The sequence below is a fragment of the Bacteroides sp. AF20-13LB genome (assembly GCF_003603065.1).
Classification (GTDB): domain Bacteria; phylum Bacteroidota; class Bacteroidia; order Bacteroidales; family Bacteroidaceae; genus Bacteroides; species Bacteroides uniformis.
On record NZ_QTMH01000010.1, the window covers coordinates 173015 to 269276 of the forward strand.

Sequence of the window (96262 nt, forward strand, 5' to 3'; positions counted from 1 at the left end):
AATATTAATTAAGACTCCAGTATCATTTTCCTCACATCTTATGTCAACCTGGCCTTGATATAGATTAACAAATTTGGGAATTAAATGTAACCCCACAAGAGCGATTATTTCATCTATTATTTTAAGATATTCTTTCATATCTTTCTTGCCTTTTGGTATAAGTACAAATTATCCAAATATCAGACAAACATTCTCTCACGGTATTCTGACGGAGTAGTGCCTGTATGCTTACGAAAAAAACGTGTCATCGTAGAATTCGATTGAAAATTAGTTCGTGAAACCACTTCCTTTATTTCAAGATTGGAGTCTTTCAATAAGACTTTTATCTCAAGTATGGTATATTCCACAATCCACTCTTTAGCCGAACGACCAGTATTATCTGTTATTAACATTGTCAGATATTTAGGTGAGATACACATCTTATCTGCATAAAATGCCACATCACGACTTATAGTATGATACTCTATAACCAAATAAAAGAATTCAAAAACCTGCTTCTCTTTACGTACAAACTTCACGGAAGCCATAGCCTTGGGGTTACTCTTATAGCCCACATACAAGTCCCAATAATAAACCCTCAATAAATACATCACCGATTCCCTCCTAAGAAAGGCACAAGATAAATCTACACGGCATGACAATATATGACAGAAATGAACAAAGCGCTTATACTCTTCTTCACTGAGCGGAGAGCTATAATATTTCCTCATATAGAAAAAATAGTCAAGTGTAAGCCTACCCAGCCCATTAATGGTATCCATAAACAATTTCTTTGGTACTTTAAAGAAAATAACGGCAAAGTCTGTACTGATTTCGGTTATACTTGCCAACTGATAAGGAAAAATAGTTATCAAATCATTCTTCACAACCCTGCGTTTATTAGAAAACACATTAAAAAGAGCAGAGCCTCCGGTACAAACTCCATTTATCCCTTCTTCTAGATATGTCGGAATCCCGTCAAGAGGCAAATCAATTACCTTTGTATAAATATTGAACTCCTCTAAATCAAACACACCACTTGAAAAAGGCCTATTATCTTTTGTAGCTTTTACCATATTTGTTTTAAATATTATGCTAAGTTACAAAAAAAAATCATTTTTAGATTATTTGTTCTAAAATTGCACATATATACTGAAGTTCAGTCAAAACTAAAGTATAAATTCTTATTCTATAAAGGGCTAAATAATATCCGATAGGGCAGAGATAATGGAATAAAAAAAGTCCCACAAATCGTTGAATTTATGAGACTTACCTATTCATTATCCAGTTAGTTCAGCGGAGAGACAGGGATTCGAACCCCGGGTGCCTCGCAGCACAACGGTTTTCAAGACCGCCGCAATCGACCACTCTGCCACCTCTCCAAAACTTCTTTTTCAGAAGTGCTTTTCTTTTAAAGCGGTGCAAAGATACAAATCATTTTTTATTCTACAAACTTTTCTGCACAAAAACAGAGCAATTATACTAAAATTCTTGTTTATACCCACTACGGAACGAACATAACGGCATTTAGGCTATTTGTTGAAATTTATCAAGGGCAAGATAATATTTTATAACTTACTGAATATCAGTATGCTTACAAAGAGTCACATTCAGTATACGATTGAACCCTATTCAGTATACGACTGAATGGCATTCACTATACGACTGAATTAGGTTCAGAATACGACTGTTCTTAAACCTACATTATTTGTAAATAATGCAGATTATTATCCGATTCTTGTTTCTGTTCGTAAACCACACATAAAGAAGGTATTAGCATCTCTATTCCCCCGGACATTCACTACCTAATAATAGTTATTTTATGCTGTTCAACATAAAAAGGGGAATCTCTCTTATAAAATTACGGAATTTATTCAGTATTTTTGCGCGCTCTAAAGGATAACATTATCTAACCTACTAACAAAAACAAATTTTATGGAATTGAACAAAACCTTTACCAATGGGCTTTGGAATAAAGAAATCAATGTCAGTGATTTCGTCAGTAAAAACATCGCACCCTATACCGGGGATGCATCTTTCTTGCAGGGACCTACCGAACGTACCAAACGTATCTGGGACATCTGTCTGAAGGCTCTCGAAGAAGAAAGGAACAACAATGGCGTCCGTTCACTGGACAATACCACCGTATCTACCATCACTTCTCATAAAGCCGGGTATATTGATAAGGACAATGAACTTATTGTCGGTTTGCAGACTGATGAACTGTTGAAACGATCCATCAAACCTTTCGGAGGCATCAACGTGGTAGCAAAAGCATGCCGTGAAAACGGAGTGGAAGTGGACGATAAAGTAAAAGACATCTTCACCCATTACCGCAAAACACATAACGACGGCGTATTCGATGTATATACCGAAGAAATCCGTTCCTTCCGCTCACTGGGATTCCTTACCGGATTGCCCGACAACTATGCCCGCGGACGTATCATCGGCGACTACCGCCGATTGGCTCTCTACGGCATCGACCGTCTGATTGAAGCCAAGCAGGAGGACTTGCGCAACCTCACCGGCCCGATGACCGAAGCACGCATCCGTCTACGCGAAGAAGTGGCGGAACAAATCAAAGCTTTGAAGGACATCAAGGTTATGGGCGAATATTACGGACTCGACCTCAGCCATCCGGCTACATCAGCTCAAGAGGCCGTGCAATGGGTATACATGGCATATCTTGCTGCCATCAAAGAGCAGGACGGTGCTGCCATGTCACTGGGTAACGTATCTTCTTTCCTCGATATTTTCATCGAATACGATTTGGCTCATGGAAAGATTGACGAGACGTTTGCGCAGGAACTGATAGACCAATTCGTCATCAAACTACGTATGGTACGCCATCTGCGCATGCAGTCGTACAACGACATCTTTGCCGGCGACCCGACTTGGGTGACCGAAGCCATCGGAGGACGCTTCAACGACGGACGCGTGAAAGTCACCAAGACTTCTTTCCGCTTTTTGCAGACGCTATACAACCTCGGTCCTTCTCCGGAACCGAACTTGACCGTATTGTGGAGTCCCGAACTGCCGGAAGGCTTCAAAGACTTCTGCGCCAAGGTTTCCGTAGATACCAGCTCCATTCAGTACGAAAACGACAACCTGATGCGTGAAGTGCGCAACTGCGACGACTACGGTATCGCCTGCTGCGTGTCCTACCAAGCCATCGGCAAGCAAATCCAGTTCTTCGGCGCACGTGCCAACCTTGCCAAGGCCCTGCTGCTTGCCATCAACGGTGGCCGTTGCGAAAACACCGGAACTGTCATGGTGAAAGGTATTCCCGTATTGACCGGCGAGACACTGAAGTTTGAGGAAGTTATGGCCAACTACAAGAAGGTACTGACTGAAATAGCCCGTGTCTACAACGAGGCCATGAATATCATCCACTACATGCATGATAAGTATTATTATGAGAAAGCCCAGATGGCATTCATCGATACCGACCCACGCATCAATCTAGCATACGGTGTTGCCGGCCTTTCCATCGCCATAGACTCACTGTCCGCCATCAAATATGCCAAAGTCACTGCACGCCGCAACGAAATCGGCCTGACCGAAGGTTTCGACACCGAAGGCTCATTCCCCTGCTTCGGCAATAATGACGACCGTGTGGACCACCTGGGAGTAGACCTCGTTTACTATTTCAGCGAAGAACTGAAAAAGCTGCCTGTCTACAAGAATGCCCGTCCCACCCTTTCCTTGCTGACTATCACCTCCAACGTGATGTACGGCAAGAAGACCGGTGCCACTCCGGACGGACGCGCCAAAGGTGTTGCCTTTGCTCCGGGTGCCAACCCAATGCACGGACGTGACAAGAACGGTGCCATCGCTTCCTTGAGCTCCGTAGCCAAATTGCGCTACCGCGACTCGCAGGACGGCATCAGCAATACGTTCTCCATTGTTCCCAAATCACTGGGCCCGACACCGGAAGAACGTGTAGAGAACCTGGTAACCATGATGGACGGCTACTTCACCAAAGGTGCCCACCATTTGAACGTAAACGTACTGAACCGCGAAATGCTGGAAGATGCCATGGAACATCCTGAAAAGTATCCGCAACTCACCATCCGCGTTTCCGGCTATGCCGTGAACTTCGTGAAGTTGAGCCGCGAGCATCAGTTGGAAGTCATCAGCCGTTCATTCCACGAAAGAATGTAATATGATAAATGTACACTCCTACGAAAGTATGGGAACATTCGACGGGCCGGGTCTCCGGCTCGTCGTTTTCCTGCAAGGATGTCCGTTCCGTTGTCTGTATTGTGCCAATCCGGATACGATTGATGTAAAAGGAGGCACTCCCACCACTCCGGAAGAGATTCTGCAAATGGCTATCAGCCAAAAGGCATTCTTCGGGAAGAAAGGAGGTATTACTTTCTCCGGCGGTGAGCCTACCCTGCAAGCAGAAGCGCTGATTCCTCTTTTCAAGGAGCTGAAGGCGAACGGCATCCATATCTGTCTGGACAGTAACGGAGGCATCTGGAATGAAAAGGTGGAAGAGCTCTTTAGTCTGACTGACCTCGTGCTGCTGGACATCAAGCAATTCAATCCCGAACGCCACCGTACGCTGACGGGACGAAGCAACGAACAGACACTCCGCACCGCTGCCTGGCTCGAAGAACATGAACACCCCTTCTGGCTGCGCTATGTACTGGTCCCCGGTTACAGCGATTCGGAAGAAGACACCCGCCTGCTGGGTGAAAGTCTTGGCAAATACCAGCAGATACAACGGGTGGAAATACTTCCTTATCACCGTCTGGGTGTTCACAAATACGAAGCCATGGGATGGGATTACAAATTGAAAGAAGTGAAGGAAAATACTCCGGAACAACTGGAACGGGCAGAAAAACTGTTCAAAGAGTATTTCACGAATGTGATAACCAACTAAAACAGAAAAGCAAGGCTGTCCGGATATGATTCCAGACAGCCTTGCTTTTCATTTATAGGGTAAGAATCCTATTCTTTCAAGTTATAGGTAATCTGCTGTACATCATCACTACTGCCACCCACCATAAAGACGAAATCACCAGGTTCTACCATATAATTCATCTCATTGTCATAGAATCCCAGTGCATCGTCAGTTATCTGAAAAGCTACAGTTTTGCTTTCACCCACATTCAGATGAATTTTCCTGAAGCCCTTCAATTCCTTTATCGGACGCGTAACAGAGGCTACCTTATCCTGCACATACAATTGAACTACTTCCTCTCCTGCACACTTACCGGTATTAGTCACTTTTACCGACACCTCCGTATGGACGCCTGCAGCCTTGCCCGGCAGCAGTTTCAAATCAGAATATCCAAAATCCGTGTACGAAAGCCCATATCCGAAAGGATAGGCAGGCTCAGTGGAAGCATCGATATAAGATGCCTTATAGGTCTGTTTCAATGCGGTAGGGCGGCCGGTGCTCTTATTCTGATAATAAATGGGAATCTGTCCTACGTGTGCAGGAAATGTCATGGGCAATTTAGCCGAAGGATTATACTCTCCCCACAACACATTGCATATGGCATTGCCGGCCTCACTTCCCAGCCACCAAGTACACAGTACCGCATCAGCATGTTCCCTTATCTCATTGAAGATTACCGGACGCCCACACATGACAAGAGCAATGACAGGTTTTCCAGTCTTTGCCAGTTCCGACACCAGCTTCTGCTGCCCCTCGGGTATGGCTATATTCACTTTGGAAGCCTTCTCGCCACTCTGACCGAATCTCTCGCCTACCGCCACAACAATGACATCCGAAGCCTCAGCAGCCTGTAATGCTTCCTGCAATCCGGTCAACTGATTGCTCTTCATATCATAGCCTTCAGCATAGCTCACCTCCAGTCCTTTCCGGACCAATGCATCATATAAGGTCACCACTTTGTTCCGGTCCGTAGTGGCAGCCCAAGCACCTGCCATATCGTACTGGGATTTTGAGAGTCCTCCTATCAAGGCTATCTTCCTCGTCTGTGCCGTCAACGGAAGCACAGATTCCCTATTCTCCAGCAATACAACGGAACGCTCGGCCATACGGAGCGAAGCATTACGGACTTCGGGCGCATTGAGTATTCTGGCCGCTCTTTCCGGATTACAGTAGCGAAAAGGGTCCTCAAACAATCCCAACTCATATTTCTTCTCCAATATACACCGTACTGCATCATCAAGCACACTCTCCTTTACTTTCCCTTCTTGAACAAGCTCCTTCAGATAAGTCAAGTAGCAGGTACTTACCATCTCCATGTCCAGACCAGCATTCAGCGCTTTGGCTGCGGCATCTTTCTTGTCAACAGCATAACGGTGGTTCACCAATTCCTCTACCGAATTATAATCGGACACAACAAATCCCTTAAATCCCCACTGCTCTCTCAATAGCCGGTTGAGCAAGAAATCATTGGCAGTACAAGGAATATTATTAAAATCATTGAAAGCACTCATCACGGTAGCTGCTCCTACCTTTATGGCCGCCTTATAGGGAGGCATATAAAAATTGGCAAAGTGGCCCATTGACATATCCACACTATTATACTCCTTTCCTGCTATCGGTGCACCATATCCGGCAAAATGTTTCATACATGCCATGACAGTCGTCGTGTCTGCCAAATCGTCTCCTTGCAAGCCTCTGACACGCGCCTCCGCTACCCGAGAACCATAATAAGGGTCCTCACCGGCCCCTTCCATGACGCGTCCCCAACGTGCGTCCCACGAAATATCCACCATCGGGGCAAAAACCCAGTTCAAACCATCGGCGGCACTTTCCAAAGCATTGTAGCGTGCAGCTTCCTCAATCATGGCCAAATCGAAACTTGCAGCCTCGGCAAGCGGAAGCGGAAATCCGGTACGATAGCCGTGGATAACATCCAGTCCGAAAATTAAAGGAATGCGCAAACGCGATTGCAAAGCAAGCTCTTGATAACGGCGTATATCCTTTACTCCTATCACATTCAGCATAGAGCCTATTCTGCCTTGCCGGACATACTCTTCTTTAGGAATATTTCCACCGTCGGGTCCGGTAAAATTCCCTCGGTAGGTGCATTGTGCAAGCTGGCCTATCTTTTCATCCAGCGTCATCTGCTTCATCAAGCTTGAGATGAATTTCTCCTTCTCCGTAGTTTGTGCCGAGGTAAAGGTGTTACCAAGTCCCCACAGACAAACCATCAGTATTATTATCTTTTTCATACTGCCATTCTTGTTTTGATATTTATTTTATCATAAAACAACAGTTGCCTTCAATGGTAAATCAGCTGAAGAAGGACCTGCCAGAATCTCAAAAGTCCCCTTTTCCACTACAAACCGATGTGATTCCACATCATAGTAGGCAAAGGCTTCCTCATCCAGCAATATCCGAACGCGCTTGGTTTCACCCTTCTTCAAGTAAACCTTATCGTAGCCTTTCAACTCCTTCAACGGACGCGGAACAGAACATTCCACATCCCGCACATATACCTGAGCCGCTTCCGCAGCATCCATCTTTCCGGTATTCTTGATGTCAAAGCTTACCGTAACCCGGCTTCCCCCCGTCTTCTCAACACTCAGATTACTATATTCAAAACTACTGTATGACAGTCCATACCCGAAAGGATAGAGCGGCTGCTTTCCGTTCCGGTCATATCCCCTATAACCTACGAAAACACCTTCGGCATACTGCACCCGTTTATGAGGTACATTGCGATTGTCATAATAATTACCATATACCGGATTATCTTCCCATTTTTCCTCGATGCTGACTGGTAGTTTGCCACTTGGCGAAAGCTTGCCCGTAATGATTTCGGCAAGGGCCTTTCCACCCTCCTGCCCCGGATACCATGCCATCAAAATAGCTTGTACACTCTGCCCCCAATTGCGGAAATCTATTCCACCTCCGGCATTCACCACCACAGCCACATTATCATGAAGTGAAGCCACTTTATTAATGAGATATTCCTGCCCGTATGACAATGCAAACGGACGGTCGAACCCTTCACCTTCTGTACTGCTGTTGAACCCGGCACATACAATAACATTCCTGGCATGCTTCAGTGAAGAGGCCAAACGCTCCTCATCCATCATTCCTGCCTGGAAACTGACAGTCGCCTCACCCACATTATCAAAATATTCAATACGCAACCGGTATATCTCCCCTGCACTGACCTGCATAAATGCACTGCGGGTACTGAATGAATGGTTCCCCCAATCTCCGGTAATCAGCTTATCGTTTACAAACAGACGGTATCCGTCATCGCCAGCCAGCTGGAACTTGACAGTTCCATCCTTGTCAGCCTTGTAAACTCCCGTCCAACGGGCAGAAAACTGATCTACCGGCATGCCGTCGAACGGTGCACCGTATTTCCAGGCATGGTCTATGGCAGGCTCTATGGCAGCTTGAAAGAGTTCTCCGGTAAGATTACGAGTATTATAATATTCGCCCTTAAAACCGTTTTGCGTAAAACTGCCATCCGTATAAATCTGTTGGGACATATCCTTATAAAGAATGCTGTCAGACAGCAGCTCTATCTGTCTGCCGCCCTTCAACTGAACCATACCGTCATAGAGTGACACTACCGAATAAGGGGTGACAAATCCGCTTCCTCCTCCTGTGGGAATAATATCGGCATTAGGCCCGATTACCAATGTTCTACCGTTCCGGTAAGGCAACGTACCGTTATCATTTTTCAATAAGACTACTCCTTCTCTCGCCAAGTCAAGTGCAATTTCCTTAGACTGTGCATTGTCTTTATCGATAGATTTATCTTCTCTCGGAGTATCAAGTGCTCCAAAAGCAATCAATGTCTGGAGTATATGCCGGACTTTGGCGTCAATGGTCTCTTCCTTCACGATACCATTCTCTATTGCCGGAATAAGAATTTCCCTGGTCATGAATTTACCGACGGGCATTTCCAAATCCAACCCTCCATTAGCGGCTCCCACACCGGAATATACAGATGTCCAGTCAGACATCAGGATACCTTTAAATCCCCACTGCTTGCGTAATACATCAATGTTCAGCCAGCTGTTTTCGGTGGCATGTACCCCGTTCAGCGGATTATAGCTATCCATAACCGCCCCTACTCCTGCTTCCTGCACAGCTTTTCGGAACGCGGGAAAATAAATTTCCTGCAGCGTGCGTTCATCCACATCTGAGCTGGCATGATGTCTGCTCCACTCCTGGTTATTGGCCGCAAAATGCTTCACCGTAGCCATAACTCCCTCTTCCTGCACTCCCAAGATATATTCTTTAGCAGTTTCGCCCGTCAAATAAGGGTCTTCACCAAAATACTCATAGTTTCGCCCGCATAGAGGAGAGCGGTAGATATTGACTCCAGGCCCCAACAGAATACTTACCCCACGGGCCTTTGCATCCCGGGCCAAACCATGTCCCAGCTCTCTAGCCAACTTACGGTTCCATGTCGAAGCCGACAAGATGCCACAAGGATACAAGGTACTTTGAGTATTGTTACGTATGCCTTGCGGACCATCGGCCATCCTGATTTCGGGTATGCCAAGCCGGGGTACAGCCCGGATATAAAAAGATTTGGGACCGGAAATGTAATCGATTTTTTCTTCCAGCGTCATTTGAGAAACCAACTCCCTGGCACGCTGCTCCACCTGGGGAGTAATACACACTTGTGCTTTTGCCGTGATTGCACAACAAAGCAATAGCCCGCTTAAGGCTACTTTCTTTTTAATCTTCATTTTGTCTATTTTACTACGTGTTTGTTATATTGCCGGGCATGTCCCGACCTACTTTCTTTCTTCTCAATCAATAAAAAACCGTGTCCCTTCATCCACCAACGAAGAAACACGGCCGAAAGTTATTAAGAAAATTCTGAATCTACAAGAAAGTGGACAAAAACATGTCTGTCCTGCTATCAATAAGTAAGACGTATACCGGCCTGCAACGTAAAGTTACACGGGTTCTCCTTGCGTATAGTCTGTATCGACGAACCGTCATCAAAGAAATAAGATACTCCCGGTTCCACATACAGGCCCACCCTATTGCTTATGTTATACTGGGCACCGACAGCACCCATGACAGAAAGCTGTACCGGTTTCACAGTCTCACTCTCAGTACCAATCTTGCCATACACACATTTTTCAATGGCACCCCCCGCCGAAACGTACATCGTAAAGTTCTTTGCATCCACAAAGTTCCAGTTGGCCCGTACCGGAATGCCAATATAATGCAGCTTCTGGCTTATCTTTTCCGAGCTGCCCTCATACCTTACGTCAGAAGCAAGATAGGTATACGTCAGCCCGCTTTCCACAGAGAAACCCTTCGCCAAGTTTTTCCGCACCGAAACACCGAAACTGAGCGGTTGTTTATGGTCTATATCCGCAATTTTCTTTTCGCGTCTTTGCAGATAGGGCATACCATCCTTAAAAACCAGTTCCTGCCCGTCGGGAATAGTAACAATGCCATTGGCCGTAGAGGATAAATCTACGTTACCGCCATAAATAGGACTTCCAGGCATGTAGTCCGACATCACATTCGCTTCCCCTTCATTCGCCAATGAAAAACCTCCCGTATTTCCTACGGACAAGCCAACCGCCCATCCTTTAGCATCCCTACCAGAACTGTTTTTTTCCGGAAGATGCAGTTTGTCCCGGCCTGACGGACGATAGCGGTCTTCCCTTGTCTCCGGTTCCTCGGTCTGCATTGTAGTTTCATGGTCCGTATCTTCCACTACCGGTTCTTCCGCCTGCTGTCCAATACCGACAACCTCATCTGCAGTTTCAACCGGCAGCATTTCCTCCTGCTGTTCTTCGCCAACCGATATTCTGATATGTTGTGCAACCAAAGGGTGACTTGCCTCCTTATTGGGCGCCGATGCATTTCCATGTGCCCGATAAGCAGGCTCTATGGAATTAGTCCGTATGGCAGGTACTGTCTGTTCCGGCAAGACGTCCGGAGCCACAGCCAAAGCGGGCACTGACGTATGCCGCATTTCATTCCCTACCGGACTCTGCAACAGCCACAGACTGACGGACGAAACCGCCACCAGCAACACAGCTGCCGCGGCCACCGCCCAGCGACGGAAAGGTATCATCCTATGCGGTCCGGTTATCGGAGCTCCGGAAACGGACAATTCCTTCTCCAACCGCTCCCATCCGGCAACCGGCAGCGGTTCGGAATAGTCTTCCAGCTTGTCCTTTATCTTTTTCAACCACAATTCATCTTCCATACGTTCCTTCATTTAATCATTTCTTTTCATCCACTCACGTACTTTTGCCGCTAAAGTCGCTTTAGCACGCGTCAACTGCGAGGCAGAGGATTTTTCATTAATTCCCAATAGTCGAGCAATCTCCTTATGGGATTTCTCTTCAAAAATATATAAGTTGAATACGGTACGATAGCCGGCAGGCAATTCACTGATAAACTGCATTAGTACCTTTTGAGGAATGACATCTATTGACGAACCTTCCGGTTCCTCATAAGCTTCAGGTGCATTCTCCAAGGCCGATGACTGATTCATCACATCATTTTTCCGCAAATACTGCAACACCGTATTCACCATTACGCGTTCCATCCATGCCCGCAGAGAACCCTCTCCCCGCCAAGTGAACTTATCGAAAGAATCAAAAAGTTTCAGAAAACCGTCATGCATCAGGTCTTGGGCAGTCTCCCGGTCACCTGCATAACGAAGGCATACGCTGAGCATGCGTCCCGCATAGCGCTCATACAGTTCTTTGCGGGCAAGATTGTCTCCTTGCCTACAGCGTTCTGCCAATTCCTGTTCTTCCATTCTCTCTTTTAACACGTGTTTACCCTATAAATGCAATCGGCGCAAAAATACTGCATCAGGCAGAGAAGAAAATCATACTTTCATTTCTTTAACAGTATACTACGCAGTATTTAGCTTTTCACCGCATTTTCTGAATACAAAAATAAGTTTTAAACAGAAAAGAGCTAAAACCTACCACTTATGAAGAAACTGAGAATGACATTGGCAACATCCATGCTTTTATTCCTGACTGCCATTGTATTGCAATCATGCCTGGACGATTGGGATGACAAATATGACACTTTGTTCGCCGTAGGTACGGTAAAGGTCATCGAAGGAAAAGACTACTATTTCTCACTGGACGAAGGCAGTAAACTATATCCCAGTGACACAACCTATGTTCACGACTATGCCGTAACAGACGGCCAGAGGGCTTTCATCTACTTCCGCGAACTGGAAGAGAAACTTCCAGGCTACGAATACAATGCCCAAATAAAGCACATCGAAAATATTCTGACCAAAGACATCTACTCCATGCCTGCCGAAAAGGCGGACAGTATCGGAGACGACAACATCAACGCCACGGATTTATGGATTACGGGTGAGTATCTGAACATCAAGTATCAATTCTACCACAGTAACAACGAAGATAAGAAGCACATGCTGAACCTGGTCATCAACGAAGCATCCACCGGCGAGAACGACAAACCGGATTACGTCAATCTCGAATTCCGCCACAATGCCTACAATGACAGCCAGCTCACACTGGGCACCGGACTGGCCTCCTTCAAGCTGGACAATATAGCGGAACAGCTGAAAGAGAAAAAAGGACTGAACATCCGCGTCAAAAGTCTATATGACGGTGAACGGTTCATGACCATAGACATTAAAAAAGAAAACAACTAAATCTCCTGAAAACACATTTTTCAACATCTCAATGAGAAGCGGAGTAACATTTCAATATGTTGCTCCGCTTTGTTTTTCCATAACTTATCAGAATTCATTGTTCAAGCAAGTCAGCCTCAACGAAGCGTTGAACGCTTCGGCAGACAATCGCGTCCTGACCTGTACCTGCACGCTGCTCTTCGGCTGGACATCAAAATAATTGTCGCTATATACACTTTCATTGTCAGCAACGGACAAGCATACGGCACGGGCAAACTTGTCTGTTGATACCGTCACTTCATATCCGCCTTCAATGGAACGGACTTCGGTCTGCAAATCCACTTTCGGATAATTCATATTCTTCTGCTTGTCCAGACAGTAGTTGTTATGGTACACCCTGCCCGATTTGTCCGTATAGTCTACGCGGACATATACCGTTCCTCTATCTGCCCCCTCCAGCAGCTTGGCAAGCGGTGCGGAAAAACAGACACGGCTGTCATTACCGGAAATGCCGACAGATTTGTCCCAGTGATAAACCACAGTGCCGTCGAACCGGCAGACCTGGAGCTGCAGCCGGCCGGAAGTATTCTCCAAGCGGTCGGACACTGCATATACTATCAAATCATCCCCCTCCACTACCGAAGAAATCAGGATGTCATCATAGGCCTTGCGAACATAATAGTGCTGCGCCTTCCAGCGTCCGTAATAGTCACGGCTCGCCCAGGAAGCTACGGGCCAACAGTCGTTGTGCTGCCAGAAAAGCGTCCCCATATTATACGGCATCTGGCGGCGGTGCGACTCGATGGCCGTCTTGATGGCATCTCCCTGCAGCACATGGTTCATATAAAGGAATGCCCGGAAATCACGCGGTTTTTTATATTCATTCAACAGGTAAGTCTCAATCAGCCCGTTGGCATGGTCGCCACCACGCTGATGGGACATCATCACCTCGGAACGTATATCCCAGTCTTCGGGGTAAGGAGCATAACGCTTGACGGACTCGAACTCAGGAAAAGACTGAAAACCGTACTCGCTGAAAAAGCGGGATTTCTCGCTGTCATAATCAGAAATGGGTGCTTTACCATGCCAGACACTCCAATAGTGACGGTCCCCGTCAGTAGTACCGGACATCTCTCCCTCGAATGCGAACGGAGAAGAAGGCCAATAGAAGGTTCCGGGTGCATACTCCCTGACCACCCCGGGTAAGGTGACATGATACTGCTGCCGGTACTGTGCCCAAATCTTGTCGGCATATTCCTTGTTCTGCCGTTCTATCTCGCACTTCCAGCCCCAGCCCAGCCAGGCATCCTGGCATTCATTATTTCCACACCACAAAGCAATGCAGGCATGATTGCGCAAACGTTTCACATTGTCCACCGCCTCCTGGTGGATATTATCGAGTAGGGCGCCTTCTGCCGGATACATGCTGCAGGCAAACATGAAGTCCTGCCAAATCATGATTCCATACTCATCACACAAATCATAGAAGACATCGTTCTCATAGATACCTCCACCCCAGACGCGCAACATATTCATGTTTACACCGGCGGCATCGAGAATCGTCCTTTTATAATTCTCGGGAGTGACGCGCGGCAGGAAGTTATCCGAAGGGATGTAATTGGCTCCTTTGGCAAAAACCGGACGCCCGTTCAGCTCTATATAGAAAGTATGCCCGTCCTTATCCGGCTGATGCACCACCTTCAAAGAGCGTATGCCCACCCTTTCGGTTTTAGAGTCCAACAATTCCCCACCTGCAATGATATCCGTACGGAAACGATAAAGAAAAGGCTCCCCCAGTCCATTACTCCACCACAGCTTCGGCTTGTGAAGGACAAAATCAACGGTCACCTGATTGGTGCCTCGCTTCAAATCCGCTTGCCACTCGCCAAGCACTCTTCCAGTAACCTCATCCGTTATCGTGACCAACACTCCATTCATATCCTTATCGGCATCCAGCTCCACATGTCCGGCAATCACGGCCCTGCCTGCACCGACTTCCTTCTGCTCGATAAACACATCGTTGATTCTCAAATCGCTCCAAGCCCTGATATACACCGGACGCCAGATGCCGGAGGTAACCAGACGTGGGCCCCAGTCCCAGCCATAATGATAACCCGCCTTACGGGCAAAAATGCTTATCTTCTTGTTGAACAAGCCCCCGTTTTCAGACTGGTCATTGGATGCCGGATACTGGTAGGGAAGTGCATCCCATTTGGGGACGTCTATCTTTACCGGCGAATGGAAGTACACCTTCAATATATTATTCTCCTCCCTGATGTACTGCCTAACGGGGATAGACCAGCGGCGAAACATATTGTCCGCTTTCAGTATACATTCATCATTCAAATAAACGTCAGCGTAAGTATCCAGCCCCTCGAACACAAGCTCCATATTCTCTTTCCGCATCATGTCGGCAGCAAGAGTAAAGCAAGTTTCATAAACCCAGTCTTCCTTGTCAATCCATTGCAATCCCCGTTCGTTCAACCGGAAAAACGGGTCTTCAATAATCTTGTTCTGCAGTAAGTCCGTGTGGACTACTCCCGGAACTGTAGCCGGATACCAATTGGTCAGTCTCGCCTGCCGGAATTTCCAGCCTTCATGAAGGTTCTTTACCGCTGTTTTTAGTTTCATACGAGTGTGTTTCATAGTTTTCTTTGACTACTCTAAATTACGGATAGACAAAAATACGACATTCAAAGGATACTTTATAATATCTTCTTAACGAAACATGATACAATCCCGTACACACCTACCGGGTCAGCGTCGCTGCACATCTGCTGCAGTGTGACTGCAAACGTGTTGCAGCGCTACTGCATATATGCTGCAGTGACACTGCATATGTGTTGCAGCGCCACTGCAAAGCTGAATGCAGTAGCACTGCAAAAAGCATGCACTTGCTTTGCAGTGGCAATGCATTATCCCATCGCCTTATTATGAAAGGAGATGTCATCCAGCTTTCATTATCTATAATTAATTTACAAAGACATAGTTTCCAAGTCTTTCAAAGCAAACGGAGTACAAGCAAAAAAGGTCTACAAATCATAGATTTGTAGACCTTTACCCGCTAGTTTTCCATCTTATTCAGAACTGTTGCGGAGAGAGGGGGATTCGAACCCCCGATACCCTTTAGGGGTATACACGCTTTCCAGGCGTGCCTCTTCAACCACTCGAGCACCTCTCCTTGTTCGGGGCGCAAAAGTAAGGGAAGTTTTTGGAATTACCAAATGTTCGGGCAAATAATATTAAAAGTCCGTTCAAGCAACCAATGCCGGAACGGACTTTCAACACTCAATAAAACATACTTATCATTACCGTGATCTGACTTCCCGTCTCATGAATATGACATACGAAAGGGCAAAACAGATAACAGTAGCTGCAATCAGTCCGGTGAGCTGCGGCCACACCACCAAAAGACTCTGTCCCAATGGCAGCGGGCTGGGAATGGCCCCCTGAACCTGCTCCATAGTGAGCGGCCCCAAACTTCTGACGGAAGGCATCAGCAGCGTTGTGGTCGCCTCATTGAACAGTTCGCTAGGTGCCAGACGCATCAGACCGAGAATAAATTTCTGGTAACTGACTATCTGATAAGGAGATGCCAGCTGCGAGGGGCTCAACGCCTTGGCAACCAGGTTGACAATCATCGTATAGAACACGCTGAAAAACAACCATACCGCCACCGAAGCCAATGCCGAGGTGGCCGCCTGACGGAAGCAAAGCGAAAACAGAATGGCCAGATTCAGCCAGAATGCCACATAGAATACACTGATTATGAGAAAGAATACAATCCTCCAAAATTCTTCTGCTGTGGGAGGAATGCCTATCGCTATCAACCCGCAGCCCATTACGAGGAATCCCAGTACAAACAGCATTATACCTATCACAATCAATGCAGCCACGAACTTGGCATTGATAATGCAATCACGATGAACGGGCTGTGACAGCATACGGCTCAACGTCCCCTTGTTCTGTTCCGAATTTATAGCATCGAATCCCAGCGCAATCCCCAACAATGGCCCCAGAAAGTTGATAAACTGCACAAAAGAAGGCAATGTGCCGTCCGAGGCTGTGAACAACTTCAAGAAAAGGAACGAACCGTCCGGGTCATTGGGCTTGATGGCGGCACCGATGTTGGTAAGCGAGGTATAGAGTGAGCCCATGCACGTAAGCAAAATGATTCCCATCAAGATAATGAACCGCCAACTTTTCACATGGTCGGATATTTCCTTGTTGACGACTACCCAAAAAGGATAATTGACTTTATTCATGCCTTTCCCCTCCTTCCTCCATATAATGGTTATAAATATCAGACAATTCCTGATGCTTGTCCTTCAAATCAGACATATCAATCAAGGTGACCAGCTTCCCGCTGTTGAACAGTCCCACGCGGTCGCAAACTTTCTGCACCTGGTCCAGGTGGTGGGAAGAGAACAAGACGGTCAGTCCCTCCTTCCGGCTCAACTGCCTAATGAGCTCGATGAACTCCTGAACACCGGCAGGGTCTATTCCCGAAGTAGGTTCATCCAGGATTATAATTTCCGGATTTTTGATAAGCACGTCCGCCAGTCCCAATCGCTGGCGCATACCGCGCGAATATTTCCCGGTCTTCTTTTTCATCTGTCCGGCAAGCCCCACATGCTCCATCAGCTCCAGCGCCCTGACTTTCGCTTCGGCATCCGAAATGCCATTGAGACGCGCAGTATATATAAGGTTTTCCGGACCGGTCATGTCATCATAAAACCCCACATCTTCGGGCAGATAGCCTATCTTCCGCTTTACCTCGATAGGATGCCTGGTAGAGTCGATACCGCAAATCTCCACAGAGCCGGAAGTGGGTTCCGTCAGTCCCAGCATCATCAGGATGGTAGTTGACTTGCCGGCGCCGTTTGGCCCCAATAATCCGAAAATCTCCCCTTTACGGATAGTCAAGCAAATGCGGTCTACGGCAGTGAAGCGCCCATACTGCTTGGTCAAGTCTGTCAATGCAATCACTCGCTCGTCCATGCTCACCTCCTTCCATATTTACGGAACAGATAGCATACGGCACCTATGGCAACGATTATTATCAAAACGCCCACCCATCCCCATATCATCGGGGTTTTCACGGCAATGCGGAATTGGGCGTCTGTATTCACTTCAGGAGTTTTGGCCGTCATGGTAGCCACATAATCTCCGGGCAATGCCTTTTTGGATGCTTTCATGGTAGCTACGACATTGGCCGTTTCCCCCGCCTTCAGCATATCAATCTTCGAAGGCTCAAAAGACACTTCCCAGTCCACGGGCTTATTGGCAGAAAGCTGGATATCTTTCAACAATGAAGAGCCGGTATTCCGGACCACCAACTCGATACGCTTCACATCTCCCGCTGTGATTTCGGTACTCAACAATCCTCTGGGCGTGGACAATTCCATCTCGTAGGAACCCGTGACAACAACTTCCAGCTCCAAGTCGGCAGAAGTCGTACCGGTAGCCGCACGTACCGGAATCTTGTAATTGCCGGCTTCCACATTGGCGGGAGGGACAATCTCTATACTCACATTCTGGCTGCTGTTCGCTTCCACCTGGGCAGAAGTGGCCTGCTTATAGTTGGGCTTGAACACGACACTCCAGCCTCTGGGGGCATTGGCCATCAGCGCATACAGCTGCTGGTCGGCCGTCTGGTTTTTCAAAGTGGCATTGAAGGTAAAGGTGGACTTGGAATTGCCCTGCATATTGGGCTGGTCGGTAGTGAACTCGGTCTGGTAAGTTCCTTTCTGGGCCACGACCACCTCCAGCGGCAGTTTGGTTTCTCCGGCAAATACTGTGAAATGATAACTTCCTTTATTTACTTTTAGAGGAACTTCCACTTTCAAATTGAACGTTTTCTTTTCCTGGGGCAGTACAGAAAGCTGGCTGAGGGTCCAGCCGCCTGACTTGATTTCATGCTTCCAACTGCCCGGCAATCCGCTGACCGAGAGATTTGCATTTGTAACCCCGTCCGTGTTGTTAATCAAATCAATGCTGTAATCAATGGACGCTCCGGGCGTCACGGAAATTTTTGTGTAAGGAGTGTACAGAATTATGCTTCCAAATTCATCGGCATGTACACTTAAGGGAAAGGCTCCCAACAAAATAACTAACAATAAAATACAATTTGTTCTCATAGTCATAAAAAAGTTCTTATGGTTATTTAATTATGAATATTTTCCCAATTTGTGCGTTGCAAAAATAAAAGATAGCTATATTAGTAGCTGTTAAAAGAAACAAAAGAATATAATTGCGGACACAATATACCCTGCGATGACCTGCTTTTCTTATCTTTGCGATTCCTATTGATACAAACGAATACCATACCGACATGAGAATCCCTGAAATACGCTTACAGAACCAGCAACTGTCCACTCCACTCTTCGGCCACCCGAAAGAGCTGGTCTCCTGGATGGGCGCCATGCAGGCACAAGACTATACAATGGTGAAATGGGCCGTAGGTATGCGGCTGAAGTCACCGGGAATTCAAGCCGTGGAAAAAGCCCTGCATCAAGGGGAAATACTGAGAACCCACATAATGCGTCCCACATGGCACCTGGTAGCAGCAGAAGACATTCGTTGGATACTGAAACTCTCTGCACAACGCATCAAATCCGCCAATGATTCTTATGCAAAAGGACATGGTCTGGAAATCACGGAACAGCAATATGACAGAAGCCATACCGTACTCGGGAATATCCTCAGCGGGAAGCGAAGCCTGACGAAACAAGAGATTGCGGAACATTTTGAACGTTCGGGACTGCTTGCAGACAACTACCACATGACCCGCTTTATGTCGCGTGCCGAAGTCGAAGGTATTGTGTGTAGCGGAGAATGCCGTGGACGACAACACACCTATGCCCTTCTGGACGAAAGAGTTCCACCTACCCCCGAACTGACGAAAGAAGAAGCGCTGGCCCGTCTGGCTACAGCCTATTTCCGCAGCCATGCCCCCGCTACCCTGCAAGACTTCTCCTGGTGGTCCGGTTTGCCTTTAACGGAAGCAAGGCAATCTATTTCTCTGATAGAACCGGAACTGATGTCCGAACAATGGAACAGCCAGACATGGTACATCCATGACTCCTGCCGGACATCTGGAAAGGCGACCGGCAACCTGCACCTTCTTCCCTCCTACGACGAATACCTGATAGGATACAAGGACCGGACGGACGTCCTACCCAAAGAGGACTATTCCAAAGCTTTCACCAACAACGGATTGTTCTTTCCGGTACTTCTCTATAAGGGGCATGTAGTAGGAAATTGGAACAAGGCGTCCAAGAAAAAAGAAATCTTCCCGGAGCATTCGCTTTTCCGGAAAGACATCTGCCTGAAAGAGGAGTTGCTGAACCAGGCTAAAGAAAAGTACGTCCGGTTCCTAACACATTAAAGGCGGTCATCGAAGATGTTCATTGAAGAATCTCTCTATTTTGCCGAATGGAATTACCTCTATATTGTCATACAAGTCTACATGGTTTGCACCGGGAATAATCAGCAGTTCCTTATTATCACCCTGCAACTTTTTAAAAGCATCTTCACTGAAATAACGTGAATGGGCCTTCTCACCGTGCAGCATCAACACTGCACTACGGATTTCATCACTATATGAAAGGATAGGCATATTGATGAACGAAAGCGGTGAAGTCTTGTTCCATCCGTGATTCGAGTTGAGTGACCGCTTATGATAGCCGCGCGGTGTTTTATAATAGGCATGGTAGTCCTTCACAAATTGTGGAGCATCGGCAGGCAACGGGTCTACTACACCTCCTCCAAGAGCAAATGTACCGTTTCTATAATCCTCCGTACGCTGAGCATTAAGCTGGCGCCGCAATTCATGCCGTGCATCGGCATTCATAGAATCGAAATAACCGTTAGCATTGACCCGGCTCATGTCGTACATGGTTACCGTAACTGTAGCCTTGATGCGAGTATCGATAGCCGCTGCATTAAGCGCCATGCCTCCCCATCCACAAATACCGAGAATGCCGATGCGCTCTGCATCTACATCGTCACGGGTGGAAAGATAATCGACCGCTGCACTGAAATCTTCCGTATTGATGTCCGGCGAAGCCACATAACGGGGCTGGCCGCTACTTTCTCCCGTATAGGATGGATCGAAAGCAATCGTCAGGAATCCACGTTCTGCCAATGTCTGCGCATACAAGCCCGAAGCTTGTTCCTTCACGGCACCAAATGGGCCACTGATGGCAATGGCAGGCAATTTACCCGTCACATTCTTGGGTACATACAAATCGGCGGCAAGTGTAATGCCGTAACGGTTGTGGAAAGTTATCTTTTTATGGTCTACTTTATCACTCTGTGGGAATGTCTTGTCCCACTCTTGAGTCAGATTCAAATTCTCTTCCATAAATTTATTATCATTATTAGGATTATTTTCTGTTGCAGACAAATGTCCTGCAGCACAAAGGCTAATAACCATCGCCGCACATATGTTTTTTACCATGTTCTTCATCTCTACTTCTTTAAGTTTCGGTTGGAAATTCATTTCTTAATCCATTGCTTGACAGTTTCCCGGCTCGCTCCATTCAGCAGCCTGCCTTTTCCCCAGTTTATGCCGGGGTAATTCGTCTGCAATTCCTTTTCTGCATTAGAAATACTGCTGCTTCCCGAAGTGGCGAATGGAATAACCGTTTTACCTGCAAAATCACCGCTTTCTATAAATGTATTGATGATTCTTGGAGCCAAATTCCACCAAATAGGAAAACCTATATAAATGGTATCATACTCCGCGAGACTTCCCAATTTAGAATACAATGCAGGACGTGATTTGGAATCCGACATCTCCACACTGCTGCGCGAAGCTTTGTCGTGCCAGTCCAAATCAGCAGCCGTGTACTTTTTCGCAGGCTGTATTTCGTAGAAGGTCCCATCAACAGCTTCTGCCACCAACTTGGCAGCCCTTGCCGTTGTTCCCGTTGCCGAGAAATAAGCTACCAGTGTCTTACCACCTTTTTTCTGTGCGTTAACAGTAATAGACAACAGCATAACTGCCATCATAAACAACACCAATCTTTTCATACGATATATTATTTAGTTGAAACATATAAATCCAATTGTTATAGCGATACAAAAGTAGCGGGTATTATTATTACATAGGTATCCAGATTACTGATTATATAACCCAAATTACTGATAGATGTCCGAGAAGAGAAATAAAAAATCCCGTAAAATCAAGGTTTTACGGGATTTGTCATACTTTGAATCCTTTTTGTCTTTGGAGCTCTGCGGAGAGACAGGGTTATGAACCGACTCCCCAATATCCTTGAAATTCAATTTCTTATCATCATGTCAAAGCCTTAGGGGGTACAACTTAGGTTACAAGAATAACGCTTTTCTGTCACCTTTTGGCTGTTCGTTGTCTGCCTAAAACTACGGTTCAAAGATACGGCTTTCTTTTGATAAATGCAAATCATTGAAAATAAATATTCTGCGGTTAGTGCAAGGTGCAAGCTATATATAGATATATACTTGCACCTTGCACTAAAAATACTCAAAATATTCTAGTCTTGATATTATTATCTTAAATTTGTATCCAAATATATCATAATTAAAGAGAAAAGCCTTATGAATAAATTACATATTATTACTAATAGAATATCTACAGCAATAACTCAACAACCAAGTTTGAAAAAAAATATCATTAAGGATTTTAAGTTTCTATTTTATCGTCACAATAGAGTTATATTGTTTTTAGTAAAGCATTTTCCTAACAATTCATTCTTTCGCTGGATAATAAAACTTAACACCGAAATTTGTTTATATTACTATTTTAAAAAGATATTACCTTTACCTCATTATCAAACAATATTAGATGAAGAATATAACATTATTTGCAAAACATTGGATAGCTTGAAAATTATCATTCCAATAGATGGAATTAATGATGTTTCAGGATGGAGTATTGTAAATGCAGACTATGCATCATGGTTTGGTATGGATAAACGAATTTCTATTACATCGGGAACTTGTTATTTTGCGCATGTCTTTTGCAGATGTTTGCAGCCTTTTATAATAGAGCAACAAACTAATTCCAATTTATGGAATATAATTAGATGGAGAATGCATCGACAATTTAGAAGAACGACAATTGGACTACTTACTAATAATCATGCAAAAGCATTTAGCTTTTTTAATCTAATCCCTGAAGACGAGTCTCTGTTATCAGGAATTGAAATATTTATAATTCTTCATGAAATGGGACATGCTTATATTGATAGTATAGAAGAACTCGTATGGCCTTTCAGCAAAAAACCTTCTCCTAATATTAGAAATAAAATGAAAAATGATGAAGAAATTGTGGCTGATATTTTTGCAGTACACGTATTGTATCATATTTACCTAACAGATAAAAATCAGATGTTATTACTTTTTGCACCTATTTTCTTTTTTCTTATTTATTCTTGGTTAGAAGAGGCAAATTTGATTCCGACTCCTAATAACCATCCTATAAATAGTAATAGATGTTCCTATCTAATGGAAGAAGTTCAATATTTACATCCGGAAAACGAGTATCAAATATATATAGACCTATTAAATAAGGTCTGGATAAAAAACAAGAAAAAGATATGTCGACAAGTCAATAATATACATGGAAATTACAATAAATACACTGATATATTGGAAAATGTGAGCAAGCGCATGAAAAATATATTAGACTCAATTAGTGATAAAGATTTGTAAAATGATTCAAGATGAGTTCAAGTTTTACAAACCTTGTAAGTTACTGCAACCTTACGTCAGGTATTATTGGGTATTCAAGAGCAATCGACCGCTAGATGCCTTTACTTATCCTATCGGTTGCCCTCAAATCATTTTCCATAAGCAAGCACCGTTATATATCCCTGAATTGAATGTTACACAAGACAAACTGACTGTCAGCGGACAAGTTAATTTTTCATCCCATTTGTATGCTGACGGCAATACAGAAATGATAGTGATTGTATTCCACCCTCACGCTATGAGTATATTTCTGAACATACCGACTTCACACTTTTATAATCAAGAAGTGCCCGGTTACAGCCTTGAAAACAAAAGTTTGAATGAACTGGCTACACGAATATTCGACTGTGAGAATAATTCTATTTGCATAAGCTATATAGAAAAATGGCTGTTGTCACAAATCGCCGATAATTTAGCTGATACCACATACAGAATTAAAAGAATAGATGCCGCCATACAGCGAATATATATCACTCCGCAAATCTCTGTAAACGAGTTATCTTCCATTGCCTGCCTGAGCAAAAAGCAGTTTGAGCGGTTGTTTCATTCATTTGTAGGCATCAATCCTAAAGAATATACCCGTATCGTTCGCTTCCAAAAGGCTTTGGCGCAGATGCAGCATCAAGCGGGCAAAGAAATCAATCAGGCACAAATAGCATACGCCAGCGGTTATGCCGACCAGTCGCACTTTATCCGGGAGTTCAAGAAGTTCTGCGGATATACGCCCATGTCTTTGCTGAAAGTATCAAATCCTTATTCCGATTTGTTCACCAATCCCGTATAAATGTCCCGTTTGTTCTATCCGGGGTCAAACACTTCTCCTACTTTTGCGACCTAATTCATTAAATGAAAATAGCATTAAGTATGAAAGAAGTAAATCCCCAAGAAACCAGCCGGGCATACGCCTTTGAAATGTGGATGAACGCACCCATGCCAATGGTGACGTTCTTTAAGACACTCAACGTGTCACGCCTTGTGAAAATCAGCCGGAAATCGGGCATGAAGTTTAATATGTTGATGTGCTGGTGCATCGGCAAAGCCGCAAGGAACGTGAAAGAATTTTATACGCTGCCCGTTGGCGGTAAACTGATGCAGTACGATACCATTGCAGTAAACACCATTGTCGCTAACAGAAAAGGCGAGGTAAGTTCGTGTGATATTCCTTTCTGTGATGATTTATCTTTGTTTAACCAACACTATCTGCAACTTACCAAACAAGTGGCTGAAAGTTGCGTCAATCACGACTTGACGGAAAGCATGGTTATCGGAACTTCCGCATTGGCACAATATGAAATAGACGGTGCTGTCGGGATGTATAGCGGCATTTTTAATAATCCGTTTCTTATTTGGGGCAAATACAAACGCCGCCTGCTGAAAACGACACTTACCGTTTCTTTCCAGTTCCACCACACGCAAATGGACGGGGCACACGCTTCCCGCTTTTTGGACGGGATTCAGAGAGCAATTGACAATTTGCAGTATAAGTAAGTTTGCTATAAATGATATACACAGGTTACGATTTTGCAGCTTATTTCAAAAATGACTATTTAGGGTAACTGATTTCGTAACAGATTGAGTAACTTTGCTCTCAATAATAGAAACAGCAATGGAAACAGACATAGAAACCAAATATTGCCAAAGTTGCGGTATGCCATTAGACATTGAGGGTACTGCGAGAGTCTAGTATCAGCATCAGCCAATATAAGGAGGCTGTAGCTAAATATAAAAATGCCCAAAGTAAAAGCGAAAAGCAGGATTTGGAAACGTTTATAACAGAAATCAAGTCGAAACTGAAAACAGAGATCAACCGCCGGGATGCACGATTGGTTAGATTGAACAAACGCCGCTCTGAGTTGGCAAACTTACAAGCGCCTCAACTGTTTGAACCGACAAAAAAGGAAAAGAAAGCGTCGGACAAGCGCATTGCCGATTTAAAGAAAGAAATTGCGACTTTAGAAAATATATTTGAGGAAATACGCTCCAACAAAATTTATCTTGGTGCATTCGAATGGCGTATAGAGTTTCCAGAAGTACTCGATGCCGAAGGCAACTTCTTGGGATTTGACTGTATCATTGGCAATCCACCTTACATTCAGTTACAATCTATGGGTAAGAGTGCCGATGTATTAGAATGCATGGGTTACATAACTTATGCACGCACTGGTGATATTTACTGCCTCTTCTATGAGTTGGGTATGAACCTGCTTACTCCCAATGGTTTTCTTTGCTATATCACGTCTAATAAATGGATGCGTGCAGGGTATGGTGAAGCCTTGCGAGGTTATTTCGCAAGCAAGACCAATCCTATTATGTTGGTAGATTTTGCAGGTATAAAAATATTCGATGCAATAACGGTAGAAGCAAATATTCTTTTATCTCAAAAAGCAGCAAATATTTTTAACACACAAGCTTGTTTGGTACAAGATTCGAATGGCTTGAATAATTTGAGCGATTTCGTGCAGCAACAAGGCGTGAAGTGTAACTTTGCAGATTCTATCCCATGGGTGATATTGTCTCCCATTGAACAGAGCATCAAGCAGAAGATTGAGTCTGTGGGAATACCCTTGAAGGATTGGAACATCCAAATCAACTATGGGATAAAAACTGGTTTCAATGATGCTTTTATCATTTCTACCGAAAAGCGTGATGAGATACTAGCGAATTGTCAAACAGAAGATGAACGTGTTCGGACGGCTGAACTTATACGACCGATTCTTCGTGGCAGGGATATCAAGAGATATGAATATGAATGGGCGGACTTGTGGATTATAGCCACATTTCCTTCGCGGCATTATGATATAGAAAGTTATCCTGCGGTGAAAAATTATCTTCTGTCAATTGGCATAGAGCGTTTAGAACAAACAGGAGAAACTCATATTGTTAATGGCAAAAAAATAAAAGCCCGAAAGAAAACTAGTAACGAGTGGTTTGAAACACAAGATAGCATCAGTTATTGGGAGGATTTTTCTAAGCCAAAAATTGTATGGAAAATAATCGGAAACCAAATGGCTTTTGCATATGATGCCAACAATTATGTAATGAACAATGCCTGTTATATTATGACAGGCGATCATTTGGATTATCTGTTGGCAGTATTGAATTTTCCAATAACTGAAGTAACCTTCGTGTAATCATACGAGTCTGTGATTTCCTGCGTTTACGCAGTTTGCTATAAGCAAGATAGGCACGGCGTACATCAAGATACTTGTTACGGGGACGTTGTATGTGCAAGGTCTGGCAATGTTTGCACAGATGACGATGAAGCCATACAATACCTTCCCATAAGAGTTTGGTATCAGTAGGAAAACGCAGATGACTTTCATAACAGGTGGCATCGGTCATACAGACATGAAGGTTCTCAAGATAAGGTTTCCAATGCTCGGCAAGAATGAGCTGGAGGGGCTCAACGTCAAGGCGATGCGCTAGTTCCTGACGAATTGCACTAACGATTTTAGGATTGGTTAGTGGATGAAGCGGATCAATCTGAACACCACAAAACAACTGGTAATGAATATTACCGTTTAAATGCTCAATCAGTTGTGCATCGGAAAAGTTGGTATAGGACTTCAAGACCATCAAGGCTATTTTACCTTCGGGAGAAAAATAACTTTTACGACCCAAAGCAGAGGACTTCAAATGCATTTGTCGGGCCAGTTCCGAGAAAGGAAACAGAGCATGGAGGCGACCTAATTCACTCGTTGCAAAACTTTGACGATATTTTTTTAGCATATCGAACTCGGTAAAACCTAAACGAGGTTCGATTTCTGAGATTTTTTGTATCTTTACCATGTGTTTTTATTTTAGATTACCCCCGTTTTGGCCGTCAAACCGTTTTTTGGGGGGAATGCTTAAAGATACAAAAAAGGCAACTAACTCGCAATGAATTAGTTGCCTTAAATTTTATTATTTTAGGAATATCCCTGTTTTAATGATTGGTGTCTGGAACTGGTTGAGGAGTTATACTATAGACATTTACTGAATGTCCCTGTATAGTGTCGATAATATTAAAGAAAAACTTGTTATCTCCCTATATGCCAAAGGAATGAGCGTGTCAGACATAGAAGAGGAGATGCGTGAAATCTATGAGATAGAACTGTCCACATCAGCTATTTCCATCATCACGAACAAAGTCAACCAGGCTGCTCAGGAATGGCAGAACCGCCCTTTGGATCCGGTCTATCTCATCGTTTGGATGATTCTACCTATTTTGACTTTTCAGCCTATTAATTGTTTTGGTAACTTCGTTCATTAGCTTTTGATTGGAAGTTCTAAATGTGTTAAGTTCTTTGATTATATCTGCTTTATTATAGTATAAATTATACCAGCCTAATGTTTCAGCAGCCAATATGCGAAGTTCTTCTTCTTGGCTTTCATTTTTTATAATGTTCAGTAATGGCTCAATAGCTTTAGCAATAGGTTTATTTCGGAACCTACTTATTTCGCTTTGTATCTGTTTGGTAGTACTTTCCGGACTGTCAATAAGTGCAAAATCTCTTTCAAGTCCTTTCTTTTGGCGAGGAAGGTATTCTAACAATTCATTCACATAGGAAGAATCGTAGAAAGACCAATCGGCAGCCTGTTTCTTCAATTCATTCAAAGCCATATCATGGTCGAACGTGTTGATAGCACTAAAAATTCTGAAACGATGGCGGTTTTCATGTCCGCGTAATAAATAGCTTTCTATCCATGCCGGCAACAATTCCGGATTGCAATTCTTTTCAACGTATTCCACCGCATAACGACGGATCAGTTCATAACTGTCGTTCATGGCTGTCTGCAATACATCGGCAACCTCTGTCGGATAGTTCAAAGCTAATAGGCGTAATGCTTCCAACCGCACAACGAAATAGTTCGATTCGTGGTAACTTTTCTTCAGCAACTCAACGAGACCACTATAATTTGCCATTGACAATTGACGGAGCGCCATTGCCTGCATGTCAGCCATAGGGGAATTCAGCTGTTTTTTCCAGAATGTAACATTTCCTTCCTGCGCAACTAAAGCTTGGTTGATGTCCATATCCAGCCCGGCATTATTGGTGAAGTGAAAAGTCGGGTCACCGATCAGATGATTTTCCAAGAAGCAGGTAAAACGAGTGAACTGCCCGATGCGCATACCGGCAGCTAACAAGCCGAGAAATTCATCCGGCCATTTATCTTGAATGGTGTTAACCGTACATCCCATAGTAGCAATGGTCTTACCCTTATTGAATATATAAGAGCCTACAATGTTGTCATCCAAATGGAAAGAACCGTTGAAACAAGCATCGAACAATATAAAACGCGCATTAGGAGTCAAAAGACGAATATCTTCAGTATAGATATCCATATTACGGTTTACAATGGAATCCGATTTTATTTTCTCCTCATCGAAAGCTTCCGCACACCAACTTTCAGGCACCCCATACTGCTTGGCATATTCTTTGATAGCAGCTTCACGCCCATGTTTCTTGGCGTATGAAGGCACTTTGCTTCGCAAGAATATTTTGGCATTCTCAATACTCAAATTAATACCGGAACCATTTTCATAGCCATTGATATACTGCATGGTGGGGCCACCGTGGTGATGGAATAGCATGACATCTAATCCTTCGCGCTGAATCTCGTTCAAGTATAATGGTTTCATCGGATAGCGCATGTTAAAATCATAGAACTTCACTGTATTACCCGATTTGAATATTTGCGGCAATTGCTCACGTAAGGCTATTTGCTCACCGCTCCATGCCAAAGGATCTTCAGAATTGTAACCATGGCCACGGGCCATAGTCAGTTGGTCAAATGCATTTTGCTTTGCTTTTTCGGCAACTGCCTTTTTTAAGTAATCGCGTAGCATCTGATAACGGTTCTCACCTTCTAAATGTAATGGACGGATACGGGCCGAATAAATATCCGGTGAAATATACTGTTTAGAATCAGCACGCAATGTCATATAATGATAGTCAGGTATCAAACTGTCTTGTTTAATATAATCAAATTTTAATCCGAAGTCATCATAATAACGGTCGGAAGGAACGCTTGATTTCTGCCAATTGGCTTTGGGAGACCTTTTGAAAGCCGAAGATAGATGATGTGCATCACGAATCATTGGAATAGGGATGTCACCTATAAATACGCAACCCTCCAAAGGCGTTTTCTCATTCTCATGCAATTTGACAAGTTGCTCACGAATAGGTTCGGGCCTTTTCCAATCATCAATTAGCAAGTAAGTACCTAAACCTTCTTTTTCTATACTGGTACGATAAGCATCAATTTCACTTTTCGCTTCATCATAACTTTTCTGATCGACTACAATTGCAAAAGTAGTCTTTGTTTTTATACTAGGATGTACAACTGTTTGCGCCTGCATATCCTGTAAGCACAAAGCGGTAATTGCCAAAAGGATGTATTTATTCATATTTATAAACTTAATCTTTTGATTGTCTGTTCAAGCTCTGCTTTTAAATCTTCCGGAAGATTGGCTGTTTGTTGCATCTTCTTTATTTCTTCAAGAATGTGTGGCCGTTGTACAGAATTAGTAAACCAACCTAATGCTTCGGCCATTACTACACGTACTTCCTGTGGATTACCGGCATCACGAATTACATTCAAATAATCATCCACGTGGAAATGGAATGTATAGTTACGCACATTGCGGATTGCACTGATACGTTTTGCTTCCGGTGCAGCTACATCCATCAAGGTCTGATGGACTTTTGCCTCTTGTACAAACATTCTTTCCAGGCTTCTTAGTAATCGTTTTTTCTCTTCGTTTTCATTCAAACGGTCAACTTTTGCATAAAAGTCTTCTATTGTCTTTTCTACTTTCTCTTTCGGATAAAGGCTTAAAGCCTTGTTGGCACTCATTTGTACGCGTAAGCGTTCATTATGTTCGACCAATGCTTCCACAATAGCGGGCAATAAGGAATCGTCACCTACAAATCCAGCATAAATGGCACTTTGGCGAGCTACCATTTCATAAGTATCGTTCAAACCTTCGCGTAATGCTTCGATGAAGTTGTCGTCCTGATAACGGCTCAACAACTTGATAGCTTCCATACGAACCGTATTGAAGCCACTTTCCCGGTACTTCTTCAGGAGCAACGGAGATAATTCCTTTTGGGTATCGGCGTCAGCCAGCATACGCATGGCCAAACTTTGTACATCAGCGTATGGGCTGTTTAACAAATTCTTCCAATAGGCTTTGTCATCTTTGTGTATTGTTATATCGGTACTTAAAGTATTGGCTTCGATAGGAGCAAAACGGAAAGTGGGATCACCAAACAAATGACCTTCAAGTGATACGATTAGCTTATTGTATTGCCCGGCTCGTACACCATGGGACAACAAACCAATCATTTCAATAGTCCAGCGGTCTTGCAATACGTTACGGGTATTTCCTTGTGCTACTAATGTCTGACCGTCATTAAAGATATATTGTCCTGCTATATAGTCGTTTTCGTGAAAAGAACCGTTGTAGCACGCATCAAACATTATCATCTTCGGATTAGTGGAAAGATTTCTCTTCATTAAATCTTCCGTTACGATACGTTCATCAGCGTAGTGAAGAGAGTCTGCTTCCCAGAACTTAGGATTGTCCAGGTCTTTAAAAAACACCTCATTCACTTGTCGTTTTTCCTGCATCTGAATACGTAAGGTGTCTTTGTCACGTTTTCCAACATGGGACATGACTGCATTATAAAGTGTACTCTTCAACATTTTATAACGATTATTGAAATCAGTGCATGCCAATTCATCATTAATAAGCTGCCCTGTTGGCATTCCATGTTCATGAAACATAAATAAGTCAAGGTCCTTTCGTTGCAATTCGCTGAATAACTTATATTTCATAGGGTGTTTCATTCGGAAGTTCCAATGTTTGAATCCCATTTGACGACCAAAAGCTAATGGAAAGTTCTCCATATAAGCTTTTTCGTCATCCATCCATACAATCAGGCAATCGGAATTGTAAGAAGCACCATTGAATGAGAATACCCGATCTAATTGATTATGCTTATCTGCCTTGGCAGCAGCAGCTTTCTTCAGATATGAGGCAATGGCCGCATATTTATCCCCTTCCTTTTTTTCCGGATACTTGATACGAGCTGAATAGAAAGTAGGATTTAGCCGCTGGGGACTGTCTTCTGTCAATTTGTAGTAGAAATGCTGATGATTTACTGAGTCTTGCCTGATGAACTCAAACTTTAAGTTCAGATCATCATAAAAGCGGTCGGTAGGTACGGAAGACTGATCCCAAGGAAAGGCTTTCTCATTCATTTTGAATGCAGTAGTCATGTGTTGCGCATTACGTACCAATGCGACAGGCACATCGCCGATTAAAACCAGACCTTCCAATGAAGGGCATTCTTGATATGTTTTGATGATTATCTGTTTGACTTGATCTGGATTTTGCCAGTCACCGCTGATCAGATAAGTTGCCAAACCATCATCTTCAACCGCAGTTTTGTACTGATGCATGGCATCTTTGGTATTTGCATAAGTTTGGTTATCTGTTATGATAGCAAAAGCGGTAGGTTGTTTGACCAATGGCTTTATGACTGTTGTTTGTGCATTTCCTGCCAATGGCAAAAGAAATGCCAGATATATTATTTTTTTAATCATGGCCAATTAATTTTTAAGTCTGTAATATGTACGGTCGGCTTCTTCACGAAGGTTCTCGGATAAGCTCTTATCTTTTCTCAGTTGATCGCATACCCGAAGGATGTCAGGCTTCCGATAAGAATGAGTGAACCAAGCAAAAGCCTCCAATAAACAGGTTTTTAGCTTTTCACTTTCACTGGAGTCGGTAAGTAAAGCCAAGAGGCCGTCTACACAGGCATGTGCCATATGATTTTTCAGAGAATTGCAATAAAGGATGCGCCAACGTTCGGAAGTTTCTTTGCTTAATAACTCTTTTTGCATGCTACGACTATTATTGGCATTCTCCAAAACCTTACGCATCTCCTCCTTGTCTTGCAACACATAGGTCTCAGCCATTACTTTATCAATTGCCGCCTGTACGGCTGCCTGATCAAAGACTTGAAGCCCCAAACTCACATTAAATGCCACACGCTCGGATAGGTTGTCTTCTACATAGGCTTTGATTTGCGGATAAACATACTCGTTCAGTCCCACATGTTGCATCATACGAACAGAGGTGCGACGAATAAATTCATAGGAATCCGTAATGGCCAAGTGTAAGACTTCCCGGAAGTTTTTGTCACTAATCTTCTCAAGCAATGCCAAGCAGGTGAAACGTACCATCATGAACGAGGAAGTTTCAAAAGTTTTTCTTAATAAATCAGAAATACCCGGATAGTCATTGCGATAAAGGTTGTGCAAAGCAAAATTCTGTATGTCGGCATAGGGCGACTGTAATAACTCCAACATGCGGGACTCGCTATATGGTTCTTTGAACAAAGCATTGGCATCTACCTCATTGATAGATTGAAAACGTAGAGTAGGGTCACCGGTAATGTGCGATTCGAGAATATTCGTCAATTTAGCCCATTGCCCCACTCGTGCTCCCATACCTAACAGGCCGAGCATCTCGTTTGCCATTTTATCTTGCAGTACATTGACTGAATTGGCAAAAGTAGTTACGCATTTTCCTTCCGACATGATATAACGTCCGGCAATGTAATCTTTTTCCCGGAAATCACCATTATAGCATGCATCGAAAATTACCATACGGCTATTAGGCTTAAACTCTGTAACTTCCGACAGGATAATACCGGTGCGCAGGTCTAGTAAAGAATCTTCTGCAATTACTTTGGGATCATCATAGCCTGCAATCCAAGTAGTGTCCAAACCGTATGTGTTTTTCATCATATCCAGCATTTCGTCGAAAGACTTTTTGTTGTTTTGCTTTCTACGCGCTAAACCACGATAATAGTACTTCATTGCATCTACATGAGCATTCCACCTATTAGTAGCGGGACTACCGGAAAGATATTGACGTTCGGGCATACCATGCTCATGAAAAATAGACAAGTCCAGATCTGTGCGTTTCAGCATATTAATGACATCGTCCTTGGGATAATCGCTGAAATTATAACGGATGAAACGGGCCCGTCCCTCTTTATCGAATACGCCCGGCATTTGTTCGCGAATAGTAAAGGTTTCCGGTGTCCATGCAGTCAATGAGTTAGAGTAAGAGCCATCACCTGTATAGGAGAAGAATTGGTCTAATTTATTGTTTATCTGGTGCTCAGCCACCACTTTTTTAAAATAGCGGCTGATTTGCGCATGCGGTTCTTCGCCGTTATCAACAGCTTTGACACGTGCAGAATATATGTCACACCGAATTTGCTGTGGAGATTTTATAGCCAAATTATAATAGAAGAAATTATTTTCGACACTGTCCTGTTTCAAAAAATCGAATTGTAGGTCGAAATCATCGTAGAAACGGTCGCTGGGCACTGAAGAATCTCTCCAGTCATTGTTTTTCTCATCCATTTTAAAAGCGGAAGTCATATGCTGGGCTTTGCGGAGCATTGGAATAGGGATATCACCGACAAATACCACTCCTTCCAATTTATCCTTTTTGTAGAGCTTAACAATAACTTTCTTTACATCTTCCGGTTTATTCCATTCATTGTATACGATGAACGTAGGCAACCCTTCCATTCCTAGAATCTCCTGATAGGCTTTAAGCTCGGCTTCACAAGCCTGAAATGTCCCTTTATCTGTAATTACAGCAAAAGAGGTGTCCTTTACTTTCACAGCCGGTTTAACAAATGTCTGTGCCCGCAGAGATAATATGCTGCAGAGCATCAAACTTCCAGTTATTAATTTACGCATGTTTTGTAATATAGATTTCGTTATGTAGCATTAAAAATTACATCCTAAACTTATCGATAAATGAGTACGCCCATCATAATCATAGTCAGAGGTATTTACACGATCGAATACAACTTTTGCAAATAAGTTCATACGTCTGTTTTCTCTGACTTGTTGCGAATACGTTATCGACCCGCCAATACGATAGTAATCACAGGTATAATAATTAGTCAGCCCTTGTTGTAATTCGGTTACAGTTGGATAGTCTGCATGGCTGCCACCATATACATATTCACCTCCCAGATTATTGTTATACGCAACATGAACATCTATTAAAAGCCTGCGATTCAAACTATTGCCTAAAACAAAATTTTTTTTGCCACCTAAGCCTAAAGATAAATTTTCTGCATTCTGTACAGAATTAGGCATTAAATATTCATCGTCTTGCTTGGTATAATTCACATTTAATTCTGCTTTCCAACTATATTCATTCCCGCGGTTTCTGCTTAATGCATAATTAAGAGAAGCGGTTTGTGCCTTGTACGTAGAACGGATGTTATTATATAATTCCACCCAGCCACTTTGTGATTCAGAGTTATCGCGTTGAGAAATATACTGAATACCATCGATGTTACGATTTGTATATGTGGTTCTCATATAATTGGTATAGTCCTTTCCTTCCTGAATCATCGTTAAAGAAACATGAGCAGTTTTATCTTTTACACCGGCTATTTTTTTAGGAGTCGTATAGCTCTGCTGAACAGTTTCCGCTTTTACATCGTAACTGCCCTCAAGCAGTAAATTGAAAGAGGGCATACTGAAGTTGTACTGGAGAGCTCCACCGAAACGGTCTCCAATATAATTGCTGGTTACACCGCTGCCTATTCCTTTTATGGCTGTTCCCAAACCGTATAATATATAATAGTCCTGATCCACATAAGAGTTGACATTACTCATTCTTGAGTCTTCCTTGATAGAACTATACTTGAAACTTGCACCAAACTTGTGTGAATTATTCAACTTGTAAGTAATCCCCGGCGTCAGTCCCAGCGTATAAAAACGGGTATCCACACGCGGGTCGCGCTGTTTGGCAGCTAATGTAGCTACATAATTACCTTCCAACCCCAATGCCCAATGATTACCAAGTAAAGGAGTAGCTGCACGAAACTTCAGATCGTAATATTGATTTCTCCATTTGCTTAAGTGCTGGTCTGCGACATAGTAAGGCATTCCCCTGAATGGATCGGCAATGGAGGCGTTATATCCGGCATCTGTCAGATTTTTTTGTGCAAAATTAAATGCTCCCCACACATATGCATTTTTCAGATTGATAAAGCCTTCACTGGATACACCTACGATAGCCTCTTTCTGCCCCTCTTGCGGACGGCAATAGTTTCCGTCCTGTAAGTCATATCCCAATATAACATTCGAATAATTCTGAATATCATCGAATGGCATACCGGCAGCATTCTGTGAATGAGACCATAGTCGTCTTGTTTTCAATTGTTCCATAGCGGCGGGAGAGAAGCCCTGTGCCGCTCCCACCATACTTACAAGGCAGGCTATCATTACCAGCAGGCAGCTTTTCATATAGTTCATATATTGTTTTTTCATTGTTCTGTCTTTTTAGTTAATTATTACAATGTGTGATTCCATGAAGGCATTTTTGCTCCATTACGACGCATTACAGGAACAACGCCACGTTCAAAGTCATCCGTACTGTTGTTTGTATCCTGATATATATATGTACCTGTTTCTTCGCGAATAATAGGATTACCTTCTTCGTCTGTGGACAATTTGCGAGCAATACCTAAACCGCAATAAGTAGCTCCTACCCAAGTAATACCTGCATCAAGTACACCGGGGACACGTTTTGCATTCATCTTTGACTCATTGTTTACTGCTTCAACAGCATCCAATACATATTTAATAGGTATTTTTGCATAATAAACATTGCTGTTCGGTTTGCTAAGATCTGTTGTCTTCATATTTTCATCGTTGACCGGATCCCAAGCTTCTCCTTCAGGAACACGAAAAATCACATAAGCACCTCCGAATACGGATGTCAAATATTGTGGTATACTTCCCATCTCTGCTTTTCCTTGGTAGAAAACATGTTGCATATCATAAGCTGCCTGGTCAGGGAAGTTTGGATTATTCATATTAAACTCAAACTCAGAACTACTGCCGTCTATAGGACTTTGAGGGTTATAGATGTCCAACTGATGGTTAGCGGCAAATTGAGAAATGATGCAAGATTCACCTGGCGCTAACGGATATTCGGTTCCATTTCCTGGAAATTTCCACACACGTTCTCCATATGCATAATTATTACCGTCCGCTTCCGGCCAAATAGGTAATTTAGTGGTAGCTGTACCCGGAGTTAAATTTGCGAAATAAATACCGTCCAAATACAAAATGTCAGCAGAGTTATTGTATATCTCATAGAACTGGTCTCGGAAATAGACTCCTCCTTTTTCCGGACGGCTACCGCAATAATAAATCTCCTTGAATATTAATGGGCTCACTTTAAGCCCTTGTACTTCAATATTCAATGCGCTACCATGCTTAAATAATGCCGCATTTACAGAATTGCCATTGATGTAGTATTCATTGTTTTCTGTATCGATCGCTGTACCGGATACTGTTACCGAATAAATTCCGGGGATAATTCCGTCAACTTTCACACTATTATCAGTTACTTCTTTTACATAATGTAAATCTTCATCGTAATTGTCGAACTTTACAGTCAGATCTTTCAGTGTGGATATATTTTCAACGGTAATATCCAAATATACATCCACTGTGATAGGATTCACTTCTGCTGTGCCAGACATGTCCCTGAACGAATCGCATCCTATCAAAAGGGTACTTGCCAATGTAAACAAATATATTAAATATTTTTTCATAACTTCCTAAACATTATAAAGTGAGTGATAATTCCAGCCCAAAGAAAAATCGGTTATTCAATTGAATATATGAACCCGGATTACGTTTGGATTCTCTGCGCGGATAACTTCTGAACATATTGTTGGCAAAGAAAGAAACACGTAGCATATTGCTAATTTCTTTAGTTACATTCAAGTTAAAACAAAAATAAGGACTGTATGATTCTTTTATAGCATTATTATGACTTACATTATTCAACATATATCCATATCCTGCATCCTTTACTTGCTGGGTAGTGGTATATTTCCCCTTGGGAAACATATTTACAGACGCATCTTCCAATGCTAAATAGCCCACAGGTATAGAATCGTTTCCAAATGTATTCCAATTAGACTGCTGCCAAATAGCTTGTGCTGTCATCGTAACAACAAAACCGATACGCGGGATATTGTGAGTGGCACGTAAAGTCGTTACAAATTGTTGTTTGTAACTTGCATTGCCTTCTTGAGAATAAATGGCCACCGGTTTACGGGCTGAAGCAGCATCTTCGCTATTGTCATAGAAGCTATAACCCTGACGCCAACTCTTAGTACGCATCCATGAGCCATTTATTTGGAAGGCCGTACGGATAGCATCAATACGTCCGATATTCAAATCAAATTCTAAACCTTTAGTTTCTATATTTAAATTATTAGTTGGTTTTGCATAAGTAGACAATACCGGTAGGCTACTACTAAGCTCTATCCCGTTTTCTGTGCGCTGGTATTCATTGTAGATAAATGTATTGAAGGTGTTGAAGGTTTGGCTCATTACATAACCATCCTTCAGACGCTCCTTATAAGCTATTACATTCAGATTGGTTTTACCCACTCGTAAATTAAAACCGACTTCTGCTTTATGATTTTGGGCAATCTTCAAATCTGAGTTATCTACTTGCCGAACTTCTGTGGTAGTCATAAACAAGCGCTGGCTTTCCGGAATATTTTCATTGGTAAGCTCATTTATATTGATATATTCAAAATATGCATTTTCTGGATATAAATAGAGAAGAGAAGGCATCTTTGCAGCAATACCGTAACCTCCCTGAAGACTTAATAGATTCGGAATCAAATCAATGGATGCATTTACACGTGGCGAGAAAATGCCTCCTACTACTGAGGTATGATCATAACGCACACCAGCCTGAATGTTCAAATCATGCGTACCGCTTATGGACCATTTGAAATTATCTTCCACATATGCACCAAATTGGTTAATGAAAGGAATATCCTTATAGTTACGTGGACGGAAAGATGAATTATGACCGTATTGACTACGATAAGGAGGAGTACTTGGGTCATAAGTTTTTCCTTTACCAACGTTACCGTCACTCCGGAAATCCGCACCAATCAAGATGCGGTTGTTTACATGACCGCTCGCCTTGAATAGAGAACTCGTCACTTTAGCAAACAAATTAACTTCACGACTATCGATCTCATAGTGTCCCAAATAGCTGCTTGGTAGATAAACAGCATAATGATTTATGTCTTCCGGTCCAAAATTAGTAATTTGATTACCATTGGCATCATAGATATGCTGACCTGCAAAGTTACTAAGTACCGCACCGTTTGTAGTGGTCATGGAATAAGGAGATGTAGCAGAACTGTATACGGTTTCATAATAACTGTCTTTATCCATATACGTACCTGACAATACATAGCGTAGTGTTTTTAACCAGCCCTTATTTATATTCCATGTACCATTGGTATTCAAAGTAAAACCTATATCGCGGCCTTCCGAAGCTGTTTTAGTTTGTTCATCATCAGGATTACGTTCACGTTGATCCTTACCATAAATAAAATCAAAGCTGGAATTGGTACGTAACTTATTATTAAAGAAAGTATTTGAATAGAGCAACTTTGTTGTGGCACGCTGATAGTGCTGGTAACTGGATATTGGATTATTCGTATTATAAGCATAATCTGCACTTACATTTAAAGCGCCTTTCTTTTTTCCAAGTTCAAAACCGGTTCCCATAGACACCTGATAGATATTGGGATTGGCTTTTGCTTTGACACGTAGCGGCTCACGACCAGCTTTTGTATTAATAATTACTGCTCCTGAGGTCAGATCACCATATTCAACAGAAGGGATACCACGAACGATTTGTATAGACTCTATATTTTCAGTAGAAATACTACGAACATCGGTTCCACCAGCCGGCGAGGCACCTCCGGCCAATGAAGCGGGTGTTTCCGTACCACTTAATACCGTAGGGCTCATCGCAGATAGATTAGCATTATTTGAGATGGGGGCACCATCACGAATTATTGCGGTGCCCATAGCATTCATCGGAGCTTCCGGACCACTGGAACTGGAAACTTGACGGATGTTAATCTGTTGTGCCGAACTCATATCTTGATTCTGTGAAATTCCACCTGGCATCAATGACATTACATCATATAAACTGGTCGCTTGCATATGGTCCATAGCAGAGCGGGAAATGTGAGAAGATGTGGATTTGCCTGAACGGCTGTTGGTTGCAGTTACTGTAACTTCTTTCAACTTAAAATCCTCATTCCTCATTGTAAAATTAAGAACCAAATCCTTATTTACATTTATTAAGGTGTCAATGGAGACTTTGCCCAAATATTGAATTTGCATACGAATTTTACCAGTAGGTACGTTTTCCAGTATGTATCTACCATTTTCATCAGAGGTTGTCCCTAGTGCAATTTCAGGAATAGACACAGCTGCAAATTCTAAAGGCAAACGCTTGTTGTTGTGGTCGTACTCATAAACAGTGCCTGTAAGTTTTACTTTGTAATTGTTTTGCGATTTGATAGGGAGGGCAATTCCTATGCAAATAAGTATAAACAAGTATATAATATTACACCCCAAAATACCTTTTTTCATAAGTAACATCATATTTATTAATAATGCAAAATTATATGTAAATTTTAAATTAAAACAAACCATTGTGTGTAACAAAACTAAAATTATTAAAAATACATGTTGTTTTTGTTGGTGCCGTTGCATAATCTCACAGACCTCAACCGTCTGTTGTCTAACAATATAGCAACTGCATTATATTTAGGAAAATCCAATATATATTAGTACTTTATTTAAGTTCCATACATAGTAATACGGATCTTGAGTGATTAAAAGCAAACTGCAAATCTAAATAAAAAACGGGATGGTTGTAGTTCTGATATGCTATATCTTAATACAACGCAGATAAATACTTATATTTTCATTGATAGATCTAACTAAGTTAAAAAACGGATTTTCTCCAAAATTCTTCTGATAGCTCCGTTCCAGCCTCATATTTATCGCACTTTACAGAAGCCCCAGTTCAAATATAAGGAAACTGTATCTCTCTTCGATAAAAGATCTATTTTAGGACGCAAAATTAGATATTACAAAAGATTATAAAAATACCATTTTTTGGGTATAAAAACGCATCTAATACCTATATATAGGTATTAAATATCATTGGCAATGTATGTTCCATTTCATTAAGCAAACAATTTTTTGTATAAAATACAAATAGTACTTTTTTACCCACTTAAAAAGTGCAAGAATGTATAAAAGTCCATGTGTCAGCTATAATAGGGGCATGAATAGGCATCCGTTCCATACCTGTCCCTATTTGAATCGGTCACCCCACAGTGACCGGACATTACTCACCCAATTCGGATTCTCATTACAGTAGGCAACGAAAATCTGTATCAAGTTCCAAAGCCCGAGAATCATTCCATTAAACCTGGCAGGAATTGTGACAACATGTCTGCTTGAAACAGCTACTATTATGGTATCATGCTGTATTGTTATGCTATATACCATGTTCTAAGTCAAAACTCTTTTTTTTTAGAATTGAAGGTTTAAGGCTCCATCCGAAAGTCAATATCACTTTCTCAAAATTCTTTTCTACAGCACCCTTTGTATAAGTTAGGATGTCTTTCTCTAGAAAATTTTTGAAATCAGATGAACTCATGTCTCTAAAAATGTTTATATATTCTTTTTTAAGAAATTCATTTATGGCATGTGCCGATATCTTTTTTTGCGTGCACTTTTCTATAACATATAAGTTGCTTGGTACCGGTACCATCGTGTCCAGCCCCATGAAGATATTACAGTCTACCATAAGAGTATAAGCGCCGCTCTCGGCAAGAGGTGCGGAAATGCAGTAATTGGCTTGCTCAAGCAGAGAATCCACCAGTTCTTTTGTGGAAGAACTGATACTATTGGCCAATTGTTCATATCCTCTTAGATTCAGTTGGGATATGGTCTTTTCGATAGCCGGGATGAATTTCATTCCTGGACCCAGGTTCAAATCAAATCTTTTGTAATAGACAAGAAGCTCATTCCAATCTTTGTACCGTGAAGGTTTGATGATATTTACATTGTCTATACCATGTTGTTTAAGATACTCGCCGGAGGAAAATGCATCTTCTTTGAAGGTCTGTGTGTTTCCATCCGGGAAACTTAAATAGATGGTCTTATATGTGTCTCCAGTGTTGGTCCTTGCAAAAGCTTTACATTCCTCACCTTTGAGATAATATGCTGTGGTGATGTCAAAACCATTACCGCTGGCATCATTGTCATAGCAACAATTCCACTTTACCTTATCAGATGGGAATATACGGCTTATATTCTCTATTTGGGATTTGGTGACATATCCCCCCGTGCTTATGAATGCGCATGTGGTTTCTTTAGTATAATGGTTTATTTCGTAGAAACTCATTGCGTCAATAGCGGATTCAAAGAGATATATGTCTGTAACCTTGTCAAAAGGAACAAAATTGGCCATCCAACAGCTTTGTGCCTTGTCACCACCCGTGGCAAAGGCTTTATAATTGGTATTGGTCTCTGCAAAATAGTTCCTCATTTCAAAGTTAAGGATTTCCATCTGGGAGGGTTTGCGGAATGGAAAGCCGATATGATTGTTTTTTCCTACCTGGTAGATGAACAGTCTATTGGCGAAATCCTCCACAGTCTGTGGAGAGAGCTTCCTTTGGACGGTCAAATATGGATTATCCTTTTTGATAGGACGAGGATTCCAATAATTCAAATTGGATTCAATATCATTTGGATTCAGTCCCAGCAGAGGATTGTTTACCGTTTCGGTATCTTCATTGGTGATCTGTTGAGTAGGCATTGGTACACCATCAATGACGAAGAGAGGCTGGGTTCCTCCTGTGACGGAGTTGACACCTCTGATTCTGAAAGTCATTCCGCTTGACAATGAACCGTCTGTGGGGATAATCTGTACTCCGCTGATTTTGCCTTGTAGTGCTTGCAACGTCTGCGTAGAACTACTGTTTACAATATCTTTTATATTCACAGAAGCAACGGCGGTTGCAATATCACTTTTTCGCTGGCTACCATAGCCTACAACAACCACCTCATCCATCTCTGTGACTGAAGGGTCTAGAATGATATCAAATCTTCGGTTCTTTCCGATAGTGATAGTTTTGGGCTTATATCCCAGATAACTGATGACCAGTTTTTCAGAAGGAAGTACTTTTATCGTGAACTTTCCTTCTAAATCGGTGATTACTGCATTGGTGGTACCTTCGATATTTATCGTGGCACCGATAAGAGGTTCACTCTTCTCATCCAACACTTGCCCTGAAATAGTTACTTGCTGTGCTAATGCTACAGTGAAATGTAGTATTAGAAACAATGTGCTTAATAGTACTTTTCTCTTCATAGTGCAGATATTAAAGTTTATAATAAGGATTAATACAATTAGATTTAAAATGGTAGTGCAAATAAAGCGAATTATAATATCCATGTTTTGACCTATTGTACTTTTCTCTTGACCAAATTACAGACTTTTTCTTCAAAGGTAATCGCTTTCTATTAATTTCATTTATCACCGCGTAAAATTATTCGATTGGACTTTTTATAGTGAGTATTATCATGGGGAGTATTAAAAAAGATTGGATATGAAAAATAGTATGTTAAATCATTCTGTTTTCTCAAATATGCAGTGGGGTGTGAGCGCAAGGAAAAATATCTGTAGAAATTGATAATAATGTATTTTATTCAAACTTTCCATTTATCCAAACTCTATCAGTTATCTGCACTTAAATCAGGCTTTGATATTTCAAGAGTTTGGATAAATGATTAAGGATTCAGTCTGCATTAATACCGAACATAGCAGTCAGTGAACGATTGATACCTTACGTTCGCATCGTGCGAAGTCTATTCCTTTCCACACGGTTTTGCGTCCGGCTGAAGATGCACACTCGGCTTGCGCCTTGTTCCTTTGCTGTTTCTTTATACTTGAAGTTCTACAATTCGTTTCACAAAGAATTACCCTGTGGAAGTCTGCCCGCTTTCGCGTAGGGTGACGTTGAAACCTTTATCCAGGGCATTACACCATGGCATTCGCTTTCTCCACAATCCTTTACCCGCACCTCATTCGGCCGCTCTTACAATTGGCCACCCATCGGTTATTGGCTGACGGGAGAGATACGGGCTTACCAAGTTTCGCACAAATAACTGACGACCGACTTAGACTCCGCCTATCCACCAGCAGTGCGACATCCGTGTAGCACGATGTAACAGCGTACTATCCTGACTGCTTGCCTTTTGGAATGGCCCATAAATATCCGTGAGCTAATTCATAGTCACGATGGTACGGCGATTCACTTAGGTTACTCATATCAGTCAGCTTTGACATTCTTCGCCTATGATGCTTAGGTTGGAACGTCGTTGTCAAGAGGGCTTCGCACCCGACCGTTGCCAGTCACGTACGCCTCTTCAGGCTACTATTGATGGAACAATAGGTTCAGACACGATGCTGAACAATTACTTGTGTGACCTCTTGGCGCACATTACACTACTAAGGTAATGCTTTTATAGGAGAAGTCACATCTGTAAAAAACTTATTATCATGCAATTATCTTACTTTATCTTAGGCTAAAAGCCCTTATTCAAGGTGTCTGTATCCTATCATCCGCTACCGCTCGGTATCGGATTCCTCCAGACCGATGGCATGGCATATCTCCTCCACCAGTTCAGGAAGGCCGGAGTCTTTCTCCTGACGGGGATCGGGTGGAAACAGCGTGGAACGAAAGACACCCTTACAGACAGGGTCCGCCTCCTTGTTGTAGCGGAGGGTGTTCGGAATGTGTGAGGACAGCAGCCGCAGCCCCATCCTGTGGATGACCCGGTTCCAGGCATCATACAAATTCTTCCGTCCCCTTCTATCCACCATGTTCCAGAACAGCCGGATTCCTTTCAAGTTGCAGTTCCCCTTGGCGATCAGCTCCTCTTCCAGCACCTTGGTAAACTGCAGGGAACTCTGCATGACGATATTGTCCGCCTTGAGCGGGACAAAGATATAGTCCATCGCGGCAACGGTATGAACCACCCCCTCGCTGCGGAGCGTTCCGGGAAGGTCGAAGAGCACGATATCGAAAGTCTCCCCTTTTTCGTCCATATAACGCCGCAGGTCTTCCACCCCCTTTTCCGGGTCGCTTTTGATGACCGGATAGGCAGGCTTACGGATTCTTTCGTACTGCCGGTACAGGTTCACCTTCAGGTCGTCATTTTTCATGACATTCTCCATGTCCCTCTCACGCATCAGGGCGATGCTGTGCTGCGGGGAGTCACAGTCCACAACCGCCACACGCACGTCTTTGCGGTAATGCAGGACACTGGCCAGCAGTACCGTAAAGACGGATTTTCCCACGCCACCCTTCTGGCTGGCGATGGCAACCAACAACTCTTTTTCTTTTTTCATCATACTTCTTTTTCATTAAAAGTTAAACACTATTGTTTCAGAAACAAAAATAATGCTCCCATCGGGGGAGATCCCCTGTCATGGGGGACGAGCCTTTATGACCGGGCCGGGCAGGGACTCCTCCAGAATCATGTCCGTCGTTTCCCTGTATTCTTCCAGATGCCGCGAGACAAGGTGGTTGATGAACCCCTCCAGAGTGACCTTTCCGTTTCTCGAGGCTCCCGCCAGGATGGACAGTTTCCGGTGCAGGGCGGCGGGAATATGCAGCGACCGACGCTGCACGCCCGCAATGCCATGCAGGTATTCCTCCCCGTAGACGGACGGTTGCATGGGGCCATTTTTCCTTGCGGGACGTATAATGTCGTTACCGGACGTTCCACGTCTCTTCCGGGGACAGGCAGGCGCTTCCCCCATGATCTCACGGATGCGGTCCGCGTCCATCCCGCCAAGACCAATCCGCTCTTTTACGTTCTTTCCTGTCATGATATGCCTTCTTGGACAATGACAACGTTTTATCGGCGAGGTGTTCCTCCCGGCTGTCCGTCCTCATCCCAGGGACGGTAGACCTCACCGAGCAGGGAGGCGATGTCCTCCCTGTGTTCCTCCATATGGAGTTCCAACAACCGGATGATAAAACCGGAGATGCTGCCGCAGCCGGCGGCCCTGACCAGCATGGCGATCCGGCGGTGCAGTCTCCCATCAATGTAGGCGGTCTTCCACTCAGCGGCTCTGGGAGCGGGAACCAGAAATCTCCTCTTGTATTCCTCCGGACCTGTCACTTTCCCTGCCCGGACCTGACTTCCATGACTTGGTATCTCCACCACTGGTTCCAGGGATGGGGAAACGGGAGCTGACAGAAGGTTCCCCGTGAGTCCGACCCTCTCGAGAACGATATCGGAAAGCCGGTTCTTTTCCTTTTCTGAATCCATATTTTAAAATCTTAAATTATTAAATTACACAACTGGTATTGTCTCGGAATACAAAATAAAGGAAGAAGAGAACAGGATGAAACCACCTGTCACTTATAGTCATCCAAAGTCAGTTATTGTCATGATACACATGACGGGGGGGACGGAGATGCCGTTCCGTTCGGACGGTTCTTCCTATGCGGAGGCGACATCAGAGGCCCGTAGTGGTGTGGAAAAGCGAGCGGGATTCCGTTTCCTTGTCCACCGTTCCTTTTTAATCCTTATGGGCAGGCGTGAGAGCGCGCATCCGTCCGGATACGGATTCTTAAATTATCGGTCTATGGGAGTGTAAAAGTATTAATCCGTTAATGGAGAATTATGAAGGAAGACCATAAGGTGTACACGGCTACATTCTCCATTTGCAGAAGTGTAGAAGTAGTAATCCATTAATGAAGATAATGCAGAAAAACCATAAACCATATACGGCTCACTGCCGCTCTCCATTTGTAGATGTGTAGAAGTAACAATCCATTAATGGACAATAGGGCATGTAAAGGGCAGATTTCCCGTATATTCGCCTCCTTATTCCCGAATTATGGACGTAAGTCATATGATTATGGAGAGATATCCACCCTTTTATGGGGAGAGCAGCCGGCAAACACCTGATGGAAATGCCTCGTAAATCACAGGAGAATAGCCATACAATGGGCTAATACACAATAATTATTGGATAAATGTGGTCCGCTCCTGCGGACAGCAAGTTGTGTTTTCGTTTAACGAAAACAGGACGGTTTAACGGAGAATACACCGATAAACCGTTACTTATTTCAAGCTCCAGCGTCGCTTTTTACATATCTAACTATAATTCATTTGAAATCACAAAACAGATTGAACCGAATGTGGTTAGTTTGTCTGTTTATTTCATGTCCGAATCATTAGTATGCTATGTTGCAAAGTTCGTATTCATTATGAAAAAATCCGCTTACGAGAACAAGATATTCAGGTAATTTGCCATCCTTTCCCCAAAGAAGTTCGATGTTAAAAAGTTCAGAAAGCGTTTTGGCTATGTCAAATCCGAAGGCTTCGAGTGACGGACGCACTTTTTCCGGGTGTCGGCATGGTGTGCCGCAGTTACGCGTACACTCGTTATCTGAGCAGTGAAGACATTTACCTATATAGGCAAATGAACGCCCTCCATATTTCCGTTCCATATCCAATAATTCGCTCTCGATTCGTATCCGTTCCGGTAAAATGAGTTTTTGTGTATATTCAATCGGAATATCTTTGTCTTCAGGGATTATCTTCGTTGCCATAAGATGTGCATACTTGTATTGTCGGAGAAACGATTCCGTATCAAAATCAAATGGAGGACACCCCCAACTTTTACCGTAATTGGTACATTGTTTGCAAAGTTCAAGAAAATGTGGTTCGTCACGGAATTCGGCGATGTATCCTTCAACAGTGATGTCTGAAGTAAAATTTTCTACAGTGTATATACTCATTGTTTCAAAATCATTGTACCGCATAAGGAGTCGAAACGGATGTTTTCATTTTGGAAAAGTCTGTCAATGTATCCGCTTTTCTGCATTTCAGACGCGGTCAAGCAACTTAAATTCGGGGTATCTAACAATGCTATCGAATCGCACATGGACAACGCGATGTCAAGTTCATGTGTCGAGAACATGATACATTTTTTCTCGTCGTGGACAAGCCTACGAAGCAACGCCACAAGTTCGTAGCGATTAGGCATGTCAAGAAAGGAAGTCGGTTCATCAAGGAGAATGATAGGAGTATCCTGTGCCAATGCACGAGCAATCATCACACGCTGGCATTCGCCATCCGACATTTTATCCATCGTGCGGTTTGCATAAGCCTCCATTCCCACCGAAATGAGCGATTGCATGACTATCTCCTTATCTGTTTCTTGCATCCTACCTATCCAGTTGGTATAAGGAGCACGGCCTATGGCTACGACATCCTTGCACCGCAGGTTGGCGATGCGCGTGCGCTCGGTCGTGACGACAGCCAGCGTTTTTGCCATATCTTCGGTTTTCATGCAGGCGATGTCGTGCCCGTCGAGAATGATTTTTCCGGAATAACACCGGTTCAGACCGGCTATGGCGCGGAGCAACGTCGATTTTCCTGTCCCGTTTCTTCCGATAAGGGCTGTCAGTTGACCTTTTTTTATCGTGGCATTTACCTCGTGGAGCAACGAGTTTTCTTTGTAACCTATGGAAAAATGCTGTAATTCTATCATGCGGTGATGGATTTGTTGCGTAAAACCACCCATACGACGATTGGGATTCCCAATAGAGCTGTAATGGCGTTGATCGGCAAGGTGAATATTTTAGAAATGATGTCGCAAAGAAGCAATATCGATGCTCCCGAAAGAATTGTTCCGGGCAGAAGGACATGATGATCGCTATTTTGGAAAAGCATTCTTGTGACATGAGGCATAGCGAGACCTATGAAACCTATCGGACCGCAAAAAGCGGTTATCGTTCCGGCGAGCAGCGTTGTCGAGAGAAACAACAGGCTGCGTGAACGCCGAATATTCAGTCCCATTGTTACGGCATATTCCTCTCCGAACAGCAGGAGGTTAAGCGGTTTGATGGTCAGTACAGCCAACAGCAGTCCGGCAAACACCGATGGAACAAGAATCAGAAGTTGTCCGGAGGTGACGTCACCCAAAGCCCCCATCGTCCAAATGACAAAGGCTTTCAGCGATTCCTCTTTGCTGAGGTACTGCAATATCTGCACGACAGCACCTACGCCCGATGAGAACATCATGCCCAGAATCAGGATTACCATGATGTCTTTTATTCGCTGTCCGACGGCAGTTATCACGAGCAACACGACAGCCGCACCCACCCACGCTGCTCCGGCAATGCCTATTGATGAACCGATCCCGGCAAGTACCACAAGTGCCACACCGAGACTTGCACCGGAACTGATGCCAAGGACATAGGGACCGGCAAGAGGATTACGGAAGAGGGTCTGCATCTGAAGACCGCTGACCGATAAGGCAGCCCCGGCCAACAGTGCCACTATAGCTTTTATGAGGCGTATGTTGAGTACGATTTTTTCCGTGGCACGGGAACAATTTCCCCCGGTCAGTGCTGCCCATACATCGCGGATCGGAATGTTGACAGCTCCCACGGCCAAGTCCAGTAAAAAAAGACCGACCGTGAGCGTAATCAATATGGAGAATAATATAGTCGAACGGGAACGCATCTATTTCAGTTGCTTGTAATACACACACTCTTCCTGCACCAGTTCAGGATGGAATATCTTCACGAGGTCGCGGAGCACGATGTCAGGATTCACGACGGCAGACTCGTAATAGTCGTTACCCCCGGCTGTGTTGGTACGGGCGTTGTTGTTATACACCTCTCCATTTTTGAAACATCGGGTATCGGTGAATTTCGGACATGATGCCTTCAAGTCGTCAAGGGAGTTCGCCATTCCCACGTTCAACCACATGTCCGCATCCGACGCGAGCAGATATGCTTCTTCTAAGTCAATGGGGATAGAAGCGTTTCCCGTGTTCTTCTGGTAGATATAGCGGCCTCCCGCATCAGTAATCAAGCGGGCTACATAACTTTGGGTTGAAGGCATGAACCACGAGTCGCCATAGGGAACATTAAGCATAACCGAAGGAGTGCCGAGGGTACTGTCGGCCACTTTCTTTTTCAAGGCGTTGTATCTGACCGGGATTGCGGCAAAGGCTTTTTCACCCTTCTCACGTTTTCCTGTGACTTCTGAAAGCACTACCATCCATTCGGCCTTGCCGAGAGGCGACTCTTCAAGATAATCGCCGACATACATGAACGGTATGTCGAGTTCTTCGAGTTTGCTTTCCATTGCGCTTGCGCCGTTCACCCCATAGAGCAGAACGAGGTCGGGATCGAGCGAGAGCAGCAACTCGTAGTTGATGTTCCCTTCATAGCCGACATCGCCAATACTGTCGCGGCGGGCTTGGATGTCTGGGTTGGAAATGTAGTCGATTCCCGAAACGCCGGTTATACACCGGACTTCACCGATTGCGTCAAGCATGGCGATATGAGTGGAAGACATCGCCACGATACGTTTGGCGTCTCCTTTGAGTACCTGTCCTGCAAACCCTTCGGGAACCTCTTCACCGTTGCGGACGATAAACAGCCATGTGGTTACACTGTCCGCTCCCTGCCAGGGATTCCTGACGGTTATCAGTACGCTTTCCTTCCCGTCCGCCCCTTTGATGTCGAAGCCGGAGGCATATTCGGGAGCATAAAGCAGCAGGTTGAAATCATTGATTTTTGAGCTTTTGTTGTGGCAGCCTGTAAATGCCAGAGAAAGCAACAAAATCAGGCTTAAATTCTTTAATGCGTTCATATTGATGCAGATTATCGTTTACTATTTTTGTTTTTTCCGAACTTGGGTGTTATGCCGATGAATATCTCGAAATTGATGCCCGGCATGGGACGGGACAATACGGAAAGGTATTCTTCATCGAACAGGTTGTTGATGCTGCCCTTTAGCGACAGATCGGCCCATCGGAAAGAGAGCTGTTTTTCCAGTGTCACGTTATTCATGAAGTAAGGGGGCAGATAGCCCGTCAGGGTATAGTCATTACTCGACATGGTATAACGCTGGCTGTAATAACACCATTTGTAAAGCAGGCTCCATGTCCGCCATGACAGACGTCCGGTCACCGTTGCGGAAAACTCCGGCACGTATGGCAACTGTTTGCCGACGGATTGGTCTGCCGGACTCATCGGTTCGCTCTCGTTGATCGAGGGAGTCCACGAGAAAGTTCCGTTCATATCCAGTTTCCAGTCCTTTCCGAGCATTATATCAAGGTGGGCGTTGGTCTCTGCCCCGTAAGCATGTACCTTTTTGAGGTTTCTGGGGGAGAAGAATCCCTTGGTTGTGGGTAGCCAGATGATCCAGTCGTCGATGTGCGAATCGAACCAGTTGATACCACCGCTCAAAGCATATACATTTTCTTTCCCCACCGAGAACGACAACCCCACGTCGTATGTGAAGCCGTGCTCGCTTTTCAGGTCGGGATTACCGCCCGGCAGAAAATAGAGGTCGTTCAGCGTGGGAAAACGGTAGTTCCGGGAGATGGATGCTTTCGCCACGATATTGCCTTTTTTCGACAGTACCCCGTCGATGAAGAAAGCCGGGATAACCGGGGCCCATTCCGTACCGAACATATCCTCGCGAAGGACAAGCGAGGCGGCAAAACGATCGACAGGCCGCCATTTCGCAGAAACGGAACCGGAAAACTCGACACGTCCCTTGTCATACCCGACAACAGCCTTGTTACCTTCCTGCGAGATGATATTTTTGTCCGCGCTTTCCACCAAATGCTGGTGTACGGAAACACCGGCCGTGAACAGCCATTTCTCTGAAGGAGCATAATCCCCGTCCGCACTTCCGTAGAACGTGTTAATCTTACTGCGTGAGCGGGTCATCGAAGCCATTTCGCCGTTTCCCTTGTCCCGCTTGTAATCATAGGCCATCCATGTGTGTATATAGCCGCCTTTTACACCGACCTTCCATTTCTCCCGCACGCGATCCCACGAGAGGACGCCGCGAAACGTCTGCTCCCTTTGGCGGTTCTCGAAGTCCATGTCGTTCCCGTAATCCGTGCTGAGCATCGCCAGTTCCCGGTTGGAATTGATATACCAGGCGTTTAGCCCGAACTTGTCGCCTTCGCCCGTGTTATAATAAATTTCCTGCAAGACGTGCAGATCCTTATAAGCCCCGCTGCGGTTGCGTTCCGTCGGGTAATAGGAACCGATGATGTTCTTGTCCTCGTCATAGATGTTTTCCTTCTTGTCCCGGTTTCGGTATTTGTAGTCGTTGGGGGAAGAGGAATACACCACACGGGTGGAGGACTGCCAGTGTTTGTCACCGTAGGTCAGGCGGAGAAACTCGTCGAACGTGCTGAACGACCCCACTCCCTGCACGTACTGCAACCCGAACCCTTCATGGTTGGCCGGAGAAGTGGAGAGCCTGACCAGACCACCCAAGCCGCCGCCCGTTTCGTTTACCGATGACGTTCCGTGCAGCAGCGAGGCATCATCGATAAAGTAAGAAGGGATGGTGGAAAAATCCGTCATGCCCAGCATCGGGTTGTTAATGCGCATACCATTCCACGTCACTTGGGTATGCGAGGGAGAGGTACCCCGGAAAGCCACGGTGGATAACGTGGCGCGTCCGTAGTTCTTGACAAAAACGGATGAGTTGAATGTCAGCACATCGGCCATAGATAAGGCGATGTTCTCTTTCATGGCGATGGAATCGAAACGGGTTCGTTGCACGCCTATATCCTTCATAGGTCGTTTGCCCACCACCGTAACCTCCGGAATACGTAGTACCCTTTTGGTAATGCTGACGGAATTTTTCTGCTGGGCGGCAAGCAGAAAGGGCAGGCTTACCCCCACGAACAATAGAATAAGATGTCTTTTCATTTTTGTCCTCCTTCCTCGTTATTTCCAGCAGAAAGCTCCCGGAATGATTCCCACGTAAAATTCATCGATCAGCTTGCCTTGCGGCGAATAGCGATACACGATACCTTGTTGCTGGTAATCAATAGCGTCGGCCACATATACCTCCCCGTTGTTGGGATTGACCGTAAGGCCGTAGTATTTGGTGTCCCGAAACTCCAGAAAAGGCCGGACGGGAACACGGTCGGCTTCCACCGGCATTCGCCAAATATCGTTGTTGATCCAGTAAAGTGTATCCCGTGTACCGTTGAGCTGGACTTCCGAAGGCCAGTCGCCCAGCTTAAACTTGAACTGTTTCTCTACGGTGAAAGTCTCGGCGTCTATACGATAGAGAGACGGTGCCTCGTAACCGTATGGGCTGCCCTCGTAACCGCCATCCGTGATGGTCCACATCTTGTTGTATTTGTCCATGACCAGCGAAGTAGGTTGTATGCCGATGGTCAGTTCGTCCACGACCTTGTCCGTCTCCGTGTCGATTTTCAGGATGCGGTTCTGGTACGACCAGCAGTTCACATAGACGTACTTGCCGTATTGTACCATTTGTTCGGTGGAACCCGATTCCATGTCCATGTCTGGACATTCGATATAGCCGGTAATCTCGTATGTCTTGGGGTTGATGATGAAGATACGGTAGTCCCATATCTGCGTCACATAGGCTTTCTCATCCGACAGAAAATGGATATACCGGGGTGAGGTGAAACCTGTGATACGGCCCACTTCCTTGAAAGTATTGATGTCGATGGCGAAAATCACATGCGAGTTGTTCACCACGATCCAGCCTATACCGTCCCGGATAACCATAGACTGGGCCACATCGCCCAACTTGAACCCGTTGGCACGGTAAAACACTTCATTCTCCACTTCGCACGTGGCGGGATCGTAGTAGGAAAGCGTGGCATTGCTGTACTGGAAATTCCCCTCGTTGGTAATGAAAAGACCAGAGGCCGATACAGAGAAATCTTCCATCTCTCCGTAATCCCATTTCATGCAACTGCCGAAAACTGGCAGGCAGAAAAGAAAAAGGCAAATCCGTTGTATTGTTCTGCTCATTGTCATTCGGATAAAAAAGAGTACCCGAATCATTACGGGTACTCTGGTTAAGGTATAAGGTTTAATCCTGCTGCGTATATTGTTTGTCCTTCATATTTTGGAAGGTTGGGTTATACCCACATTTCGTCACGCTCCAACTTTCCCCCGTAATCATTCCGTTTTCTATAAACTTGCCGAAGAAAGTGTAGTCGGTAAATTTCGTCAAACCGTCAAAAACAACCCCATGCAAGGTCTCCAACTTCTCCATGGAAAGTGTTTCCTGAGAAAGAGAAGTCGCACTTTTTATCTGTAGCGTACCATCTATAGTCTGTAATTTATCACAAGTAATGCCTGTTGCTTTATTAACGAACAACCCTTCACCTCCTACGTGAAGCAATTCCGGAATATCCAGCGATTTACTTTGTAAAGATATTGCTAACGAACCCTCTCCCTCTTTATAATATACAGGAGAAGCTGAACAACAAACTTTGGATAGTAAGGGCAAGTTACAACTGGTAAAATTTCCAGATAAATAGAACTGTCCTCCCACTTCTTTCAAGACTGGCATTGTGATTGAAGCAAACATGGGTATTTGGATATATCCATATCCATCTATGATTTCCAAGTCGGGAAATTTGGCATTGCTTCGCATTTGGCCTGTCACATTTAGATTTCCATATACATGTTGAATTGTCGATATGGTATAATCGGTATTGTTGGTGGTTGGCTTACAAGTGAAGTCTTTGATATTCTTGAACGTGATTTCAGGGAACTTATTATTCGTGAGACTGGTGATGACAAAATTTACATTTGACAAATCTTCGGCTGTTTCAATTTTGGAGAGCTGCACCTTGTTTATAATTTCAATCTGGGGCGCTGTTTCTCCGAAGGTTTCAAATCGGGCGTTCGGCAACAGCAGTGTTCCGCTCACATCTTCAAGATAATCCAGCGTGATGCTTCCAAGTGTGGTGATCTTGCTCCAGTCGGGAAGTTGTTTGAGTGCCGTGAAATTCTTTATCTTTATCTGTCCCTTTATCGTTGTCAGTTTGTCCATTCCACCGAAAGCCTGAAGCACGTCATTTCGTTGGGGAACAAAACTACCGGTAGGAGGAGCTTCCATATTGGCTTCCATAATAATACTTCCGTTTACTGTTTCGATTTCCGGAAGGTTGATGGTTTCCAACATCACGGGGACGGTATGGAAATCAAGGCCACCGGTCTCTTTCAGCTTAAGGAAGCTCATGGAAGTCAGCTTGGCAAGATTGTTTACGGACAAGACCCCTCCGACACTTGTCAGTTCCGGTATTTCCAAAGACGCAATCGAACCGGCTGCTGTGTTCTCTTCATTGAGTCCTTGAAGATTCAGATCCTGACCTACAGTAGTCAGAACCGGAAACTCAAAACTCTGTAACGACGACGCATTGAACATCACGCTTCCTTCAATAGTTGCCAGTTTCTCGAATAGGACATACGTCACTTGGTCGTTATATACCGATATGTCTCCGGAGAGCGTTTCCAATGCTTTCATGGAAATCATGTGAAGTTCCGTAGCTTTCGAGGCGACATCGGTCGAACCTACCTGTAAACCTCCGGCAGAAACGATATTATCCAACCCTGTCAAGTCTGCACCGTTGTAACTGTTACGAATGACAATGTTGCCAGTAACCTCTTTCAAAGATGCCAATGCAGATATGTCAGTGATTTTTTCTGCCTCTTCCGCATCAGAGCCGATAATCAGGTTCCCTTTGACAACGGTTGTTTTGGTTGCGGCAAAAGAAGCTACCTCCTCGGTGGTCTTCAACTCCACATCTCCGTCAGATTCTATCTCGCTTTTCACGACCTTATAGGTATATTCGCGGGCATCTCCGTTATAGGATGTCACCCGGAAGGTTCGTTCGTTATCCCAGTCCGTTACCGTTTCAGGATCAGGTATGATTGTTGCAGAAGTTGTGTACTTGAATTCCACTTCGGCGTTGTTCAGCGATACCGTATAGGGAACGGTTATTGTTACTGTATTGTCCGTAATGTCGGCCGTGTACGATTTCCCGTCCACGGTCATCACGACCGATGTGATGAAATTTTCATCTGCATCTTCAGGTATAATTTCATCGTTTTTGTCACACGCTCCCAAAAAGAACAAGGATAGGAGCATGGGAAGAAAATAAATTTTCATACTTGTAATTTTTATTATTTGGTTAGATCCTCAAAAGAAAATACCTCCGTAGAAACTTCGCCCAGCCAGCCGCTTTTGGCCAGAACACCGCATTGTATTTTGATAAAGTCAATATATTGCAGATTGGCTTCCGTTCCATCGGCATGGATGGCATTGGAAATTTTGAAACCGTTCCTTTGTCCGCTTCCATCCACCGTACTGCCGCCTTCTATCTGGTCGTTTCCGAAATTATCCACGTACCCCCAGTCATAACTCTGATTATCCCAATAACCGGTTTGAGAATCTTGGGTGTTGCGGGCGGCCAGACAAGTGCCTGTCAGGGTATAACTGTTTTCCGAAATCCAAGCCGGATAATAATAGTCTTGTGTATGATAAGCGGACAGATAGTCTACCCAGCCGTTTCTACCGTCGGAACTGATCCATTGGACATCCATTTTTTTGCCTTCCGGACGGTAATAGGTCACTTCAAAATTCTGTATTGTTTCTTCCTTGCCTGCTTCAGATCCTTTCAGTTCGTACCACTCGTCATCCGGCAATCCGTTTCCGTTTATATCTTGCATGACCCATACGATACCCGGTTCGGAACTGCCGTCAAAGGCGTTCCCCTGAACACAGAAATCATATTGGTTACCCGAATTGGGAATACTGTGGTCGAAGCCGACGATGATATAACCCCCGAAAGAACCTAAAGAGACGTGCAGTTTGTCTTTCAAACGCTGTGTTGCCCATGCGACAGCCGCTTCAGGGGATGTTTCGTTGCCGGTCATACCGCCTATCGTGCTCGTCTCGTTGATAAATTGGCCGGGAGCTGGGGTATATTCATAGACTTTATTCCAGAGCTTGGAACTTCCCGAAGCCCGGAAGCCGTCTTGTTCCTTTTTGTCCACACAAACGACTTTTACGGTGGCAGTGACAGCCGTTTTCCCTTTGTCGATATTCCTGCTTATTTTTTCCGTCGGTGTGTCTTCCGACACAGTACAGGAGACGGTGTATTCTCCGGGTGCGGACGGCGTGAACTTGAACATGCGTTCCACTTCTCCTTCCATGACCTGACCGTCCACACTCCACTCAAAACGGGGATTGTCGAAATACTCCAACAACGGACGCAGGAAAACAGGACGGTCGGCAAAAGTGTACCTGTCCGTGGATGTTTGCAGGTAAGACGGGGTCGGGAATTTGACAACGTAGGGCATCGTTTCCACGACCTCTACGCTTACGTCTTTCGTTGTTGTCCCATCTATATTGGAAGCGTTGATTGTCACCGTATAAACACCGAGTTCTTTTTCATTGAAAGTATAAGTATTCTCGGTGGAAACGATTTTTCCTTCCCGTACCCATTCGATTTTGAACCCTTCGACATCCGAATGCTGAATATCGGGAGTAAATGTGTAATCGGTATTCCGGACGACTTTTAGCCCCTGCGAAGGTAGTGCCAGTGAGATGACCGGAGGGGTGAGTTCTTTCACTTCTACTTTCAGTTCCTCTTCGGCATAGCCTTCCGCATTGTCTACTCTTAGTTTGACATAAAAATCCCCGCATTCATTCCATGTACGTTGAAGAGACGGACCCGAAGAAACCAGCGTACCGTCTATCGTCCAAGCAAAAAGAGCATCTTCAACATTCTGGTATGTCGGGGCGATAGTCAATTCGTGATCGACCTTGACCGTGTAAATACCGGTCTCGCTGTCAAGTTCTATTATAGGTTGTCCTCCTACTTCTTCGGTAATGACTTCATCCTTGTTGCAGGAGGTGAACAGCATACAAGCAGAAATAATAAAATAGTGAAAACGATGCATGATGTGTGGATTTTAGAAAAATAACAGGGATACCCCCGACAGAAGGGATATCCTTGTATTCTTTTTATTGTATGGTGATATCATCAATACAGATATAAGCCGGAGTATTCAAACCGTATGCTCCCGAATCCGAACCCTCGAAGTTGAATTTCACACTTTGCACCCCTTCGGCATTGATTTCCCAATAATCCCATGTCGTGATAGGATCAACCTGTTGTTGGCCGTTACGATAATCGGCTAAAAGACGTTTGTAAGTGCGGATCAGACCGCCATTCGCATCATAACATTCCAGATTCACTTGGAAATACCCTTTCATCTCTTTCAGAGGAGTCGCTACCCCCGTAGAACCGAACTGATTACCATAAGTAATGACACCATAAGTGTATGAGGTGTTGCAGATCCACAGGCCGACCAATTTCCGGGGAACATTGAAATAAAATTCTGGTTTAGCCATCCATGCCTGATTGTAAGCATCCACATATCCGTAAACGACACCGAAATTGGAACCGCTGTGCCCGGCTTCCTTATTCTGTCCTTCCGCTTCCACCGCAGTGTTATAGACAGAACATTGGTTTAGATAAGAATACCACCAGTCTCCGGTATTTCCCGACTGATTGGAGCGGATGTTCCAGTTGGAAAGTGCGATGCCGCCGCTGGAATACTCTGTGCTTCCACCTACAGTATTAAACATTGAAAGGAAGAGATATTCTTCCGGAGTATTGTCGTAAATGGTGGTTACTTGAGGATACCCTTGGTACGAATAAAGATTTTCTCCGGCCGAGGTAGGTCCTGCTAACATGCCGGGATCGAAATCATCGAAAGTGATAGTTAAAGTACCGTCCGAATTTGTCACAGCACGGGTTTGCGAAGTTCCGGAATCAACCGGGTCCATCAAAAAGTCATCGTCCGAGCTACAGCCAGAGAACAAGGCGGTTGCGGTAAATAGACAGGCACCTGCCAGAAAGCGTAATTTTCTTTTCATAGGTCACTCATTTTAATGTAAAACATATTATTAACAAACACAAAAAATTCCCGTTCGTGCGGACTTACACGAACGGGAATATGTCTGTCTTCAAATATTGAATGGCCGATGAGCTATTCCTTATTTGATTACGACCCGTATATCCCGCAGGTGTAAATCTCATTCCGGTCATGGCAGGTCTTCTGACTCGTCCCGGTCATCGTGCCTTCCCGGTATTACACCAGTGGCAAAAGTTCGATGTCCGTTTTTGTGGACTCACAGCAGCGGGTACTGTCCCGGATTTTCACCGGGTTCCCTTTTCATTCGGAAGGCGTAAACCTCCCGAAACCATTTCCCGACTGCAAAATTATCTATATTACATATCAATTCCAAATAATTCATAATATTTATAATAAAACACACAAAGCATGACAACCGTACTGTTTTAATTAGAGCATTCAAGTTTACGACAAACGAAGACGGTAATTATCATACACAATATCCATAAACCAACAAAACAGCTTGCCATTTTCCATAACAATGCGTTCTGGAATAGATAACTGTTAGCTGCAATTATGCAAGCAAAAAAAGCAGACAGAATAATGACTATTAATATCATGCACCAGAAATTAATCCTATAAATTTATGGAAAACAAGTAAGGGAATGGAAGTTCCGTTGCCGCATGGATGCAGGTGAAGGACCTTCTCTTTTAACGTTGGATACGCCAATGCACGCCAACGGAAGACTCTGATATTATCTGTTTGGAAAGGATATAGGATGTGCGTTACTTTGTCGCATATTCAGAATCTTAAAAAGAATTTTAGTATGGAACTGACAATTATTGAAACAAGCGCGTATTAGGAGTTGAGAAAGCTGGTCAGCACGCTGGTCGTACAGATGGGCGACTTCCAGAAAAAGATTGCCCCGCCTGCGCCGGACAAGTGAATGGATGCGCAGGACGTATGTGATGGACTTATGCCCAAACACTTTCTGAAGAGTTTCCAGCAGCATCCCCTTGAGTATGGCCAGAACGGCAAATGCGTGGCGTCCGATGTGCGGGGTGACCTCGCCCCGGAGTTGCATTTCCTGCCTATGATTCCAAGACTGAGCCGCATGGCATTGTATTCACCTACCGGAAAGACACATTCGGGGAGTCTTTCTTTTCATCCGTACCCCTATATTTTTCAATCAGTTCGATAGCAATGGGCAATAATTTTACGACATACGCCACTCCCGTTTTTATACGGTTGCCCATCAGCCATGTACCGCCGTCGGAGTCGGTATGGATATTATCGTATGTTATGGCTTTCAAGTCCACATAGGAAAGACCGGTGAAGCACATGAACAGGAACATGTCGCGCATGGCACGCTGGCGTTTGTATCTCGGTTCTATATGGATTATCCTTTGCAGTTCCTCTTCGGAAAGGAAAGAACGCCTCTTGTATTCGGGCATACACTCGAATGATGCGAACGGATGAACCCGTATCCAGCCTTTTTCCTGCGCGATATACATCAGCCACTTCAAGGTATTGACACGCCCGAAGACAGTGGAGTTTGCCAAAGCGCATGTACCGAGCATCCAGTTGTAGTAATCCTCGATGAATGATTTCTCAAGTTCTTCGATGACAATATCCTCTGCATTCTTCTTGCTTTTCATGAAAAGCAGGAGACTCTTGTAATCGGCAACCAGACCGCAGTAGGTGCTTTCGGCTTTCTCTATGCCGATTTTCTTTTTATACGGTTCCAGCTGTTCCCTGAAAAGGTTCATAAGGGTGTGGCATTCCTCTGAGAAGCCGACATAGCGGTTATAGACTTTCTTGGCTGTAACAAAACTGTCGTGGTCGCAGATGTACTGGTAGTGCCTGGTGATTTGCGCCTTGATATTGTCAAGCTCCTGATTGAGTGTACGGGCCTCCTCGGACTTGCCTTTGGCCCGGTTGGTTTTGACGTCCCACAAAGCGAGGGACACTTCTTTCTTACAACTGAAACCGGCTTGGGTTCCATTGATGGTGATACGGCCCATAATCGGTGTCTTTCCGTTTTTTACAGACTGTTTATTCTCAAAACACTTAGCTATACATGGTCTGCGATAAGCTAAGAGAGATTCCCCTTACACAAAAGCATGGCATCTCCTTGTCGTATCTCGCCTTTATACTTTTATGTATAGTAGTCTACCGGATCGAATGAACAAGACCTATCCCATACATAAACCAATTTAGACTGCTATGTTATTTTTGAGGAAGAAGATGGAATGAGACCAGATACCCTCTTTAAGGCTGACTGTAAGTCGATTAAATGTAGAAAAAGATTGCTTTTGTCACAAGTAAAGTGTATATTTGCATTGAAAGAATCGTTCTTTGACAGAGGCAAAAGAAAACAGAATATTGTAATTCGCTCGTTTCTAAATCGTTACCTGATATTAATTAAACAGAAATAACTGTTTAATTTTCAATTAGATAGAGATTGTATGATGTTTCGCAAGGTGAAATGTCAAGTTCTTTTTAATACCACATATATCGGCAATCTCTTTCAAGTAGGCGTTTAGCTTCTGATTGCTGATTACGGGAAGTATCTTGCCATTCGGTAACTTGCCCTTGTACTTCTTCAAAATCATCTTGGGAATATCCAGCAGAGGAACATTAACATCCGTATTCGTCTTTTGCCGCTTTGTCATTATCCAAATGTTGCCGTCAAAAGATTTGCGAATGTTGTCTTGCGTAAGCCCGGCTACATCTATATAGGCAAGCCCGGTGAAGCAGGCAAAGATGAACAAGTCCCTGACGTGTTCCAGCCGCTCGGAAACCATTTTCTTTTTGAGGATGATTTTAATCTCGTCCTCTGTCAGATACCCCCTGTCCACTTTCTCCAGCCGGATTTTGTAACTGGCGAAAGGGTCGTTCACCAGTATGCCATTGTTGCGGGCAATGATGATGATACGCTTGAAGAACTGCATGAACTTGGCGGTGGTGTTGTAGCCGCACTTGCAGGCGGTACGCAAATACAATTCAAAATCGGTAATGAACATCGGGCTTATCTCCTTAATGGATATGTCCGATACGTTGTACTTGCTTTGAATGAACTCGGCAAGGTGGCGGCGGGTGACTTCATACTTGCGGTAAGTCGCTATTGTCTTGGATATGCCGACCAACTGCTTCACATCGTCATTGTGCTTTTGGAACAGGGTAAGGATTGTTTCGTGGCTCTCGCTATGACCTAAAAACTCGTTCTTCACTTTCTCGGCGGTCACGTAGTTGTCACGCCGTTGCATTTCGTGGTAAATGGTGTTCAAGGATGCGTTTATATCGTCCAGCATACGGTTTATGCGGCTGGCTTCCGAAGTACGTCCGGTAGCCTTGCCCATTTTGCCGTCCCAAATAGAGGGCAGCACGTCCAGCTTGGTATTAAAACGGCTCGCCACGCCGTCCACTGTGATACGGGCGAAAAGGGGGTACGCACCGTTGGCTTTCTGCTTGTCTTTCTTTGCGTAAAAGCAAATGTTGAATGTCGATTTCATAACTCACTTTTTAAATTGCAAAACTATTGTAATTCTCTAAAAATGAGTTCTATGCAGGCAAGCCAAATAGCGACAGGACTTCGCCAATTTCGGACAATCTGTACCCCCTTTCCGTTTTTGTTTGTCGGGGGTACGAGTTAGGTTACGAACTTTGTCTTTTTGGGGCGAAAAGGTGTACTTTAAGGCAGACACAAGGGAATAAAAAAAGTCCCACAAATCATTGAATTTGTGGGACTTGTCTGCTTACTGTCCGGTATTGTCCGGTTAGTTTTGCGGAGAGACAGGGGTTTGAACCTACAACTCTAACCGCTTATATTTCAGCTACTTCGCTTTCAAAATTTCAAATAGGTAACGAAACAGTAACGATTTTCAGATGTTGGGCTTGTCCAACTTTGACCGCTGTTTGTCTGCCTAACTTTCGGGTTCAAAGATACGGCTTTCTTTTGAAACTCGCAAATATCTGATAATAAATATTTTTGGGTTAGTGCAAGGTGCAAGCTATATATATAAATATATACTTGCACCTTGCACTAAAAAAAAGCACTGGGGTACAAATGGTTAAAACAAAATCCGTATCTTCGTAACCGATTAAAAACAAACGTGTATGATAATAACTAACCGTGAAGAAGTAATAGATAAAGCGTTCGGCGTATTTGTCAGGATGAACTACGAGAAAGCAAGCATCATCACGCTTGCCAAAGCCTGCGGGGTGACAAAAACGGGTATCGTTTATTATTTTCCGCACAAGTTGGATTTATTCATGGCTGTGGCGGACAAATACGTGTTGCAAATGCACGAACCGGAAAACAAGTTTGCCGCTCCTGCCGATACGTTGACGGAGTTCATCGGGCAATACGTGGCGGGAGTAGCCGCTTCCATGAAAAGGATTGTTGAACTGATTGGCGATAATAGCAGCCCGCATGATTGTAGTCCTAACTTCTACTACTTTCATTTCCTGTCACAAGTGCGCATGTACTATCCGGGTATCAGGCAGAAAATTGAGAAAATCTACCGACAAGACTATGACCTATGGGAGAAAGTCATACAGAAGGCAAAAGAAAGCGGGGAAATCAGGAGCAACACGGACGTGAAGAAAACGGCTATCTTGTTCCGGCAAATGTTTTTAGGACTGTCATACGAACAAGCATTTCTGAACGGTCTGAACGTGGACGAACTGGCAGAAAATTTTCGCCATATCTATTCGCTGCTTAAAGCCTGATACTCTTTTGTTTTTTTAACCTCTATTATTTTTGAACAGATGTTCAAAAAGTGATATTTTTATCTTATCTTTGGAGCGAAGCAAAATTCAGCGACATGGATAAGGTTCAGAAACAGAGAGGAAGCATCGTTCTGTACAAGGAAGAAAGAAACGGTGCGGACTACATACGGATAGAGTATGTAAACAGTCAGGCTGTCGCCCTGCTGCTCGCCCAAGATACGGACGTGGAAAAGACAGGCAATAGTTCTGCCTACATACCTGCCACCGCTTTTAAACTGCCGGATTTCTATGACCGCTATTCGCCCCACGCCTATATTGATTACAGCCGGGTTTACGTGCGGCATCCCAAACCTAAAAGGGAATACATACTGCCGAGAGGCTACCTCGAACTGCTGGAACAGAAGCGGTACAGCCTTTCCACCATAAAAGCCTATAAAATCTATTTCAGCGACTTCATGGAATACCACAAGGGGCAAGACCTTGACCTGCTGACGGTCGAGGACATAAACAGCTATATGCTCCACATGGTAAAGGAAAAGCACATATCCGCCACCCAGCAGAACATGCGCATCAACGCTATCAAGTTCTATTACGAGAAAGTCCGGAAAGGCAAGCGGCAATATTATGGCGGGATAGCCCGTGCAAAAGAGTACAAGGCATTGCCCGAAGTATTAAGCCGGGAAGAAATGAAAAGCATCTTTGCACAGTTATCCAATCGGAAACACAGGTGCATGATTTCTCTTATTTACTCTGCCGGACTACGCCGAAGCGAACTTCTGAACCTGACACCCCAAGACATCATCAGCGAACGGATGCTAATCAGGATTGCCGGAAAAGGCAAGAAGTGCAGGTATTCCCTACTGTCGGAAAAGCTGCTCAACGAACTAAGGGCTTACTACCGGGAATACAGACCGCAAAAATGGCTTTTTGAGGGCGAACAGGCAGGCGAACAATACTCGCCCAGCGCATTGGTTAAGATATTGAAAGAAGCGGCAAGGAAAGCCGGAATAAAGCATCGGGTACACCTGCACATGCTCCGGCACACGTTCGCCACCCACCTGCTGGAACAAGGGACAGACCTAAGAACCATACAGGAACTTATGGGACATACCGATATAAAAACAACGGCAATTTATCTGCACGTATCGAACGCCTATAAAGCAAAAATCCCCAATCCGCTGGATTGTTTGGATGATGATTAGACAATGATTTAATAGTGAATAGGAACTACACCATAAGGTGCGTTTATCGAAAAATTATCAACCATAAAGCGCATAAATATGTACGAAGAATTTTTAGAAAAGAGCCTCAATAATAAGAGGCAGGCAGTAGATGATACTTTTATTGCCAAATACGCCGATTTGTCCTACCCCGAACTGAATACTTTATGGCAGGAAGTCGGGCTGGGCAGTTATTGTAATGGGCTGTTTAAGCTTATCAATCCGTCCGATTACCAAGATGTGATAAACTCCTGTTATGAGAAGGAAGATGACAAATCGTTTCTGCCATTCATGTGTACGGCTTTCGGCGATGTCTTTGCCTATGTAAAGAACCCAAGACTGAATAATTACGTTGTTTATCTGAATGTCAGATACGGAACATATTTAATACTTCCTGCCAATCTTCGTGCAATTTTTAATAAGGTAATGGTAAATCAAAGTTTCTTGAAAGGTTGGTTTGACTTAGAAAATTATCCTGTAATACAAGAGAAACTCGGAACTCCCGACAATGACGAATGTTTCGGGTATTCCCTACTGTTGGCTATGGGAGGAAGTGAGGACATTGAAAACATCAAGATAGTCAAGACTATTCCGTACATTGACATCTGCACACAAACAATCGGTGAATTTGAAGTTGCAGATAAATATTGAGTATAGAACTGGTTGATAACAACGCAGGATAACGGACGAGCCGTTCCCTGCTAACCATTACCAACAAATAGCGTACATATATGAATGATGTAACAAAAGTAAGAATAGTATATGAATGTAGCATAATAGGTATTGTTTTGCTGACATTCTTAAAAGGTATGTTCCCATACATGGGAGCATGGTGGCGAGTAGCCCTTATTGCTTCACTTGTAGGATTGTGGTTTTCACTATCTTATCTGAAACAGCATAATTATAAATGGGGGTTCAATTACATAGGAAATCATTTATACATTAACCTCTTATTGAAAGTACAGAAGTGGTTTCAGAACGCTACAATCATAGCCTTATTGATACCTGTATTCTTAAAAGACCTCTTGTATAATCAATATTGCTTAGTAGCATATATATTGCTTGTAGGTATGTTCTTGGGCGTGAAGCTGGCTACTTACACAGTAGAGTACGCTATATATAAAAGTAAATTCATTGGTAACAAGGAAAGATAACCCCTGAATGGTGTTCCTTTCCAAACCATTAACATCAAAACAGTGTACCATAATGGAAACAAGAGATAAACTTTTTACAGAAGAACAGTATTTAAAGCAACTGAAATTGTATAATGAAGAAATTCTTTATTATGAACAAAAGCATCTTTCAGGTAAACATATAGGTTACGATTCTTTGTTCAATTATAGGCTTCGTTCTTTATTGGTACAGTATTCTATGGGACAGGATATTGATAATCTGAAAAATAATTATGTGGAAACCCTCAAAACGATGCCGAGATTTTGGACGGATAACGGATTTTATATTGAAATGTTATGGCTTCTGTCAATAGGCATTATGTTGGATTACGAAGACAACCTTATACAAAGTTTGGTTCAACTGATAAAAGACAGGGAAGCAAAAGACTATATTTATGACACCTTGATTAGATACAGATTTCTTGATTGGGAAAGGACAACAAACAAAGTATTATATCCGTCACCCTATCAAGCAGCTATCACTGTTACAGAGTTGGCTGAACAAGACAAGGCAGAAGCGATGAAACGATTAGAAAAATACCTCAAAAAAGAATGGTATCGAGGACATTCTGATTTATCTTGGCATGACGACCATAAATATGGTATCAACCATGACGGTTATTGGTGTTTTGAAAGCGGTGCATTGGTCAAGGTCTTGGGGCTGAATGATAGCAGCCTGAAAGGGTTGCCCTACTATCCATACGACATGGTACATTGGAATGACAACATTAAATAAAGAAAAGGTATGAGTTACTCTGTTTGTGCATATTTGATAGAAGCCGATAAGGTAAGGTCTGTTTACGGGGCTTGTGATAATCAGCTTATAAACCAATTAAAGGTTGCGTTGAAGCAGGAACTTGACTGTTTGAACGATTCTTTCAGCAATAGCCTAAACACGGATAAAGATGCTTATGCGGTATTAGCAGACATTGTGAACGGAAAAATCCGTTATCCCGAAATTGCTTTCATGTACGGGTATGTATATGAAAAGATTTGCAACCATTATGGAACGCAAATCTACTGTGCGGAAAACCTTTGGCAACTGGATAGTCAAAGTACATTCATCCCTATTCCATTGAGCAGTGATTTTCCCTATATTATCAGCATACCCGTTTCTGAATTGGAGAGTAAGCGTACGGAATACACCTCGCTGAAAGAGGGTAACGGTATCGGAGATTATGACTATGAGCAGGAAATGGACGACCTGAATTTCATTTTCGATGAAGCCTTTGAAGCGCAAAAAGACCTCGTGATTATGGTTTATTGATATGGTACACTGGTGTGAGAATAAATATGATGTTAACGAAGCGTGATAACGCCTTACAGCGTTCCCCGCTGAACCATTATCAGTAATTAAATAGTGTAACATTATGAATATATATGAAATTGGACAAGACTTTGATAATTACAAGTTCTTTGTATTCAAGGAAGATGATGAGTCAAATAAAGGCGTTTGGGATTATAATGGTCAATCACTTATTAATGAGTGGAAAGGGCTTAGTCTGGAACTGTTTAGAGATAAAAGGAAAAAGAAAGACAAACGAAGTGAGGAGTTTGATGCATCTTGTTATTTTTCCGGTTGTCTGATAGTAAATAAAAGAACTTCCTTATTACTCTCTGAAAAGCTGAAAGGGCAAATAGAAGTTTTACCTGTCAATGTGGACGGGAACGCTTCAGGTTATTATTTTATAAATGTATTGAATACAGTCGATGCCTTAAATATAGAGTCCAAGAGCAATGAAGAAATCTTGAAGATGATGAGGGATAATAATGGTATTTTCAATAAAGGAAATATCGGTTCATATATCATATTTCGGGATAGTCTGTTTAATAACAATTATTATTGCACAGATGAATTTGTAGATTTTGTGAAGCAAAATTCAATCACAGGATTAAAATTTACATGTGCAGGTATCGCAAAATAAATCACTGATAACAAGCCAAGTTAGCTGCTAAACGCAGCTCCTTGTCAAACCATTATGAACAATTAGAGTACACGATATGAGAAATGAAATTTTACAGTTGAAAGATTTAGGTCGTATGCCTAATGAAAGTATCAATGATTCTGATAGCATTGATGAGTTGATAAATGCTTATGATACTTTATTAGAACAAATACAATTCCCCATATCATTTGATGAAGCTATGGTGTTGGTACAAATCTTCCCTGAAAATGCTTTTTATGATTTGCAGTGGAGCTTACTAAGACTTGTAGAGTCCGTTTGTGTTGATGATGATAGGTATATTCAATTAATAAACTCTTGCCCAAGTCAAGAATGGCGGGACACTCTAAATGCTCGCTATGCAAATTATAAAAAGGCACAAGAGGTAAAGTAAGTTCATAACAAGCCGGGATAACGGACTAACGCCGTTCCCCGTCCAGCCATTAGTAGCAATCAGAAACAAATAGTAGTATGGAACATTTCAAAGAAGTACCAGATGTAAATCGGTTAATAATATCTCCTCTCTATTTAAGAGAAGGATTAGAGTTTGCAAAAAATCAAGGCTATAATGATATTTTAATATCAACGGACGACATCGGCATCAGTGGTGTTTCCTGTAAACACACATTAAATGTAAGTCTAATATGTGAATATGATTTTATTGAAACCTTGATTATTTCAGGGTACGACTTTACAATAGAACCATGCAATTTAAATCAACTAAGTGTTTTACCGCACTTAAAAAAATTGGGACTTTGGATTGACAAGGTCTTTACTATTGATTTCAGTTTGTTTCCCAAACTTGAAGAATTGAAGTATTATCATACAAAACAAACAGAAAATGTAGATACTTTAATAAACTTGAAACGACTGCATATTTATAATCTCAAATCAGAAGATTTGAAAGAACTGAAAAGCATGAATTTGTTAGAAGAACTGACACTATGGGATGCCAAAAATATAAATTTGAATGGTTTATGTCAATTAACTAACATAAGAACGTTGGAGATTGTTCGTTCTCGAAAAATGATAGATATTAGAGGTTTATGTAATTCAAATAGACTTAAAGAATTATCATTATATTATTGCAATAACATAACGGACATTAGTGTTTTGAACCGTTTATCAAGAGTTAAAATACTTAGATTACGTAACTGTAAACGACTTCAAGATTTAACCCAATTAGTACCCAACAATACGATTAAGCAGATTAGTATTTCAAGTCTAAAAGACTTGAAATTTTTGGCAGGAATGAAGAAACTCAAATTCTTGCATTTTGATGATGTAATTGATGGAGATATATCCCCATTATTGGACTCTTCTTTAGAGTTTGTAGGTATGGTTTCAAAAAAGAAATATTCCCATACAGAAAAGGAAGTGAACCTAATACTGGAAAGAAACCGATTGAATAATAAATAGCTACTAACAAACCGGGCTAACGCTTACAGCGTTCCCCGCTTAGCCATTATAAACAGTAATGCAAAATATGAAACAGAAAATATACCATATCATTATCTTTTTACTCTTTTGGTTTTGTGGAGTAGCCTATTCACAAAATCCCAAAGCAGATATTTTGCAGCAAGACCTTTCGGGCTTGTTTGACAATTTAAGCATGATTGGCATATTAGGAGAAGATTGTAGCCGAATTGATATTCATATTACCGAAGTTCGGAAAATGGATAGTAGAGAATATGAGATAAAGGGTATCAGTCGTACCCGATTATCCGTAATCTGTCCGTTTAAGGGAAAGGTTTGTGTAGATAGCATTTCTTCCTGTTCCCAAATGATAAAAAGTGAATATACGGAATTGGACGGTTTCATATACGGGTATTACTCGTTTGCGGAATACGGAGATAAACGATATAGCGGTACATTCTCCGGTTCTTTCAAGCAGGGGTATCGGATGAGCGGACAGCAAATAGAGAAAGGACGGAATGAAATAGCAGAACTGAAATTGAACTTATCTGAATATCGGGGTAAGTGGAAATCCGCAAAGGGACTGACAAAAGTCTGTTCTTGGGCAGATGAGATTATACCCGATACTCCTGCAAACTTCTGCCTGTTTAATGATGCAGGCGAATGGATTGTATCACCGAAATATCGTAAGAATGGTTGGGAAAATCTATATAATGCCTATCACAATGAAAATCTGACAACGGACGAGATACAAAAGGCTCGTGAGGTGGAAGAACAGGAATGGTGGGTAAATAAAAGCCAATCATGCAAAGTAATTTGAGTTTATAACAAAGCGTGATAACGCCTAACAGCGTTCCCCGCTTAGCCATTACTAACAATACGAATAACTCTTTATGATAAAATTCATTTTAGATGCGATGTATTATCAGATATTCATATTTAATAGGGATAAATTTATATTGGAAAATCCACATGAGCGGACGATACAGATAATATGTGGAATATTATTTCTTCCTGTTATAGTATTGGCATATCTACTGATAGAGGAGAATTTCAATTATAAAACCCCTTTTGTGTTTTTCATCATAATCTATGTTTTATTATACAAGACATTCTGTTCGTATTATATCAAAAGGGAAAAAGGTATGGAAATTATAAGGAGTAAACCTCTGATATTTAATAGCCAAAAGGTTTCTTCCTTCATATCATGGATGATTTATCCCATTTTGGTTGTATTACTTTATTTTATAATAACACATCGTCATTGGCTAAAAATTATACAATAAAGATTTAATAAGTTAGTAACAACGAAAGATAGCATCTGACGATGCTCCTTTCTAATCATTAATAACAACTTAAAGATGAACATAAAAAACAAGATATACCATACAGCCTATTTTCTCCTATTCGGAATAATAGTAGGTATTTTAAGGTGGTCTATATGTATAGTAGATACAAATGGAACAATGGATTTCACTCCATTTTTACAAGCGTTCTTGTTGATAGTCGCATTGTTATTGTTTGTAATTTTGGATATTATTTTGCATAAAATAGCCTTGAGAGCGATTTCGATAACCATTCTATTGTGTTTCAATATATGGTCTTATACCTACTATTTCAAAATAGAAAAAATGCAAGAATATTGGAGTGGACTTAAATATTCACCTTATGACGCATATCTTCCACCCAATATTGATGATTTCATTTTTGTATGGTTGGCGAGCCAAATTCTTGTTTCTTATTTGTTCTTGGCAATAGGTATTTCATATCTATTGAAAAGAAAAGAGTTATTAACGAAGCAGGATAACGGACAAGCCGTTCCCTGCTGAACCATTAGATATAAAGACATGAGAATATTTGTATTGTATTGTTTGTTCCTTTTCCCACTTAGCTATGTTATAGCGAAAAACGGCTATGTGGAACAAAATTCAGTAAAGTATCATTTTTTGACTGAACAAGATACCCTTTATATAGAAACAGAAAAAACAGAATTTGAAACTCTATATAGGCTGTGTTTTAATCAGCACGATGAAAAGAAGGTCATTTTTGAGTTGAAAGCGGTAGATGATAGCAATATTGACTTCGTGCAAAGCTATACAATCAATGGAGTGAGAAAGTTTGATTGCTTTGCTGTGTATGATAATGTGGCAGACGGAAACCGTTTCCTGTTCTTTGATTATGAAAATCAAGCAGCTTACATAACGCCTACTTGTTTTTCCGGTTTCTATCCGATATGCAGTTCTGTGGACTTTTCAAAAACGGAAGTTTTATTACAAAATGAGCACTCCCATTTGAAACAGCTAAACGACACATTAAGTATTGATAGTAAAGTGGCTTATGTACCATTTAACTGTAATAATCGAATTATAAAGGCAACTTTAGTTCCATATCCTCAAGCGAGAAAGGGCAATAGATATCTAATAACGAAAGATAGCATCTAACGATGCTCCTTTCTAAGCATTCAAGGCATTAGCTGTAATTATATGACATGAAAATCTATGAGAATAAAATATTGAGAATACTTGGATTTATTTTTATTTGGATTTATGTATTCGGTGTGGGCATTTGTTTTGCCGGAAGGTGGTATGCCATTGGAATACCGGGAGTGGTTTTATTGCTTGTATGGTTAAATCACAATCTTATAGGTGCTGCTATTCGTAGATATAGAGCAAGGCAGGCAATCAAACAGATAAAAAAGCATGGAACACGATTATCGGTTGATTTAAGCCAATGTAAAGTCAGTGCGCAGAAATGGAGTAGCAAGAAGTCAAGGATGCAAGAGCCAGTCTTTAAGGTATTCAATTCATGGGAAACCCAGTTTTGGAATGGTGTTAGCGGCTCTTTGTTTCCTGACATTTATCATAGTGAACAAGTAGTGTCCACTGCAATATGCACCGTGACGTACACCACCCCATACAAAGGAAAGACAAAAACATTTCGCAGTGATGCAATTTTGAAGGAAAAAGTTTCATTGGAAATGCTATTGCAATATTATGGAGTGGCAACGATTTACATAAATCCGAAGAATGACAATCAATATTATTTTGATTTGGATTTTCTAAAATAGATACAGCTAACAACGCAGGATAACGGACAAGCCGTTCCCTGCTAACCATTAACAATAGTGCGATGAATAAAACTGTTCAATCCATAATAGCATTGACAGCTTTCAGTGCTTTGCTGATAGCCATAACATTATTTTGTGGTGGCTTAGGCTTTGGTCGTCTGTTCGGAATATATGGCATTATGGAATATTGTCTTTTGGGTATGCTTGTAATAATAGATATACTGGTAATCTACAAGGTCTATAAACTATATGCAATGCAGCCTAAAACCATAATGTTATTGTTGGGTTTGGAATGTTGCTCTATCCTTTTGTGGCTTGCCTTTATCTGTATAGACCAAAGTTTATTGGATTGGCAAATTACAAACTTCATATTGCAAGCTGTTTGTTTAGACGGCTTCACGGGAGATGAACGAGGATTGAATATGCTTGCAGTCTTATGTGGCATTGTTTATCCCCTTATTGGGATTGGGTGTTTATTCACCGGATTGGGATTTGTAAATAAGTTAGTAACAACGAAAGATAGCATCTGACGGCGTTCCTTTCCAAGCCATTATGAATAAAGGAATAAAAAATACAGATAACTATTTTGAACGAGTGAAGCAACGTGCAAACCGGACGAATTACAGATACTATTTTTTTGACTACCTATATTTCAAGGGAGAGGTTTGGGGCAAGAAGATAGGGCGGATGTCAGGTTTTATACTGCTGTTTTGGTATTGGTGGTGGGTAGTAGTTCTGCCCGGCAACTTTCTCCTGATTAACAGTGTACCGGAATGGTCGTCCTTACATCTTGGCTATTTAGGTGCAATGTTTTTGCTTATTTGTGTATTTATTCTTGCACGATACAGGAAAGCCCGTGTACAGGCATTGTTGAACCGCTACCGCCGCTCTAAGCATATCAGCGCAGTACAGGCATATTTTCTGTTCCTGCTGCCCTTTGTACTTTTCTTCTTAGAAACATGGCTGTTCGATGAATGGGGTTGGACGGATTGCGTGAGGTGGAACAAATGATATGTCATTCATATATAAAACATCAGATATGGAACAACGGATTACATCATTATTGCTTCCCGCTCCCGAAGCGGAGTTGGAAGCGTCCTGCAAGGAACTGGACGAAAAGGTAACATGGCTGCTGCACAACAGCCGGAAAATGGACAACTACTTGGAACTTGAACCGTTCAGCAAGGACGGGCGGCTGTGCGCCCACGTGTGCGACACGCTCAAAAGCCTGCCGGAAACGCCGACACTGGCGGCATACAAGGACTACAAGGCAATCATTATCCTGCTGGGTATGTCCACCACCCATTACGCCATACTTGACGAACTGGCGGAACAGCACCGCAAGCGGGACGAGATACCCGAACTGACCGCCTACTGCGATGCGCTCCACTGGATGCGACCGGGACGGCAGTACCTCTGCAACGTGTACAACACGGTATGCCACGCTTTCCACCTGCTGCGGAGAAACCCGGTAAGGGGCAACCGACTGCTGGTGACGGAAAAGGAACTGCGCCACGCCGAACGGATGCTGCCGGAACTGGGCAGGCAGACGTTCACCGAAATGGTACGTCTGAAAGGCTACATGGTCTATGATGCCGAGAAACTGGCGGACAAATGCGGCATGGAATACGGCTCGTTCCGGCGAAAGGTAAAGAAAATGACCGGGTACACGGCTAAGGAATGGGTGATAAAGGAACGGGTAAAGGACGTGGAACACTACCTGTTGAACACAAACCTCACGCTTACCGAAGTGGCGTTCACCACCGGGTTCGCATCGACATCGAACCTGAACGACTTCTGCAAGGCGTATCTTTTAGATACCCCCGGAGAAATACGCAGAAAAGCGCAGGAAACAAGAAAATGCACAGTTACAAGAACGTAATGTGAAAAATCAAGAATAAAACTGATTTTTTATGCCCGTAACTTTGTGCTTCATAAAAGATAAGCACAAGGTTATGGAACATAAGATACCGTTGGAAACATACTTCGCCGGACTGCTTCAAAAAGTGGAATGGCAGATACAGGAATACGAGGACACCGCAGCGGACACGCTGACGCTCTGCCGCCTATGCGTGGACTACCTGCAAGAGATACTGGGCGAACTCAAAACCTTTATAATCTCCTACCCGTTCGCCAGCACGGAAGAAGAAATACACTTCTTCAAGGAACTGAAACCGCTTTTAGCGAGCAAAATCATCTATTACAATACCGTTTACAAGATAGAGGTGCGCTTCCCCAGCGGCAGCGAGGACGTGCAGCGGGACTACCTGCTGTCGGAAACCGACCGGATTTCAAGGTCGTTCCAGCGGAACTTGGCGTTCTACCAGTACCACCGAACGAAAGCCACCTACTTGGACAGGCAGTATTTCATACGTGGGAAGCCTGACATACAAATCATCGTGGACAGTTTCTATTACGAAACAGACCCACAGTTCAGCACCAGTCACGATTTCAAGGTAGCCAAGATTTTAGCCAACGAACTGCTGGAAATATACCTCACCAACCGTCTGCACGAGCTGGAACGCCGGGAACAGCGCAAGCGGGTGAAGAACGGCTTCATGGGCAGGCTGTTGCGCTGGACGGGGACGAAAAGGGCGTTGGTGGAACTTATCTACGCACTGGACGCCTGCGGCTGTCTGAACAAGGGAACGGTTGATATTAAGGAGATTGTAGCCTACTTTGAATACGTGTTCGACATAGACCTCGGCGACTTCTACCACACCTACATGGAACTAAAAGCCAAGACCAAAGACCGAACGGGCTTCCTCTCCACCCTGAAAGACAGGTTGCTGATGCGCATGAGGGAGCAGGATTAGGCAACCGTGCTTTAACAAAATTTATTTCGCCACAGGTGGGTACATCTGTGGCGTTTTATTTTTCAGGACACCCGAACTTTGCGGCAAATCAATCAGTTACCGTTATGGAAATAATAACATTCGAGTCCAAAGCCTACAAGGAACTGGACAACAAGATTACCGCCATTGCCGACTACATCTTCAACCACATGGAAACGGCAAGGCAAAGCGAGGAAGACATGTGGGTGGACAGCTACGAGGTCTGCACGTTCCTGAAAATAAGCGAAAAGACCCTGCAACGCCTGCGGGTGTCGGGGACTATCGCCTATTCCAACATCAGGGGACGCTACTTCTACAAGGTCAGCGAGATACGCCGGATGCTGGAAGAACGCCTGATAAGGAGCAACAAGGAGAACATCGACAACCTGATAACCAACCACCAGTTGTATGCTAAGGAAAGAGGAAATCTTAGAAAGGACAAGTAACGGGCTGGCGGTGTTCAAACACTACCTGCCCGGAAACTGGCGCATAGGTCGCAACTTCCTTAACCCGCTGTACGAGGACAGCAAGGCTTCCTGCAACATCTACTTCGACCGCCGGGGCGGTATCTACAAGATGAAAGACTTCGGCAACGACAGTTATAGCGGCGACTGTTTCTTCCTCGTGGGGCAGTTAAAGGGGCTGGACTGCAACCGGGCGGCTGACTTCGTGGAGATACTGGAAATCATCGACCGGGACTTGGGTTTGGGGCTGGCTTCCGGCACTCCGGTTTCCGTTCCCCCGGCAACCGTCCGCCGGGCAGTGCCGGACAAACCCGAAGAAACGTCCGAAAAGCCCGTCAAGCCCTACCAGTTCCGGGAACAGAAGTTCCCGCTTGCCGAACTGGTGTACTGGCAACAGTACGGCATCACGCCCGAACTGCTGGAACGTTACAAGGTCTGCTCGCTCCGGGAGTATCACAGCGAAACGGCAGAGGGCAAACCGTACACCTACACTTCATCGGTGGCAGAACCCATGTACGGCTACAAGGGCAAACAGCACATCAAGCTGTACCGCCCGTTCTCCACGCCCCGCTTCCTCTACGGCGGCAGCTTCGGCGAGAACTACAGTTTCGGGCTGGAACAACTGCCAGCCAAAGGCGACACGCTATTCATCACGGGCGGCGAGAAAGACGTGCTTTCGCTGGCGGCGCACGGTTTTCACGCTATCTGCTTCAACAGCGAAACGGTGACTATCCCTCCCACGCTGGTCTATCGGCTGACGTTCCGCTTCAAGCACATCGTCCTGCTCTTTGACATGGACAAGACGGGCAGGGAAAGTTCATGCAAGCAGGAAAAACTATTGGAAGAATTTGGCGTGAAACGCCTGCTGCTCCCGCTTCCGGGAACGAAAGAGGAAAAGGACATATCCGACTACTTCAAAGCCGGGAACACCCGTGAAGATTTCCTGAAGCTGTTTATCGAATTTTTAGACAACCTGTATAGCGACACATTGATTATGCTAAAATCATGCGAGATAGATTTCAACAACCCGCCCGCCAAAGCACAAGAGATTATTTCGGCGGGTGACGTTCCGCTGGGGACACAAGGCAACCTGTTCGGCATCACCGGGGGCGAGGGAACGGGAAAGAGCAATTATGTAGCCGCAATCGTGGCGGGCTGCATCTGCCCGGCTGGTGCGGAAGTAGATACGCTGGGCATACAGATAACCGCCAACGGCAGGCACAAGGCGGTCTTGCTTTACGATACCGAGCAATCGGAAGTGCAACTGTTCAAGAATGTAAGCAACCTGCTGGCACGTGCCAAACAGCCGGACAAACCCGATGAACTCAAAGCGTTCTGCCTGACGGGTATGTCACGCAAAGAACGCTTGAACGCCATTGTGCAGAGCATGGATAAGTTCTACTACCAGTACGGCGGCATCCAGTTGGTCGTCATTGACGGCATCGCCGACCTTGTTAAGAGTGCCAACGATGAAGCGGAAAGCGTGGCGGTGATAGATGAACTTTATCGGCTGGCTGGCATCTACAACACGTGTATTCTGTGCGTGCTGCATTTCGTCCCCAACGGTTTGAAGCTGCGGGGACATTTGGGCAGCGAGTTGCAGCGCAAGGCGGCTACAATCCTTTCGATAGAGAAAGACGATGAACCCGCCCAGTCGGTGGTGAAAGCCCTGAAAGTAAGGGACGGAAGCCCGCTGGACGTGCCGCTGATGCTCTTTGCATGGGACAAGGAAGCCGGGATGCACGTGTACAAGGGCGAGAAGCCCCGTGAGGAAAAGGAGAAACGCAAGGAAAGGGAACTGGTGAATGTCGCACATGACATCTTCGGGCGGCAGACACGCATCACCTACATAGACCTTTGCGAGCAGTTGCAGCAGGTCTTGGACATCAAGGAACGCACCGCAAAGAGCTATATCCGCTTCATGCGGGAAAGGGACATCATCACCAAAGACACGGCGAACCAAAGCTGTTTTGTCATCGGTTCATATAATCTTCAAAGGAACGCAAGCTGCCCGTAGGCGTATGGGCTGAACTTGTGTATTTTTAGGTGCTTGTGTCCTGCCCTGTTGTGATAACACGGCAGGATTTTTTCTGTTTGCACGTGATTTTTCAGGGTATTTGCTTAACTTTGCAGAAGTTACACGGAAAAGTAACGGCAGTTGGACGGCGGTTGCCGGAATATTGCCTTTATATATAACATATACGTTCGCCGAACGTCCCAAAGTAGAAAACTGGCACTTTTCAAAATGTGGGGATATTCAGCGCAGGATATGCTATGCGTTTGTCATAGCGTGGCTGCACTGTTTCCACATTTGGGTATGCCAGTACCTCTACTTTGAAACAGCGTCATGCCACGCTTTCTTTTTGGGGTGGCGGCTAACGTGCAAAGACAGTAGGGATTTATATCACTTTAATACCTGACAATATGGAACAAATCAGAGCGCACATCGCCGTATCGCTGGACGGGCATACCGCCACGCCGGACTATGAACTGGACTGGATGCCCCGTGAGGTCAAGGAACTGGTGGCAAGGGAACACGCCGCCGCAAGCTGCCTGCTTATGGGGGCGAACACTTACAACTACATCTTTGAACACTGGGGCGGGTGGCCGCACAAAAGCAAGCGGTCTTTTGTGGTGTCACACTACGACACCAACGTGACGCCGGACTGCGGGGTGGAGTTCCTGACCGAAGAACCGCTGCAAAGGGTCTATGAACTGAAACAGGAAACCGACATGCTGGTGGTGGGCGGCGGCAAGCTGCTTACTTCATTGATTAAAGCCGGACTGCTGGACAGCCTGACAATCTACACCGTCCCGGTCATGGCGGGCAAAGGCATCGGCTTTATCGGGGAAACATTCGGTTCACGGTGGAAGCTCTCGGAAAGCAGGGTGCTGGATAACGGGGTGGTCTGTTCGACCTACCTGTTTGGCGGGAGCGTATAAAAAATGCGCCCGGTTTCCCTCCGGGCGCAACCACTAAAATTTCAATTATCATAAGCCCGAAAACCTATCACAATGAAATTCCAGCGGCAAAGATAGGCTATTTCTTCGGTTTCGCTTTCTTTTCGGGGAATGAAAAACCGACATTGAACTGTTCGTCCAGCACCAGCAAGGCATCGAAAGCCTTGCCGTTCTTGCCCTTGAAGCCCTTGATTAGCCCGGTCTTGCGTTTCGTCACCAGCTCGACAATCTGCTTGTCGGAAAGCTGCTTGTCGCACTTGTTGCGGAATATGGTAAGCGTGCAGTCCACGTTGGAACACTTCGCCACTTTCGGGTAGAACAAGATACGCCCGTTATTACATTTGGGGCAGGAACAGGTTTCACCGCCCGCAACAGATAATTGTACCGAAAGCAGTTCCGCCGTGATTTGGGCGGCGTACACCTCGATGCCCTTTCGGAACGTGTCGGCATCCATACTGCCCGCTTCTATCTTGGAAAGGGCGGTTTCCCACATGCCCGTCATTTCGACATCGGCAATCTTCTTGTCCCTGACAATCCTGTAAACGGCAAGCCCCTTGTCGGTAGGCACAAGGTTCTTCTTCTCACGCACGATGTACTGGCGGGCGAACAGCGTTTCGATAATCGCCGCACGGGTGGCGGGCGTGCCTATCCCGGCATCTTTCAGGCTGGCTTTCAGTTCGGCATCTTCCAGTTCCCTGCCTGCGTTCTCCATTGCCGCAAGCAGGCTGCTTTCCGTGTGCAGCGGTTTCGGCTTGGTCTGCTTTTCGAGCAGATCCACGCCGGAGAGTGGCAAATATTCTCCCTCTTGGAGTGGCGGCAGGCTGGCGGCTTCTTCATCCCCGCCCGTTTCCTGCTCGCCGAACACGGCACGCCACCCGGCTTCTTTCATCACAGACCCTTTCACCGTGAAGTCGGTATCTCCAGCCGACAATATGGCGGTGGTAACGTCTTTCACGCACTTGCCCGAAAAGGCTTCCAGCATACGCCCGGCTACCAGCTCGTAAACCGCCCGCTCGTCTTTGGAAAGTTCGCCGGGCAGGTTCTCGGTAATGATTAAGGCGTGGTGGTCGGTCACTTTGCTATCGTTCACACTGCGGCGGTTCAGGGGTGTGCCGTCCAGCCCGGCGGCATACCCGGCAAAGCAGGGGTATTGCCCCAGCAGGGCGACACGTTCCGGCATTTCATCGAAAACGTCCTCCGGAATATAGCGGCTTCCGGTTCTCGGGTAGGACATCACTTTCTTTTCATACAGGCTTTGCGCTATGGAAAGCGTCTTGTCAGCCGAGAAGTTCAGCTTCGTGTTCGCTTCCTTTTGCAGCGTGGTAAGGTCGTACAAAAGCGGCGGTTCTTGGCAGGCTTCTTTCCTCTCAACGGATTTAACCACAAGTTGCCCGGCATCCTTTACCCGTTGCAGGGCGGCTATGGCTTCGGGCTGCTGTTCCCACTTGGCGGTCGATTGGGCGGTAAAATTTATTCCCCCGCTGGCAGTCGCCGCTTTGAGTTGCCAAAACTTGGCGGGTACGAAATTCCTGTTCTCCAAATAGCGGCTGCATATCATCACGAGCGTGGGTGTCTGTACCCTGCCCAGCGAGAACACCCCCTGCCCGGCGGCAACGCTCAACGCTTGGGTGGCGTTTATCCCTATCAGCCAGTCCGCTTCGCTGCGGGACTTGGCTGAGAAATAGAGGTTATCGTAACGCTCTCCCGGCTGCAAGTTATCCAGCCCCTCACGGATTGCCTTGTCGGTAAGGCTACTTATCCACAGGCGCACAAATGGTTTCCGACAATTCAGGTAATGGAAGATATAGCGGAAGATTAACTCACCCTCACGCCCGGCATCGGTGGCGACAATAATCCGGTCGCACTGGTCGAACACTTCCTTTATCACTTTCAACTGTTTCAGCACGCCGGGGTCTGCCTTGTACCCTTTCTCCGCTTTCACCTGACGGGGGATTAGCTGGAAATCGGGCGGCAGTATGGGCAGGCTCTCCCTGCGGAAGTTCGCCACGCTGTAGGCTTCCGGCATGGCAAGCTGGATTAAGTGGCCGAACGCCCATGTCACCATATACCCGTTGCCGGAAAGATAACCGTCATTACGCCCGGTCGCACCGATGATGCGGGCGATGTCCTTTGCCACGCTGGGCTTTTCTGCTATCAATGCAATCATAATTCTTTACTTTTTAATGGTGGATATTACATTTTCATTCCTCTGGACTTCTTGGGCTTGTCAGCTTTCAGGCTCTTGTCCTGCGCTTTCTCCTGCTTCTCTTTCTGCTTGGCGGTGGGCTTGTCCTGACCCTGTTTCAGCGGCTCTTTGCCCTGCTTGGTGGCTTCGTTGGTCTTGCCCCCGGAATTGACCGCTACCTGCGTCCGGTTCTCGGCGGCGGGGGTAACGTCTTTCGGCTGCACCTTGTCGTGGGATTTGCCCTGTGCGCCGGGCTGTACATGACCGTTGAACTCAACGCCCTTGCCGTCCTTTAGCCCGGCTACCTGCTGTTCTGCGGGCTGCTGCCCCTGCTGCAAGAACTGGACGGCGGCACGGGGCAGGAACTCCAAGCCACGCTCCACCGCACTGACCTGCAAATAGGCACTGCGCTTCGTGCCGTCCCTGAATTGCAGGTTTTCCATTTTCACCGCTTGCCCGGCTTCAAAGGCGGCTTTCTGTTCCGGGCTGACTTGCACGTTACAGATTGTATCGGGGCATTTCCATTTGTCAGCCCGCATGTATTCCAGTTCGTGCGTGTACCTGTCCCGGCTGACAAACACGGGGATTTGCTCGCCGCTTTTCGGGTCTTTGATTTCAGCGATGCCGCCCAAGTTGCCAGTGCCTTGCAAGTTGCCCTGTTCCTGCTTGGTGAACCCGTGTTCATGGAACGGGCGTTGCAACAGCTTTTCGTCCTGCTGCACGCCGTGCAGCTTGGGTACTACCGTGCCGTCCTTTGCCTGATAGAAAGAGAGCTTGACATCGGTAGGTTTGAGGTAGAAGCCGCCCACCGTCCCCGAAACGGTGTAGGTATTTCGGGACTTGTAGCCACGCATCACCCGGTCGAAGTCCTTCGTGTTTTTCAGGGTGTCGGCGGTGATGCCGACTTTTTTCAGGTTCTCCCAGTCGATTTTTGCCGGGTCGAAGCGGTAACCCTGCTTGAACTCGTGGAAGTCGGGCTTCGGAACTCGAAGCATTTCAGCCCGCTTGTCGCCCTCCGGTGTAGGGTTGCGGTGGTTTTCCTCGATTGCCTTTGCGTCCTGCTCCGCTTCGGAAGCCTTGACGCTGAACAGTTCCAGCCCGGAAGTGTCCTGATACTTGCGGTAGAAGTTGGAAATGAAGTTGCTGAACACATCGCTGTTCTTGTCCACCTGCATGAACTCGCCACCGTGTGTCGGCGGTACGGTCTGCAAATTGCCCTCCTTGTCAATACCCTTAACGGCACTCACCTTTCCCTGCTGTTTATCCAAGACCAGCAGCACGTCTTTTTCCTGCCCCTCTGCGGGCGGGGTCATTCTGTTTGCCATAAATAATTGAAATTTTAGCGGTTACGGGAATAGTCCCGCCCAAAGGTAGCGACTAAATATGCTATATTTGGACGGGCGGCAAGGGCTGTCCGAATTTGTCCTGCGGTGTCCCGATTTGTCCGGGTGGGATGAAATTCCGCAACCATTGGTTGCAGAATTGAAAAGGGCATAAAAAAAGAGAGTGAATGATTTCACTCTCTTTCGATGAACCCTTTGTGAACCCTTTGGTCGTTTTTTGAAATAGCTAAAACTCAAGTAATTTGCATATTTTGCAAAAGAAAATCATTCGAGTATGAACCATATGTGAACCCTTTAATGGATTAGCGGGGAACACTGTTTAAGCGTCATCGCGCTTCGTTAGTAATCTGTTATTGCACTCGTTTCAAATCCCCGATAGATTGGAGTGACATTTCTATGTAGGGAATAGTTTTTAGAATATGGATGTTATCTATTGCTTCTTTACCACCCAATGCCAATGCCGATACAAGACATGGAGATTATAGAATAAAAATAATTCATCTTTCTTATTATCAGTCATTTGAATATTTTCTGTTTTTCTCTATTTTTGCCATTTTCTGTTATTCAGTACACTTTGAAATATCATTTTCTTTTGTACCTTTGCATCCGCAAAAAACAAAAGAAAATCAACTATTTAGTGTAATTACCCGGTTACGGCACCTAAATCGAGATAAAACCTCTAAACAATGGCAATGTTAGAAAATAAAACGAAAGAAAACCCCAAGCTGGAGCAAAATAAGCTCTCGGACGGTAGAATAAGCCTTTACTTAGAGTATTATTTCCTCCTCAAATTATTAAAAGTAATACTGTCAAAAAGAAATACCTTTTATTCTTACTCTTTTCGCCAGTACTTATATCTTGCAGTCAACAGAAAAAAGTTTAGTACGGTTTGGATATATAGACAAAAAACAGACTAAACTCCAAACATGGAAATTCAGATATTTTTTATACATTTCTCTTATATACAAATGATAGCCGAATTCAATTCATATATGAGTAACATAGACATAGACTTCTTCAAGGAGTTGTGTCTGAAACATGGAGAGTTACGACATTATAAAAAGAATGAGTTTATTCTCCATGAAGGTGATGCCTGTTCTTTCTTCGGGTTTATCTTATCAGGCGTAGTCAAATACAGTTGCACCAACCGGACAGAAAACAAGCCGTATAATGTCGGTTTTTCCTTTCCAAATGAATTTATAGCCGATTATCCCACTTGCTTATATGGCATGAAAACAGAATTGAATATACAGGCGATAATCTCGTGCGAGATTTACATCTGTTCTTCTACATTCTTACAGCAAAAATTCAAGGAAAATAATGAAAACCAACGGATAGCCCGTATCGCAGCCGAACAGATGTTTTTCCAATCATATTCACGTTATTTGGATTTATTCAGATTCACACCGGAAGAGCGTTACCTCCAACTTTTAAAAAAATGCCCTGCAATCCTTCAAATGGTATCACTAAAAGAAATAGCATCCTACCTTAAAATTACACCCATACACATGAGCCGAATCAGACGCAAGCAAAGTTTTGACAACAAAAAATAAACATAGGTTTAGAAATTTACATTATAACAATATTCCAAGAGTATCTTAATCTGCCAAAGAATTCTTCTTTTTATCTTTGTCTTATCTTTGGTTGGTTCAACGAAGAGACAAAATAAAGATTGAATGAGTTAAACAAGAGATTAAAAAAAAGAATATGAAAACAAAAGAAATTCTTGGAATACTTATGCTATTCCTCTGTACATTCAGCTTTATAAGCTGCGACGATGATAATGAACAGACAAATGAATTAACCCCCGAAGCACTTTATCAGACTTCATGGCGTGGAACAGGGCATTGTGAGGCTTGGACAGTACAAAATATGGGGGTCGGTATGCAATTTGTAGATACTCGGAAAGGGAAAGTAAATTGGGAAGGTTACGATGAAATTGATATTACTTATACAATAGAAGGGAAATATATCACATTTAATAGCAATGCTTTATATTTGGGTGGAGCCCCTTGGATTATCAAAAGCTATACCCAAAAACATATAACCATTATACAGAATGAAATTAGTCCAGATAAAGAGAAAGTAGCTACAATTGAATTAGAGAAAATAGATTAAACTGAATCATGGGAACATTAAGTTGCATAAATGTATGCTACAACAGAACAATGAGAACCGTGAGATTTGCAAATTGAGCAAAGAAAGTCATAAATACCTTGTAAATAAAGGAAAAAATGCAGATTCATCTAATATTCCTTTATGTGCTATTATCGGGCTGGTCTATGGGCTGAAACACAAGGAAAAGAGATTCACCTTGTTCTTTTGTATAGGATTGGTTATTGGGTTAGGATGAGCAATTTATATGCTACTGCTAATAAGGTCAATGTAAATCAAAGGAATATGAAACTGAAATATATATTGAATGCTATACTATTTGTTTTGGCATTATCTTTTTTGTCTATGTGTATATTTAAGACTACAGAGTTAAGTTTAAAATGTATGCAATTTGCTGTATCTATCTCTTGTATAGGAGCAATGTTTTCTACAAAAAGATATAGATACATATTTGCATCTATTGCTTTAATCATTATAGGAATATCTTTTTCACTTTAAATGTCCATAATAACGATAATGATTTGATTATTGAATGGTATAATAATAGTCCAGTCTACAGATAGCGACTAAAAACGGGGGCAAGGGATGCCCGAATTTGTCCTGCGGAGCTTGAAATTATCCGGGTGCGATAAATCTCCAACTGTTGGTTGGAGATTTAAAACGGGTACAGACCGAAGTTAATCGCTTGCTTTAGACGAGCCATTTGTGAGCCATTTGTATAGTATTGTTTTCGGCTTATAATCAGCATTTTACAAAAATCGCATTATACTTGTGAGCCATTTGTGAAGCGTTTGGCAAGCCTTTGATTGAGTTTCCGTTATTCTTCTATTATCAGGTGACACGACAAAAAGAAAACATCTTCGGCAAAATCTTTGTTATGTTTTTGCAGGTGATTACATAATATACTATCTTTGCAGATAGAAACAAAGGACATAAATATGGCTTCATTCAGGAAAGAGATACTTGGGCAGATTGAACGGATAGATACCGGGCGTATATTCACGTTCCGGGATTTGTCGTTTGAAACGGAAAAGACCGCCAATGTTGCGGTGCTACTTTCCGAACAGAGCCGCAAAGGGGTACTGGTACGGGTTGAAAAGGGGGCGTACTACCGTCCCAAGAAATCAGTGCTGGGGCTGGGAAAGCTGCCTGTCTATCAGGATGAACAGTTCCGCTACCTGACTGAAAAACTGAACGGCTATATCACGGGGGCTTACATCTATAACAAAATGGGGCTGACCGAACAGGTAGCCACAACCATAACGATAGCCACTCCTAACCCGGTTCGCCGTTTCCGTTTCAAGAACTTGGATATAGAGTGCGTGAAAGCCTACTGCATGGTCTATCCGGATGAAAGCCTTGTCCCGTACTTGCGGCTGCTCGATGCGATAAAGGACATGAAGCGCATACCCGGAACAACCGGGCAGGACATCTACAACCGGGTCAAAAGCCAATATTTCAACGGGTACAGCCTGCCGGAACTGGAAAAAATCGTATCTTTGGCGAAAAGTTACCCGCCACGTGTCAGAAAGGTGGTGGCGGATATACTGGGCGACATCAGACAAACCGTATTGCAAACGGAAATGGCAAAGACCATTCTTCCCACGACACGGTTCAACTTGGATTATAAAACAGCATAGGACAGAAATATGAATTTACATTCGGACAAGGAAGCGTTCAAGGAAATCATCGCACTGGCGGCTGACCATTTCGGCTACGAGCAGTCGCACGTGGAAAAGGATTACTGGGTATCGAAGATACTGCGGGATATTTCCATGTCCGAATATGCGGATAAGACCTACTTCAAAGGCGGAACTTCACTTTCCAAAGCCTACGGGCTGATAGAACGTTTCTCGGAAGATTTGGACTTGTTCGTGTTCACGGGTGATAAAGGTGCGTCCAAGCAGGCAGAAAAGACATTGAACAAGAAACTTTCCAAATACATAGCCGAACTCAATAGTGACATATACAAGGAAGATTTGTCGGAAACGGGCGGTAATTACCGTAAACTGTATTTCTCGTATGACAATGTATTTCAAGGCGTGGGACTGAAAGAACATTTGGAAGTAGAGATAAAATCCTGTGACCTGCCGGACAAAAAACTGATGTTCTACCCGGCGGACAAGCGGGTTATCAAACCGATTGTGACCGCCTTTCTTGAAAGCATCGGGCAAGAGGAACTGATAAGCACCTACGGGCTGGAAAGTTTTGAAACGCAGTGTATCAACCCCCGAAAGACTATCTGCGACAAGGTTTCAAGGCTGGTAAAGCTGTCTTACAATGAGGATGCAGCCGCACTGTTGGCAAAGCATATCCGTGACGTTTACGACTTGTCGGCACTCTACCACAATCAGGAATATAACGATTACCTACATTCGGAAGATTTCTTGGATGCCATGTACCGGGTGACGATAGAGGACGGACTAAATAAAAACTCCCGTTCGCACTTGTCGCTGGCTGATGCACCGATATTCAAGGATGCCGAAGCGGTCATGGCGTTACCCGAAGTGGCTACGGCGTACACTACCGATTTGAAGAAACTGACTTTCGACAAAAGCAAGATGCCGCCGATAGGCAAGGCTGTGGAAGCATTGAAGAACCTGCACGAAATATTAGTGCGTTTTGAAGCCTACCGCACCAAAAAGCAAAATGAAGAACAACCGTAAAGCTACATCGGCTGTTCTTCACTCCATACATTATTATATATAGCTATTCTTCCTCCTTAATCAAGTGGCATAACTCCGGGTCGTTCTTAATCCGGGTTATCTCGTCCTCGACTATCTGCCTGACTTCCTGACGGATGCGGTCATAGTTGGCTTGTATCTCCTCCTGCATCCGGTCGTTGCCGTCCTTGTCGGTGAAGTCGATAATCTGCGGCAACTTCACGTAACGGGCGGTTTCCCGCTTCACCTTTTCATTGTCCACCACGATTTCACAGTGGAAAATCTTCTGCTCTATCCGTTCATCGAAATTGTCCGCTACTGCCCCCACGAACATACCTTGCGTGAGGTTGGATATTTTGCTGGCGGGTATCAGGCTGTCCATTTGGGTGCTTATCGAGGTGGATTTTTCCCGTTGGTTGATTGTCATGCTCTGCCGTTTCTGCAACACCTTTCCGAAACGCTCGGAAAGGATTTTCGCCGTTTCACCGACTACCTGACCGCTGAACACGTTGCCCACAGTATTTTGGATTACCCGGCTTTCCTTGTCCCCGTAGTCACGGGTAAGCTGGCTGTAATCCTGAAAGCCCAGCAGAACCGCTACCTTGTTGCTTCGTGCCGTAGCAATCAAATTGTCAAGTCCACGAAAATAAATCGTTGGCAACTCGTCTATAATCACCGAACTTTTAAGCTGACCTTTCTTGTTTATCAGCTTCACGATACGGGAATTATACAGTCCCAATGCTGCCGAGTAGATATTTTGGCGGTCAGGATTGTTGCCGACAACCAAGATTTTAGGCTCTTTCGGGTTGTTGATGTCCAGTGAAAAATCATCACCTGTCATAACCCAGTAAAGGGCGGGTGAAATCATCCTTGAAAGCGGGATTTTCGCACTGGCAATCTGCCCCTGCAACTGTTCTTGGGCGTCCGATTCCCAAGCATCTACGAACGGGGAAAGGTAATTTTCCAGTTCGGGGTAGCTGCGCAAAATGGTGAATACATCGGCGTATTTCTTGTTCAACAGTTCTATGGCATGGGGGAACGTGCAATACTTACCGCCTTGATAGATACGGAGATACCAAATTATAGCCGCCAAAAGGATAATCGGACTTTCCACGAAGAAATCGCCCTGCTTGCTTATCCAACTTCGATTGAGGTTAAGCATTATCGTGTAGCTTGCTTCGTAGGCATCCGCAATGTCCGACATGAAGCTGGCATTTATCGGGTTGCATCGGTGGCTCTTGCGTGGGTCGTCAAAATTGATAACGTAAAATTTCGGTTTAACCTTGTAGCCGTCCAAGTGGTTAAGTAAATGATTGTAAGCGATTTCCGAAAGGTCAGGAAACTTATAATCATACAGGTAGAGCGCAAAACCTTTCTCGATTTGCTGTTTTATGTAATTATTTACTACTGCGTATGACTTCCCGCTGCCCGGCGTTCCTAACACGATGCTCGCACGAAAAACGTTTACAACGTTAATATAGCCATTGTTCCACTTCTTCTTATAGTAGAACCGGGTAGGCAGATTTACCGAATACTCGTTCTCGATAAGCCTTGTTTCCTGCTGGAAACTTTCGTTCTCGGTATTAAAGACATCATCCATGAGGTTGTTTTTCAACAACCGGGACATCCACGTACCCGCCATGAGCATACAGATATAGCCCACCGAAAGCGTGGCGATATAAAACACGGCATCCGCCGTATGTGGCAGCGGAAGTTCCAGCAGCCACCAGTTCAGGAAAAACAACACGACACCCGCCGCAAGGCTGCAATGTATCTTCGTCCACGTTATCTTTTCCTCTTTCACGCCCTTAGTGCCGATGCACGACAGGGCGAGGAACACCACCGCAAAAAGTTTTGTCCAAAGAACGGACGAGAACAGCCCGGTGGTGCGCTGGAAGTTCCACAGTATCTTGTCTATCACTTCAAAGGTCACTCCCCATTCTTTCAGGGTGGAGTAACAGAACCAGTACACGTTTATTCCCACGAATAGAATACTGACAGCCCGCATAAAGTCCATGACCCTTGCAAGCCCTCTCAAATCATCCTCTTGCTGCATAATTGTATGTTTTTAAGTTAGTCGATGTGCCTTGTGCGCTTCTTTTTCTTCTTTCTCTTTTGGCGGGCGGTGTCCTGCGGCTCGTCACCGCCTGATGCACCGCCGCCCAGCAAACCGCCGAAAGCACCCAGCACGGAAGCCACGCCCGAAACGATGTCGGCTTTCGGCGTGAAGCCCTGCTGTTCCTGATGCGTGGGCTGGTCTTGCTGCGGTGCTGCCACTTCGGGCTGGTGTATCTTTCCGGTTTCGCCCGAAAAACGTTCGTTGAACACGTTCGCCGAATACTCCTTGCCCAAGCGTGAACCGTTCAGCACCACCCGGCTGTCATGGTCGATGAACGTAACGCCATAGATGCGCCCGCTGTCGTTCTGACGGAATACCACGTCAATGCCCCGCTTCCTTAGCTGCTGTTCCAGTTCCTTGCGGCTGTGGGCGGTCTGCATGGCATTGGCTACAATCTTCCGGGTGCGTTCTTTCAATTTCCCGTTCTTGATTGCTTCGCCCGATTTCTCCATTCTGCGCTGCACCGCTTCATAACCTACCGACTTGCCGATGCGGGAAGCCTTTACCGGGTTGCCTGTCTTTTCGCCCTTGTCGTTCATGGCGGAATAGACAATGCCCTGATAGGGCTTGCCGTTTATCTCGCCTTTGACTTCCTCGGCGCACACGTTGTAAGCGGCAAGCAAAGCCTTATATTCCCCGAACGACTGGAAGCGGTAGCCGTAACAAGCCGCTTTCACGGTGTTGCCGATTTGGTGCTTCACGTCCCCGGCGGCATAGTCCACCTTTTTAAGTTCCGGACGTTCGGCACGTTCCTTTCGCTCTGCCGGGTGCAGCCCGTATTTCTTTTCCAGTTCACGGGTGATTTGCTTGCTGCGCCGATGCTCGAACCTGTCATTCAGCGGTCTGCCGTTCTCGTCCACCCGCAACCCCACGATGTGGATATGGTGGCGGTCGATGTCGGTATGCTTGTACACCAAATAAGGCTGGTCGCCATAGCCCAACTTCCGCATATACTCCCGTGCGATGTCGGAAAGCTGCTGGTCGGTCAGCACGTCTTCCGGGTGCGGGTTTATGGAAATATGAAGTATCGGCTTCTTGGTGGAAAGCTGGACGGGCATCTGCATTTCAAAGCTGCGCATACACTCGCCGATAGAGAAATTCCCGTCCTCGCTCAACAGCATTTTGTTGGAAAAAAGCACCTTTGCTTCCTCGCTGTCCACCTTGTTTTGGTTGTACGCCAGTGCGCCGAACATATTGCCGCCAGTGCTTATTTTGGCAACCATAGTTCCTTGCACTCGTTTGTCAGGTCGATAACCTGACGGTTTAACATAGATAATTCAGTGGTCGCCTTTTCCAGTTTATAGAGAAAAGCCAGTGCCTTTTTCTCCGAAAAATTGCTATGCAACGCCTTTACAACTTGGTTATAATTGACCGCCACGGCTCTGAACTGGGCGTAAAATTCGGTCAGCCGGGCGCAATACTCGACCGCCGACTTATCCACTTTCACCACCCGGAACGGCTCGCCGAATAGTCGGGCAGCGATGAACCGGGACTTGCTCGTGACGCCCGACTGCTCCCACTGCGAGAGGAAACGGGCGTTCTCCCGGTCGTTCAGGTAAAGGACATGGCGATGCTTCGCCGGGTCTGCGAGGGCGGGGCGACCGCCCTTGTTGGTTCTTCTTGTTTCCATGCTTCTTTGGATTAAAAAATTACGACTTCGGAGTGATTTTTACCCCCGCAAGGGGCAAGGCGTTTTCAGGCACGGAAAACGGTTTTGTATGCTACAAAACACACCTTGCTATTTTCTGACGAAAATCGAAATCCGTCACGGACGGATTGGGGTTAGCGTGGAACGGTAAGCCCAGCCATTCACCAGCCCTGTTTTACACCTGCGCCCCCTGCGGTTCGTTACTCCGCTGCAAAGTAACGGTGATTTATAATGCTGTAAAATAGGTGGTTGGTGGACAAAACGGGACAGCGCAGGACAAATCGGGACAAGGTTTTCAGGGGACGTTTTTTCTCCCTTTTTTTGCATCGGATTTCAATATTGAAAGCAAGATTGAAAGAAATATTCCAATCAGGAAAGAATGATTGAAAGCAGGATTTCAATAAAACATGATTGCAGGATTTCAATATTTCAAGAAAGAATGAAAGCAGGAAAACAAGATTGAAATAAAACAATCTTTCAATATTTCAAGATTGCAATATGGAATGAATGATTGAAAGCAATAAACAAATCTATCAACCAATAATGAACGGAAGCAATATGGAAAACGAGAAAACACCCCTTTATGTCGCCTTTTCCACCCAAAAGGGCGGGGTCGGCAAAACCACCTTTACCGTGCTGGCGGCGAGTTACCTATACTACCTCAAAGGCTACGATGTGGCGGTGGTCGATTGCGACTACCCGCAACACTCCATTGCCGGGATGCGCAAGCGGGATGCCGAGCAGGTCGGGGCGGATGAAGATTACAAGCGAATGGCGTATGAGCAGTTCACCCGGCTGGGGAAGAAAGCCTACCCGGTATTGTGCAGTTCACCTGAAAAGGCGATTGCAACGGCTGACGAACATATAGCCGCCGGACACGTGCCGGATATAGTGTTTTTCGACCTGCCCGGCACGGTGAACAGCGAGGGCGTGATAAACTCCCTTGCGGGCATGGACTACATTTTCACCCCCATTTCAGCCGACAAGGTGGTGCTGGAAAGCAGCCTGTCGTTCGCAATGGCTATCCAAAAGCTATTGGTGAGGAATGAAGCCTGCCGACTTGCCGGGCTGTACCTCTTTTGGAACATGGTGGACGGTAGGGAGAAAACAGACCTTTACACCGCCTACGACAAGACCATTAAGGAACTGGAACTGCCGCTGATGAAAACCTTTATCCCCGATACCAAACGCTACAAAAAGGAACTGGTGGCGGATAAAAAGGCGGTGTTCCGCTCCACGCTCTTTCCCGCCAGCCGCCCGCTGGTAAGGGGAAGCAACTTGGAAGAACTGATAACCGAAATAGTGTACTACATCAAATTAAAATGATATGGCAAAGCAAAGCGGCGGGATGCCGAAGATAGACGAGGATTTCATGAAAGAGCTTATCTCGCAGGGTGTTCCCAGTAAACAAGATAATAATAAGACGAATGATGTACCGCAAGAAACACAAACAGAAACGGTGCAAGTAGAGAAACCGACACCCCGCAAGCGCAAGGGCGGTTCGGGCGACTACCGGGAAACCTACTTTCAGAAAGTGGAACTGGCAGACCGACAGCCCTTATACGTGAGCCGTACCACGCACGAGAAGCTGATGCGTATCGTGACGGTGATAGGCGGGCGCAAGGTGACGGTAAGCAGCTACGTGGAAAACATTCTGCTGCGGCACTTCGAGCAGTACCAAGACGAGATAAACACCCTGTACGAAAGCCACTTCCAAAAGCCTGTCTGACTATGATAATCTATTGCATACTTACCGGGCTTTTGGTGTACTATATCGCCCTATGGCTGTGGTATCGCTACACGGACAGCCGGACATCAACGGGCAGAACGGATGATGCGCCACTCCCACGAAACGAGGTTTCAGGCTACACGCTGATAGGTGAAAGCCGATACAAGGGCGGACTAATCGGGACAGCGGCGGACAAATCGGGACACCTCCCGCAAGCGGCTGAAAATGATACTATTTTTGCGCCGCAGGCTGACGGACAGCCGGAAGAAAACATTCCGGAAACAGCAGCCGAAGCGGAAGAAACGCCCGGTTACGAGAATGACGAACCCGACTACGAGGACGAGGAAATAGCCGGGTACATGGACGGTGACGATGATACCGGGCGGGCTACGGGCGTGAGCTTCGATGAACTGGGCGAAGCGGTACGCACGGCGAACGCCGACAACCCCACCGAAGCGGAGAAACGGCAAACCGCCGGGACACTGGCAAGCATTGAGGGGACGAACCTCTACGATGCGGTGGTGGAGAACATCAACGGCGGGCTGGCAAAGGTGGCGGAACTGCTGGGACGCAACGAAGCGGAACGGGCTACGGCTGCTGTCCCTGCCGGAACTGGCGATACAAGCGAGGAACACGAAGCGTTCGACATGAACGATTTCCTATAATATAATAATGTATAAGCCTGACAGTATGAAACAACGGGATTACGGTTGATTGGCAACCTGAAAACAAACAGACAAACGGGACTATCCCCGACCACTAAAATTTCAAATTATTCACCAGCCGGGAAAGGCGGACTATCCACCCGCCGCCCCGGCATTAAAAACAAATCACAATGAGAAAGAAAATCTTCTTGTCGGCGGCTATACTTGCCGCCGTGGTAAGTGCCTACGCACAAGGAAACGGGCAGGCGGGCATCACCGAAGCCACGAACCTAATCACCGGGTATTTTGACCCCGGAACAAAACTGGTGTACGCAATCGGGGCGGTCTGCGGCTTGATTGGCGGGGTAAAAGTATATAACAAGTTTTCAAGCGGCGACCCCGACACCTCAAAGACCGCCGCCAGTTGGTTCGGGGCGTGCATCTTCCTGATTGTCGCCGCCACTATCCTGCGTTCGTTCTTCCTCTAAAAAGGCGGCAATGTCTGAATATCCGGTAAACAGGGGTATCGGGAAGCCGGTGGAGTTCAAGGGGCTGAAAAGCCAGTACCTCTTTATCTTTTGCGGCGGCTTGCTCGCCGTCTTCGTGGTGTTCATCGTCCTGTTCATGGCAGGCGTGAACCAGTGGCTATGTATCGGTTTCATCGTGTCAGCTTCGCTGCTGCTCGTGTGGCAGACGTTCCGGCTCAACGCCAAGTACGGCACGCACGGGCTGATGAAAGCTGCCGCACGCAAAAGACACCCACGCTTCATTATCAGCCGAAAGGCGATACCCCGGCTGTTCAACTACAAAAGAAGAAAGGAAGAAAGAACATGAGGAATATGTTAAAGGCTACCACGCTGGAAAGGAAATTTCCCCTTTTGGCGGTGGAGAACGGCTGCATCATTTCAAAGGATGCGGACATAACGGTGGCTTTCAGGGTGGAACTGCCCGAACTGTTCACCGTCACCAGTGCCGAGTACGAAGCCATACATTCGGCGTGGTACAAGGCGGTCAAGGTGCTGCCCGACTACTCCATAGTACACAAGCAGGACTTCTTCATCAAGGAGAACTACCAGCCCGACACCGAAAGGGACGAGCTTAGTTTTTTAAGCCGCTCCTTTGAACGGCATTTCAATGAACGCCCGTTCCTGAACCATTACTGCTACCTGTTCCTGACAAAGACGACAAGGGAGAGAAGCCGCCGACAGAGCGACTTCTCCACCCTCTGCCGGGGCAGGATTGTACCGCAGGAGATAGCCGACAAGGAAGCGGCGGCAAAGTTCATCGAAGCGGTCGGGCAGTTTGAAAGGATTATGAACGACAGCGGTTTTGTCACCCTTACCCGGCTGGCGGCATCGGAAATCACCGGGCAGGACGGAAAGGCGGGCATCATCGAGAAATACTTCTCGCTCTCGCAAACCGACACTACTTGCCTGAAAGACATCGGGCTGTACCCGGAAGAAATGCGGGTCGGGGACGATATACTGTGCCTGCACACGCTTTCGGACGTGGAAGATTTGCCCGGAAAGGTCGGGACGGACTGCCGATTTGAGAAGCTGTCCACAGACAGAAGCGATTGCAGGTTAAGTTTTGCCGCCCCGGTGGGCGTGCTGTTGTCGTGTAACCACGTCTATAACCAGTTCATCTTCATAGACGACCACGCCGAAAACCTGAAGAACTTCGAGCAGACCGCCCGGAACATGCAATCGCTCTCCCGTTACTCCCGTGCCAACCAAGTGAACAAGGAGTGGATAGACGAGTACCTGAACGAAGCGCACAGCAAGGGGCTTATCTCGGTACGCTGCCACTGCAACGTTATGGCATGGAGTGACGACCGGGAAGAACTCAAACGCATACGCAACGATGTGGGAAGCCAGCTTGCGCTAATGGAGTGCAAGCCACGCCACAACACGGTCGATACGCCCACGCTCTTTTGGGCGGGCATACCCGGAAATGAAGCGGACTTCCCCGCAGAGGAAAGTTTCTACACGTTCTTGGGGCAGGCTCTCTGCCTGTTCGTGGAAGAAACGAACTACAAGAGTTCGCTTTCCCCGTTCGGCATCAAAATGGTGGACAGGGTGAGCGGTCGCCCGCTGCATATCGACATATCGGATTTGCCCATGAAGAAAGGCATCACGACCAACAGAAACAAGTTCATACTTGGGCCGAGCGGGTCGGGTAAGTCTTTCTTTACCAACCACATGGTGCGTCAGTATTACGAGCAGGGTGCGCACGTGCTGCTGGTAGATACGGGTAACAGCTACTTGGGGCTGTCCCAGCTTATCCACAACCGCACGCACGGCGAGGACGGGATTTATTTCACCTACACCAACGAGAACCCGATAGCGTTCAACCCGTTCTATGTCGAGGACGGGGTATTTGACATCGAGAAAAAAGAGAGCATCAAGACCCTGATACTCACCCTGTGGAAGCGGGATGATGAAGCCCCCAAACGGTCGGAAGAAGTGGCGTTGTCCAATGCGGTAAGTGCCTATATCGAACTGATAGGCAAAGACAGTTCGGTAACGCCCTGCTTCAACACGTTCTACGAGTTTGTCCGGGATGATTACCGCCGACAGCTTGAACAGAAGAACGTCAGGGAAAAGGATTTTGACATTGACAATTTCCTGAACGTGCTTGAACCGTACTATCGTGGCGGTGAGTACGACTACCTGCTGAACTCCGACAAGGAACTGGATTTGCTGCATAAACGCTTCATTGTCTTTGAGTTGGACAATATCAAAGACCACAAGATTTTATTCCCGGTAACGACTATCATCATCATGGAAGCCTTTATAAACAAGATGCGTAAGTTAAAGGGAATAAGAAAGTTAATACTAATTGAGGAAGCGTGGAAAGCGATTGCATCGGCGAACATGGCGGACTACATAAAATATTTGTACAAGACTGTCCGAAAGTATTTCGGGGAAGCGATTGTGGTAACGCAGGAAGTGGAAGATATTATTTCTTCCCCTATCGTGAAAGAGAGTATCATCAATAACTCGGACTGCAAAATACTGTTAGACCAAAGAAAATATCTCAACAAGTTCGACAGCATACAGAACCTCTTGGGACTGACCGACAAGGAGCGTTCGCAGATATTGTCTATCAACATGGCGAACCACCCCGGACGGAAGTACAAGGAAGTTTTCTTCTCGCTGGGCGGCACACAATCGGCGGTATATGCCACGGAAGTTTCGTTGGAAGAATATTACACCTTCACAACAGAGGAAAGCGAGAAAATGGAACTGTTCGCTCTTGCCGAGAAGCTGGACGGCAACCTTGAACTGGCTATCAAGCGGCTTGCAGAAAGCAAAAGAAATCCCCAATCATCAACAACTTAAAAATTAGGAACATGAAATGGATTGACAATCTGATATACACGCTATTGTCCGCCTGCCTGCTGGCGGGCTGCGAGGACAGCGGAAGTAAGGAGCTGGAAAGGATGCAGGGCTATTGGGTACACGTCAGGGGACACCCGGCTTTCACACTCTCGGAAACGGGCGGCAGATACACCGTCACCCGGAAAGCGAATGTCAGGGGCAGAATACTGGAAACGGCTTACCCGGTAACAGAACGGAACGGCTGCCTGTTCATCGAAACGGGCTTCCGCATACAGTTCACCTATGACAAAAAGACCGACCGGATAACGCTCATGCCCGGCGGCGAATACAAACGAGTTACAAACCCTGAAAACAAAAGATAATGAAAAGAACAATTCTCCTTATGGCGGTATGCCTTTGCTTCATCGGCAAGGCATCCGCACAGTGGGTGGTGTCAGACCCCGGCAACTTGGCGCAGGGCATCATCAACACCACCAAGCAGATAGTGCAGACTTCCACCACTGCCAAGAACACGCTGGACGGCTTCATGGAAGCGCAGAAGATTTTCCAGCAGGGTAAAAAATATTACGATGGTGCGCCCGTATAGGCGATATAATAAATGTAGCATTGGCAAGCTATTAG

77 protein-coding genes, 2 tRNA genes, 5 pseudogenes and 1 riboswitch (1 of these 85 only partly in view) are annotated in these 96262 nt (G+C 44.7%); of the genes and pseudogenes, 42 read left to right on the forward strand and 42 right to left on the reverse strand.

The window, feature by feature from the left end; all coding sequences use genetic code 11:
* The 3 genes from DWX62_RS13790 to DWX62_RS13800 form a co-directional block, all read right to left on the reverse strand.
* A protein-coding gene (locus tag DWX62_RS13790; RefSeq protein WP_005831576.1) for an AraC family transcriptional regulator crosses the window boundary here: on the reverse strand, nt 1-138 show its beginning. It extends 495 nt beyond the left edge of the window; only the first 138 of its 633 coding nucleotides appear in the window; its start codon is at nt 136-138; its stop codon lies off the left edge, out of view.
* 41 nt (nt 139-179) lie between these two features.
* Entirely contained in the window at nt 180-1055 is an 876-nt protein-coding gene (locus DWX62_RS13795) for a helix-turn-helix domain-containing protein (protein WP_005831578.1), read from the reverse strand.
* Between the two features lie 221 nt (nt 1056-1276).
* Nucleotides 1277-1361, reverse strand: a tRNA-Ser gene (locus DWX62_RS13800).
* 553 nt (nt 1362-1914) lie between these two features.
* Between DWX62_RS13800 and pflB the strand changes: the two genes are divergently transcribed.
* Nucleotides 1915-4143 (forward strand): formate C-acetyltransferase, encoded by a 2229-nt coding sequence (pflB, locus tag DWX62_RS13805; RefSeq protein WP_005832491.1) that lies wholly within the window; start codon nt 1915-1917, stop codon nt 4141-4143.
* Between the two features lies 1 nt (nt 4144).
* Nucleotides 4145-4870 (forward strand): pyruvate formate-lyase-activating protein, encoded by a 726-nt coding sequence (gene pflA / locus DWX62_RS13810; protein ID WP_005831659.1) that lies wholly within the window; start codon nt 4145-4147, stop codon nt 4868-4870.
* 68 nt (nt 4871-4938) lie between these two features.
* Here the strand turns inward: pflA and bglX are convergent, their stop codons facing one another.
* The 4 genes from bglX to DWX62_RS13830 all read right to left on the reverse strand — a co-directional run bounded on the left by bglX (nt 4939) and on the right by DWX62_RS13830 (nt 11687).
* Nucleotides 4939-7143 carry a beta-glucosidase BglX gene (bglX, locus tag DWX62_RS13815; RefSeq protein WP_117713787.1) on the reverse strand — a complete coding sequence of 735 codons (2205 nt, stop codon included), beginning with the start codon at nt 7141-7143 and terminating at the stop codon, nt 4939-4941.
* Between the two features lie 30 nt (nt 7144-7173).
* A complete protein-coding gene (locus tag DWX62_RS13820; RefSeq protein ID WP_005832495.1) occupies nt 7174-9636 on the reverse strand; it encodes a glycoside hydrolase family 3 C-terminal domain-containing protein in 2463 nt (820 codons plus the stop codon).
* A 176-nt stretch (nt 9637-9812) separates the two neighbouring features.
* Nucleotides 9813-11138, reverse strand: coding sequence for a porin family protein (locus DWX62_RS13825; RefSeq protein WP_005831667.1), 1326 nt, complete (start codon nt 11136-11138; stop codon nt 9813-9815).
* Nucleotides 11139-11687 (reverse strand): sigma-70 family RNA polymerase sigma factor, encoded by a 549-nt coding sequence (locus tag DWX62_RS13830; RefSeq protein WP_005831669.1) that lies wholly within the window; start codon nt 11685-11687, stop codon nt 11139-11141. It abuts the gene before it with no gap.
* Between the two features lie 180 nt (nt 11688-11867).
* Here DWX62_RS13830 and DWX62_RS13835 point away from each other — a divergent pair, with 180 nt between their 5' ends.
* Nucleotides 11868-12572, forward strand: a complete 705-nt coding sequence (locus DWX62_RS13835) for a NigD-like protein (RefSeq protein WP_005831671.1) — start codon at nt 11868-11870, stop codon at nt 12570-12572.
* Nucleotides 12573-12659: 87 nt separating this feature from the next.
* On the opposite strand, the gene DWX62_RS13840 is transcribed toward DWX62_RS13835, so the two are convergent.
* The 5 genes from DWX62_RS13840 to DWX62_RS13860 form a co-directional block, all read right to left on the reverse strand.
* Nucleotides 12660-15197 (reverse strand): glycoside hydrolase family 2 protein, encoded by a 2538-nt coding sequence (locus DWX62_RS13840; RefSeq protein ID WP_120172954.1) that lies wholly within the window; start codon nt 15195-15197, stop codon nt 12660-12662.
* Between the two features lie 447 nt (nt 15198-15644).
* Nucleotides 15645-15732 (reverse strand) — tRNA-Ser (locus DWX62_RS13845).
* Nucleotides 15733-15859: 127 nt separating this feature from the next.
* On the reverse strand, nt 15860-16816 hold the full coding sequence (locus tag DWX62_RS13850; protein WP_008664980.1) for an ABC transporter permease: 957 nt from the start codon (nt 16814-16816) through the stop codon (nt 15860-15862).
* Entirely contained in the window at nt 16809-17552 is a 744-nt protein-coding gene (locus tag DWX62_RS13855; RefSeq protein WP_034522675.1) for an ABC transporter ATP-binding protein, read from the reverse strand. The genes DWX62_RS13850 and DWX62_RS13855 overlap by 8 nt, the downstream gene beginning before the upstream one ends.
* Before the next feature lie 2 nt (nt 17553-17554).
* Complete coding sequence (locus tag DWX62_RS13860) at nt 17555-18697, reverse strand: NEW3 domain-containing protein (RefSeq protein WP_120172955.1); 1143 nt, start codon at nt 18695-18697, stop codon at nt 17555-17557.
* A 188-nt stretch (nt 18698-18885) separates the two neighbouring features.
* Between DWX62_RS13860 and DWX62_RS13870 the strand changes: the two genes are divergently transcribed.
* Nucleotides 18886-19941: a winged helix DNA-binding domain-containing protein gene (locus DWX62_RS13870; RefSeq protein WP_022400596.1), complete on the forward strand. Its 1056-nt coding sequence runs from the start codon at nt 18886-18888 to the stop codon at nt 19939-19941.
* A gap of 6 nt (nt 19942-19947) precedes the next feature.
* On the opposite strand, the gene DWX62_RS13875 is transcribed toward DWX62_RS13870, so the two are convergent.
* The gene (locus DWX62_RS13875) at nt 19948-21024 is read right to left on the reverse strand and encodes an alpha/beta hydrolase (RefSeq protein ID WP_120172962.1); all 1077 of its coding nucleotides are present in this window, start codon (nt 21022-21024) and stop codon (nt 19948-19950) included.
* A 29-nt stretch (nt 21025-21053) separates the two neighbouring features.
* Nucleotides 21054-21590 carry a flavodoxin gene (locus tag DWX62_RS13880; protein ID WP_005831687.1) on the reverse strand — a complete coding sequence of 179 codons (537 nt, stop codon included), beginning with the start codon at nt 21588-21590 and terminating at the stop codon, nt 21054-21056.
* A gap of 546 nt (nt 21591-22136) precedes the next feature.
* Here DWX62_RS13880 and DWX62_RS13885 point away from each other — a divergent pair.
* The 4 genes and pseudogenes from DWX62_RS13885 to DWX62_RS13900 all read left to right on the forward strand — a co-directional run.
* The gene (locus DWX62_RS13885; RefSeq protein WP_008664991.1) at nt 22137-23252 is read left to right on the forward strand and encodes a hypothetical protein; all 1116 of its coding nucleotides are present in this window, start codon (nt 22137-22139) and stop codon (nt 23250-23252) included.
* 1 nt (nt 23253) lies between these two features.
* On the forward strand, nt 23254-24075 hold the full coding sequence (locus DWX62_RS13890; RefSeq protein WP_120172956.1) for a response regulator transcription factor: 822 nt from the start codon (nt 23254-23256) through the stop codon (nt 24073-24075).
* Between the two features lie 80 nt (nt 24076-24155).
* The gene (locus tag DWX62_RS13895; protein ID WP_120172957.1) at nt 24156-24779 is read left to right on the forward strand and encodes a CatA-like O-acetyltransferase, family 2; all 624 of its coding nucleotides are present in this window, start codon (nt 24156-24158) and stop codon (nt 24777-24779) included.
* Between the two features lie 179 nt (nt 24780-24958).
* Nucleotides 24959-26422 (forward strand): annotated as a pseudogene (locus DWX62_RS13900) (Eco57I restriction-modification methylase domain-containing protein); the annotation flags it as partial.
* Here DWX62_RS13900 and DWX62_RS13905 read toward each other — a convergent pair.
* Nucleotides 26394-27080 (reverse strand): annotated as a pseudogene (locus DWX62_RS13905) (transposase); the annotation flags it as partial. The pseudogenes DWX62_RS13900 and DWX62_RS13905 sit on opposite strands and share 29 nt — an antisense overlap.
* Before the next feature lie 220 nt (nt 27081-27300).
* Between DWX62_RS13905 and DWX62_RS13910 the strand changes: the two are divergent.
* A pseudogene (locus tag DWX62_RS13910) lies at nt 27301-27486 on the forward strand (transposase); the annotation flags it as partial.
* A gap of 3 nt (nt 27487-27489) precedes the next feature.
* Here DWX62_RS13910 and DWX62_RS13915 read toward each other — a convergent pair.
* The 7 genes from DWX62_RS13915 to DWX62_RS13950 form a co-directional block, all read right to left on the reverse strand.
* Complete coding sequence (locus DWX62_RS13915; RefSeq protein WP_004311265.1) at nt 27490-29682, reverse strand: hypothetical protein; 2193 nt, start codon at nt 29680-29682, stop codon at nt 27490-27492.
* 2 nt (nt 29683-29684) lie between these two features.
* Entirely contained in the window at nt 29685-31886 is a 2202-nt protein-coding gene (locus DWX62_RS13920) for a HEAT repeat domain-containing protein (RefSeq protein ID WP_004311266.1), read from the reverse strand.
* Nucleotides 31887-31892: 6 nt separating this feature from the next.
* Nucleotides 31893-34067, reverse strand: coding sequence for a hypothetical protein (locus DWX62_RS13925; protein ID WP_005651733.1), 2175 nt, complete (start codon nt 34065-34067; stop codon nt 31893-31895).
* A 30-nt stretch (nt 34068-34097) separates the two neighbouring features.
* Entirely contained in the window at nt 34098-35660 is a 1563-nt protein-coding gene (locus DWX62_RS13930) for a DUF6850 family outer membrane beta-barrel protein (protein ID WP_004327091.1), read from the reverse strand.
* Nucleotides 35661-35683: 23 nt separating this feature from the next.
* Nucleotides 35684-36955 (reverse strand): DUF4876 domain-containing protein, encoded by a 1272-nt coding sequence (locus DWX62_RS13935; protein WP_004312956.1) that lies wholly within the window; start codon nt 36953-36955, stop codon nt 35684-35686.
* Between the two features lie 13 nt (nt 36956-36968).
* Nucleotides 36969-39839, reverse strand: coding sequence for a TonB-dependent receptor (locus DWX62_RS13940; RefSeq protein WP_004311273.1), 2871 nt, complete (start codon nt 39837-39839; stop codon nt 36969-36971).
* 910 nt (nt 39840-40749) lie between these two features.
* Nucleotides 40750-42630, reverse strand: coding sequence for a carboxypeptidase-like regulatory domain-containing protein (locus DWX62_RS13950; protein WP_004327093.1), 1881 nt, complete (start codon nt 42628-42630; stop codon nt 40750-40752).
* A gap of 987 nt (nt 42631-43617) precedes the next feature.
* On the opposite strand from DWX62_RS13950, the gene DWX62_RS22015 reads away from it, so the two are divergent.
* Nucleotides 43618-43779, forward strand: a complete 162-nt coding sequence (locus DWX62_RS22015) for a hypothetical protein (RefSeq protein ID WP_153862836.1) — start codon at nt 43618-43620, stop codon at nt 43777-43779.
* Nucleotides 43780-43887: 108 nt separating this feature from the next.
* On the opposite strand, the gene DWX62_RS13955 is transcribed toward DWX62_RS22015, so the two are convergent.
* From DWX62_RS13955 to DWX62_RS13965, 3 genes are all read right to left on the reverse strand, one after another.
* Nucleotides 43888-44676 carry a ParA family protein gene (locus DWX62_RS13955; RefSeq protein ID WP_004311277.1) on the reverse strand — a complete coding sequence of 263 codons (789 nt, stop codon included), beginning with the start codon at nt 44674-44676 and terminating at the stop codon, nt 43888-43890.
* Between the two features lie 75 nt (nt 44677-44751).
* Entirely contained in the window at nt 44752-45156 is a 405-nt protein-coding gene (locus DWX62_RS13960) for a DUF3408 domain-containing protein (protein WP_004315818.1), read from the reverse strand.
* A gap of 29 nt (nt 45157-45185) precedes the next feature.
* Nucleotides 45186-45602, reverse strand: coding sequence for a DUF3408 domain-containing protein (locus DWX62_RS13965; RefSeq protein WP_004327094.1), 417 nt, complete (start codon nt 45600-45602; stop codon nt 45186-45188).
* 121 nt (nt 45603-45723) lie between these two features.
* On the opposite strand from DWX62_RS13965, the gene DWX62_RS13970 reads away from it, so the two are divergent.
* A complete protein-coding gene (locus DWX62_RS13970; RefSeq protein ID WP_005829337.1) occupies nt 45724-45933 on the forward strand; it encodes a hypothetical protein in 210 nt (69 codons plus the stop codon).
* Nucleotides 45934-46516: 583 nt separating this feature from the next.
* Here DWX62_RS13970 and DWX62_RS13980 read toward each other — a convergent pair.
* From DWX62_RS13980 to DWX62_RS14040, 12 genes and pseudogenes are all read right to left on the reverse strand, one after another.
* On the reverse strand, nt 46517-47083 hold the full coding sequence (locus tag DWX62_RS13980; RefSeq protein ID WP_004289236.1) for a DUF2284 domain-containing protein: 567 nt from the start codon (nt 47081-47083) through the stop codon (nt 46517-46519).
* Nucleotides 47080-47838, reverse strand: coding sequence for an ABC transporter ATP-binding protein (locus DWX62_RS13985; RefSeq protein WP_004289235.1), 759 nt, complete (start codon nt 47836-47838; stop codon nt 47080-47082). The genes DWX62_RS13980 and DWX62_RS13985 overlap by 4 nt, the downstream gene beginning before the upstream one ends.
* The gene (locus DWX62_RS13990) at nt 47835-48815 is read right to left on the reverse strand and encodes an iron ABC transporter permease (RefSeq protein ID WP_004311292.1); all 981 of its coding nucleotides are present in this window, start codon (nt 48813-48815) and stop codon (nt 47835-47837) included. The genes DWX62_RS13985 and DWX62_RS13990 overlap by 4 nt, the downstream gene beginning before the upstream one ends.
* On the reverse strand, nt 48816-49955 hold the full coding sequence (locus tag DWX62_RS13995; RefSeq protein WP_070737915.1) for an ABC transporter substrate-binding protein: 1140 nt from the start codon (nt 49953-49955) through the stop codon (nt 48816-48818).
* Nucleotides 49956-49966: 11 nt separating this feature from the next.
* Nucleotides 49967-52045, reverse strand: coding sequence for a TonB-dependent receptor (locus tag DWX62_RS14000; protein WP_004311295.1), 2079 nt, complete (start codon nt 52043-52045; stop codon nt 49967-49969).
* Between the two features lie 18 nt (nt 52046-52063).
* On the reverse strand, nt 52064-53164 hold the full coding sequence (locus DWX62_RS14005; RefSeq protein WP_004293828.1) for a YncE family protein: 1101 nt from the start codon (nt 53162-53164) through the stop codon (nt 52064-52066).
* Nucleotides 53165-53192: 28 nt separating this feature from the next.
* On the reverse strand, nt 53193-55283 hold the full coding sequence (locus DWX62_RS14010) for a lipoprotein (protein ID WP_004311297.1): 2091 nt from the start codon (nt 55281-55283) through the stop codon (nt 53193-53195).
* Between the two features lie 14 nt (nt 55284-55297).
* Nucleotides 55298-57079, reverse strand: coding sequence for a PKD-like domain-containing protein (locus DWX62_RS14015; RefSeq protein ID WP_004293827.1), 1782 nt, complete (start codon nt 57077-57079; stop codon nt 55298-55300).
* A 64-nt stretch (nt 57080-57143) separates the two neighbouring features.
* Nucleotides 57144-58061, reverse strand: a complete 918-nt coding sequence (locus DWX62_RS14020; protein WP_004289228.1) for a DUF4465 domain-containing protein — start codon at nt 58059-58061, stop codon at nt 57144-57146.
* Between the two features lie 154 nt (nt 58062-58215).
* Nucleotides 58216-58408: riboswitch (cobalamin riboswitch) on the reverse strand.
* 386 nt (nt 58409-58794) lie between these two features.
* A complete protein-coding gene (locus DWX62_RS22315) occupies nt 58795-59124 on the reverse strand; it encodes a hypothetical protein (RefSeq protein ID WP_004289226.1) in 330 nt (109 codons plus the stop codon).
* Nucleotides 59125-59170: 46 nt separating this feature from the next.
* Nucleotides 59171-60064, reverse strand: a complete 894-nt coding sequence (locus DWX62_RS14030) for a phage integrase SAM-like domain-containing protein (RefSeq protein ID WP_004289225.1) — start codon at nt 60062-60064, stop codon at nt 59171-59173.
* A 447-nt stretch (nt 60065-60511) separates the two neighbouring features.
* Nucleotides 60512-61555: pseudogene (locus tag DWX62_RS14040) on the reverse strand (site-specific integrase); the annotation flags it as partial.
* Nucleotides 61556-62159: 604 nt separating this feature from the next.
* Between DWX62_RS14040 and DWX62_RS14050 the strand changes: the two are divergent.
* The 19 genes from DWX62_RS14050 to DWX62_RS14155 all read left to right on the forward strand — a co-directional run bounded on the left by DWX62_RS14050 (nt 62160) and on the right by DWX62_RS14155 (nt 77833).
* On the forward strand, nt 62160-62774 hold the full coding sequence (locus DWX62_RS14050; RefSeq protein WP_007480251.1) for a TetR/AcrR family transcriptional regulator: 615 nt from the start codon (nt 62160-62162) through the stop codon (nt 62772-62774).
* 95 nt (nt 62775-62869) lie between these two features.
* Nucleotides 62870-63976 (forward strand): site-specific integrase, encoded by a 1107-nt coding sequence (locus DWX62_RS14055; protein WP_007480249.1) that lies wholly within the window; start codon nt 62870-62872, stop codon nt 63974-63976.
* A 78-nt stretch (nt 63977-64054) separates the two neighbouring features.
* Nucleotides 64055-64645: a T6SS immunity protein Tdi1 domain-containing protein gene (locus tag DWX62_RS14060; protein WP_032535959.1), complete on the forward strand. Its 591-nt coding sequence runs from the start codon at nt 64055-64057 to the stop codon at nt 64643-64645.
* 80 nt (nt 64646-64725) lie between these two features.
* A complete protein-coding gene (locus DWX62_RS14065) occupies nt 64726-65148 on the forward strand; it encodes a hypothetical protein (RefSeq protein WP_004329681.1) in 423 nt (140 codons plus the stop codon).
* A gap of 52 nt (nt 65149-65200) precedes the next feature.
* Entirely contained in the window at nt 65201-65902 is a 702-nt protein-coding gene (locus DWX62_RS14070; protein WP_005643591.1) for a PoNe immunity protein domain-containing protein, read from the forward strand.
* Between the two features lie 9 nt (nt 65903-65911).
* Nucleotides 65912-66433, forward strand: a complete 522-nt coding sequence (locus tag DWX62_RS14075; protein WP_117588480.1) for a hypothetical protein — start codon at nt 65912-65914, stop codon at nt 66431-66433.
* A gap of 103 nt (nt 66434-66536) precedes the next feature.
* Nucleotides 66537-67091 (forward strand): DUF1629 domain-containing protein, encoded by a 555-nt coding sequence (locus DWX62_RS14080; RefSeq protein WP_117542726.1) that lies wholly within the window; start codon nt 66537-66539, stop codon nt 67089-67091.
* A 76-nt stretch (nt 67092-67167) separates the two neighbouring features.
* Nucleotides 67168-67503 carry a hypothetical protein gene (locus tag DWX62_RS14085; RefSeq protein ID WP_007570681.1) on the forward strand — a complete coding sequence of 112 codons (336 nt, stop codon included), beginning with the start codon at nt 67168-67170 and terminating at the stop codon, nt 67501-67503.
* Between the two features lie 77 nt (nt 67504-67580).
* The gene (locus tag DWX62_RS14090) at nt 67581-68528 is read left to right on the forward strand and encodes a hypothetical protein (protein WP_007482667.1); all 948 of its coding nucleotides are present in this window, start codon (nt 67581-67583) and stop codon (nt 68526-68528) included.
* A 67-nt stretch (nt 68529-68595) separates the two neighbouring features.
* Nucleotides 68596-69345, forward strand: a complete 750-nt coding sequence (locus DWX62_RS14095) for a hypothetical protein (protein ID WP_007482664.1) — start codon at nt 68596-68598, stop codon at nt 69343-69345.
* A 1027-nt stretch (nt 69346-70372) separates the two neighbouring features.
* Nucleotides 70373-70966: a hypothetical protein gene (locus tag DWX62_RS14110; protein ID WP_007482659.1), complete on the forward strand. Its 594-nt coding sequence runs from the start codon at nt 70373-70375 to the stop codon at nt 70964-70966.
* 47 nt (nt 70967-71013) lie between these two features.
* Nucleotides 71014-71592, forward strand: coding sequence for a hypothetical protein (locus DWX62_RS14115; RefSeq protein ID WP_007482658.1), 579 nt, complete (start codon nt 71014-71016; stop codon nt 71590-71592).
* Nucleotides 71593-71654: 62 nt separating this feature from the next.
* Entirely contained in the window at nt 71655-72122 is a 468-nt protein-coding gene (locus DWX62_RS14120) for a hypothetical protein (RefSeq protein ID WP_007482656.1), read from the forward strand.
* Between the two features lie 22 nt (nt 72123-72144).
* Nucleotides 72145-72603, forward strand: coding sequence for a hypothetical protein (locus tag DWX62_RS14125; protein ID WP_032535952.1), 459 nt, complete (start codon nt 72145-72147; stop codon nt 72601-72603).
* Between the two features lie 28 nt (nt 72604-72631).
* On the forward strand, nt 72632-73474 hold the full coding sequence (locus DWX62_RS14130) for a helix-turn-helix domain-containing protein (protein WP_032535963.1): 843 nt from the start codon (nt 72632-72634) through the stop codon (nt 73472-73474).
* A gap of 31 nt (nt 73475-73505) precedes the next feature.
* Complete coding sequence (locus DWX62_RS14135) at nt 73506-74408, forward strand: RteC domain-containing protein (protein WP_007482647.1); 903 nt, start codon at nt 73506-73508, stop codon at nt 74406-74408.
* A 104-nt stretch (nt 74409-74512) separates the two neighbouring features.
* On the forward strand, nt 74513-74872 hold the full coding sequence (locus tag DWX62_RS14140; RefSeq protein WP_028728964.1) for a helix-turn-helix domain-containing protein: 360 nt from the start codon (nt 74513-74515) through the stop codon (nt 74870-74872).
* The gene (locus tag DWX62_RS14145; RefSeq protein WP_117963587.1) at nt 74835-76907 is read left to right on the forward strand and encodes a bifunctional DNA primase/helicase; all 2073 of its coding nucleotides are present in this window, start codon (nt 74835-74837) and stop codon (nt 76905-76907) included. Before DWX62_RS14140 ends, DWX62_RS14145 begins: the two co-directional genes overlap by 38 nt.
* A 407-nt stretch (nt 76908-77314) precedes the next feature.
* On the forward strand, nt 77315-77833 hold the full coding sequence (locus tag DWX62_RS14155) for a dihydrofolate reductase family protein (RefSeq protein WP_009291858.1): 519 nt from the start codon (nt 77315-77317) through the stop codon (nt 77831-77833).
* Between the two features lie 97 nt (nt 77834-77930).
* Here the strand turns inward: DWX62_RS14155 and DWX62_RS14160 are convergent, their stop codons facing one another.
* Together DWX62_RS14160 and DWX62_RS14165 are read right to left on the reverse strand one after the other, a co-directional pair.
* A complete protein-coding gene (locus tag DWX62_RS14160; protein WP_120172958.1) occupies nt 77931-80018 on the reverse strand; it encodes a type IA DNA topoisomerase in 2088 nt (695 codons plus the stop codon).
* Between the two features lie 26 nt (nt 80019-80044).
* Entirely contained in the window at nt 80045-81361 is a 1317-nt protein-coding gene (locus DWX62_RS14165; RefSeq protein ID WP_009291856.1) for a DUF4099 domain-containing protein, read from the reverse strand.
* Between the two features lie 944 nt (nt 81362-82305).
* On the opposite strand from DWX62_RS14165, the gene DWX62_RS14190 reads away from it, so the two are divergent.
* The 4 genes from DWX62_RS14190 (at nt 82306) to DWX62_RS14215 (ending at nt 86160) form a co-directional block, all read left to right on the forward strand.
* On the forward strand, nt 82306-82932 hold the full coding sequence (locus DWX62_RS14190) for a Crp/Fnr family transcriptional regulator (protein WP_117963589.1): 627 nt from the start codon (nt 82306-82308) through the stop codon (nt 82930-82932).
* 154 nt (nt 82933-83086) lie between these two features.
* Nucleotides 83087-83497: a hypothetical protein gene (locus DWX62_RS14195; RefSeq protein ID WP_004309979.1), complete on the forward strand. Its 411-nt coding sequence runs from the start codon at nt 83087-83089 to the stop codon at nt 83495-83497.
* A 935-nt stretch (nt 83498-84432) separates the two neighbouring features.
* Nucleotides 84433-85134, forward strand: coding sequence for a DUF6088 family protein (locus DWX62_RS14210; RefSeq protein ID WP_004309978.1), 702 nt, complete (start codon nt 84433-84435; stop codon nt 85132-85134).
* 9 nt (nt 85135-85143) lie between these two features.
* A complete protein-coding gene (locus DWX62_RS14215) occupies nt 85144-86160 on the forward strand; it encodes a nucleotidyl transferase AbiEii/AbiGii toxin family protein (protein ID WP_004309977.1) in 1017 nt (338 codons plus the stop codon).
* Nucleotides 86161-86203: 43 nt separating this feature from the next.
* Here DWX62_RS14215 and mobC read toward each other — a convergent pair whose 3' ends face one another.
* From mobC to mobA, 3 genes are read right to left on the reverse strand one after another with little or no spacing between them, the layout of a single operon-like run.
* Nucleotides 86204-88213 carry a conjugal transfer protein MobC gene (gene mobC / locus DWX62_RS14220; RefSeq protein ID WP_117963590.1) on the reverse strand — a complete coding sequence of 670 codons (2010 nt, stop codon included), beginning with the start codon at nt 88211-88213 and terminating at the stop codon, nt 86204-86206.
* Nucleotides 88214-88230: 17 nt separating this feature from the next.
* On the reverse strand, nt 88231-89499 hold the full coding sequence (gene mobB / locus DWX62_RS14225; protein ID WP_080714515.1) for a conjugal transfer protein MobB: 1269 nt from the start codon (nt 89497-89499) through the stop codon (nt 88231-88233).
* Nucleotides 89484-89906, reverse strand: coding sequence for a conjugal transfer protein MobA (gene mobA, locus DWX62_RS14230; protein ID WP_032535946.1), 423 nt, complete (start codon nt 89904-89906; stop codon nt 89484-89486). The genes mobB and mobA overlap by 16 nt, the downstream gene beginning before the upstream one ends.
* Nucleotides 89907-90467: 561 nt before the next feature.
* On the opposite strand from mobA, the gene DWX62_RS14240 reads away from it, so the two are divergent.
* From DWX62_RS14240 to DWX62_RS14275, 8 genes and pseudogenes are all read left to right on the forward strand, one after another.
* Nucleotides 90468-91250, forward strand: a complete 783-nt coding sequence (locus DWX62_RS14240) for a ParA family protein (protein ID WP_005924189.1) — start codon at nt 90468-90470, stop codon at nt 91248-91250.
* A gap of 1 nt (nt 91251) precedes the next feature.
* On the forward strand, nt 91252-91653 hold the full coding sequence (locus DWX62_RS14245; RefSeq protein ID WP_074857163.1) for a DUF3408 domain-containing protein: 402 nt from the start codon (nt 91252-91254) through the stop codon (nt 91651-91653).
* A 2-nt stretch (nt 91654-91655) separates the two neighbouring features.
* Entirely contained in the window at nt 91656-92318 is a 663-nt protein-coding gene (locus DWX62_RS14250; RefSeq protein ID WP_117543785.1) for a hypothetical protein, read from the forward strand.
* A 170-nt stretch (nt 92319-92488) separates the two neighbouring features.
* Entirely contained in the window at nt 92489-92785 is a 297-nt protein-coding gene (locus tag DWX62_RS14255) for a DUF4134 domain-containing protein (RefSeq protein WP_004308755.1), read from the forward strand.
* 10 nt (nt 92786-92795) lie between these two features.
* On the forward strand, nt 92796-93131 hold the full coding sequence (locus DWX62_RS14260) for a DUF4133 domain-containing protein (RefSeq protein ID WP_007845738.1): 336 nt from the start codon (nt 92796-92798) through the stop codon (nt 93129-93131).
* Nucleotides 93128-95641, forward strand: a complete 2514-nt coding sequence (locus tag DWX62_RS14265; RefSeq protein WP_117589649.1) for a TraG family conjugative transposon ATPase — start codon at nt 93128-93130, stop codon at nt 95639-95641. The genes DWX62_RS14260 and DWX62_RS14265 overlap by 4 nt, the downstream gene beginning before the upstream one ends.
* Before the next feature lie 11 nt (nt 95642-95652).
* Nucleotides 95653-96003, forward strand: a complete 351-nt coding sequence (locus DWX62_RS14270) for a DUF3876 domain-containing protein (RefSeq protein WP_004326111.1) — start codon at nt 95653-95655, stop codon at nt 96001-96003.
* A pseudogene (locus DWX62_RS14275) lies at nt 96003-96212 on the forward strand (DUF4141 domain-containing protein); the annotation flags it as partial. The gene DWX62_RS14270 and the pseudogene DWX62_RS14275, both read left to right, overlap by 1 nt.
* Nucleotides 96213-96262 lie beyond the last annotated feature (50 nt).

Excerpts from the sequence above, each read along its gene's own strand:
- DWX62_RS13795 (WP_005831578.1), bottom strand. The coding sequence starts at position 1,055 with ATGGTAAAAGCTACAAAAGATAATAGGCCTTTTTCAAGTGGTGTGTTT.
- pflB (WP_005832491.1), top strand. The coding sequence starts at position 1,915 with ATGGAATTGAACAAAACCTTTACCAATGGGCTTTGGAATAAAGAAATC.
- pflA (WP_005831659.1), top strand. The coding sequence starts at position 4,145 with ATGATAAATGTACACTCCTACGAAAGTATGGGAACATTCGACGGGCCG.
- bglX (WP_117713787.1), bottom strand. The coding sequence starts at position 7,143 with ATGAAAAAGATAATAATACTGATGGTTTGTCTGTGGGGACTTGGTAAC.
- DWX62_RS13820 (WP_005832495.1), bottom strand. The coding sequence starts at position 9,636 with ATGAAGATTAAAAAGAAAGTAGCCTTAAGCGGGCTATTGCTTTGTTGT.
- DWX62_RS13825 (WP_005831667.1), bottom strand. The coding sequence starts at position 11,138 with ATGAAGGAACGTATGGAAGATGAATTGTGGTTGAAAAAGATAAAGGAC.
- DWX62_RS13830 (WP_005831669.1), bottom strand. The coding sequence starts at position 11,687 with ATGGAAGAACAGGAATTGGCAGAACGCTGTAGGCAAGGAGACAATCTT.
- DWX62_RS13835 (WP_005831671.1), top strand. The coding sequence starts at position 11,868 with ATGAAGAAACTGAGAATGACATTGGCAACATCCATGCTTTTATTCCTG.
- DWX62_RS13840 (WP_120172954.1), bottom strand. The coding sequence starts at position 15,197 with ATGAAACACACTCGTATGAAACTAAAAACAGCGGTAAAGAACCTTCAT.
- DWX62_RS13850 (WP_008664980.1), bottom strand. The coding sequence starts at position 16,816 with ATGAATAAAGTCAATTATCCTTTTTGGGTAGTCGTCAACAAGGAAATA.
- DWX62_RS13855 (WP_034522675.1), bottom strand. The coding sequence starts at position 17,552 with ATGGACGAGCGAGTGATTGCATTGACAGACTTGACCAAGCAGTATGGG.
- DWX62_RS13860 (WP_120172955.1), bottom strand. The coding sequence starts at position 18,697 with ATGACTATGAGAACAAATTGTATTTTATTGTTAGTTATTTTGTTGGGA.
- DWX62_RS13870 (WP_022400596.1), top strand. The coding sequence starts at position 18,886 with ATGAGAATCCCTGAAATACGCTTACAGAACCAGCAACTGTCCACTCCA.
- DWX62_RS13875 (WP_120172962.1), bottom strand. The coding sequence starts at position 21,024 with ATGAAGAACATGGTAAAAAACATATGTGCGGCGATGGTTATTAGCCTT.
- DWX62_RS13880 (WP_005831687.1), bottom strand. The coding sequence starts at position 21,590 with ATGAAAAGATTGGTGTTGTTTATGATGGCAGTTATGCTGTTGTCTATT.
- DWX62_RS13885 (WP_008664991.1), top strand. The coding sequence starts at position 22,137 with ATGAATAAATTACATATTATTACTAATAGAATATCTACAGCAATAACT.
- DWX62_RS13890 (WP_120172956.1), top strand. The coding sequence starts at position 23,254 with ATGATTCAAGATGAGTTCAAGTTTTACAAACCTTGTAAGTTACTGCAA.
- DWX62_RS13895 (WP_120172957.1), top strand. The coding sequence starts at position 24,156 with ATGAAAGAAGTAAATCCCCAAGAAACCAGCCGGGCATACGCCTTTGAA.
- DWX62_RS13915 (WP_004311265.1), bottom strand. The coding sequence starts at position 29,682 with ATGAATAAATACATCCTTTTGGCAATTACCGCTTTGTGCTTACAGGAT.
- DWX62_RS13920 (WP_004311266.1), bottom strand. The coding sequence starts at position 31,886 with ATGATTAAAAAAATAATATATCTGGCATTTCTTTTGCCATTGGCAGGA.
- DWX62_RS13925 (WP_005651733.1), bottom strand. The coding sequence starts at position 34,067 with ATGCGTAAATTAATAACTGGAAGTTTGATGCTCTGCAGCATATTATCT.
- DWX62_RS13930 (WP_004327091.1), bottom strand. The coding sequence starts at position 35,660 with ATGAAAAAACAATATATGAACTATATGAAAAGCTGCCTGCTGGTAATG.
- DWX62_RS13935 (WP_004312956.1), bottom strand. The coding sequence starts at position 36,955 with ATGAAAAAATATTTAATATATTTGTTTACATTGGCAAGTACCCTTTTG.
- DWX62_RS13940 (WP_004311273.1), bottom strand. The coding sequence starts at position 39,839 with ATGTTACTTATGAAAAAAGGTATTTTGGGGTGTAATATTATATACTTG.
- DWX62_RS13950 (WP_004327093.1), bottom strand. The coding sequence starts at position 42,630 with ATGAAGAGAAAAGTACTATTAAGCACATTGTTTCTAATACTACATTTC.
- DWX62_RS22015 (WP_153862836.1), top strand. The coding sequence starts at position 43,618 with ATGATGCTTAGGTTGGAACGTCGTTGTCAAGAGGGCTTCGCACCCGAC.
- DWX62_RS13955 (WP_004311277.1), bottom strand. The coding sequence starts at position 44,676 with ATGATGAAAAAAGAAAAAGAGTTGTTGGTTGCCATCGCCAGCCAGAAG.
- DWX62_RS13960 (WP_004315818.1), bottom strand. The coding sequence starts at position 45,156 with ATGACAGGAAAGAACGTAAAAGAGCGGATTGGTCTTGGCGGGATGGAC.
- DWX62_RS13965 (WP_004327094.1), bottom strand. The coding sequence starts at position 45,602 with ATGGATTCAGAAAAGGAAAAGAACCGGCTTTCCGATATCGTTCTCGAG.
- DWX62_RS13970 (WP_005829337.1), top strand. The coding sequence starts at position 45,724 with ATGATACACATGACGGGGGGGACGGAGATGCCGTTCCGTTCGGACGGT.
- DWX62_RS13980 (WP_004289236.1), bottom strand. The coding sequence starts at position 47,083 with ATGAGTATATACACTGTAGAAAATTTTACTTCAGACATCACTGTTGAA.
- DWX62_RS13985 (WP_004289235.1), bottom strand. The coding sequence starts at position 47,838 with ATGATAGAATTACAGCATTTTTCCATAGGTTACAAAGAAAACTCGTTG.
- DWX62_RS13990 (WP_004311292.1), bottom strand. The coding sequence starts at position 48,815 with ATGCGTTCCCGTTCGACTATATTATTCTCCATATTGATTACGCTCACG.
- DWX62_RS13995 (WP_070737915.1), bottom strand. The coding sequence starts at position 49,955 with ATGAACGCATTAAAGAATTTAAGCCTGATTTTGTTGCTTTCTCTGGCA.
- DWX62_RS14000 (WP_004311295.1), bottom strand. The coding sequence starts at position 52,045 with ATGAAAAGACATCTTATTCTATTGTTCGTGGGGGTAAGCCTGCCCTTT.
- DWX62_RS14005 (WP_004293828.1), bottom strand. The coding sequence starts at position 53,164 with ATGATTCGGGTACTCTTTTTTATCCGAATGACAATGAGCAGAACAATA.
- DWX62_RS14010 (WP_004311297.1), bottom strand. The coding sequence starts at position 55,283 with ATGAAAATTTATTTTCTTCCCATGCTCCTATCCTTGTTCTTTTTGGGA.
- DWX62_RS14015 (WP_004293827.1), bottom strand. The coding sequence starts at position 57,079 with ATGCATCGTTTTCACTATTTTATTATTTCTGCTTGTATGCTGTTCACC.
- DWX62_RS14020 (WP_004289228.1), bottom strand. The coding sequence starts at position 58,061 with ATGAAAAGAAAATTACGCTTTCTGGCAGGTGCCTGTCTATTTACCGCA.
- DWX62_RS22315 (WP_004289226.1), bottom strand. The coding sequence starts at position 59,124 with ATGCAACTCCGGGGCGAGGTCACCCCGCACATCGGACGCCACGCATTT.
- DWX62_RS14030 (WP_004289225.1), bottom strand. The coding sequence starts at position 60,064 with ATGGGCCGTATCACCATCAATGGAACCCAAGCCGGTTTCAGTTGTAAG.
- DWX62_RS14050 (WP_007480251.1), top strand. The coding sequence starts at position 62,160 with ATGATAATAACTAACCGTGAAGAAGTAATAGATAAAGCGTTCGGCGTA.
- DWX62_RS14055 (WP_007480249.1), top strand. The coding sequence starts at position 62,870 with ATGGATAAGGTTCAGAAACAGAGAGGAAGCATCGTTCTGTACAAGGAA.
- DWX62_RS14060 (WP_032535959.1), top strand. The coding sequence starts at position 64,055 with ATGTACGAAGAATTTTTAGAAAAGAGCCTCAATAATAAGAGGCAGGCA.
- DWX62_RS14065 (WP_004329681.1), top strand. The coding sequence starts at position 64,726 with ATGAATGATGTAACAAAAGTAAGAATAGTATATGAATGTAGCATAATA.
- DWX62_RS14070 (WP_005643591.1), top strand. The coding sequence starts at position 65,201 with ATGGAAACAAGAGATAAACTTTTTACAGAAGAACAGTATTTAAAGCAA.
- DWX62_RS14075 (WP_117588480.1), top strand. The coding sequence starts at position 65,912 with ATGAGTTACTCTGTTTGTGCATATTTGATAGAAGCCGATAAGGTAAGG.
- DWX62_RS14080 (WP_117542726.1), top strand. The coding sequence starts at position 66,537 with ATGAATATATATGAAATTGGACAAGACTTTGATAATTACAAGTTCTTT.
- DWX62_RS14085 (WP_007570681.1), top strand. The coding sequence starts at position 67,168 with ATGAGAAATGAAATTTTACAGTTGAAAGATTTAGGTCGTATGCCTAAT.
- DWX62_RS14090 (WP_007482667.1), top strand. The coding sequence starts at position 67,581 with ATGGAACATTTCAAAGAAGTACCAGATGTAAATCGGTTAATAATATCT.
- DWX62_RS14095 (WP_007482664.1), top strand. The coding sequence starts at position 68,596 with ATGAAACAGAAAATATACCATATCATTATCTTTTTACTCTTTTGGTTT.
- DWX62_RS14110 (WP_007482659.1), top strand. The coding sequence starts at position 70,373 with ATGAGAATATTTGTATTGTATTGTTTGTTCCTTTTCCCACTTAGCTAT.
- DWX62_RS14115 (WP_007482658.1), top strand. The coding sequence starts at position 71,014 with ATGAAAATCTATGAGAATAAAATATTGAGAATACTTGGATTTATTTTT.
- DWX62_RS14120 (WP_007482656.1), top strand. The coding sequence starts at position 71,655 with ATGAATAAAACTGTTCAATCCATAATAGCATTGACAGCTTTCAGTGCT.
- DWX62_RS14125 (WP_032535952.1), top strand. The coding sequence starts at position 72,145 with ATGAATAAAGGAATAAAAAATACAGATAACTATTTTGAACGAGTGAAG.
- DWX62_RS14130 (WP_032535963.1), top strand. The coding sequence starts at position 72,632 with ATGGAACAACGGATTACATCATTATTGCTTCCCGCTCCCGAAGCGGAG.
- DWX62_RS14135 (WP_007482647.1), top strand. The coding sequence starts at position 73,506 with ATGCCCGTAACTTTGTGCTTCATAAAAGATAAGCACAAGGTTATGGAA.
- DWX62_RS14140 (WP_028728964.1), top strand. The coding sequence starts at position 74,513 with ATGGAAATAATAACATTCGAGTCCAAAGCCTACAAGGAACTGGACAAC.
- DWX62_RS14145 (WP_117963587.1), top strand. The coding sequence starts at position 74,835 with ATGCTAAGGAAAGAGGAAATCTTAGAAAGGACAAGTAACGGGCTGGCG.
- DWX62_RS14155 (WP_009291858.1), top strand. The coding sequence starts at position 77,315 with ATGGAACAAATCAGAGCGCACATCGCCGTATCGCTGGACGGGCATACC.
- DWX62_RS14160 (WP_120172958.1), bottom strand. The coding sequence starts at position 80,018 with ATGATTGCATTGATAGCAGAAAAGCCCAGCGTGGCAAAGGACATCGCC.
- DWX62_RS14165 (WP_009291856.1), bottom strand. The coding sequence starts at position 81,361 with ATGGCAAACAGAATGACCCCGCCCGCAGAGGGGCAGGAAAAAGACGTG.
- DWX62_RS14190 (WP_117963589.1), top strand. The coding sequence starts at position 82,306 with ATGGAAATTCAGATATTTTTTATACATTTCTCTTATATACAAATGATA.
- DWX62_RS14195 (WP_004309979.1), top strand. The coding sequence starts at position 83,087 with ATGAAAACAAAAGAAATTCTTGGAATACTTATGCTATTCCTCTGTACA.
- DWX62_RS14210 (WP_004309978.1), top strand. The coding sequence starts at position 84,433 with ATGGCTTCATTCAGGAAAGAGATACTTGGGCAGATTGAACGGATAGAT.
- DWX62_RS14215 (WP_004309977.1), top strand. The coding sequence starts at position 85,144 with ATGAATTTACATTCGGACAAGGAAGCGTTCAAGGAAATCATCGCACTG.
- mobC (WP_117963590.1), bottom strand. The coding sequence starts at position 88,213 with ATGCAGCAAGAGGATGATTTGAGAGGGCTTGCAAGGGTCATGGACTTT.
- mobB (WP_080714515.1), bottom strand. The coding sequence starts at position 89,499 with ATGGTTGCCAAAATAAGCACTGGCGGCAATATGTTCGGCGCACTGGCG.
- mobA (WP_032535946.1), bottom strand. The coding sequence starts at position 89,906 with ATGGAAACAAGAAGAACCAACAAGGGCGGTCGCCCCGCCCTCGCAGAC.
- DWX62_RS14240 (WP_005924189.1), top strand. The coding sequence starts at position 90,468 with ATGAACGGAAGCAATATGGAAAACGAGAAAACACCCCTTTATGTCGCC.
- DWX62_RS14245 (WP_074857163.1), top strand. The coding sequence starts at position 91,252 with ATGGCAAAGCAAAGCGGCGGGATGCCGAAGATAGACGAGGATTTCATG.
- DWX62_RS14250 (WP_117543785.1), top strand. The coding sequence starts at position 91,656 with ATGATAATCTATTGCATACTTACCGGGCTTTTGGTGTACTATATCGCC.
- DWX62_RS14255 (WP_004308755.1), top strand. The coding sequence starts at position 92,489 with ATGAGAAAGAAAATCTTCTTGTCGGCGGCTATACTTGCCGCCGTGGTA.
- DWX62_RS14260 (WP_007845738.1), top strand. The coding sequence starts at position 92,796 with ATGTCTGAATATCCGGTAAACAGGGGTATCGGGAAGCCGGTGGAGTTC.
- DWX62_RS14265 (WP_117589649.1), top strand. The coding sequence starts at position 93,128 with ATGAGGAATATGTTAAAGGCTACCACGCTGGAAAGGAAATTTCCCCTT.
- DWX62_RS14270 (WP_004326111.1), top strand. The coding sequence starts at position 95,653 with ATGAAATGGATTGACAATCTGATATACACGCTATTGTCCGCCTGCCTG.